Source organism: Bacteroidales bacterium (assembly GCA_035353855.1).
In the GTDB taxonomy this organism is placed as follows: Bacteria; Bacteroidota; Bacteroidia; order Bacteroidales; family CG2-30-32-10; genus DAOQAK01.
In genome coordinates this window covers 1-115343 of record DAOQAK010000001.1, presented here as the reverse complement: position 1 = coordinate 115343, position 115343 = coordinate 1, and the positions used below count along the sequence as shown (strand labels likewise).

General features: G+C 34.0%; 90 protein-coding genes (1 of these 90 running past the window's edge). 44 read left to right on the top strand and 46 right to left on the bottom strand.

Going from position 1 to position 115343, the window contains the following annotated elements; genetic code table 11:
• Both PKK00_00450 and PKK00_00445 read left to right on the top strand, forming a co-directional pair.
• Positions 1-2979, top strand: partial view of a T9SS type A sorting domain-containing protein gene (locus PKK00_00450; protein ID HNW96860.1) — the 3' portion only. The gene continues 1635 nt to the left of window position 1, outside the view; only the last 2979 of its 4614 coding nucleotides appear in the window; its start codon lies beyond the left edge, outside the window; it ends in the stop codon at positions 2977-2979.
• Positions 2980-3170: 191 nt separating this feature from the next.
• Positions 3171-4097, top strand: a complete 927-nt coding sequence (locus tag PKK00_00445; GenBank protein ID HNW96859.1) for a hypothetical protein — start codon at positions 3171-3173, stop codon at positions 4095-4097.
• Between the two features lie 162 nt (positions 4098-4259).
• Here the strand turns inward: PKK00_00445 and ssb are convergent, their stop codons facing one another.
• Positions 4260-4592 (bottom strand): single-stranded DNA-binding protein, encoded by a 333-nt coding sequence (gene ssb / locus PKK00_00440; GenBank protein HNW96858.1) that lies wholly within the window; start codon positions 4590-4592, stop codon positions 4260-4262.
• A gap of 99 nt (positions 4593-4691) precedes the next feature.
• The gene (locus PKK00_00435) at positions 4692-5060 is read right to left on the bottom strand and encodes a four helix bundle protein (protein ID HNW96857.1); all 369 of its coding nucleotides are present in this window, start codon (positions 5058-5060) and stop codon (positions 4692-4694) included.
• Positions 5061-5430: 370 nt separating this feature from the next.
• Here PKK00_00435 and PKK00_00430 point away from each other — a divergent pair, with 370 nt between their 5' ends.
• The 7 genes from PKK00_00430 to PKK00_00400 all read left to right on the top strand — a co-directional run bounded on the left by PKK00_00430 (position 5431) and on the right by PKK00_00400 (position 22630).
• Positions 5431-6204 (top strand): T9SS type A sorting domain-containing protein, encoded by a 774-nt coding sequence (locus tag PKK00_00430; protein HNW96856.1) that lies wholly within the window; start codon positions 5431-5433, stop codon positions 6202-6204.
• Positions 6205-6637: 433 nt separating this feature from the next.
• The gene (locus PKK00_00425) at positions 6638-9991 is read left to right on the top strand and encodes a helicase-related protein (protein HNW96855.1); all 3354 of its coding nucleotides are present in this window, start codon (positions 6638-6640) and stop codon (positions 9989-9991) included.
• A 6-nt stretch (positions 9992-9997) separates the two neighbouring features.
• The gene (locus PKK00_00420) at positions 9998-10819 is read left to right on the top strand and encodes a KilA-N domain-containing protein (protein ID HNW96854.1); all 822 of its coding nucleotides are present in this window, start codon (positions 9998-10000) and stop codon (positions 10817-10819) included.
• Positions 10819-14859, top strand: a complete 4041-nt coding sequence (locus PKK00_00415) for a DUF559 domain-containing protein (GenBank protein HNW96853.1) — start codon at positions 10819-10821, stop codon at positions 14857-14859. Before PKK00_00420 ends, PKK00_00415 begins: the two co-directional genes overlap by 1 nt.
• 556 nt (positions 14860-15415) lie before the next feature.
• Entirely contained in the window at positions 15416-20227 is a 4812-nt protein-coding gene (locus PKK00_00410) for a RecQ family ATP-dependent DNA helicase (GenBank protein HNW96852.1), read from the top strand.
• A gap of 115 nt (positions 20228-20342) precedes the next feature.
• Positions 20343-21455 (top strand): hypothetical protein, encoded by a 1113-nt coding sequence (locus PKK00_00405; protein ID HNW96851.1) that lies wholly within the window; start codon positions 20343-20345, stop codon positions 21453-21455.
• A 455-nt stretch (positions 21456-21910) separates the two neighbouring features.
• Positions 21911-22630 (top strand): fibrobacter succinogenes major paralogous domain-containing protein, encoded by a 720-nt coding sequence (locus tag PKK00_00400; protein HNW96850.1) that lies wholly within the window; start codon positions 21911-21913, stop codon positions 22628-22630.
• A gap of 166 nt (positions 22631-22796) precedes the next feature.
• Here PKK00_00400 and PKK00_00395 read toward each other — a convergent pair whose 3' ends face one another.
• The 4 genes from PKK00_00395 to panB form a co-directional block, all read right to left on the bottom strand.
• Positions 22797-23162: a phage holin family protein gene (locus PKK00_00395; GenBank protein HNW96849.1), complete on the bottom strand. Its 366-nt coding sequence runs from the start codon at positions 23160-23162 to the stop codon at positions 22797-22799.
• A 47-nt stretch (positions 23163-23209) separates the two neighbouring features.
• Positions 23210-26086: a hypothetical protein gene (locus tag PKK00_00390; GenBank protein HNW96848.1), complete on the bottom strand. Its 2877-nt coding sequence runs from the start codon at positions 26084-26086 to the stop codon at positions 23210-23212.
• Between the two features lie 678 nt (positions 26087-26764).
• On the bottom strand, positions 26765-27460 hold the full coding sequence (locus tag PKK00_00385) for an RluA family pseudouridine synthase (GenBank protein ID HNW96847.1): 696 nt from the start codon (positions 27458-27460) through the stop codon (positions 26765-26767).
• A gap of 1 nt (position 27461) precedes the next feature.
• The gene (gene panB, locus PKK00_00380; protein ID HNW96846.1) at positions 27462-28277 is read right to left on the bottom strand and encodes a 3-methyl-2-oxobutanoate hydroxymethyltransferase; all 816 of its coding nucleotides are present in this window, start codon (positions 28275-28277) and stop codon (positions 27462-27464) included.
• Between the two features lie 169 nt (positions 28278-28446).
• Here panB and PKK00_00375 point away from each other — a divergent pair, with 169 nt between their 5' ends.
• Both PKK00_00375 and dnaK read left to right on the top strand, forming a co-directional pair.
• Positions 28447-29439 carry a hypothetical protein gene (locus PKK00_00375; protein ID HNW96845.1) on the top strand — a complete coding sequence of 331 codons (993 nt, stop codon included), beginning with the start codon at positions 28447-28449 and terminating at the stop codon, positions 29437-29439.
• Between the two features lie 160 nt (positions 29440-29599).
• Positions 29600-31510 carry a molecular chaperone DnaK gene (dnaK, locus tag PKK00_00370; GenBank protein ID HNW96844.1) on the top strand — a complete coding sequence of 637 codons (1911 nt, stop codon included), beginning with the start codon at positions 29600-29602 and terminating at the stop codon, positions 31508-31510.
• Between the two features lie 73 nt (positions 31511-31583).
• Here dnaK and PKK00_00365 read toward each other — a convergent pair whose 3' ends face one another.
• From PKK00_00365 to PKK00_00355, 3 genes are read right to left on the bottom strand one after another with little or no spacing between them, the layout of a single operon-like run.
• Positions 31584-32624 (bottom strand): hypothetical protein, encoded by a 1041-nt coding sequence (locus PKK00_00365; GenBank protein ID HNW96843.1) that lies wholly within the window; start codon positions 32622-32624, stop codon positions 31584-31586.
• Between the two features lie 10 nt (positions 32625-32634).
• A complete protein-coding gene (gene amrS, locus PKK00_00360) occupies positions 32635-33834 on the bottom strand; it encodes an AmmeMemoRadiSam system radical SAM enzyme (GenBank protein HNW96842.1) in 1200 nt (399 codons plus the stop codon).
• A gap of 1 nt (position 33835) precedes the next feature.
• The gene (locus tag PKK00_00355) at positions 33836-35986 is read right to left on the bottom strand and encodes a fused MFS/spermidine synthase (protein ID HNW96841.1); all 2151 of its coding nucleotides are present in this window, start codon (positions 35984-35986) and stop codon (positions 33836-33838) included.
• A 100-nt stretch (positions 35987-36086) separates the two neighbouring features.
• On the opposite strand from PKK00_00355, the gene amrB reads away from it, so the two are divergent.
• Positions 36087-37574 (top strand): AmmeMemoRadiSam system protein B, encoded by a 1488-nt coding sequence (gene amrB / locus PKK00_00350; protein HNW96840.1) that lies wholly within the window; start codon positions 36087-36089, stop codon positions 37572-37574.
• A gap of 100 nt (positions 37575-37674) precedes the next feature.
• Here the strand turns inward: amrB and PKK00_00345 are convergent, their stop codons facing one another.
• The 5 genes from PKK00_00345 to PKK00_00325 form a co-directional block, all read right to left on the bottom strand.
• Positions 37675-38397, bottom strand: coding sequence for a hypothetical protein (locus PKK00_00345; protein ID HNW96839.1), 723 nt, complete (start codon positions 38395-38397; stop codon positions 37675-37677).
• Positions 38398-38490: 93 nt separating this feature from the next.
• A complete protein-coding gene (locus tag PKK00_00340; protein HNW96838.1) occupies positions 38491-39921 on the bottom strand; it encodes a glycosyltransferase family 39 protein in 1431 nt (476 codons plus the stop codon).
• A 141-nt stretch (positions 39922-40062) separates the two neighbouring features.
• On the bottom strand, positions 40063-40959 hold the full coding sequence (locus tag PKK00_00335; GenBank protein ID HNW96837.1) for an OmpA family protein: 897 nt from the start codon (positions 40957-40959) through the stop codon (positions 40063-40065).
• Positions 40960-41011: 52 nt separating this feature from the next.
• Complete coding sequence (locus PKK00_00330; GenBank protein HNW96836.1) at positions 41012-42373, bottom strand: peptide MFS transporter; 1362 nt, start codon at positions 42371-42373, stop codon at positions 41012-41014.
• A gap of 52 nt (positions 42374-42425) precedes the next feature.
• A complete protein-coding gene (locus tag PKK00_00325; GenBank protein HNW96835.1) occupies positions 42426-43355 on the bottom strand; it encodes a helix-hairpin-helix domain-containing protein in 930 nt (309 codons plus the stop codon).
• 124 nt (positions 43356-43479) lie between these two features.
• On the opposite strand from PKK00_00325, the gene PKK00_00320 reads away from it, so the two are divergent.
• The 3 genes from PKK00_00320 to PKK00_00310 all read left to right on the top strand — a co-directional run bounded on the left by PKK00_00320 (position 43480) and on the right by PKK00_00310 (position 47700).
• The gene (locus PKK00_00320) at positions 43480-45021 is read left to right on the top strand and encodes an amino acid permease (GenBank protein ID HNW96834.1); all 1542 of its coding nucleotides are present in this window, start codon (positions 43480-43482) and stop codon (positions 45019-45021) included.
• A gap of 447 nt (positions 45022-45468) precedes the next feature.
• Positions 45469-45810: an RNA-binding protein gene (locus PKK00_00315; GenBank protein ID HNW96833.1), complete on the top strand. Its 342-nt coding sequence runs from the start codon at positions 45469-45471 to the stop codon at positions 45808-45810.
• Positions 45811-45837: 27 nt separating this feature from the next.
• Positions 45838-47700 (top strand): DEAD/DEAH box helicase, encoded by a 1863-nt coding sequence (locus tag PKK00_00310; protein HNW96832.1) that lies wholly within the window; start codon positions 45838-45840, stop codon positions 47698-47700.
• 27 nt (positions 47701-47727) lie between these two features.
• Here PKK00_00310 and PKK00_00305 read toward each other — a convergent pair whose 3' ends face one another.
• The 3 genes from PKK00_00305 to PKK00_00295 are packed head-to-tail and all read right to left on the bottom strand — an operon-like array spanning position 47728 to position 49797.
• Entirely contained in the window at positions 47728-48327 is a 600-nt protein-coding gene (locus tag PKK00_00305) for a hypothetical protein (protein HNW96831.1), read from the bottom strand.
• Between the two features lie 20 nt (positions 48328-48347).
• Positions 48348-48773: a hypothetical protein gene (locus PKK00_00300; GenBank protein HNW96830.1), complete on the bottom strand. Its 426-nt coding sequence runs from the start codon at positions 48771-48773 to the stop codon at positions 48348-48350.
• 10 nt (positions 48774-48783) lie between these two features.
• Positions 48784-49797 carry a potassium channel protein gene (locus PKK00_00295; protein ID HNW96829.1) on the bottom strand — a complete coding sequence of 338 codons (1014 nt, stop codon included), beginning with the start codon at positions 49795-49797 and terminating at the stop codon, positions 48784-48786.
• A gap of 172 nt (positions 49798-49969) precedes the next feature.
• Here PKK00_00295 and ettA point away from each other — a divergent pair, with 172 nt between their 5' ends.
• Entirely contained in the window at positions 49970-51649 is a 1680-nt protein-coding gene (ettA, locus tag PKK00_00290; GenBank protein ID HNW96828.1) for an energy-dependent translational throttle protein EttA, read from the top strand.
• 533 nt (positions 51650-52182) lie between these two features.
• On the opposite strand, the gene PKK00_00285 is transcribed toward ettA, so the two are convergent.
• On the bottom strand, positions 52183-53280 hold the full coding sequence (locus tag PKK00_00285) for a hypothetical protein (protein HNW96827.1): 1098 nt from the start codon (positions 53278-53280) through the stop codon (positions 52183-52185).
• A 167-nt stretch (positions 53281-53447) separates the two neighbouring features.
• The gene (locus tag PKK00_00280; GenBank protein ID HNW96826.1) at positions 53448-53828 is read right to left on the bottom strand and encodes a GxxExxY protein; all 381 of its coding nucleotides are present in this window, start codon (positions 53826-53828) and stop codon (positions 53448-53450) included.
• 76 nt (positions 53829-53904) lie between these two features.
• Here PKK00_00280 and PKK00_00275 point away from each other — a divergent pair, with 76 nt between their 5' ends.
• The 6 genes from PKK00_00275 to PKK00_00250 all read left to right on the top strand — a co-directional run bounded on the left by PKK00_00275 (position 53905) and on the right by PKK00_00250 (position 59493).
• The gene (locus PKK00_00275) at positions 53905-54480 is read left to right on the top strand and encodes a TIGR00730 family Rossman fold protein (protein ID HNW96825.1); all 576 of its coding nucleotides are present in this window, start codon (positions 53905-53907) and stop codon (positions 54478-54480) included.
• Positions 54481-54531: 51 nt separating this feature from the next.
• On the top strand, positions 54532-55008 hold the full coding sequence (locus PKK00_00270; GenBank protein HNW96824.1) for a methylated-DNA--[protein]-cysteine S-methyltransferase: 477 nt from the start codon (positions 54532-54534) through the stop codon (positions 55006-55008).
• Positions 55005-55469 (top strand): WbuC family cupin fold metalloprotein, encoded by a 465-nt coding sequence (locus PKK00_00265; GenBank protein ID HNW96823.1) that lies wholly within the window; start codon positions 55005-55007, stop codon positions 55467-55469. Before PKK00_00270 ends, PKK00_00265 begins: the two co-directional genes overlap by 4 nt.
• Positions 55470-55695: 226 nt before the next feature.
• On the top strand, positions 55696-57066 hold the full coding sequence (gene hisS / locus PKK00_00260) for a histidine--tRNA ligase (GenBank protein ID HNW96822.1): 1371 nt from the start codon (positions 55696-55698) through the stop codon (positions 57064-57066).
• Positions 57067-57310: 244 nt separating this feature from the next.
• Entirely contained in the window at positions 57311-58849 is a 1539-nt protein-coding gene (locus PKK00_00255) for an aromatic amino acid ammonia-lyase (protein ID HNW96821.1), read from the top strand.
• Positions 58850-59007: 158 nt separating this feature from the next.
• Positions 59008-59493, top strand: coding sequence for a hypothetical protein (locus PKK00_00250; GenBank protein HNW96820.1), 486 nt, complete (start codon positions 59008-59010; stop codon positions 59491-59493).
• Positions 59494-59557: 64 nt separating this feature from the next.
• Here PKK00_00250 and PKK00_00245 read toward each other — a convergent pair whose 3' ends face one another.
• From PKK00_00245 to PKK00_00235, 3 genes are all read right to left on the bottom strand, one after another.
• Positions 59558-62644 carry a T9SS type A sorting domain-containing protein gene (locus PKK00_00245; protein HNW96819.1) on the bottom strand — a complete coding sequence of 1029 codons (3087 nt, stop codon included), beginning with the start codon at positions 62642-62644 and terminating at the stop codon, positions 59558-59560.
• A 192-nt stretch (positions 62645-62836) separates the two neighbouring features.
• Positions 62837-63724 carry a lipoyl synthase gene (lipA, locus tag PKK00_00240; protein HNW96818.1) on the bottom strand — a complete coding sequence of 296 codons (888 nt, stop codon included), beginning with the start codon at positions 63722-63724 and terminating at the stop codon, positions 62837-62839.
• A 5-nt stretch (positions 63725-63729) separates the two neighbouring features.
• Positions 63730-64488 carry a hypothetical protein gene (locus PKK00_00235; protein ID HNW96817.1) on the bottom strand — a complete coding sequence of 253 codons (759 nt, stop codon included), beginning with the start codon at positions 64486-64488 and terminating at the stop codon, positions 63730-63732.
• A gap of 350 nt (positions 64489-64838) precedes the next feature.
• On the opposite strand from PKK00_00235, the gene ung reads away from it, so the two are divergent.
• The 6 genes from ung (at position 64839) to PKK00_00205 (ending at position 71947) form a co-directional block, all read left to right on the top strand.
• The gene (gene ung / locus PKK00_00230; protein ID HNW96816.1) at positions 64839-65531 is read left to right on the top strand and encodes a uracil-DNA glycosylase; all 693 of its coding nucleotides are present in this window, start codon (positions 64839-64841) and stop codon (positions 65529-65531) included.
• Positions 65532-65533: 2 nt separating this feature from the next.
• Positions 65534-67282, top strand: a complete 1749-nt coding sequence (locus tag PKK00_00225) for a hypothetical protein (GenBank protein ID HNW96815.1) — start codon at positions 65534-65536, stop codon at positions 67280-67282.
• Between the two features lie 130 nt (positions 67283-67412).
• Positions 67413-67757, top strand: a complete 345-nt coding sequence (locus PKK00_00220; GenBank protein ID HNW96814.1) for a DUF6150 family protein — start codon at positions 67413-67415, stop codon at positions 67755-67757.
• Positions 67758-68053: 296 nt separating this feature from the next.
• Positions 68054-69433, top strand: a complete 1380-nt coding sequence (gene rmuC / locus PKK00_00215; GenBank protein HNW96813.1) for a DNA recombination protein RmuC — start codon at positions 68054-68056, stop codon at positions 69431-69433.
• On the top strand, positions 69430-70671 hold the full coding sequence (locus tag PKK00_00210; protein ID HNW96812.1) for a GWxTD domain-containing protein: 1242 nt from the start codon (positions 69430-69432) through the stop codon (positions 70669-70671). The genes rmuC and PKK00_00210 overlap by 4 nt, the downstream gene beginning before the upstream one ends.
• Positions 70672-70708: 37 nt before the next feature.
• On the top strand, positions 70709-71947 hold the full coding sequence (locus PKK00_00205) for an ABC transporter permease (protein HNW96811.1): 1239 nt from the start codon (positions 70709-70711) through the stop codon (positions 71945-71947).
• A 606-nt stretch (positions 71948-72553) separates the two neighbouring features.
• Here PKK00_00205 and PKK00_00200 read toward each other — a convergent pair.
• From PKK00_00200 to PKK00_00170, 7 genes are all read right to left on the bottom strand, one after another.
• A complete protein-coding gene (locus tag PKK00_00200; protein ID HNW96810.1) occupies positions 72554-74407 on the bottom strand; it encodes a radical SAM protein in 1854 nt (617 codons plus the stop codon).
• A gap of 754 nt (positions 74408-75161) precedes the next feature.
• On the bottom strand, positions 75162-75725 hold the full coding sequence (locus tag PKK00_00195; GenBank protein ID HNW96809.1) for a hypothetical protein: 564 nt from the start codon (positions 75723-75725) through the stop codon (positions 75162-75164).
• 3 nt (positions 75726-75728) lie between these two features.
• On the bottom strand, positions 75729-76148 hold the full coding sequence (locus tag PKK00_00190; GenBank protein ID HNW96808.1) for a hypothetical protein: 420 nt from the start codon (positions 76146-76148) through the stop codon (positions 75729-75731).
• Between the two features lie 62 nt (positions 76149-76210).
• A complete protein-coding gene (locus PKK00_00185; GenBank protein HNW96807.1) occupies positions 76211-76651 on the bottom strand; it encodes a hypothetical protein in 441 nt (146 codons plus the stop codon).
• Positions 76652-76687: 36 nt separating this feature from the next.
• Positions 76688-76864 (bottom strand): hypothetical protein, encoded by a 177-nt coding sequence (locus tag PKK00_00180; protein HNW96806.1) that lies wholly within the window; start codon positions 76862-76864, stop codon positions 76688-76690.
• Between the two features lie 223 nt (positions 76865-77087).
• On the bottom strand, positions 77088-77501 hold the full coding sequence (locus PKK00_00175; protein HNW96805.1) for a hypothetical protein: 414 nt from the start codon (positions 77499-77501) through the stop codon (positions 77088-77090).
• Between the two features lie 317 nt (positions 77502-77818).
• Positions 77819-79096: a DUF2851 family protein gene (locus PKK00_00170; protein HNW96804.1), complete on the bottom strand. Its 1278-nt coding sequence runs from the start codon at positions 79094-79096 to the stop codon at positions 77819-77821.
• Between the two features lie 720 nt (positions 79097-79816).
• Between PKK00_00170 and PKK00_00165 the strand changes: the two genes are divergently transcribed.
• The 8 genes from PKK00_00165 to PKK00_00130 all read left to right on the top strand — a co-directional run bounded on the left by PKK00_00165 (position 79817) and on the right by PKK00_00130 (position 87234).
• A complete protein-coding gene (locus PKK00_00165) occupies positions 79817-81217 on the top strand; it encodes an MBL fold metallo-hydrolase (protein HNW96803.1) in 1401 nt (466 codons plus the stop codon).
• Positions 81218-81243: 26 nt separating this feature from the next.
• The gene (locus tag PKK00_00160; protein ID HNW96802.1) at positions 81244-81903 is read left to right on the top strand and encodes a heme exporter protein CcmB; all 660 of its coding nucleotides are present in this window, start codon (positions 81244-81246) and stop codon (positions 81901-81903) included.
• 1 nt (position 81904) lies between these two features.
• The gene (gene ccsA, locus PKK00_00155; GenBank protein HNW96801.1) at positions 81905-82567 is read left to right on the top strand and encodes a cytochrome c biogenesis protein CcsA; all 663 of its coding nucleotides are present in this window, start codon (positions 81905-81907) and stop codon (positions 82565-82567) included.
• 2 nt (positions 82568-82569) lie between these two features.
• A complete protein-coding gene (locus tag PKK00_00150; GenBank protein HNW96800.1) occupies positions 82570-82698 on the top strand; it encodes a CcmD family protein in 129 nt (42 codons plus the stop codon).
• Complete coding sequence (locus PKK00_00145; protein ID HNW96799.1) at positions 82691-83095, top strand: cytochrome c maturation protein CcmE; 405 nt, start codon at positions 82691-82693, stop codon at positions 83093-83095. The genes PKK00_00150 and PKK00_00145 overlap by 8 nt, the downstream gene beginning before the upstream one ends.
• 560 nt (positions 83096-83655) lie before the next feature.
• On the top strand, positions 83656-83895 hold the full coding sequence (gene rpmB, locus PKK00_00140; protein ID HNW96798.1) for a 50S ribosomal protein L28: 240 nt from the start codon (positions 83656-83658) through the stop codon (positions 83893-83895).
• A 195-nt stretch (positions 83896-84090) separates the two neighbouring features.
• Positions 84091-84684 carry a carboxypeptidase-like regulatory domain-containing protein gene (locus PKK00_00135; GenBank protein HNW96797.1) on the top strand — a complete coding sequence of 198 codons (594 nt, stop codon included), beginning with the start codon at positions 84091-84093 and terminating at the stop codon, positions 84682-84684.
• A gap of 12 nt (positions 84685-84696) precedes the next feature.
• Positions 84697-87234, top strand: coding sequence for a carboxypeptidase-like regulatory domain-containing protein (locus PKK00_00130; GenBank protein ID HNW96796.1), 2538 nt, complete (start codon positions 84697-84699; stop codon positions 87232-87234).
• A gap of 182 nt (positions 87235-87416) precedes the next feature.
• Here PKK00_00130 and rocD read toward each other — a convergent pair whose 3' ends face one another.
• Together rocD and PKK00_00120 are read right to left on the bottom strand one after the other, a co-directional pair.
• Complete coding sequence (gene rocD / locus PKK00_00125) at positions 87417-88661, bottom strand: ornithine--oxo-acid transaminase (protein HNW96795.1); 1245 nt, start codon at positions 88659-88661, stop codon at positions 87417-87419.
• 273 nt (positions 88662-88934) lie between these two features.
• On the bottom strand, positions 88935-90050 hold the full coding sequence (locus tag PKK00_00120) for a tetratricopeptide repeat protein (GenBank protein ID HNW96794.1): 1116 nt from the start codon (positions 90048-90050) through the stop codon (positions 88935-88937).
• 94 nt (positions 90051-90144) lie between these two features.
• Between PKK00_00120 and rlmD the strand changes: the two genes are divergently transcribed.
• The 3 genes from rlmD to PKK00_00105 all read left to right on the top strand — a co-directional run bounded on the left by rlmD (position 90145) and on the right by PKK00_00105 (position 93487).
• Positions 90145-91545, top strand: a complete 1401-nt coding sequence (gene rlmD / locus PKK00_00115) for a 23S rRNA (uracil(1939)-C(5))-methyltransferase RlmD (GenBank protein HNW96793.1) — start codon at positions 90145-90147, stop codon at positions 91543-91545.
• A 73-nt stretch (positions 91546-91618) separates the two neighbouring features.
• A complete protein-coding gene (gene feoB, locus PKK00_00110; protein HNW96792.1) occupies positions 91619-92845 on the top strand; it encodes a ferrous iron transport protein B in 1227 nt (408 codons plus the stop codon).
• A gap of 90 nt (positions 92846-92935) precedes the next feature.
• A complete protein-coding gene (locus tag PKK00_00105; protein HNW96791.1) occupies positions 92936-93487 on the top strand; it encodes a C40 family peptidase in 552 nt (183 codons plus the stop codon).
• 6 nt (positions 93488-93493) lie between these two features.
• On the opposite strand, the gene PKK00_00100 is transcribed toward PKK00_00105, so the two are convergent.
• The gene (locus PKK00_00100; protein HNW96790.1) at positions 93494-94015 is read right to left on the bottom strand and encodes a shikimate kinase; all 522 of its coding nucleotides are present in this window, start codon (positions 94013-94015) and stop codon (positions 93494-93496) included.
• Between the two features lie 87 nt (positions 94016-94102).
• Positions 94103-95440, bottom strand: coding sequence for an NADP-specific glutamate dehydrogenase (gdhA, locus tag PKK00_00095; GenBank protein HNW96789.1), 1338 nt, complete (start codon positions 95438-95440; stop codon positions 94103-94105).
• A 349-nt stretch (positions 95441-95789) separates the two neighbouring features.
• Here gdhA and PKK00_00090 point away from each other — a divergent pair, with 349 nt between their 5' ends.
• The 4 genes from PKK00_00090 to PKK00_00075 all read left to right on the top strand — a co-directional run bounded on the left by PKK00_00090 (position 95790) and on the right by PKK00_00075 (position 104073).
• Positions 95790-99272: a PEP/pyruvate-binding domain-containing protein gene (locus PKK00_00090; protein HNW96788.1), complete on the top strand. Its 3483-nt coding sequence runs from the start codon at positions 95790-95792 to the stop codon at positions 99270-99272.
• 95 nt (positions 99273-99367) lie between these two features.
• Positions 99368-102259, top strand: coding sequence for a PEP/pyruvate-binding domain-containing protein (locus tag PKK00_00085; protein HNW96787.1), 2892 nt, complete (start codon positions 99368-99370; stop codon positions 102257-102259).
• A gap of 220 nt (positions 102260-102479) precedes the next feature.
• Positions 102480-102869 carry a BlaI/MecI/CopY family transcriptional regulator gene (locus tag PKK00_00080; GenBank protein HNW96786.1) on the top strand — a complete coding sequence of 130 codons (390 nt, stop codon included), beginning with the start codon at positions 102480-102482 and terminating at the stop codon, positions 102867-102869.
• Positions 102862-104073, top strand: a complete 1212-nt coding sequence (locus PKK00_00075; protein HNW96785.1) for a M56 family metallopeptidase — start codon at positions 102862-102864, stop codon at positions 104071-104073. Before PKK00_00080 ends, PKK00_00075 begins: the two co-directional genes overlap by 8 nt.
• A 76-nt stretch (positions 104074-104149) precedes the next feature.
• On the opposite strand, the gene PKK00_00070 is transcribed toward PKK00_00075, so the two are convergent.
• From PKK00_00070 to hpt, 12 genes are all read right to left on the bottom strand, one after another.
• On the bottom strand, positions 104150-105097 hold the full coding sequence (locus tag PKK00_00070; GenBank protein HNW96784.1) for an FISUMP domain-containing protein: 948 nt from the start codon (positions 105095-105097) through the stop codon (positions 104150-104152).
• A 137-nt stretch (positions 105098-105234) separates the two neighbouring features.
• Complete coding sequence (locus PKK00_00065; GenBank protein HNW96783.1) at positions 105235-105783, bottom strand: hypothetical protein; 549 nt, start codon at positions 105781-105783, stop codon at positions 105235-105237.
• 18 nt (positions 105784-105801) lie between these two features.
• On the bottom strand, positions 105802-106146 hold the full coding sequence (locus tag PKK00_00060) for a DUF3795 domain-containing protein (protein ID HNW96782.1): 345 nt from the start codon (positions 106144-106146) through the stop codon (positions 105802-105804).
• Positions 106147-106274: 128 nt separating this feature from the next.
• Positions 106275-106820, bottom strand: a complete 546-nt coding sequence (locus PKK00_00055) for a hypothetical protein (protein ID HNW96781.1) — start codon at positions 106818-106820, stop codon at positions 106275-106277.
• A 314-nt stretch (positions 106821-107134) separates the two neighbouring features.
• Complete coding sequence (locus PKK00_00050; GenBank protein ID HNW96780.1) at positions 107135-107833, bottom strand: HAD hydrolase family protein; 699 nt, start codon at positions 107831-107833, stop codon at positions 107135-107137.
• Between the two features lie 267 nt (positions 107834-108100).
• The gene (locus PKK00_00045; GenBank protein ID HNW96779.1) at positions 108101-109099 is read right to left on the bottom strand and encodes a bifunctional 3-deoxy-7-phosphoheptulonate synthase/chorismate mutase; all 999 of its coding nucleotides are present in this window, start codon (positions 109097-109099) and stop codon (positions 108101-108103) included.
• Positions 109096-110103 carry a CBS domain-containing protein gene (locus tag PKK00_00040; GenBank protein ID HNW96778.1) on the bottom strand — a complete coding sequence of 336 codons (1008 nt, stop codon included), beginning with the start codon at positions 110101-110103 and terminating at the stop codon, positions 109096-109098. Before PKK00_00040 ends, PKK00_00045 begins: the two co-directional genes overlap by 4 nt.
• Positions 110104-110127: 24 nt before the next feature.
• Positions 110128-110583 (bottom strand): hypothetical protein, encoded by a 456-nt coding sequence (locus tag PKK00_00035; GenBank protein HNW96777.1) that lies wholly within the window; start codon positions 110581-110583, stop codon positions 110128-110130.
• Positions 110580-111566: an AAA family ATPase gene (locus tag PKK00_00030; protein HNW96776.1), complete on the bottom strand. Its 987-nt coding sequence runs from the start codon at positions 111564-111566 to the stop codon at positions 110580-110582. Before PKK00_00030 ends, PKK00_00035 begins: the two co-directional genes overlap by 4 nt.
• Positions 111567-111641: 75 nt before the next feature.
• A complete protein-coding gene (gene obgE, locus PKK00_00025) occupies positions 111642-112643 on the bottom strand; it encodes a GTPase ObgE (GenBank protein ID HNW96775.1) in 1002 nt (333 codons plus the stop codon).
• Between the two features lie 38 nt (positions 112644-112681).
• Positions 112682-113254, bottom strand: a complete 573-nt coding sequence (locus tag PKK00_00020; GenBank protein HNW96774.1) for an adenylate kinase — start codon at positions 113252-113254, stop codon at positions 112682-112684.
• Positions 113255-113272: 18 nt separating this feature from the next.
• Positions 113273-113806 (bottom strand): hypoxanthine phosphoribosyltransferase, encoded by a 534-nt coding sequence (hpt, locus tag PKK00_00015; protein HNW96773.1) that lies wholly within the window; start codon positions 113804-113806, stop codon positions 113273-113275.
• A 135-nt stretch (positions 113807-113941) separates the two neighbouring features.
• On the opposite strand from hpt, the gene purE reads away from it, so the two are divergent.
• Positions 113942-114463 carry a 5-(carboxyamino)imidazole ribonucleotide mutase gene (gene purE, locus PKK00_00010; protein HNW96772.1) on the top strand — a complete coding sequence of 174 codons (522 nt, stop codon included), beginning with the start codon at positions 113942-113944 and terminating at the stop codon, positions 114461-114463.
• Positions 114464-114550: 87 nt separating this feature from the next.
• Here the strand turns inward: purE and PKK00_00005 are convergent, their stop codons facing one another.
• On the bottom strand, positions 114551-115090 hold the full coding sequence (locus tag PKK00_00005; GenBank protein HNW96771.1) for a hypothetical protein: 540 nt from the start codon (positions 115088-115090) through the stop codon (positions 114551-114553).
• Positions 115091-115343 lie beyond the last annotated feature (253 nt).

Below are 115343 nucleotides of genomic sequence, written 5' to 3'. Positions count from 1 at the left end.
CGGGTTAATATATTAGCGCCTGATGATGCAGGTCTTACCGCCATGAATGCTCCTGTTTCTCCTGTTCCTGTAGGTTCTAATCCTGTAACTGTTACAGTAATGAATTACGGAGCAGATAGTCTTAAAAATGTATCTATTGGCTGGTCTGTAAATGGTAGTGTTCAAACATCTTATCCTTATACAAATTCAGGTATAGCTACAAGTGCTACTGCTGGTCCTGTTTCAATAGGATCATATAATTATACAACACCCGGACTTTATACTATCAAAGCGTGGACATCGCTACCTAATGGAAATACTGATGCTGATCATACAAATGATACTATATCCAAAACTGTTTATGTACAGACTTATGCCGCCATACCTTACATAGAAAATTTCGACAGTACCTGGGTGAATAAAAATGATACTTTGGATGTGCCTTCTTTATATTGGTCAAATACTCCTGCTTATGGCAATAATTCATGGAGAAGAAATGATGATATAATATCAGGTTCATGGACATCCCCAAGCCTTGGAGCATATACTGTAACTGGTGCTAATAGCACAATACATTCTGCCAGATTCCATTCTTATACTTCTTACAATTCAGTTGGAATAATGGATTTGTATATTAATATGGATACTGTTGGAGGCAAGATGTTAGATTTTTGGTATATCAATCCTGCCGGTAATGATTCTCTTTCGGTATATTTATCCACTAATAACGGGACCTCTTTTGGATTGATAAAAAAATATCAAACAGCTACTGCATGGACACAAGACATCGTTAACATAGGAAATTCTACATCTACAAATTGTGTATTGAGATTTAAAGGAATACCAGCTATTGGTTCAGATGATATGGGTATTGACCAGGTTCAGGTTTATATGCAGCCAGCTGATGATATGCAAGCTGTTGAATGGGTCTCGCCTGTTAGCGGTTGTGGTTTAACGAATGCAGAATCGGTTACCGTTAAATTTAAAAATGTTGGAACAGCATCTCTTACAAATATTCCGGTAAAATATTCTATTAATGCAGGAACTACAATTATAGGCCCTGAGTATATTGCAGGACCTGTTGCTCCAGACAGTACAGTAACTTATACATTTGCTACGAAGGCTGATTTTTCAACTACAGGTATTTATGAATGCGGCGCTGTTGTTAAAATGTCAACAGATGTAATTAACATAAATGATACTGTTTTTATTGATATTTCATCTTCAAAAGCAATTAGTGCTATTCCTTTTGTTGAAAATTTCAATACGGGTTCTAGCGATTATATGATGTTATCTGCTAATACTGAAGCAGCTATTAGTTATGATACCATTGGTACTTCAGCTACCTACGGAATATATTTTACAGGTGCTGCTTCTGGCTCCTGGTCATCAGGTGCTACTACAGCTAATGCGGCTTGGAACACGTATACTACACATCAGGCATTTGCAACAACATGCCAGGTTACCGACCCGAATTTAGCAAAACTTAATTTGAAATTCGACTTAAGACAAACAAGTGGCAGTACTGCATATATGACTTATAACTGGTTTGGTGTAGTTGTTAATGGAGATACGCTGACTGATATAGCTGGCAATCAATATTATCATCCCACTACTGCTAATGCAGATGTATATGCTTCTAAATATTTCGACCTTTCTGCGTACTCAAATAATGATTTTACTATTAAATTTATTTCATCATGCAGAAAAAATAATGCAAGTAGCACAAGCGGAGTAGGCGATAATGTGTATTTTGATAATTTTACTTTATACGTTCCTCCTACAATCAATGACCTGGGAAATGATACCAGTATTTGCCAGGGCAGCTCTTTAGTTTTGGATGCTGGCGCCGGTACCGGTTATTCTTACCAGTGGACCAAGCTTCCTGCAACAACTGTTTTAGATACAACTCAAACTTACACTGTAACAGCAACAGGCAATTACCAGGTAGTGGTTACCGATGCTTCAGGATATAGTGCTGCTGATGCAGTAACTGTTACTGTTAATGCGCTCCCTGTTGCTAACGCAGGCACTGATACAACTGTTGCATATCCGAATACTATAGCTACATTACATGGAACAGCTACTCCAACAGGAACCTATACCTATTCATGGTCGCCTGCAAGTTCGCTTGTTGATGCTACACTTCAGAATCCTACAACCATTGCTTTAAGTGTACCTACTATTTTCACACTTACTGTAACAAGCGCTGCAGGTTGTGTGGGTACTGACCAGGTTACAGTTAATATTTCAGGAGGACCTTTAAGTGTTGCTGCATATGCATCACCTGATACAATATGTTGGGGTAAGGTTTCACAAATTACAGCTCTCGTAGGTGGAGGGAAAAAACCTTATATATATAGCTGGACATCAACACCGGCAGGATTTACTTCTGACCAGGATACCGTTGATATTTATCCTGCAATGAATACCACATATAATGTTATGGTTACTGATTCAAATAATAATACAGCTACTTCTTCGGTTACAGTTACTGTTATTGATCTGCCATTTGTTAATTTAGGGGTTAATGTTTCTATTTGTTCTGATGAAATAAAAACATTAGATGCTTTAAATACAGGCTCCACTTATTTATGGTCAACCGGAGAAATAACTCAAAAGATCAACATTGATTTTAATGACGCAACAGATAGCATTGCTACGATATGGGTTAGAGTTACCAATGCAAATGATTGTATCAGTAGCGATACTATTAAAATTACATTTATTGATTGTACGGGTATAACTGAATATGGCGCTAACCCTGTAGTTAATGTTTCACCAAATCCTACAAATGGATTAACTAACATTACCGTAAGCGGATTGGATAATACTGCTGATTTAAATATCTTTACCTTACAAGGTCAGTTGGTTTATAACAGTAAGGTTATAAATAATTCAAAATCGGAAATTGATCTATCGGGCTTACCAAAAGGTGTTTATTTTGTGAGAATCAGTAATGATAAAGCTAATTCAATAAGCAAACTTATTCTCGAATAAATACGTTAATATTATTATGTTTAAAGGAAGCCGCCTCAGTATTTTGAGACGGCTTCTTTTTTTATGCCGAATATCAATCCAAATATACCATAAATGTTCAAAAATGTACCAGATATAAAATGATACTTTGATTACTGATATTTTTTTAATTAATTTTTGTAATATTAATATATCCAAAATTATTTTAGCAGATGAGAAAATTAGTTTTAAATATCATTATGATATTTTTTGTTCTGAGTCAATTATTTATAGGAAATAATATTTCAGCACAATGTGTAAATGCAGATTTCTCACTTGGAGATTTTACTAATTGGACAGGTTCGGTTGGAGAAAATCAATCAGGAGTATATGCGGTTACAGGCATATCAATGGTACCTGGTACTTCTAATACTATTTCATACGCAACGGCATTAGGAAGACAAACGATAATGAATCAACCAAATACAGATCCGAATACAGCAAATATGTTAAGTGTTCTTCCTCCAAATGGTAGTAGTTCCTGTAGGTTAGGAAATCCGAGAACAGCAGGTTGTGATGGAAGTAATCCTCAAGCAGAACGAATAGAATATTCATATATGGTTACTGATGCAAGTCGTATTTTTATGTATCAATATGCTGTAGTGCTTCAACTTTCAGAAGATAACCCATTGGATGAAAGACCAAAATTTACTATTTATATTTTGGATTCACTTGGTGCTATTGTTAATTCGACTAATGGATACTATGAAGTTATTGCTTCTACGGGTATTTCAGGATTTATTACATGTCAGCCAGCTTTTGATGATTGTAAAACAGATAATGTGGTTTGGAAAGATTGGACATCTGTAGATGTTGATTTGTCTGATTATATTGGGCAAAATGTTAAAGTGCAATTTACCACATATGATTGTGATCCGGGAAATGCAGGTGGATATTTTGGTTATGCATATATTTCATGCAGTTGTGGGATGTTAAATGATATTATTGAAAATGATAATAATAGTTTTATCCAAATTTTTCCAAATCCCGGAAAAGGAATATATACATTAACATTAGGAAATATTCCTGGTAATGATTTGAATATAGAAATTTATAACTCACTGGGGGGCTTGTGTATAGTGGCTCTCAGAATACATTAACTAAAGCAATTGATATTTCTGATGAACCAAAAGGAATTTATTTTGTAAGAATTTTTTCGGGCAAAAAATATTTGTTCAGGAAATTAATTCTTGAATAAAATATACAAAAGCAAGAGCGGCTGCCCTGAAAGGGCAACCGCTCTTGCTTTTGTAACGCCATTCTTAAGCAGCAACTGCTTCAAAAGTATTTGCGACTATTTCGGAAATATATTTTTTATTTCCTTTTTTATCAGTATAAACGCGGTTGACAAGTTTTCCGGTTATCGAAACACGCGTGCCTTTTTTTAATATTTTTTCAGCATCTTCCGCAGTTTTATTCCATAGCACTATGTTATGCCAGGTGGTTTCTTTAATCCATTCACCATCGCGGTTTTTGTAGCTTTCATTTGTGGCAAGGGAGAAATGTAATTTTTTCCCGCCGTTGTTGAAGTTTGTCATTTCAGGTTCAATCCCTATGAATCCGTTCAGTTCTACTTTGTTTACAGTTTTTTCCATGATGTAAAATTTAAGATTTATTGATTTATGATTTTTAAGTTGACAAGTTTACAAGCTAACAAGCTAACAAGCTGACAAGCTGTAAAGGGTTTTGCTTGCCTATCTATTTTTTAATATTTGAGTTAATATGTTGATTAATTTATTTAGCATTTTTTCAATCTCATTACATTTCTCCAATAGGTTGAATAGTTTTTCTTTGTGAAGAAAATTTAAATTTCCTGCTATTTCAAGTTGCGTTTGCAGTTCGTATAATGACCCTCTTGATATATTAAGGAATCGTATGTATTCGCGCTTGTGCTGGCGACCGTAACCTTCAGCAATATTTGAAGGAATCGAAATGGAGCATCTTTTTATTTGTGAAGTAATAGCAAACATTTCTTCTTTTGGAAAGCCCGATGTTGCCGAATAAATATCGGTTACCAGCTTAATTGACTTTTGCCACACTATTAAATCTTTATAGGTTTTCATATTTTTTTGATTTATTTATTATTTCTCTTATCAACTTATCCCTTGTCATCTTGTCAACTTGTTTACTATAGTTTACTTACTTGACAACGCAAAGGAACAACCTCCCAAAACTTTCTCTCGGTTTTTACTTAATTAGTTTCGTTTAAAATTCGTTTCCAACCGTTTGTAATTGGATAATGTTTTTCTAAATATTTGATTTTAAGGAATATTATTTACTTTTGTTAATGGGAAAATAGCTGTATACTAGTAAATTTATAAATAGCAACGTATAAGTTAGCGTTCATTGGAAAAAACCCGAGACAATACAAAATGGAAATATAAACAAAAAAACAAAATAATCATGAAAACAAAAATCTTTTTGCCAGTTTTGATGCTGATATGCATCAGCTGGAATATAAGTAATGGAGCTACGTATCATCGTAATTTGGATAACACTTACAATGTACAATTTATCAATATTTGTGCAGGACCAAATGATACGCTTATCGTTCATCAGCCAGATACTGCTGTGAATAATATTATGTGGTCTGATCCCGGAATGGTAAACGTATTCTTTAATCAGGATACAGTGATTGTAACGTATAATACCCAAGGCAACTGGTATTTTAGTTCAACAGAGACTGGTAAGGATTTCTATGTGTACTTCATCCAGGGCTTGCCTACGCACCCTGCTGATATGGCACATGATAGCGTGTTTGCACAAGGGACGACAACCATCAACTGGACCTTGGATGCAGAGAATCTTACTGCAGGATATTCATGCACGTACTTATGGGACGATAGTTCTACCAGCAAGTATCGCACTATCACGGATACAGGGACCTACTGGCTACGGATTACGAATGATTGTGGTTCACGCACGGATACCATCCATGTGACCATCTACGATCCTTCTACAGGGATATCTAAGTATGATGAAAGAAACGGATTCATAAGCGTATATCCTAATCCAGCAACTGATAGAGTGAATTTGACAATCAACGCTACGAACTTTGATGTAAAGGTATATACATTATTCGGACAGGTACTCTTGTCTGAACGCAATTTAAAAACGATAGATTTTTCTAAATATTCTCAAGGGACTTATATCCTAAAAGTACGGAGTGATAACAATTTTACAACAAAAATAATAATAAAACAATAACCACCGAAACGCTAACAGGCTGCTGCTTTCAGTGGCGGGGAAGTGGCTCGTGAGATAAGGAAGTAATAATTTAAACGGTAGTTTATTTGGAAACGGCAGTGGGTAAAGTCGCCTCCGAAAAGCAAGCAGCCGGAACGTTGGCAACAAGTGTAAAAAGACACAGACGAGCAGACAGATACGATAGTGATAAATAATAACGATAGAAAGGATTTAGCTTTTTGACAGGACAGTGCAAATTTGATGGAAATTTATTTTGTTTTTTTCTTCCCCCCGCAAAAAAAGAAGAAGGAAACCCCACCCACATTGCAGCACATTTGCAAGCCCCACGAGCCAACGCTCAAAACCAAAGCTTGCAAAAGAGCTGCAATTTTGCCGACCCACTTGAGGACAGTTACAAGCAAATTGATTATTTTTAGCATTTAATGATTCAAATATGAGTATAAACCTTTCTTCCATTCGAGATAATAAAAACAGAGGTTCTGTAGTGCAGTTCCTAAGAGATAATATAAAATCAGATTCAGATTTATCAATCGTTTCAGCATACTTTACAATTTATGCTTACAGTCATTTAAAAAACGAACTGGACTCAATTAGTAAATTGAAATTTCTTTTTGGTGAACCGACTTTTATCAAAGCTCTTGACCCGACTAAAGTTAATAAGCGAGACTTTAAAATTGAAGACGATAAAATTGTAATTCCTATTGAAAGCCGTTTAACTCAAAAAGCCATTGCCAAGGAATGTTCGGAATGGATTCAACAAAAAGTTGAAATCAAATCAATGGTAAAACCAAATTTCCTGCACGGAAAAATGTACCATGTTACACAGCAAAGCGGTGTTGAGAAAGCAATTGTAGGCAGTTCAAACTTTACTGTTAATGGGCTTGGACTTGGTGGCAGCCCGAATATTGAATTAAACTTGGTGGTTGACAATGACCGTGACAGAGCCGATTTAAAAGCTTGGTTTCAGGAATTATGGGACGATAACACCGGATTGGTGGAAGATGTAAAAGAACAAGTTCTTAAATATCTTGAACAGCTTTACATAGAAAACGAGCCTGAATTTATTTATTTCAAAACTCTGTTTCACATTTTTGAAAATTATCTTGACGAGCAACAAAAAGGCGGATTGCTCACAGGACAGACAGGATTTTTTGAAAGTGAAGTTTGGGCAATGCTTTACGAATTTCAGAAAGATGGTGTTAAAGGAGCAATAAATAAAATTCTTAGACACAACGGCTGTATTATCGCCGACAGCGTTGGGCTTGGTAAAACATTCGAAGCATTGGCTGTTATCAGATATTTTGAATTGCTCAATTATCGTGTTTTGGTTTTGTGCCCAAAGAAACTTTCAAGTAACTGGACAATCTATCAGGCAAGTCAAAACAACTCATTAAATCCATTCTCAAAAGATAAATTCAGTTACAATGTGCTTTATCATACCGACCTTGGAAGAATAACAGGAAAGTCCGATGCAAATGGAATTGATTTAGAAAATTTCAATTGGAGTGCTTATGATTTAGTGGTTATTGACGAAAGCCACAATTTCAGAGGAAACCCAATGGAAAAAATCAAAGACGATGGAACAACCCGAATGAACCGTGCTAAATGGTTAATGGAAAAAATCATCAAAAGTGGCGTAAAAACAAAGGTTTTAATGCTTTCGGCAACACCGGTAAACAATAACTTAAAAGACCTAAGAAACCAAATATCATTAATTACAGAAGGCAGAAACAATGCAATGTTTGAAAGTACAGGAGTTAAAAACATTGCGTTGACTATGAAAAACGCCCAGACACAATTTACCAATTGGGCTGACAAAAAAAAGAATCCAAACAAGAAACAAAATGAGCTAATCCAAAAATTAGGTTCAGATTTTATCAAATTGCTGGACGAATTAACCATTGCAAGAAGCAGAAAACACATCAAGAGTTTTTACAAGGCAGAAGCTGAAATTGGTAAGTTTCCTGAAAGGATTAAACCAATTGCAATCTATCCAAACATTGACACAAAAGACAGGTTTTATACTTACGACGAGCTAAACAGAATCATACTTCAGTACAAATTAGCACTGTTTAATCCTTCGGCATATATTGAACCTGATAAAACCAGCAAATACGAAGAACTTGCAGCAACAAAAGGTGTTTTGGGATTTAAGCAAAGCGACCGTGAGCATTTTTTGATTGGTATGATGAAAGTAAATTTTTTGAAACGTCTTGAAAGTTCTATTGAGTCTTTTGAGATTTCAATGGATAGAACCATTCAGAAAATTGAGAAACTGGAAACTAAAATAAGAGATTTTCAGAAGTCCAAAGTTAAATCGCAGGAAGAAGAACTGGAAACGTACCAGCCTGATGAAGATGAAATTGAAGAAAATGAAGAAGAATTGGAACAATGGCAAGTTGGTAAGAAACTGAAATTTGATTTAGCTGATTTGGATTTAGATACGTGGCTTGCAGATTTGGAAAGAGACCGCGAAGCATTAAACAAACTTTACAATTTTGCAGTTGCTGTAACGCCTGACAGAGATGCAAAACTAAAAGACCTGAAGAAATTAATCAATGATAAAATCCAAAAGAACCTAAATACCGGAAATAACAAAGTTGTTGTGTTTACTGCCTTTGCCGACACAGCTAATTATTTATATGATTGTTTGCTTGATTGGGCAAAGAATGAATTAAAACTCAATATTGCTTTGGTAGCAGGTTCGCAAACGAAAACTACTTTTGGCAAAAACGAATACAATAATATTCTGACAAATTTTTCTCCGATTTCAAAGAACAGAGACAAAATGAAGTCAATGCCTAAAGAAGGAACAATTGACATTTTAATTGCAACTGACTGTATTAGTGAAGGTCAAAACCTGCAAGATTGCGACTACCTGATAAATTACGACATTCATTGGAATCCTGTTCGCATCATACAGCGTTTTGGTCGTATTGATCGTTTGGGCAGTAAAAACGATAAAATTCAATTAGTGAATTTTTGGCCAACAAAAGACCTCGATAATTACATAAATCTTAAAGAGCGTGTTGAAGCCCGAATGGCTTTGGTTGATGTTACAGCAACTGCCGATGATAATGTACTTGCAACCGAACAGATTGAAGAATTAATTGAAGACGATTTGAAATACCGCAATCAGCAATTAAAGAAGTTACGTGATGAAGTACTTGACCTTGAAGATATGAACGAAAGCATTTCGCTTACTGACTTTACACTAGACGACTTTAGAATTGAATTGCTCAACTTTATTGAAAATAACAGAAAAAAACTTGAAGATGCTCCATTTGGTTTATACGCGGTTGTTCCTTCGCCATCGGGCAAATATTCAAATTTGCTTGATACCGAAAAGCTTTCAACGGCTGAAAAAGAAATTATTAAACCCGGTGTCGTTTATTGTTTAAAACAAAAAGGCGATACCGATGGCAACGAAGAAGTGAATCCTTTACAACCCTATTTTCTTGTTTACATAAGAGACGACGGACAAGTTAGATTCAATTACACAAACGCAAAACAAATACTTGAAATATATCGCTTGATGTGTTCGGGAAAATCGCAGGCATTTGAGGAATTATGCGAAATATTTAATGCTGAAACCAAGCAAGGTGAAGATATGCAGAAGTATTCAGAACTTTTGGCAAAGGCAATTGATGAGATAAGCAGAATTTTCAATAAACGAAGCAACCAAAAAATCACTGGTAACGACAGAGGCGCATTGTTAATTCCGAAATCAAAAAGAATTAGCGAAACAAACAATTTTGAACTGGTTACATGGCTAATAATTAAATAGGTTTTTATGAAAAACAGTAAAATTGAGGTTAAAGGTACTGAAATCACCATTTTAAAAACCACGTCAGACGATTTTATATCATTGACTGATATTGCTCGGCATAAAGACACTGTCAATACCGATGATATTATTAAAAACTGGATGCGAAACCGCAATACAATTGAGCTTTTGGGATTCTGGGAAAGCATTTACAATCCCAATTTTAAACCCGTCGAATTCGACGGGTTTAGAAAACAAGCCGGATTAAACAGCTTTGTAATGACACCAAAAAAATGGATAGAATCAACTAATGCAATTGGTATTGTTTCTAAATCAGGTCGTTATGGCGGCACCTTTGCTCATAAAGACATAGCTTTTGAATTTGCCTCTTGGATTTCAATTGAATTTAAACTGTATGTGATTAAAGAATTCCAACGACTCAAAGCCGACGAAAACGACCGCCTGAAACTCGAATGGAATTTACAAAGAACGCTCGCAAAAGTAAATTATCATATTCATACAGATGCAATTAAAGAGAATCTTATCCCGGCTGAATTGTCAAAACAACAAATCAGTTTTGTGTATGCCAACGAAGCCGACATGCTTAATGTAGCTCTGTTTGGTAAAACAGCTTTACAATGGCGAAATGAAAACCCAAATGCAGATGGAAATATCAGAGATATGGCAACCATTGAACAATTGGTGGTTTTATCAAACTTGGAAAGTATTAATGCAGTACTTATACATCAAGGCTTATCGCAAAGCGAGAGGCTGGTGCAATTAAATAAAATTGCAATTACTCAAATGAAATCACTACTCGGAAATAAAAATTTGAAAAAACTAAAATAATGACTACCGAAGAATTTAAAACAAATATACAAGAAGCTTTGCAATCATTTGCGAAAGGTAATCTTACAAAAAACAGTCTGGAGCTATTCGCTAAACTCGGTTACGTTACCGTACGCCGTGCACCACTTGATAAGCCTACTTTTAATGAATTTGAGGATACATATATTTCTGACCAAAAGTTTGATGAAACTAAAGCAAGGGTTAAGGAATGGAAATATGTTGATTTGCTTTTCCAATTATCCAGAGAAGAAGTATCGCAACAAGCCAGCTTATTCGACACAAAACAAGTTGATAATACCATCATTGAAACCTATTTGTTTTTCGCCATTGAATTAATCGGCGAAGAGTACAACCGTACTGATTTATCAAACATAACAAGAGAGATTAACCGCTTGTTTCCCATGCCTGTAATGGTTCTTTTTAAGTATGGGTACAAACTTACTTTTTCTGTTATTAATCGCCGCTTACACAAACGTGACGAAAGCAAAGATGTACTTGAAAAGGTTACGCTGATTAAAGATATTTCCATCGAAAGCCCATTGCGTGCTCACATTGAAATACTTTTTGATTTATCGTTTCAGGAATTATTGAACAAACATCAGTTTACCAATTTTGTTGAACTGCACAATGCCTGGCAAAAAACACTCAATACCAAAGAACTGAACAAACGATTTTACAGCGAATTGTTTAACTGGTATTTGTGGGCTGTTCAATCCGTTCGTTTTCCGAATGATTTAAACGATGATAAAGATGATAATGTTTATAATGCCGAGAGTGTGATTCGCTTGCTTACACGCTTGATTTTTGTTTGGTTTATCAAAGAAAAGAACTTGGTTCCTGAAACATTGTTCAATGTAAAAAAACTGAAAGCCATACTTAAAGATTTAAAACCTGAATCGGAAAAAACTTCGGTGTATTATCGTGCTATTCTGCAAAACCTGTTTTTTGCAACGCTTAACACCCCAATGGATAAAGATATTACTGACGAAAACAAAGACGAAAAACGCCGTTTTATAAATACATTACCCAAAACAAGCAACGACCACTATCTCGACCAAACCAAATATCGTTATCAGGACTATTTTATTAATCCTGACAAAGCCCTTGAACTATTTGCAACCATACCTTTTCTGAATGGTGGTTTATTTGAGTGCCTCGATTTTAAAGAAGGAAACAAGGAAATCCGTTTTGATGGATTTAGTAGTACTGAGAAACGACAAGCGTTTGTTCCCGACAAATTGTTTTTTGCCGATGAGTTTGTTTTCGACTTGAATACTGAATATGGCACCAAAGGCAAAAAATACAAAGTAGAAGGATTGATAAATATTCTCGATAGCTACAAATTTACCATTGCCGAAAACACACCGCTTGAAGAAGAAATTGCCCTTGACCCTGAATTGCTGGGTAAAGTATTCGAAAACTTGTTGGCAAGTTACAATCCCGAAACACAAACCACAGCACGTAAGCAAACAGGAAGTTTTTATACGCCTCGTGAGATTGTGAACTACATGGTTGACGAAAGTTTGATTGCCTACTTCAAACAAGTATTAAAAAGCTCCTCCCCTGATAAAGGGGAGGTGTCCGAAGGACGGAGGGGTCAAGAAAACATATTCAATCCCGAGGTGTCCGAAGGACGGAGGGAAAAATTAAATAATCTTCCTCATTTAAAAACTTTCAGAAAAGAGCTCAGGAATAATTTAACCCCTGCTGAAGCAAAATTATGGACACTTTTAAAAGGTAAACAGTTAGAAGATAAAAAGTTTAGACGCCAATTTAGTGTTGCTAATTATATTTTAGATTTTTATTGCCCTGCTGAAAACCTTGCTTTAGAACTCGATGGACAAGGGCATTTTGAAGAAACTCAAGCTCAATATGACCTTGAAAGAGATTTGTTCTTACAACATACAGGAATTAAAGTGTTAAGATTTGAAAATAAATGGGTATGGGATAATCCTGATGGATTAATTGAGGAGATAAAAAGAAATTTTGCATGGAAAGATAAACAACCCCTCAGTCAGCCGTTGGCTGACAGCTCCCCTTTTGAAGGGGAGCAGCTTCTTGAAAAAAAATTGCGTGATTTATTTGCACATACCACTGACTTACCCGAATTTTCTAAAACTGAAAACACAGCATTAATAAAAGCAATAAGCAAAGCCAAAATACTTGACCCTGCTTGTGGTTCGGGTGCTTTCCCGATGGGTGTGTTACATAGGCTGGTTGACTTACTGAACAAACTCGACCCTGAAAATAAACACTGGAACGAATTACAAAAGCAACGTGCCATTGCTGAAACCGCCGAAGTATTTGATAGTGGCGATACCGAAGAACGCAAAATACGCCTTGAAGAAATTAACAAGGCGTTTGACCTTAGTATGAACTATCCCGATTATGCTCGTAAACTGTTTTTGATTGAGAATTGCATTTACGGCGTGGACATACAACAGATTGCGATTCAAATTTCAAAGCTTCGTTTCTTTATATCGCTTATCGTTGACCAAAAAGTAAACGACAGCAAACCCAACCGCAACATATTGAGTATGCCTAACCTCGAAACCAAGTTTGTGGCAGCCAATACGCTTATTGGGTTGGATAAACCGCAGCAAATGACTTTAATGGCTGGCGATGTGGAACGATTTGAAAAAGAACTGGCTTCAATACGTCATAAAATTTTCTTTACCCGGAAATACTCAGCTAAAAAAGCATTAAAGAAAAAGGAAAAAGAAAAACGTGAAGAATTACAAGCCGCCCTTACACAAAGCGGTTTCAGTAAAAATGTTGCAGGGCAAATTGCAGGCTGGAATCCTTTTGACCCCATGCAATCGGCTAAGTTTTTTGACCCGGAAACAATGTTTGGTTTTGACTCTGGATTTGATGTTATAATTGGTAATCCTCCTTATGGCATAGTAAAAACTTCTAATACTGAAAAAGAAATACTTAAAAAATATCAGTTGTACAAAACTGCTGATTTTAAAATAAATCTTTTTGCCTTGTTTCTGGAGAAAAGTATTTTATTATCAAAATCCGGTTCCTCAAATTCTTTTATTATACCAGACTCTTCATTAAACCTTCCGGCATTTAAAAAACTTAGAGAATACATTTTATCTTATACATCATTGAAGTACATTTCCCATTTTAATGAAGATGTATTCGAAACGGCAGCTGTAGGTAAATCTGTAATATTGCAATACGAGAAGAATGCTACTAGTAAGTCTTTTTTATTTCGCTCTTTTGAAACAATTCATAAATGTGTTGAAAATGAGATTGATATTGAAAGAGTCAAAAAAGATATTGATTTGAAATTCGTATATAAATCTAATCATTCTGGTGCAGACACCCTTTTGGACAAATTGAAAAATATTGAATCAAAATTAAATACATTTTGTGAAATCTATGATGGAATAAACCCAGGCAGTGAATTAATAAAAGACACATTAATTACTCAAAATAAAATTGATAAGGATTCAAAAAAAATTATTGATGGTAAATGCTTTACGAGATATTCTTCTATTGAATGGGATGGTTTTTACATTTATTACAACGAAGATTATGTGGAAAAACTTAGAAGAAAAATTGAAGCGAGAGGTGAATCATTTACTGCCAGAATTATTAAAAGAACAAATTTTTTCATTCATCAGAAAATTGTTACAAGACAAACTGCTGATTCAATAATTGGCACACTTGATTTTAATAAATTCTATGCGAAGAATTCTGTACATTCAACATTATTAAGAGACGAATTTAAGGGTAAAACAAGTTTGAAAATTATATTAGCAATACTCAATTCATCACTTATTGATTGGTATTATAGAACAGAATCCCTCGAATCAGGGAGGTTGTTTCCTCAAGTAAAGATTGAGAGACTACGAAATTTGCCAATAGTACTTCCAACAAAAACAGAGTTAACAACTGAAATTGAAAATATTGTTGATGAACTATTAATTTCATTTGATACTCAACTATGTAAAAAGCTTGATTTTATTATATACAAGCTTTATGAATTAACTGAAGAAGAGATAAAAATAATTGAGGGAATTGAATAGCCATCGCAATAGCACACGGGCGACAGAGTCAGTAAAGAAAAATGAAGTAGTAAATTGCCAAGTTTAATATGAAAGTGCAATTTGACAGAAACCTACGGACAGACAAGAACCGCCAGTGCATAACAGGCGGTATATTTTATTGCCGAGATAGTGCGGGTTTCAACGTTTCTGCATCTAATAAACTTTTGTGTACCTTGACAGGAAAGTGCTATTAAATCGGCAACTGCAAGCTACACGCAAACCGTTGGCACCAAGTGTAAAAAGATAGACGATAGTACTAAAATTGAAAAGTAAACCATTGTGAAAGGACAGAAAAATGAAATATTGAATAGAGAAGTAAGCCGATCCGCTTTCATTACATTGCTGACGGACAAGCACTCAAGCCGACCCAATGTTTTTTATTTTTTGCCCACTGCACATTTTTTAAAACAATTACTGACACACAATGGCACATCTGATTTTATTCAGACCTACAAAGTCAACGCTTCAGCAAAATCAAAAAAGCCATTTTTCCCGATGCTCACTTCTATATATATAATATATTTACAACTGACAAATGAAATCAATTGCATTCATTGATACTGAGATTGAGCCAAATAGCCGTAAGATTCTTGACATTGGAGGTGTTAAGGACAACGGAAATTCCTTTCATTCAAATTCTATTGCTGACTTTATAAAATTCTTAAACGGAACAGAGTTCATTTGCGGACATAATATCTTAAATCACGATTTACTGTATATTGATAAAGTTATTACTGATGCTAAAATAAATTCAGAAAACATTATTGACACTTTATTCCTCTCTCCTCTTTTATTTCCCACAAAGCCTTATCATGCTTTGCTCAAAGACGACAAACTTCAAACAGAGGACACAAACAATCCACTTAACGATTCTATAAAAGCCAAAGACCTTTTCCTTGACGAAGTGTCTGTTTTCAGTCAAGCAGAAGAAAAACTAAAACAAATTTTCTATTTACTATTAAACAAGAAAAAAGAGTTTAACTCCTTTTTTCGTTTCATTGCATACAAAAGCAGCGAAACTGATATTGAAAAATTAATCAGAGAAAAATTTCAGTCTCTAATATGCGAACAAGCAGACCTTGCCAAAATAATTTTCGAACACCCGATTGAATTATCTTACTGTTTAGCACTTGTAAATTGCAATAATCGCTACTCAATAACACCGCCTTGGGTTTTAAAGAACTATCCGAAAGTTGAACGAATAATGTTTTTACTAAGAAACAATCCTTGCTTGACTGGTTGTTTGTATTGCCATCAGGCTTTAGACATACACAAGGGACTTAAAAATTATTTTGGCTTTGACGAATATAGAAGTTATGCAGGCGAACCATTGCAAGAGAACGCAGTTCAGGCAGCCGTTGAAAACAAATCAATTTTAGCAGTGTTTCCAACAGGCGGAGGCAAGTCAATCACATTCCAAGTTCCAGCTTTAATGAGTGGGGAAAATGCCAAAGGTTTGACAGTTGTAATTTCTCCTTTGCAATCCTTAATGAAAGACCAAGTTGACAATCTTGAAAGAATTGGAATTACAGATGCAGTTACAATAAATGGTTTGCTTGACCCTATTGAAAGAGCAAAATCAATTCAAAGAATTCAAGATGGATTTGCATCCATTCTTTATATCTCTCCCGAATCTTTGCGTTCAAAGACAACTGAGAAATTATTATTAGGAAGAAAAGTTGTTCGCTTTGTTATTGATGAAGCACACTGCTTTTCATCGTGGGGGCAAGATTTCAGAGTTGATTATTTATACATCGGTGACTTTATTAAATCACTTCAAGAGAGTAAAAATCTTGAAGAACAAATTCCTGTTTCTTGTTTCACTGCAACTGCAAAACAAAAAGTAATTGAAGACATTTGTACATACTTTAAAGAAAAGTTAGGAATCAAGTTGGAAATTTTTCCTTCCAAAGCGACAAGAACAAATCTTCATTATAAAGTTTTTGAAAAAGGTGATGATGAAGAAAAATATAATTCTGTCCGAGATTTAGTTGAGGAGAAAAATTGTCCGACTATCATTTATGTTTCAAGAACAAAAAGAGCAAGAGAGCTTGCAATACGATTATGTGAAGATGGATTCAATGCAAGAGCATTTCATGGCAAAATGGAAAGTCAGGAGAAAACAGATAATCAAAATGCATTCATAGCAGGTGATGTTCAGATAATGGTTGCAACTTCTGCTTTTGGGATGGGAGTTGATAAAAAAGATGTTGGATTAGTTGTTCATTATGAAATTTCCGATTCACTTGAAAACTATGTTCAGGAAGCAGGACGAGCAGGACGAGATGAGAATATAACAGCTGATTGTTATGTTTTATTTAATGAGGAAGATTTAGGAAAACATTTTATTTTATTAAATCAAACCAAACTTAACATACATGAGATACAGCAAATTTGGAAAGCAATAAAATTTATCACAAAATTCAAATCAAGTGTTCAAAAATCAGCTTTAGAAATTGCAAGACAAGCAGGTTGGAACGACAATTTAAATGAAGTTGAAACGAGAGTAACAACAGCCATAGCGGCATTGGAAGAAGCTGGCTATTTAAAGCGGAAGCAAAATATGCCAAGAATTTTTGCCAATAGTATTCTTTCAAAAAATGCACAAGAAGCTATTGATAAAATAATGCATTCGCAAAAATTTAGTGAGGAACAAAAAATTACAGCTACAAGAATTATCAAAACTCTTTTTTCAAGTAAGAGCAGAAAGCAATCACAACAAGACGAAGCTGAATCAAGAGTTGATTATATCTCCGATAACTTAGGAATTGAAATTAAGAATGTGATTTCAGTTGTAAATCTTTTACGTGATGAAAAGATTTTAGCAGATGCAAAAGATTTGACAGCATTTATTAAAAGGGGTGTGAACAAAAAAAGTTCACTTGATATTGTTGAATCATATGGACTAATTGAAAATTTCCTTTGTCCATTGTTTGATGAACAGGAAAAATCATTTCACATTAAAGAACTGAATGAAAAAGCGGAAGAAAATGGATGCATGGAAGTAACGCCTAATAAAATAAAAACTCTATTAAACTTTTGGGCGATTAAGAATTGGATTAAGCGACACAATAAAGATTATAACAAGAATCATATTGTAGCAATAAGTTGTCAGCCCAAAGAAGAATTAAAAAAGAGGTTAGAGCAGCGCCACATCTTATCTCAATTTATTGTTGACTACTTGTATGAAAAGAGCAATACCATTAAGGAAGATGGAGAATCTGGCAAAGATGAAGTGTTGGTTGAATTTTCTGTTCTTGAATTGCAAGAAGCTTTTAGTAAACAACTTCAGTTGTTTAAGGTCAAAACAACTATTGACGACATTGAAGATACTTTGTTTTATCTGTCAAGAATTGAAGCAATAAAAATTGAAGGCGGCTTTCTTGTAGTTTACAACAAACTTACAATTGACAAGATTGAACTAAATCCGAGAGTTCAATACAAGGAACAAGATTATCAGAAACTAAGTGATTATTACGACCATAAGGTTCAGCAAATTCATATCGTGGGGGAGTATGCAAAAAAGATGATTGACGATTATGCTGGAGCATTGAAATTTGTTGACGATTATTTTCAATTGAACTTTCCTTCGTTTCTACATAAATATTTCAAAGGCAGCCGAGAGTTCGAAATAAAGAGAAACATAACACCCAAGAAATACAAACAACTTTTTGATTCGTTGTCAGATATTCAGCGAAGAATAATTGATGATAAGAATTCAAAATACATTGTAGTTGCAGCAGGACCAGGTAGCGGAAAAACAAAAGTTTTAGTTCACAAATTAGCTTCGTTGCTTTTAATGGAAGATGTAAAACATGACCAGCTACTAATGGTAACATTTTCAAGAGCAGCGGCTACGGAATTTAAAAAGAGATTGATTGAATTAATCGGAAATGCTGCCAACTTCATTGACATGAAAACTTTTCACTCCTATTGTTTTGACTTGTTGGGAAAAGTTGGAACGATTGACAGAGCAAGTGAAATAATTAAAACAACTGTTGAGAAAATTAAGAAAAACGAAGTTGAGATAAGCAGAATCACGAAAACAGTTTTAGTAATTGATGAAGCACAAGACATGGACGAGGACGAATTTGAGCTGATAAAAGTGCTGATGGAAAAAAACGAAGAAATGAGAGTGATTTTAGTTGGTGATGATGACCAAAATATTTATGAATGGCGTGGAGCAGATTCAAAATACTTGTTGAGTTTTATTACTGAGAAGAAAGCAACAAAATATGAACTCATAACAAATTACAGGAGCAAAAGCAATTTGGTTTCATTCACTAATCAGTTTGTAAAGACAATTGAAAAACGACTGAAAGAAATTCCGATTGAAGCAAAACAAACCGACAATGGAAAAATCAAAATTGTTTATTACAAGAATTACAATCTTATCACCCCTTTTATTGACGACATACTTACTACTGGTCTATCAGGTACAACATGCGTTCTTACACACAAAAATGAAGAAGCATTTCAGGTTGCAGGACTTCTGACAAAGAGAGGATTGCAAGCAAAATTGATTCAATCCAATGATGGGTTCAGTTTATATAATCTTGCAGAGGTTCGTTTCTTTTTAAATGAATTGAATTTGGAAGATGATGTATATACAATCACTGATGATGTATGGAGTAATGCTAAAAGGAAAGTAATTGATAGATACAAGCATAGTTCAAAGTTTGATATATGGAACAATCTCATTAAAGATTTTGAGGCTACAAATACAAAGAAGAAATACAAATCCGATTTTGAAGTTTTTATCAGAGAATCAAAACTTGAAGATTTCATAAATGAAAATGGAGAAATAATTTTCGTTTCAACCATTCATAAAGCAAAAGGAAAAGAGTTTGACAATGTTTTTCTGATGCTTGAAAACATTGATGTAAGCGAAGATGAAAAGAAACGACAGTTGTATGTTGCAATGACAAGAGCAAAACAAAAGTTGATAATTCACTTGAATGGTAATTATCTTGACAAGATAAAAACAGAGGAAGTTGAGAGAGTAGAAAATAATAACATATTCCAATCGCCAAGCTGTTTGGCGTTGCATCTTTCACACAAAGATTTAAACTTAGGCTATTTTGAATTTATACAGAAACGAGTAAGTGCATTAACAAGCGGAGATTTAATTAATATTTCAGAAGAAGGTTGTAAGAACGAAAAAGGTGAATTAGTTTTGAAGTTCTCAAAGAAATTTATTGATACATTAGCAGACCTAAAGACAAACGGATTTGAATTAACAGAGGCGAAAGTTAATTTTATCGTTCATTGGCAAGGGGAAGACAAAGCACAAGAAGTAAAAATAATTTTACCCGAATTACAGTTTGAAAAATTAATAAACAACTAAGAATGAAAAGTCAACTTATTTTGCAAGCATTAGCATGAGGCGAACATGTTGTATCGGTATACCAATTAAAGTTTGATATTTTTAAAATCATATTTATTGAATAAATTAAATTTCTATGACCAAATTAAAACTTATTTTATTTTTCCTGTTTTCATATTGTTTGCTGCAGGCGCAGGAAAGCAGGCAAAATGAACTGGCAACGTATTTAAAAAATAACTGGGCAACACCCGAAGATTATGTTATAAGTAAATTCAAGGATCATGATTATGTTTTGATAGGTGAATACGGACGTATAAAACATGATGTGGAATTAATTGCCAACCTTATCCCTTTGTTATATAAAAACGGGATTTACTGCCTGGCTACAGAATATGGCGTATCGCTGCATCAGAAACTTATCGATTCACTGATCACCGCTCCCGAATTTAACAGGAAGAGAGCTGATTCAATAATGTTCCGGTATAATTCATTATGGGGATATAAGGAATATATCGATTTATATGAAGCAGCATGGAAAGTAAACCATTCGTTAAAACCGGGAGAAAAAAAATTCCGTATAGTAAACCTTGCATGTTTATATTTCCCTTGTGAAAAGTTACATTACATGAAAAATAATCTTGACCTTTTTATGTTAAAGGTTTTTTATGATGAAATAAAAAAGAAGAAAGTAAAAGCATTGATTTATACTTCAAGCAATCGTGCCCTTACCAGGTATCACACACCTGATTATGATTTTGAGAATAAAATAGTAAATGGTTATATTTCGCGTTTTGGAAATGTGCTTTACGATTCATTAAAAGGAAAAATTTTTAATATATATCTTCATGCAGGATGGCCTTCAGCAAAAGGTTTTGATGTTCCCTGTGTGCGACCTGTAAATGGAACGATTGATTCGGTAATGAAAAAATTTAAAGACAAAAGAGTAGGGTTCGATGTAGCGAATTCGCCATTCCGGAAGCTTTCTTCAGCTGATTCGTACTATGCTTTGGGGCATCCCGGTTTTACATTGGGTGATTATTGCGATGGTTATATATACCAGGATGCATTTAAGAATTATGAACCCATTACTATGGAAAAGAATTTTATCACGGATAAACTTCTTGATGATTTGAAACTTTATTTAAAATGTTCATGGTGGAGTAAAGCGAAGCTGAAAAAAATAAACGTTAAGAATGCAAACAAAAAACTTTTTATTGATATACGAAAAGATTTCAGGCACTTAAAATAATACCAAAGTGAATTTGTAGATAGTCCAAAGACATACTACAAATTCTTACTTTGGTTATGCCGATATAAAAATCATCCGCCAAGGCGGAGTACAAACAATTGAAATGAAGTTTGGACTATATTATTTTTCAAATCGGTATAAAATATTTATTGTTGTATTCAGAAACTGTTATGAATTTTTTATATAGTATACATATTATAACTTTAATTGTCACTCAGAGCCGGACACAGCGAGGGCATACGTGTTGTTGTCCGTGTCGAAGAGTTACAAATATCGGTCGACTTCGACACGATTCTCCTTCAGTGACTTCCGGATAGGAGAATATTGTTATTCCTGGAGAATCGGCTCAGTCTGACCGTTAATACAATTAAATTTGAATGAATTCAAAACAGTTTCTCAATATTGCATATATTTGTTTTTTAAATTATTGAAAAACCATTTTTTATTTTACACACATGAGAAGAAATAAATTTTTATTTTGGTTTTGCCCTGTGATCATTATGGGTATTTTTATTTTGTTTACCAGTAGTTGTAAAAAAGATAAAGATGAAGATGAAGATGATACCCAGGTTACAGCACCTGCTACTGTTAACGATGTTGACGGAAATGTTTATCATACTGTAGTTATTGGAACACAGGCATGGCTTGTGGAAAATTTACATGTAACCCATTACCGTAATGGTGATGCTATTGCTAATGTTTCTGATAATACCCAATGGTCGAACCTTACAAGCGGTGCATATTGTTGTTATAACAATTCAGCACCAACAGCAACAATGTATGGTTACCTTTACAACTGGAGTGCTGCATCCGATAGCAGGAATATTGCACCAACAGGTTGGCATGTTGCCACTGATGCCGACTGGACAACTTTAATTTCATATTTGGGTGGTGAGAGTGCAGCAGGAGGCTGTTTAAAAGAAACCGGAACCACTCATTGGGTAACTCCGAATACAGGTGCTTCCAACTCAAGCGGCTTTACTGCTATTCCTGGAGGCGATCGTCTTCCAACTGGCGGATTTGATTTGATTACTAATTATGGATGTTGGTGGTCAACAACAGCCAGCGATGCATCAAATGCATGGGGAGTAAATTTATATTATGGAAATGCAAATACAGTTCATGGCACATATAATAAGAAATGCGGAATGAGCATTCGTTGTGTGATGGATTAAAAATATTTAATTGAGTTTTATACTCGTTCTTATCAAGAATGCAAAAGCAAATTTGATTAGAACGAGTTATACCGATAGGATTAAAATAAGAAAAATGCAAATCTGTTCCGTATCGGTATATAATAAAAAGGGGGGCAGCCCGAAGGGCTGCCCCCCCTTTTTATTATTATTCTGTATAAGGTTGTTGCCGGTTATCTTTATTATCAATACTTTCAAGCAATGAACGTACTACTGACAAAATAATGCTGAAAGCAAGCGCCCACCAGAAACCATCAACTTTAAACCCGGGCACCAAACTGCTGGTCATTATAATTATTACGGCATTGATTACCAAAAGGAATAATCCGAATGTATAAAATGTGATGGGGATAGTTAGCAGAATCAATAATGGTTTTATAAAAATATTCAGAAGGGATAATACTGCAGCAACTATAAGTGCTGTAAGGAACCCATCAATCTTTACCCCGGGTAAAATATAAGATGTTATAATTACCGCAAATGCTGTTATTATAATTTTTACTAATGTGTTCATATGTTATGTTATAAAGTTATTCAATCAATCATTCATTCTGTCAATTCTCAAAACCCCGAAAAGTCAACACTGAAAAGCATTTCATAAACAATATCTTTTTCCGAAGGTAAATAGGATGTCCGTAAACCCAGGTACAACGGGATAAAGAAACGTACGAAATGAACATCGGTTATTAAATCAGCGCCAACAGATTTGTATATTTTATTCTTATTATTGTATGTTCCTTCTGCATAATCGTAGAAAACATTGGTAAGAATTTTCCTTAAATATATAAGTGAACCTATATTTAAATCAGGATAAGCTAAGGGCATTTTATAATTTAATGAGATGGATTTTAGTTTATCGCTATATTCATCAGTGTATCCTTTAGGGTAGGATACCATATCGCTAAAGCGAAATTCTCCATGCTTGTTGTCCTGTATACCGCCATATACCTGCAAACTATGATGCTTAATGATTCCGGGAAATAATAACGAAATTTCAGCGCTTGACAGTGTGCCAAAATCATTTCCTTTAAAAGGAGTGTTTAAAAAATTCAGTTCAAGGCTTTGTCCCCATTTTGGACGCATATCGCGGTCAACAGATTTTATCTGATTATAAATATAAAATTGATATTCCATTGTTTGTGCTTTACCGCTCATTATGTTATCTGGTGTTGTTCCGTCGTGGGTAATGTTAATGAAATTAGTATTAACATCAAAACGAAATCCCCTGAAATATTGATTGTGAATGAATGAGAATGGAATACTTGTTTCAAATTTTATATTATTTTCATTATAGGTATATTGTCCGTTATCATTAATATCAGCCTGTTTCCCGTATTGATAGGTGAGGTTGAAAATAGGATATAATCCCTTGTAGCTTATATCTGCATGATATCGTCCTTCTTTAGTGTTCTTATCCCATTCGTAACCAATAGTTCCAAATGTATTACTTAAAAGGTTTTGCGACATGACCGAAATTCCGGGGCTTGCGGAAATATTATCAGCATCAAGATAAAATGGTAACCAACTGTGAGGATGAAAAAGATGTGTTACTTTAGAGTATGGTTTGCTTTCGTAAATTTTATTTGCAATGGTTGTCTTGTCGACTATTCCTTTTTCTTCAGGTAAATACGATTCATAAACTTTAATAGAATTATCGGTTACCTGTTGTAATGGTTTCCATGAACCGGGATCGTAATCGGCTTCCGAAATGCAATACCCATCGGCAGTGTAATCAGCATAAGCCATTTTTTTTCCATTGGGGGAAATGTCAATATCTGTTGCTCCATATTTAGATGAGGTAACCTGGAATACTTGTTTACTAAGCGTATCAATGGCATAAATATTTTCGATACCCGAATAGTCTGCATTAAAGAAAATATAATTTTTATATGAATAGGCATTTGAAATTTCATGATAGCCGGGTTCAAGTATTGTTTTGATTGTTCCGTTTTCAGCGTTAACAGCAACAATGCTTTTTCCTTTTTCATTTAATGCAACAGAATAAATATATTCTCCATCGTGTGAAACTGAAGGAGTAGTAAAAAGCATGTTATCAGGAGAAGAAAACTTTTTTATTTCTTTCCCGTTTTTTGCATCAATGATTGTAAGGAAATATTTATTGTCAACGGTAACTTCCGAAACTACAATTTTTGATGCATCGGGGAAAAAATAAGGAGCAAAGTATCGGGTTTTCTTTGTCAGCTTTTTTGTTTTCTTTTTATCAAAATCATAAATTTTAATTACCGAATAATCGCGCTGTGCCCAGCGTTTGTCAATATCCCTTTCGCCCCAGCACACATAGCTTTTAGATAATGAGATATTGTCGGAGGTATATGAACCCGGGCTGTTCTTTGAAAATGCCATATCTCCGGAAAGCGAGATGCTTTCTGAAGTATAAAAACCGGGAGTGAATAATTTCGTTTCTTTCGAATTCCTGTTTAATATTATCACCCTGCTTATATCGTCTTTGCCTGATTTTTCAGTAATGATAATGCTGTCGTTTAAGTAACCCGGGAATTTATAATTGGTGTAAATTTTATTTTCGGGAGATATTTTTTTTGAAGGAGTGTATTCAATTTCTTTTTGCTGCTTTGCCCATTGCTTACCAAGCGTATCCCAAATCAGGTCGTACATTTTTCGTTTCGATAAATCGGTAATTTTTTTTAATCCATGATTGAAAGGTGTGATCAGGAACGGGTATTTCCCTGTATAATCCATAGCGCTCTGGAAAGCCTTTGCTCCCCATAGCTTACGTGTATATGAAACAAAGTTATAACCGAAATAATATTGGTCGGGTACAAAATCTTTTGACGAACCCAGTTGGGCTTTTTCAAATGAAAACTTTCCTTTCTCAAGAAGTTGTGCTCTTGTTTTCATTTCAAAAGAAGGAATACGACCTCTGCCAGTATGGCTTAATGCCGTTTCTGTGCAAACAGCATCGCCTTCCATGTACCACATAGGAACAAATAACCCAAGAACAGCAATGGTAGAATGTTGCCCGATTACATAGTTCAGGATTTTTGTAAATCCCTGGTTTAATTTATCCATTTGTATCATATGACGGTACTCATGAATAGCAAGCTGTTCAAGCCAATCCTGTGCATAAGTGTTTTGTGGCGGGCAGGTAAAAAATTCGGTGCGCTGCGGTGTCCATAGGGAATAAGCATTAGCCACAACAGATTTGTCATGTAAAACAACATTTATTTTTTTTGGTTTATGAGCAAGCGTTATAGTTCCGTATTCATAAACATATTGTAACGTATTGGCAAGTCGCTGGATATTATTTTCGAAATCTGATGGATAAATAATTTTGAAATTTTCTGTTTTCAAAACCTTCCACTTTGTAGAAGCAGGATCCTGTCCGAGGTCGTAATACTGTGCTGATGCATGTTTGCAGACAAATAAAATAACCAGGAAAATAAAAATATTCTTTTTCATGAAGAATCAACAATGGAAAATAAATAACAAAAATAAATAAAATATATTCTTTCTTGACAGATTTGTGAAACGAACGACCTGATTCGCATTCTCAGTATAAAAAATAAGATCGTGAATAAACCTATTCCGTATCAGTATAAATATTTTTGGATGAATTACTGATGTTACACAAAATCATAATTTATACTTAGGCTATTCGAGTTTGCAAAAAAGGCAACCTCGAATGCTCAGTAAAACTGGATCTAAGCGTTTTTGCTTCCGAATTCGGAACGCAAACTTGCCAAGATTCAGTATAAATTGAAACAACATTATTTTATTATACCGATTGTATATATGTAATAGTCCAATAAATTGTACTATAACATCTATGTCATCGGCATAACCATTGTAAAATTTAAAATATTCTTTGGACTATTTTAAATTAACAATTGGTATTATATGTCCCATTAGGGACAACAGCTTGGTAAAAAAGGTGCTACTCAATTCTTATTGTACCGTAGGTACTACACTTTCATGACTATATAGCTTTCAAGCACGTTCAGTTAATTGGGTTATGCCTGCCTGCCTCGTCTGCCCGCTTCGCAGCGAGGCGAGCAAGGCGGGCGGCATATACTCTTAAAATTCTAATTAATTACAATTTTCAAAATTTTGTTTTGAGTTTTGCGTAATATCAGTGAATTACTGTTTCTTTTCAAAAAAGCTCCAGGCATTATCGGAAGGAGTTGGAGCGATAATAATCATTTTTTCATTTTTTACCGGGTGAATGAATTCGATTTTCCGGGCATGCAGGCTTAGGCTTCCGTCTGGATTAGAGCGGTGATAACCATATTTCAAATCACCGCGAATAGAACATCCCATTTCGGCAAGCTGTACCCGTATCTGGTGATGACGACCGGTGTGCAATTCCACTTCAAGTAAAAAATAATTATCGCTTTTCCCAATCACTTTATATTCCAGTTCAGCCATCAATGCACCTTTACGCGAGGCATCCACAACGAATGATTTATTTTTTTCTTCATTCTTCCAAAGATGATTTCGAAGTGTGCCATGCTCATTCTTTGGTTTTGTTTTTACAATAGCCCAATAAATTTTTTTTATTTGCCTGTCGTGAATTAGTTTATTGATGCGTGTAAGGGCTTTATCTGTTTTTGCAAAAATTATTGCTCCGCTCACAGGCCTGTCAATGCGGTGAGCAACGCCCAGGTAAACATTTCCCGGTTTATTGTATTTGACTTTGATATAATCGGAAAGTATATCTTTTAAAGATTTATCACCGGTTTTATCGCCTTGTACTATTTCACCCGGCTTTTTGTTGAACACCAGTAAATGATTATCTTCATAAAGAATGCGAGATGCAATATCAGAAAAATCCATTTTAGTATTGCTCGCGTTCATTAGGGAAATCTAAAGATTTTACATCACTGATATAGGATTCCACAGAATTTTTAATTTCATTATATAAATTATGATAGCGTCGCAGGTAACGCGGCGAAAATTCCTGTGTAATGCCGAGCATATCATGTAATACAAGAACTTGTCCGTCAACATCGCTGCCTGCGCCAATTCCTATGGTTGGTATTTTAATGTCTCGGGTAACCTGTTTAGCCAGCTTTGCCGGAATTTTTTCCAGTACAATCGCGAAGACACCTGATTTTTCAAGAAGTGCAGCATCTTCTAAAAGTTTGTTTGCTTCTTCAGGTTCGGTGGCACGAACAACGTATGTACCGAATTTATTGATTGCCTGAGGTGTTAAACCCAAATGACTCATTACCGGAATTCCTGCCGATAAAATACGGTCGATCGATTCAATGACTTCTCTTCCTCCCTCAAGTTTTACAGCATCGGCGCCTGATTCTTTCATGGTTCGGATTGCCGAATTTAGCGCTTCTTTTGAATTTCCCTGGTAAGTGCCAAATGGCAGATCTACTACTATCAATGCTCTTGAAACAGCACGAACTACTGATGATGCATGATATATCATTTCGTTCAAAGTAATAGGTAAAGTGGTTTTATGTCCGGCCATTACATTTGATGCAGAATCTCCAACAAGGATTACATCAATCTTTGCATTATCCAGTATTCTTGCCAATGAATAATCATATGCTGTAAGCATGGCAATTTTCTCGCCTTCTGCTTTCATTTCTCTCAGAACATGAGTGGTAACTTTATTAACTACTCGAAGCGCTGTCATATCTTTTATTTTTTTACTTCTATTTTTTACAGAAGTATTATTTGCCTGCAAAGCTATAAATAATGTTAAACATGAAAAAAATTAACAATCATTAATTAAAAAATATATGACGGTCAATGTATCCGATATTATTTTATTTTTACTTTTGTTGATGGATATATTTTAAATAATGAAAAAAATTATTTTTGCTATTCTTCTGTCATCTTTGATTTACGGTTGTAGTACCGATTTTGATATTAATGCTGACTGGAAAGATATTTCTATTGTATATTGTATACTGAACCAGAATGAAACGGTACACTATGTTAAAATAAATAAAGCTTTTCTTGGCGATGGGAATGCAATTACTATGGCAGCTGATCCTGATTCCTGTACTTATGGCAATTATCTTGAAGTTACTATGGAAGAATGGATTGATAATAATCAAACAAGAACATGGCTGCTCGATACCACAACTATTTATAATAAAGAAGCAGGTACATTCTATTATCCGGATCAGGTTGTTTATAAGTTTAATGCATACCTGGATACACTTGACCGAAATACGGTTTATAAGCTTAATATTAAAAACAAAAAAACCGGAAAAATAATTTATTCTGAAACTCCGCTTGTACATTCATTCACAATAACAAAACCTTCGGCTAATCAACAAGCTGTATTTAATTCCGGAAATTCATACCAGGTTAAATGGTATTCAGGTGTAAACGGACGATTATATCAAACAATAATTCGTTTTAATTATTGGGAAAAGAATATCAATACCGGTGATAGCGCTCTGTTTCATGTTGACTGGAATTTGGGTACACAAAATTCTAAAACTACCGATGGGGGAGAAGAAATGTCAACAAATTATTTTGGGCAGTCATTTTATAAATATTTAAAAGATGTGATACCGCAAAAAAGTGATGTTATCAGGCGTGTTGCACATCCAAATGATGTTGATTTTATTTTTACAGTTGCAGCCGATGAATTTTATACATATATGGAAGTAAATAAACCTACATCAGGTGTTGTACAGGAAAAACCCGAATATACTAATATCAGTAATGGAATAGGTCTTTTTTCATCGCGATATGATATTGATGTGAAGCTTGAAATGAATAAATTTTCTCTTGATTCCCTTTATCATGGGGTATATACAAAATACCTGAGCTTTCAATAGTTTTGCCTGCCTTTTTGTCATCGGATTTTGGCATAAATTTATTTTTTTAAAAAACCACATTCTGCCATATTTTCTTGAAAATGTCAGCTATTGTACATGGCATAAAGATTGAAAGCCCCCTTATCAGTTAAAAAAATACAAACAATTAATTCAAAATAAAATGGGTAAAATTATTGGAATCGACTTAGGAACCACCAATTCATGTGTGGCTGTGATGGAAGGCAGCGAACCTGTTGTAATCCCCAACAGCGAAGGCAGAAGAACTACACCATCAATAGTAGCTTTTACAGAAAACAACGAACGTAAAGTTGGTGATCCTGCAAAACGTCAGGCTATTACTAATGCAAAGAAAACGATATTTTCTATTAAACGTTTTATGGGTGAAACATTTGATAGAGTCACAAAAGAAATTCAACGTGTATCTTACGAAGTAGTTCGCGGCGATAATAATACTTCTCGTGTTAAAATCGACGAAAGATTATATACTCCTCAGGAAATTTCAGCGATGGTTCTTCAAAAAATGAAGAAAACAGCTGAAGATTATCTTGGTCAGGAAGTAACCGAAGCAGTTATAACTGTTCCTGCTTATTTCAGCGATTCACAACGTCAGGCTACAAAAGAAGCTGGTGAAATTGCTGGACTGAAAGTAAAAAGAATTATCAACGAACCTACAGCAGCAGCTCTTGCATATGGTCTTGATAAGAAAAACAGGGATATTAAAGTTGCTGTTTTTGACCTTGGTGGCGGAACTTTCGATATTTCCATACTGGAACTTGGCGATGGTGTTTTTGAAGTAAAATCAACAAATGGTGATACTCACCTTGGTGGCGACGATTTCGATCATGAAGTGATTAACTGGCTTGCTGAGGAGTTCAAGAGCGAATATAATGTCGATTTGCGTAAAGACCCAATGGCTTTACAAAGACTTAAAGAAGCATCCGAAAAAGCAAAAATCGAGTTGTCCAGCAGTACTCAGACAGAAATCAATCTACCTTACATTATGCCTGTTGACGGTGTTCCAAAGCATTTGGTAAGAACACTTACACGAGCAAAATTTGAACAGCTTTGCGATAAACTGATACAATCAACAATTGAACCTTGTAAAAAAGCCTTAGCTGATGCAGGCTTAAATGCATCACAAATTGATGAAGTTATTCTTGTAGGTGGTTCTACACGTATTCCTGCTATTCAGCAATTAGTTGAAAAGTTTTTTGGAAGAACCCCTTCAAAAGGTGTAAATCCCGACGAAGTAGTGGCTGTTGGCGCTGCAATACAGGGAGGTGTTCTTACTGGTGAAGTAAAAGATGTTCTTTTACTTGATGTTATTCCATTATCATTAGGAATCGAAACACTTGGCGGTGTATCTACAAAATTAATAGAAAGCAATACAACAATACCTACAAAGAAATCAGAGGTATTTTCAACTGCATCGGATAGCCAGACATCAGTTGAAATACATGTACTGCAAGGTGAGCGTCCTATGGCTGCCCAGAATCGTACGATAGGTCGTTTCCACCTCGATGGTATTCCACCAGCACCACGTGGCATTCCGCAAATCGAAGTATCGTTTGATATTGATGCAAACGGAATACTTAATGTAACAGCTAAAGATAAAGCTACCGGTAAAACTCAGAATATCCGTATTGAAGCTTCATCAGGACTTACTGAAGATGAAATCAAAAAAATGAAACAGGAAGCTGAAGCTAATGCCGATGCTGATAAAAAAGCTAAAGAAGAAATAGATAAAATAAACCATGCTGACGGATTAATTTTTCAAACAGAAAAACAAATGAAAGAGTATGGCGATAAAATCCCTGCTGATAAAAAAGCTACTATTGATAGCGCTTTAGCGGAATTAAAAGAAGCACATAAAAACCGTAACTTCCCGGCAATTGATGCAGCTACTGCAAAACTAAATGCTGCATGGCAGGTTGCCAGCGAAGAAATGTATAAAGCTACAAATCAGCAGCAGAATACATCACAACAGCAAGAGCCACAGGAACAGCCGCAAAATAACAAAGGCAATGACAGCGAAGTAACTGATGTGGATTTTGAAGAAGTGAAAAACTAAAACATTAGTAATATAAAAAGAAAGCCCTTCGGAAATTAACGAAGGGCTTTTTTAATTATGGCTCAACAAAATTTTATTGTTTGAATATTTTATAATCAATTCTGAAATCCATCAGCATTACGAAAGGAAGAATAAGTCCTATTGAATAATAGGAGTTATCACCATCTTCGTGGTATGTTTGATGAAAAGTAAAACTATAGGTTTTATTGTTTATTTTTATCGATTGTGAATGGCGGCCGCTGCTGCGGAAGAACATATAATACATATCCTTGAAAATACCCGTGTTTACTGCTCTGCAAAGTATATCCTGGCAAAGGTTTCGAATAGGTTCCATTTTGCAAAAGAATACACGTCCCGGGAAAAAGTAAGCAAGATATTCGGCTTCGGTAAACTTGATCCAGCCGGCTTCATCAGGATATTTTTTGTAAATTTCAACGTATATGTCGTTCCAGTCCTGATCGCGTGTTTTTTCAGAAATGGTAGTTTCTTTATCGTTCATTTTAACATGAAGATTAATATCTTTTGCTAAAAAATCTTTATCCTCAGTTTTCTTAGGAGAATAACGTTTTATAATATCAGCCTTCAAAACATTTTTATAGAACATATCAGCCCTGTTGTAAATTACTTCTGGTGTTTGTGGGAGTTTTATTGGTACAACACGGGGTTTATTTTCAACTACAGGTTTTTTAGGTTCAGGAACAATTTTCTTTTCGATTTTAGCAACAGGTTTTTCAATAGGTTTTGCTACTACCTTAGGAATACTAACCGGTTCAGGCTTTTTAGGAATAACTTTTTTTACCGGTGCTTTTGGAGCAGGTTTTTTTATTTGAACAGGTTTTTTAATAATTTTATTAACGACTTTTTTCTTGGGTGCTGGCTTAACAACCTTTTTCGGGGCCGGCTTTGCTTTTACTTTAGCTTTTGGTAAAGGTTTTTTAGCTACCGGTTTTGATTTTGCAATGGGTTTTTTGATAGCAGGTTTCGAAACCTTTTTAACAGCTTTTTTTACAACGGGCTTTTTTATTGCCGGTTTTTTTATAGTTTGTTTCTTAGCAGGTTTGCTTTTTCCTTTTACAGGTGCAGCTTTTTTCTTAGGTGAAGTTTTTTTTGCCATAATTTATTTTTTATTCCCAAATGCCTGCAATTGCAGTTGAGCAATATTCGCAGTTGCCGTTTTTTATATGATTTTCAATAACTTTAAATCCTTTTCTTGAAATAATCTTTTTGGAACATCCCGGGCAGAAAGTATTTTCCGCTTCATTTCCAGGTACATTACCTATATAAACATACTTCAAACCTTCGCCAATTGCTGTTTTTATTGCTTCTTCAAGTGTTGCAACAGGTGTATATGGCAGATTAGTAAGTTTATACATAGGCGTGAAACGTGAAAAATGCAATGGGGTTTCATTAAAACCGTTTTTATTTAACCATTGGCACATTTCTTTTATCATTGTCATATTGTCAGTCCATGTTGGAACTATCAGGTTTATAATCTCTAACCACACACTATTCTTTTTTAAAGTAAGTAATGTGTTAAGTACAGGTTGTAAAGTTCCTCCATTAAGATCTTGATATATAGAATCCTGAAAGCTTTTCAAATTGATACTTGCTGCATCTATGTATTTTGACAGTTCGTTTAAAGGTTCTTCATTTATATACCCGTTTGATATAAAAACATTTTTAATCCCGGCTGCATTTGCTTGCTTTGCAATTTCCAACATGTATTCGTAATAGGCAATAGGTTCAGCATAAGTATATGCAATGGAATTTATACTGTTTTTCTTACAATATTTTATAATATCTTCAGGGCTAAAGTTTTCATTTTCTGTTTTGTCAGGACCTACTTGCGATATGGTCCAGTTCTGGCAGTTAAGGCAGCGGAAATTACATCCGGCTGTTGATAATGAAAATATTTCGGACTGTGGGAAAAAATGGAAAAGTGGTTTTTTCTCAATAGGGTCGATGTGATAAGTGCAAGGGTTCCCGTAAGCAATAGTATAATATTTCCCTTCTACATTAAATTTATTCCGGCAAAAACTTCTTCCTCCGTTAGCAAGTTTACAAGCATGTGGACATAAATGGCATTGAGTATATTTACCAGGCAGGCTTTCGTAATATAAAGCTTCTTTGCTGTGTTTCAGCAAATCGGTAATATCATCATTTCTTTTTGTAACAGTCATGCTGTTCCTTGTGTTTGCCAACGATAGCAGAGGTGTGCAACTTAAGCAGGCAGTCATACCGCCAAAACCCAACAGGCTTTTCTTTAAAAAATCTCTTTTGGTAATTTTTTTTTGTTCATCAGTTGCTAATTGCCTGTTAATCATTTCAAACGGAATAATTTTTACGTTTAAAGTACAGGTTGATTCCACTTAAAACATTCAAAAAACCAGTTAGAATGCACGCCTCAAAAATTCCGAGCAAAGGTAATAAAAAAGTAGATAATATTAACGCTCCTATCGCTGAACCAAATAAATCGGCTCCATAAATTTCGGCTGCAATATGATGTATTGATTTATTTATTGTCTTGGAAGCCAGCGAGAAAGACATTCCTGTAAGTATACCCAAAATAAGTATTAAAAATATGAAAAATAATTCTACATAAAAGCTACTTGACAACTTTGCTGATATTAATATAAATAGCGGAAGCACAAAACAATAAATAGCAATTGCAGCCTGAACTTTTAAAAAATTATTAACAGATTGATTTTTTATTTTTTTATTTACATAGTAAGTTCCAAATGCCAATCCTGCCATAAATAATGTAATAATAATCCCGACGACCTGGTATACATATCCATAGATTATCTGGAAAGCAACAAGTATTACCACTTCCATGGATGATGAGGCAAAACCACCTGTGAACAAACATAATTTTACCGGCTTTAACCTTAAAATCAATATTAAGGTTATCAGCATAATAACAGCTAATAAATAATAATAGTTGCTTTTGAAGTGGCTCATCCAGTATCGAAGCTGATGAAAATAAACAATAGGATAAAAATCTTTATTAACTACAGTTTTTTTATCAATATGCCTTAAAATGTATTGCATCCGATCCTTGATCAAGTTATCATCTAAATAATAAGGGTTTACATAAAGGTTGTCAATTCCTTTCTGGGTTACCAGCTCAGTTATGTTGGGATTTAATTTTCCATCGGAAGCAATAAAAAAGTTTTTATTTCCGGGTATAATAAGAATATTTTTAAAGACCTTATTTAATGTGTTAAATAATACAGAATTGATATTTTTAATTTCAGGGCTGATATAGTCGGACCCAGAATACAATCCGAATGATATTACTCCATCTTTATTCAATTTTAATTTCAGTTCTTTAAAAAATTCAAGGGTGTAATAACGGTTGAGCTGTGCGGTATTAGGAGCAGGTAATTCAATGATCACTACATCAAATTTTTCTTTTGTTTGTTTCAGGAACAAACGGGCATCTTCATTCTTTATATGTATTTTAGGACTTTCGAGATTATGTGTATATTTTTTCCCCAGTTCAACAAGGGCCGGATTTATTTCAAGGTAATCAATACTGTCAATATTATATTTTAAAATTTCATTAGCCAGTCCATTTACTCCGCCCGATACAAGTAATATTTTTTTTGGATTTTGATGTTGCAACATGGCATAATGTACAGCTTCTTCATTCTCAGTATAATTATCGGTTGAGAATAAAAGCATGCTGTTCTCAAAAAAGTTAAGCTGGTTGCCGGTTTTAGTAACAACAAGGTTGCCGAAAGGTGTATCGTTGGAGTAAATTAATTCCTGGTTTTTATATTGTTTTTCGCGGGTATATTTTTCCAGGTTATAATTAAACATAAGAAATAAAAATGCAAGTGTAACTATTGCCAGTGTTATAGTTGAACGTTTTTTCCGGAAGGTTAATGAAATAGCAAATGCAGCAGTAAGATTAACGATCAATAAAACATACAGTACTTGCAGGTTATTCAGAAAATACACCAGGAAGAAATTAAAAACGATCCCGCCAATAATACTTCCTAAAGTATCAAAATAGTAAACCCTGCTTATCTGGTTGCTTTTAATTTTCTCGGAAAGGGTGATGCTGAAGAAAGTAAAAAGATAACCCGAAACTATACAGTAGGGCAAAAGGAATGTAAAAGAAACCATGATCCCATCCATTGGACTCAGCATGATTCCTTCGGGGAAAATAATATTGCGCAACCAACGTAACAAGAAAATAGAAAGCAAAGGAAATATTGCCGATAGCAGTTGAAAGCCAATAAGAAATCCTTCTTTCTTATGAATTCTTTCCGATGATTTTCCAAGCATTGCTCCTATAGCGGTAAGCAGCATCCAGCTAGCCATAATGATACCGAATATCAATTCATTGCCATAAAAGACATTCAGGAATTCCCTGATGAAAATAATTTGTGTTACAACAGAAGAAATACCCAAAGCAATAATGCCGTAAATAAAAACCATTTCTTTATTTACTTTAATAGATTTCATTCTGTCAGACATTTAAGAAAATATTATCTTTGAATCAAAGATTTGCAAAATTAAACATTAAATGCAAAAGTTATTTAGAAATAAAATAATACTCTTTTTTATGATACAACTTGTTATTATTAATAATAGCTGTAATTCGCAGGACAAACCATCGGATAAGAAAACAATAGACCGTAAACCTGCAGTAGCAGGGCAGTTTTATGCCGGTGATAAAGAAACTTTAAAAAAAGATTTGAAATATCTTTTTGAAAAAGCGACACCTGTAACCGAGAAAAATGTTTTTGCTGTGATATGTCCTCATGCAGGTTATATATATTCAGGGAGTGTGGCAGCTTCGGCTATAAACCAGGTTGACCCCGATAAAGAATATGAGGCTGTTTTTGTAATTGGTGCAAGTCATAGATATGCATTTGAAGGGGCATCGGTATATAATAAAGGGAACTTTATTACTCCGCTTGATACAGTAGAAGTTGATACTGTCATTGCCAATAAGCTGGTAAAGAGCAATGCTGTATTTCAATTTGATGCCGATTATCATTTGCCTGACCATTGCATTGAAGTGCAATTACCTTTTTTGCAATATCACCTGAAGAAAAAATTTAAGATCGTTCCTATTCTTATTGGTACTGCTGATGTAACTAAACTGAAAAAAATTGCAGAGATACTGAAACCTTATCTTACTGAAAAAAATCTTTTTGTGATAAGCTCTGATTTTTCGCATTATCCTAAATATGCCGATGCTGTTGTGAATGATAAACGTACAGCCGATGCCATTGCTTTAAATTCGCCAAAGGAATTGATGAACACCATAAATGCAAATGCTGATAAAAAAATCCCTGAACTGGTTACCAGTCTTTGCGGGTATGATGCAGTGATGACATTATTATATATGACAGAAAATATGAAAGGCATTACAGTGAAACCCGTTTTATACAAGAACAGCGGTGAGGTGTCGAAGGATTCGGGCAGTGTTGTGGGGTATTGGGCTATTGCGTTTTCATCGGATGGAAAAAATAAACTAAACAGTGAAAATGAATTTTCATTAACGCAAAAAGATAAAGAAGACCTTTTGAAAATTGCACGCAATACCCTTGAAACATATATCAAAAAAGGTAATAGGCCTAAGATTGATACTACCGGTTTTTCGGAAACCATAAAACAAAACTGCGGAGCTTTTGTTACATTAAAAGAAAAAGGTGAATTACGCGGATGTATCGGACGATTCATGCCCGACAAGCCTTTATATCAGATTGTTCAGGATATGGCTGTTTCAGCATCTACCGAGGATTACCGGTTTGACAGAGTTACCAATGATGAACTGAATAAAATTACAATTGAGATCTCAGTATTGTCGCCATTAAAGAAAATAAAATCACCAGATGAATTTATTTTAGGAAAGCATGGAATTTATATTGTTAAGAATGGCATGTCAGGAACTTTTTTGCCACAGGTAGCTGATGAAACGGAATGGACAAAAGAAGAATTCCTTGGGCATTGTGCCCGCGATAAAGCCGGAATAGGCTGGGATGGCTGGAAAACAGCCGATTTGTACATTTATACTGCTGTAGTTTTTGGTGAAGATGAATAATTTAACTGCTTTAATTACTCTAATATTCTTATGATAGCATAAAAGGTAAAAGCACTCGTTACGCTTCGCTAAACGAGCGCGAACGTGGGAATTTATATTATCAATGAACATATGGAATTATAACAAATTCAGTCGAGTCTTTCACTTTTGCTGTATCATTTCGATAAACTTTACACTCTATTACTTTATCAAATGCAAAATTTAAAGTCCATGAACGTTTCGTAATTGAAGAGCTAAATTCAATAGAATTATAATATAATTCAGGTCTGTCAAAAGTCCCGATATAATCAGTCCCCCAATTCAAATCGGTAAGATAAACTTTTTTAAATTTTTTATTTATAATGTTGTATTTACAAGCATATGTTGAATCTTTCGACCATCCCCAATAATATAAAACATAATTGTCCAAATAAAATGCTGAAAAGAAAGAGTCATATAATGGAGGTGAAAGATAACTAAATTTATTACCGTCATATATAGTTAAACCTTTTACTCTACCAAATATCTTGTTGTTTTTTGATTTATGAGAATGCTCTTCGGTACCTTTTTGAGATCTGACTTGCAAATACAAAATTGAATCTGTTCCGATAAAAAAAGCGCTACTGTATAACAAGACGGTATCAATAGGTTGTGAATATTTGTATAGAATTGCATAACTAGCGCCACATACATTTAAATCAAATTCGGATGGTAAGGAAAATGTGTATTTTGTCATGTCGGATTTAGAGATAGATTCATTTTCGGATTTTTTATTATCAGTCATAACTCCGTCTCTACATGATAGCAGAGTTAAAACAATCATCACTAATATCAAATTTCTCATATATATATTGCAAATTTATTATTAATGCTAAAAATTATATTACTCCATTTACTATGCTACATCTACATTTTAAAATTCAAAATAGCTTATTCTTTAATTATTTTTTTCTATGTATTCTTTTTCTGAATTTATTTCATAAACAGTATAATCATAATTTTCAAAGACAATTTTATAATTTAAATATTCTTTATAATCATGTTTATTTACAAAAATATATTTACATCCTTGCAGGGCAATTTCTTCGATAAATAAACTATCCGATAATTTTTTATTTACACAGTTCCATCCTTTTCTGTGTGTCAAATAAATTTGTTGAGGATTTCCATTTCCATTGATAACAATCAAATCTTTTTTATCCGAAACACTATCAGCAATTGATTCTAATTCGAGTTTGTACATTTCCGTTTTTTTATTAAAAAAATCATGTTGCTGGTTTGCTATACTTTCTGTAATTCCAAAGAAAATAATAAAAATGAATAACCATTTATTTTTGATTTGAGAAATGGAATACCCTGCAACTAAAGCCATAACAGGAACAAATGGAATTATGTAATATGAATGATGAGTAAAAGAAGAACCTGATTTGAAAATATAAATGATGAATATTAATAAAATTGACGTAAAAACATAGATCAATCTTTTGTTTTGTTTTTTTAACATCAGGAAAATACCAAAGATGAAAAATGAAATAAAAATATAACTACAAAAAGAACTAATAAAAAATTTCTCCAATGCCATATAAATATTTGAAGATACTTCGTAAAACCCTTTTTGTATATCTGAACCTGAATTATACCATATGCCGAATTTACTTGACACATAAGGGTTCCATATAAAATACCAGGTATATGTAAGTATAAGTGGTATGATTGTCGTGAGTCCAAGAATTATTTTTTGTTTTGGATTTGTTCGGGTAAAGAATAAAGGAATAAAAACTATGAAGTATATGCCTGCAGGAATCTTAGATAAAATACCAAGGCTTGAAAATAGTAAGTATAAAAAAATATTTATGTATCGTCCTTTCTCTAAATATTCAGTCCCATAATAAATTCCAATGAACATTAATGATATGCAAAATGTGTCGGGCATCATTTTCCTTGAAAAAGCAAACCATATCGAACCAATTAAACAAAAAGCCGACGAGAATGCAATTTTATGGTCAAAATATTTTTTAATTATTTTATAAAAGAAAAATATTCCTATTGAAGAAACAATAAGGTTTATCAATCGTCCATACCAATGAGTGTAACCAAATAATTTAGCAATTAGAGAATAGATATAATTCATAATTGGAAATTCCATTCCAATTATCCCTGTGCCACCTTCATTATCATCAATACGAGGGTATAAGATATTTGAATTGGTTTCAAAAAAATTTCTGCTTACCATTAATCCTGTTGCTTGTCTCCAGTTATGACCTATTTCAATAGGTGGGTTAGTGATGCCAATAAGCCGAATAAGAAAAAAGATTACTATCCAAAATTCAATTTTGTTACAAAACTTTTTTTTTATTTCAGAACTCATTTGTAAAAAGAAAAAATAGATGATTTATATTTTATAAAGATAATGCATCATTATAATTATTACTGTTCAACTATTTGCGTAATTGTTATTATTCAATCTATGTTGATGATTAACGTTATTAAGATTATTTGATGTTTGATTTTATTTCGACGATACTGTAATTTCAACTCTCCTGTTTTTCTTTCTTCCCTCTTCTGTGGTATTTTCGCCAATGGGGTTTTGTTGACCATAGCCGGTATAATTCATTCGTGTGCTTTCAATGCCTTTGTTTACAAGGTAATCATAAACTGCCTTTGCGCGATTTTCGGATAATTGATTGTTGCCAATGTCAACTGTAGAATTATCGGTATACCCTTTTATTTCAATTTTTGTTGCAGAATTTTTTTTCATTTCACCGGCAAGACTGTCGAGTTTAGTGTATGCATTTGTTGGAATTGTAGATTTGCCTTCTTCAAAATTTAAAATAATTGTTGCAGTTGAGTTTTCTTTAATAGCAGCAGTCATGCCTGATATAGGTTTATATTTTAAACGGAATGAGTCGTAAGTTATAGTTAAATATTTATCGGAGCCAATGTATTCAAGAATGGGTTCAAGCTCCATGGGTTTCAGGTAACTTTGAACGGTAGTTATAAGGCGAAGGCTATCATCGAGGTAACACATGGAAGGATATGACATGCGCCCTTTAAGCAGCGAACTTGCCAGTTGATTCGGGCTGCGTGGCGTTTCGGGGTTAGGGTTAATAAAATCATATCCATTAAAATGAATGGTATCTTTTCGTTCGGCATCCAGTTTAACTGCGATAAAATATTTATTCATTAGCCGGGTAATAGTAGAATCGGGGAAAGTGTTTTTATCAAGCACCTTGCACCATCCGCACCATTCGGTATAAATATCTATGAAAACTTTTTTATGTGTAGCACTGTTGAGTTTTACTCCATCTTCAAACGAATACCAATGAATTTTATCGCTGCTTTGCGAAAAAGCAGAATTCGTAATCAATAGGATTAACGGGAGATATAAAAGAATTTTTTTTATCATTTTTATTAAGTTAAATCGTAAAACTGATCCGCCTAAGGCAGACTAAAATAAGTTAATCAACTCCATGCATTTTCTTCAATAACCATTTCGACATGAATATTACAATAATACCTAATATCCCGATAAAAATTGCAATGCCTGCAAAAATTGATAATGCTCCGAGTTTAGCAACTACACTAACAATAGCGCCGCTAATAAAATTGGCAATAGCGCTGCTGGTAAACCATAATCCCATAAATAAAGATGAATATTTTGCTGGAGCTAATTTAGTTACCATTGATAAACCAATTGGAGAAAGGCAAAGTTCCCCGATGGTATGAAATAAATAAGTAACGATAATCCAGATAAGACTTGCTTTAACTGCGGTGTCAGGGTTGTCGCCACCACGTTGCATTACAGCGCCTACCATAAAAAGAAATCCAATACCAAGAGCAATCATACCTATTCCCATTTTAACCGGAGTAGAAGGATTCTTTCCCTTTTTTGCAAGGGCAACCCAAAGTGCAGCGAATAAGGAACCGAGAATAATGATGAATACTGGGTTTATAGCCTGGAACCATGATGTAGGCATGGTCCATCCGAAAATGGTTTTGTCAATAAAATTATCGGTATATAAATTGAAAGTGGTTCCTGCTTGTTCGAATCCTGCCCAAAAAAAAGTAACAAAGAATAATAAAATCCAGATAACAAGAATACGGTCCTTTTCTATTTTTGTTAAAGGTTTATTTTCAACTTTATTTTCTTTATTCTGTTTGTAAATAGGGTATTTACCTATGTCGCCTAAAAATCTTTGCGCAGCTATCATATAAATAATTAACCCTGTCATCATTGCAAATCCTGCAATCATAAAGCCATACCTGAATCCATATGTTTCTCCGAAATAACCACAAAGCAGTGGAGCAAAGAATGCGCCTCCATTGAAAAGCATATAGTAAATCGTAAATCCGCTGTCGCGACGTTTATCACCGGGGGCATACAGATCGCCAATCATTGATGAGCAGGTAGGTTTAAAGAATCCGTTGCCAAACGCAAGAAGAATAAGTCCGGTAAAAAATGATGTTGTTGTTAAATCAAGCGCAAGGGTGAAGTGACCGATCATAATTAAAAATCCACCAATGATAACCGATTTTCTTTTTCCTATATAACGGTCAGCAAGAAACCCGCCAAGCAAAGGTAAAAGATAGCACATACTGGTGAAAGTGCCATAAACAAAGCCTGCATTAGCATCAGAAAAACCCAGCCCACCTAAATGTGCCCTGCGATTTTCGGGATTAAAAATATCATTTGCCATATACAGGATAAGAAAAGCTCTCATGCCGTAATAACTGAAGCGTTCCCATATGGCTGTAAATGAAAGTATCCACAATCCTTTTGGTTGTGATAAATTTTCTGTCTGAATAGTATTTGATTCCATGTAAGTTATTTTGATTTGCTAAAATAGAAAATAAATTAATCGGTAACCGAAATTAGTTAACCGTAAGATAGGGTTGGATTTTATTAAATATTTTTTCAGTTATTAATGCAAGCTTTTTTATCTCTTCAATTGTTTTGAAATTGCCATGTTGTTTCCTGTAATTGACAAGCGATGCAGCTATATTATAATTCAGGTAAGGATGTTTTTTTAATTCATCAGGCGTAGCGCTATTGATATTAATTTTTGAAATTAAAAATTTATTGATACTCACGTATTCTGAAAAGCCTGAAAAACGTATGCTGTCCATTCCATACACTTCAAGCAGTTGTTCTTTTTTTATGAATCCACCAAGTTTATTACGGTATGCAATAATTCGTTTTGCAAATGCAGAACCTATGCCTTTCAGCTTTTTTAAATCGTTGGTATCGGCGGCATTCAATTCGATGATTTCAGAATTCTTTAAATTAGTGTTTGATTTTTTTTCTTTGTTATCAAAATTATTTTCATTCGGAATTTGAATGTAAGGCTCTATGATTTCGTATTCGCTTTCGCTGATGGAATATATTTTTTTCAGGTCTTCTTTTTTAAAAAATTTTCCACCTTTGGCTTCGTAATTTTTTATAGTGCGGATTTGTTTATCCGAAAATCCCATTTGTTTCCATTCTCTATCTGAAAGCCCGTTTGGATTGAACAGGAAAGGATGTATTTGCATTTCGGCAGTTGATTTATCAATATTGGAATAATCGAACTCTTTTGAGTAGGAACTGTCGTAGTTGTATGAATATTTTTTTTGCGCTTTCAGCGATCTTTCAAATTTTTCAATTTCATTATCAAGCTTACTAAAATCAGGTGTTTCTTTACTTGTGATTAAAGGGAAGAGTAATGGCGATATAACAACAAGCAGCAGAATAATAAGCAAAACAATTATTCCTTTGCGCTCACTTTTGTTGAATGAAAAATAATCTTTTATAAACTGTTTCAAGAATAGTATAAATTGCTAAAACACAAAAATATATTTATTTGAGAAAATGGAAATGATTAAGTATATTTTTTTTCAATGAGGATAATTTTATAATATTGTGCAAATTTTAAACGACAAATATAAAATGGCCAAACGATTATTTATAACCAAATCCATGTCAAAGCTCATGGATGAATCTAATGATAAGGGTCATGGGCTTAAAAGAACGCTTACGGCAACCAATTTAACAACACTTGGTATTGGTGCTATTATTGGCGCAGGAATTTTTGTTCTTACCGGGCAGGCAGCTGCACAGTATGCCGGTCCTGCTATTGTAATCTCATTTATTATTTCAGGTGTTGCATGTGCTTTTGCCGGATTGTGTTATGCTGAGTTTGCATCAATGATACCCATTGCAGGAAGCGCTTATACCTATTCGTATGCCACGATGGGTGAATTTCTTGCATGGATTATAGGTTGGGACCTTATTCTTGAATATTTATTTGCTGCTTCTACAGTATCGGTGGGATGGGGCGGATATGTTGTTAGTTTTCTGAATGATTTTGGTATACATATCCCTGCTTATCTAAGTGCAGCATCCGGGAGTGTACTGGTTGATGTGCCAAATATAGGATGGAAACCTATTACCGAAAATCTACTAAAAAATTTATCGGCATTGAATATAAATGTGGATACACTACCACATGTTACTTCAATAATGAATTTGCCTGCAATGGCTATAGTTGCAATACTAACAACTTTGCTTGTAATTGGAATAAGGGAATCAGCTAATTTTAATAATGTAATGGTCATAGTAAAAGTTTCTGTAATTATTATATTTATTGCTATAGGATTTGCTTTTGTGAAAAGTGCGAACTGGCATCCATTTATCCCTGAAAATACAGGTGAATGGGGAGAGTACGGATGGAGTGGTATATTACGCGGAGCCGGTGTAATTTTCTTTGCTTATATAGGATTTGATGCGGTATCCACTGCTGCACAGGAAGCAAAGAATCCTCAAAAACATATGCCCATTGGTATTCTTGGATCATTAAGTATTTCAACAGTTTTATATATTCTTGTGGCAATAGTTTTAACAGGTATTGTAAGTTATACGATGTTAAATGTTCCTGATCCTGTAGCGGTGGGTGTTAACGCGATGGGTAACGGTATGTTCTGGTTACGTCCGATCATTAAAATAGCGGCAATTGCAGGATTAAGTTCTGTAATACTTGTAATGCTTATGGGACAGCCACGTATTTTTTATTCTATGTCGAAAGATGGTTTGCTTCCACCGGTTTTTTCAAAAGTTCACAAACGTTTTAAAACACCATATATAAGTACAATTATTACCGGATTTGTAGCGATGATCATAGCCGGTGTTCTTCCAATCGATATACTTGGAGAACTTGTTTCAATAGGTACACTATTAGCTTTTGCGATCGTATGTGTAAGTATAATCATCCTCAGGAAAAAACGCCCGGACCTTCCTCGTCCATTCCGTACACCTTTAGTACCATTGATCCCGATTCTGGGCGCATTGATATGTTTTGCCCAAATGGCATCCTTGCCTTTAGATACATGGTTGCGATTGATTATATGGATGGCTATCGGTTTTCTGATTTATTTTACATACGGCATCAGGAAAAGTAAGCTGTTTAATGAAAATAAAAATGAAAAGAAATAATTAGATTCTACTTTTTATTATAAGAATAAAACCGCCTCAGTATTTTGAGACGGCTTTTTTTATCTGAAGAAGTTATGAATTTCTCACTTCAAACTTCAAAGATATCATCACTTAGATTTGCAATACCGATTGTATATATGTAATAGCCCATAAATTGTACAATAACATCTATATTATCGGCATAGCCATTGTAAAATTTACTATTTTAAATTTACAATTGGTATCAATACATTGAAGTTTTCCAAAGTATTGTTTAATATAGTTTAAGTAAAATGTCAGGGGCATTGATATTTATACTATCTTTGCACAGTCAATTAAAGATAAAGTTTTAACCGGTATCAATTCGTAAATGGTTTTTTCATTCCCTCCTAAGGTAGTAATAATAAACGATTTTCAGCTTTCCAGTGTAAAACGATTATCAATTAATCATTTTTAAAAAAAAGTATTATGAACATTTTTATTTCAAATTTGAGCTTCAGAGTAAGCGATGAAGATTTATTATCGTTATTTGGAGAGTATGGTGCTGTAAAATCAGCAAAAGTTATTACCGATAAATTTTCGGGCAGATCAAGAGGTTTTGGTTTTGTTGAAATTGAAGATAACGAAATTGCTAAAAAAGCTATTGAAGAACTTGACGGAGTTGAATACGACGGCAGAGTTATTAAAGTTTCAGAAGCAAAACCTAGAACTGAAAACCGCGATGGAAAAAGAAGAGGTGGTTTTAACGATAGAGGCGACAGAGGTGACAGAAACGATAGAAACAACAATAGAGTTAGTTATAGGAATTAATCCTGTAACAGAATTGAGAAAATAGAAATGACTTTTGAAGAACTTTCCGTTATACCTGAAATTTGCAAAGCAATTCAGGAAATGGGATTTGAAAACCCAATGCCTGTTCAGGAACAGGTAATACCCTTATTACTTAATAAACGTAATGATGTAATAGCGCTTGCGCAAACAGGAACCGGAAAAACAGCAGCTTTCGGCATTCCTCTTATACAGGAAGCCAATCCGGATATTTCCAATCCCAGAGCTTTGGTACTATGTCCCACACGCGAACTGTGCATGCAAATTACAGGCGATTTAAAAGATTTTGCGAAATATTGCAATAATATCAGGATACTCCCTGTTTATGGAGGTTCCAGCATTGAAACACAAATCAACGCTTTAAAAAAAGGTGTTCAAATTGTTGTTGCTACTCCCGGAAGGTTGATCGATCTTCTGGAAAGAAAAGCAGTTAAACTTTCGGGAATTGAAAGAGTAGTGCTTGATGAAGCCGATGAAATGCTGAACATGGGTTTCCTTGATGATATCAATACTATTCTGGCACAGGCTCCGGCAAAACGGAATACCATGCTTTTCTCGGCTACTATGCCCGATGCTATTACCAATATTTCACGGAAGTTCATGAACAATCCGGTTGAAATTACTGTAGGCTCAAAAAACGCTGGCGCTGAAAATGTAAAACATGTTTGTTATACGGTTCATGCACGCGATAAATATTTTGCTTTAAAACGTATTGCCGATTTTAATCCGAATATTTATGGTATTGTTTTTTGCCGTACACGTAAAGAAACACAGGAAATTGCCGATAAACTGATACAGGATGGATACAATGCCGATGCATTGCATGGCGACTTATCGCAGGCTCAACGCGATTCAGTAATGCAAAAGTTCAGGATACGGAACATACAGCTGCTTATTGCTACTGATGTTGCTGCCCGCGGACTTGATGTAGATGACCTTACTCATGTTATCAATTATAATTTACCCGACGATTTTGATGTGTATACACACCGAAGCGGACGAACAGGAAGAACAGGCAAAGCAGGAATTTCAATTGCCATTGTTAACCTGAAAGAAAAAAGCATGCTAAAGCAAATTGAGAAAAAAATTAAGAAATCATTTCTGCATGCTACTATTCCTACCGGAAAAGAAATTTGCGAAAAACAACTTTTCAGTTTTATCGATAGAATGGAAAAAGTGGAAATTGATTATTCACAGGTGAATAATTTCCTTCCAGTGATTTTCCGCAAATTGGAATGGCTCGATAAGGAAGATATTATCTGCCGTTTTGTTTCCCTTGAATTTAATCGTTTCCTGGAATATTATAAGAATGCACCGGATATCAATATTTCTGATATGGGTGAAAGACGTTCTGATAGAAAAGGCGATAGATCTGGCGTTGAAGCAGGCTATGCGCGCTTATTTATCAATTCAGGAAAAATGGATGGACTTAATCCTGCAAAATTAATAGGCGTTATTAATGACGTTTTGCCGGGAGAAAAAATATCAATCGGACGAATTGATTTATTGAAAAGTTATTCATTTTTTGAAATAGAAAAACCTTATGCTGAACAGGTAATGACAGCACTGAATGATTATTCTTTAGATGGCAGGATATTGAAAGTTGAAATTGCTTCTGAACGAAGATCTGAAGGGCAGGAGCGATCAGAAAGATCGGAAAGAAGACATGTCAGATCAAAAAGAAAATTCGGAAAAGAAGGAAATTATAAAAGCGATGGTGGAAGCTACAAAGGTGATAGCAGCCGCAGACGCGAAGGTAGTCGTAGAGATGAAGGCAGTCGCAGAAGTGGCGGAAGATTTAGTAATGATAAAGAATCCCGTGGCGACAGAAAAGATAAACCAAGAAATTTCGAAAAGAAGAAATTCAGATAACTGAAAAGCAGGCATTGCCTGCTTTTTCTATTTTATAATCATATTATTTCTTACTTCGTGTAATTTATTCCAAACTTCGGTATTGCTTTTATTTGCACTTACCAAAATGGTCAGGTAAGTTTTATTTGTTTCGGTTTTAATAATGCTTTCAATTTCCATGAACAGATTTATTTTTCTTCCATTGCTGAATGTATCGAAAAATGGTACAGTTGCGCTGTATATTGGCAATTCAGTTGCTGATGGTACTACTTTAATTTCTGATTTTATAAGTGCAGTGTCAGGTGTTAACTTTTTTGGTTGTCCAACAGAAAGGCACAATCCTTTGTAATATTTATCAAGAAAATTTTTAATATCATCTTTCTGAAAATTTTTCTTTCCATCAATGCAAACAACAAAAGCATATGTAAAATAATTTACCGAGGTGGTATCAAACATTCCGGGAGCAAAACGTATTTCTTCAAATCCGGAATAATTGATTTCCGGAGCAAAATCAAAAGGTAAATTAATTCTTTCAAAGCCCCAGCCGGTGGGCATTTGCAGTATTACCGGATTGGGTTGTTGTTGCTGCGAAAAAACTAATGATGAAAAATTTACCATTAACAAAATTGTAAAAAATATTTTTTTCATAAAATATGTTTTTAAAATTGTTATTGCTTTTTTATATCGGAAGTGGCAGTAAGCATCATCAGTTTTTGAAAAACGGCAGTTACAGCTTTTGGTGGAGGATTATTGGCATTTCCCCAAACAATCCGGTTGGATTTACTGCCTTTGAATAATTCAATATAATAATTGTAATTGTAAGGATTGTTGAATGACAATTCGTATAAATTATTTTTCTTCATCTCATTATATATCTCTTTGATTTTTTCTTTAGGTAGCGATTTAATGAATTTATTTGATGAAGTTTCTTTTTTATATAAATCGCCTTTGTTGTCAATATAATATTCGTCATATTTTCCGGTGAATCCACCACCTTTACCAAAAACTACTTTGTCGAAAGGAATATTATATTTAAATAAACTGCAATTACAAAAAAGAAAAAAAATCAGGGAAATAAAGAATATTTTTTTCATGTCAGGACAATTAAGATTTAAGAAGATTTTTCATGTTATGAATTTGTTCGGGAGTGCCAAGAACAAATAGTTTTGCATCGGGAATCATTTTTGTTTCAGGTAAAGGATTAATAATAAACTCACCTTTGCTGGTTTTAAAACCAATAATGTTTGCGCCTGTTTTATTGCGTATATCCAATTCGGCAAGAGTTTTATTCCTGAAATTTTCATGCATATCGCAGCAAAAGATTTCTTCGAGATTAACAGTTGTAGTTTCATATACAGAAATATGACGAAGCAATTCAACAACATCAGGTTTCATTACCAGTGCAGCCATGTGTGCTCCTCCCACGTGTTCGGGTAGTACAATATTATCAGCTCCTGCCATTTTTAATTTTTTCTCGGAACTTTCGCTTGATGCGCGACTAATGATTTTTAATTTTGGATTAAGAGCCTTTGCTGATAAAACAACAAAAAGATTATCAGCATCCAGGGGTAGCGATGTTATTAGTGCTTTTGCTGTTTTTACTCCTGCCTTAATTAAAACATCATCTTCGGTAGCATCACCTTCAATAAAAAATATTTTGCTGTTGTTTTCCGATTCATTTATCACACTGTGGGTTTGTTCAATCACCACAAAAGATTTATTGTGTGTAATAAGCTCCGATGCTGCCATTTTTCCGTTACGCCCGTAACCGCATACAATTACATGATTTTCCATTTTCTTTATTTCTGAATTAGCCCTGAAATCTTTAAAATATCTTCTGAATTCACCGTCAACAATGCTTGTTGTGATGAGTGAAATTGAATAAACAAATGTTCCCATACTTGTAAGTATGAGAAGAATTGTAAATATTTTTCCGCCGTCGGTTAAGGGATGTATCTCCTTGAACCCAACTGTAGCAATAGTTATAATGGTCATGTAAAGAGAATCGAGAAAATTATATTCTTCAATAATCTTAAAACCTATCGTGCCCATTATTACAGTAAGCAGCAATAAAAGGAAAGAATACCTGATTTTACCTAATCGCGAAAAGCTGTTCATAGTATGATGATATTAACAAAGGTAATGAAATGGAATTTATTGAAATTTATTTTTGAAAAATATTTTCAACATTAAAATGTTTGATATTAAAAATATAAATCAAAAAGTCCGATATTTGCCTTTCATAAAATTTATCATTTAAAATTTAACATTCAATATTGATAATTTAATTATGGCTGACGATAAAAAAATAATATTTTCAATGGTAGGCGTAAGTAAGATATTTCCGCCACACAAGCAGGTTTTAAAAGATATTTATCTTTCGTTTTATTATGGAGCTAAAATAGGAATCATTGGTTTGAATGGTTCCGGAAAATCAACATTACTCAAGATTATTGCTGGAATTGAACAATCGTACCAGGGTAAAGTTGTTTTCTCACCGGGCTATTCTGTAGGATATCTTGAACAAGACCCGAAGCTTGATGAAACAAAAACAGTGAAAGAAATTGTCCAGGAAGGTGTTCAGGAAGTTGTTGATCTGCTTAAAGAGTACGAAGAAATTAATTTAAAGTTTGCCGAACCTATGAGTGATGATGAGATGAATAAGCTCATCGAACGTCAGGGTGCGCTTACTGAATTGCTCGATCATCATAATGCATGGGAACTTGATACTAAGCTTGAAAGAGCGCTCGATGCATTGCGTTGTCCTGATGGTGAGGCTTTGATAAAAAATTTATCGGGAGGTGAATTAAGACGCGTAGCTTTGTGCCGACTGTTGCTTAAAGAACCCGATATTCTTTTGCTTGATGAGCCTACCAACCACCTCGATGCCGAATCGGTTGAATGGCTTGAGTTGCATTTGAAACAATACAAAGGAACTGTTATTGCTGTAACACACGATCGTTATTTCCTTGATAACGTTGCAGGCTGGATACTCGAACTCGACCGTGGCGAAGGCATTCCATGGCAGGGAAATTATTCTTCATGGCTCGACCAGAAAACAAAACGATTAGCTCAGGAAGAAAAATTTGAAAGCAAACGCAGGAAAACATTGGAACGGGAATTAGAATGGGTGCGTATGTCGCCATCAGCACGTCATGCTAAGGGAAAAGCAAGGTTGAATGCATATGAAAAAATGTTGAATGAAGATGTAAAACAAAAAGAAGAACGACTTGAAATATTTATTCCTAATGGTCCACGCTTAGGTAATGTGGTTGTTGAAGCTAAAGATGTTTCGAAATCATTTAGCGAGAAATTATTATTTGAGAATTTAAGTTTTGCATTACCTCCTGCCGGAATTGTTGGTATCATTGGCCCTAACGGTGCCGGTAAAACCACATTGTTCAGGATGGTCATCGGTTCTGAAAAAGCTGATAAAGGAGAATTTAAAACTGGAGAAACTGTAAAAATAGGTTATGTTGACCAGTCGCATGCAGCCATCGATCCTGAAAAGACCGTGTACCAGGTGATTTCAGGCGACAGTGAAATCATCACTGTTGGCGGGCGTTCTATGAATGCACGTGCGTATGTGGCACGTTTTAATTTCAGTGGTGCCGACCAGGAAAAGAAATGCGGTGTGCTTTCGGGCGGCGAACGGAATCGTCTGCACCTTGCATTAACATTGAAAGAAGAAGCAAACGTATTATTGCTCGACGAACCTACTAACGATATTGATGTTAACACACTTCGTGCTTTGGAAGAAGGTCTTGAAGACTTTGCCGGATGTGCCGTGATCATCTCTCACGACCGCTGGTTCCTTGATAGAGTGGCAACTCACATCCTCGCATTTGAAGGCGATTCGCAGGTTTACTTCTTCGAAGGTTCCTACTCGGAATATGAAGAAAATAAAAAGAAACGATTAGGCGATACAGGTCCAAAACGTATTCGTTATAAAAAATTGAAAGCGGATTAAATTTAAAAATCTGAATTCAGAAAATAGAAATTACAGAAATAAATTTTCTATACACTAAGCCCTGTAAGGGTAAAACAATTTTTAGATATTTTCCATAATCAAATTATGTTTCGTACCTAACGGCACGAAAATATCTTTAGTAGTTTATATATTTTACCAATATATTGTCCCTATCGGGACAAAAGCTTGGTAAAGAGAAAAACCCAAAAATATATTATGTCCTGTAAGGACAAAACAATTTATACTCGTTCTTGTCAGGTTTGCAAAGGCAAAACTGTTTAGAACGAGTTATACCGTACAGAAAACAAAAAATAATTTTGCAAAACTCTTTTCTGTCGGTATAAATATATTCCTATACACATTAAAATTATATTTAATACCTTACTGTATAAAAATATGTTTTGTAGTTTCTATATTTTTCCAATTCATTGTCCCGATAGGGACAAAAGCTTGGTAAAAGAAAAACCCAAAATATGCTATGTCCCGTAGGGACAAAACAATTTGACCTTTTATGAAAATGAATGATCATGTTTCTATTCTTCAAAGCATCTCACAGCTTTTCCGAATAACACTGTAAACATTGGGATGATGCCTTTAAATTCTTTTCTGGCATTATACATAACTTCACAAGGTGATAAAGCAACAACATCTTTTTGCAAACTCATTGTCTTGGGATCGAGCGACCACTTTTCGTAAAATCGGAATAGTAAAATATTTTTTATGTCTTTTACTTTACAAATTATTGTATCGAATAAAACTTTATTTGGCAACGTATTTTTTGTGATCTCCATTGTGTCGCATGTTGCAGCAATATCCTGAATTTCGCTTAGGTTGAAAGCGGTCATATTATCAATTGCAAATGTATAATAATCGCTGAAGTTTGTTGAAGGATATGTTTTGATTTTTTCTGAAATAGCTGAGAACAGAAGAGATTCAATATATGACTGGCGCGAAATAGAGTCGTTTGAGACTTTTAAGATATTCCCAAATTGTGGCATCGATGTTTCAAGGTTTGAAAATATCGGACTGTTGTATAAAATATAATCAGTAAGCGTTTCATAATTTTTTTTGTCAGTATTGCCAACATTTTTTATCCAGAATAAAGGCATATCCTGTGAAATAATTTTTGTTTTATTCTGATATTTTACTTCCTTGTCAACAGCGATAATTGGACTGTAATCAGAGATTTCTTTTCTGATTTTAAATGTAAAGGTATCATAATACCATGCTTCACGGAAGCGTAAACTGTGAATTTCAGAAGGTGAAATATATTTTGTTATAACAGTATCGTACTTGTCGTATGGCGGTTTTGTACGCGTTTTGATAATAGTGTCTTTATAAGTTAATTTTTTAAAAATTTCATCATGAGATAATTCATTGCCATCGTAATTATAAACTTTTATTTCTCCTTTAAGCGCTTTGTTCATCAATGCCTGCTGAAAGTACCAGCGTTTTGATGTTTCAATATTTCGTTTCCACCAGTCGGTTTCCGAAAGTTCCGAACCCTGACAAAGGTCTTTATTTATAATAGGTACATCGTATTCAATGTTTTTTATCAGAACATTATTTTGAGCCTGAAGGGAATTAAGAAAAAATAAAAAAAATATTGATAAATAAAAAAATGTTTTCATTTGATGAAATTTGAATTTGTATTTTATTTTTTTACCACAAAGGAAGCACAAAGTTTTTACAAAGTGCTCAAAGTATATTTAGTTTTAAAATATGATTTTCTTTGTGAACTTCGTGCATTTTTTTCTTTGTGTTACTTTGTGGTTTAAAAGGATTCCATTGAATAAAATTATAATGAGCCATTTATTACTCTTTTTATACCTTCTTTTAATTTCACGACATTAAAGTTTATTAATAATCCTAATTTATAATTCCCAAGTTTTAAATACGTAAGAGTTTGAGCAAGGTGAATATCATGCAATGCTTCTACACTTTTAATTTCAATTACAAGTTTATTTTCTATTACTAAATCAATTCTATATCCACAATCTAATTTTACTTCTTCGAATATCAAAGGAATAGGTTTTTCTTTCTCGACATAAATTTCTGATTTTTTTATTTTATAATAAAGGCATTCTTTGTAAGCACTTTCAAGTAATCCTGGCCCTAATGCATTATGTACCTCTATAGCTAACCCGATTATTTTATTTGATAACTCATTTTCATTCATATTTTTCTTCTTGCTAAAGCCAAATGTAGAAAATTATTCAATAATATTAATTTTATCTTTGTAAAAAAATAAAGTTTTGAAAAAGATAGAATCAGTTTGTATTTTTTGTGGTTCCAGTTTTGGCGAAAACCCTTTATTTAAAGCAAAAGCAGAAGCTTTAGGAAAATTAATTGCTGAAGAAAAATTAACTCTCGTTTTTGGTGGAAGCAGACTCGGGCTTATGGGTGTTATAGCTGATACTGTTATGAAAAATGGAGGAAATGTTTTTGGTGTAATTCCTGAACACCTTTTCAATAAAGGGATTTCACATGATGAAATAACAGAATTGATTGTTGTGAAAACCATGAACGAACGGAAAGCATTGATGATCGAGAAATCGGATGCATTTATTGCGATGCCCGGTGGTTATGGCACACTCGATGAAATTACAGAAGTGCTTTCGCTCAATCAACTTTCAATGATTGATAAGCCTTGTGCGTTATTTAACGTTTCAAATTTCTATGATAATTATATCAGGCATCTTGAGCATACCGTAGAACAAAAATTATTACGTCCTGAGCATCATCAGATGCTGCTTTATGATGACAATGAAAAACGACTTTTGGAAAAAATAAAAAATTATAAAACCATTGATATTGGTAAGTGGTATTAGAAATGCTTGGTGCCCTTTGCGCGTTCATTGCGTACTTTGCGGTAAAAATTTATGAAAAAATATTATTATAATTCACCAATCGGAACGATAGAAATTACCGGAAGCGAAAATGGAATTGCTTCGTTATATTTTGTGGAAACTGAAAATGTTTATACTGATTGTCCTGAATGCCTCGCTAAATGCGTGAAACAGATTGATGAGTATTTTAATAAAAAAAGAAAAATATTTGATTTGAAATTTGATTTGCAGGGAACCGATTTTCAGAAGAGAGTATGGACTGAATTATTAAAAATTCCTTATGGTAAAACCTGCTCATATCTTGATATTGCAAAAGCTATAGGAAATAAATTATCAATAAGGGCTGTGGGAAATGCAAATGGGAAAAATCCTGTATCCATTATTATTCCTTGTCATCGCGTGATTGGAAGCGACGGAAACCTTGTTGGCTATGGTGGTGGCTTATGGCGGAAGAAATGGTTGTTGGATTTTGAAAACAAAAGTCAAACGGAATTATTCGATTCGATATGATTAAGATTACCGAAGAAATGCTTGTTTCATTATCGGAAGAAGCTAAGACTACGAAACGAAAACGAAAGAATTTTAATTTTCATAAAGAAGATTCCGAGATATTGCAGCGCATGTTGAATGCCCTGGAACCTACAACATACGTTCGTCCGCATAAGCATATCAATCCCGATAAAAAAGAAATTTTTGTTTTACTGAAAGGAAAAATTGCCGTTGTTGAATTTGATGATTTTGGTAATATCACTGAAAAAATCATTCTTTCGCATGAACTGAAAAATTATGCTGCCGAAATCACACCCGCTGCATGGCATACTGTTATTGCCTTTGAGAGCGGCTCGGTTTATTATGAAGTTAAAGAAGGACCGTATGATATTACGATTGATAAAATTTTTGCCCCTTGGGCGCCGGAAGAAGGTTTTTCGCAAGTTGATGAATACCTGAAAAGAATAATTAGTAATTTATAAACCCTTTGTGTTCTTGATTTTTCATCTTAGTGTTTATATATGGTACTCTTTATAAATTAATGAAAGAAATTATTATAAGCCTGAAAGGCTTAAATATTAATAACAGGTGGTGAAACCACCTGTATAAATGCAAATAGCAACAAACCCTGAAAGGGTTAAATATAATGCAGAAGAAGCTGTGTTATATGATAAAAATTTCTAATTTTGTTAAATAAAAATAATTTTAATGTCTTCACAAAAACCCTCAATTCCTAAAGGTACGCGCGATTTCGGTGTTAAAGAAATGATCCGCCGTAATTATATTTTCGATACTATTCGCAGTGTGTTCAGGCTTTATGGTTATAAACCTATTGAAACTCCGGCAATGGAAAATCTTTCTGTATTGCTTGGAAAATATGGGGAAGAGGGCGACAGATTAATTTTTAAAATTCTGAATAGTGGTGATTATTTATCAGAAATTCCTGGCGATAAAAAATTGGATATCACTTCAAATGAAGCAATAAAATTTATTTCTGAAAAAGCTTTACGATACGACCTTACCGTACCTTTTGCGCGTTTTGTGGTGATGCATCAGAACGAAATTACTTTTCCTTTTAAACGTTACCAGATGCAACCTGTATGGCGAGCCGACCGTCCGCAGAAAGGCCGCTACCGCGAGTTTTATCAATGCGATGTGGATGTTATTGGAAGCGATTCGTTGCTGAATGAAGTTGAACTTATCCAAATTGTTGATTCGATTTTTGGAAAACTAAAAATTCCTGTAAAGATTAAAATAAATAACCGAAAGATACTTTCCGGGATTGCCGAAATCATTGGCGAAAGCAAACGAATTGTAGATATTACGGTAGCCATTGACAAGCTTGATAAAATTGGTGTAGATGGAGTAAATAAAGAGCTTCAGGAAAAAGGCATTTCAAAAGATTCTTTAATGAAATTGCAACCGATAATATTTTTAAAAGGCAATTCAGAATTTAAACTTAATGAACTGAAAAAAATATTACAGTCTTCAGAAGTAGGATTGAAAGGTATTTCGGAATGTGAAACGGTTTTGAATTATCTGAAAACTGTTTCAGTTTCTTCTGAAGTTGAATTTGAGATCACACTTGCCCGTGGCTTGAATTATTACACCGGTGCTATTTTTGAAGTATCGGCAAAAGATGTTGCTATGGGAAGTATTGCCGGTGGCGGGCGTTACGATGACCTTACGGGAATATTTGGATTGCCTAATGTTTCAGGAGTTGGAATCTCTTTCGGTGCCGACCGTATTTATGATGTGTTGAATGAAATGAATCTATTCCCTGAGGAAGTATCATCAACAACAAAAATACTTTTTATAAATTTTGGAGCAGAAGAAGAAAAATTCTGTTTGCCATTGATCAGGCAAGTGCGTGAAGCAGGTGTCAGCGCTGAGCTTTATCCTTCATCGGCAAAGACTAAAAAGCAATTCGATTATGCAAATGCCAATAATATACCTTTTGTCGCTATTGTTGGCACTGATGAGATGAAAGAAAATAGTGTTTCAATAAAAAATATGAAGACAGGAGTTCAGGAAAAAATTTCAGTTAACGATTTGATTAATAAAATTTCAAACCTGTAAAAATTTTTTGCACTACTGAAAAAAACTTCTTATATTTGACAAGAAATTACAATTTATGCAAAACTGGAATATTCATTACAAAATTAAAATTACACGCGCCTGTCTCTAGTATTTCATTCCTTTATCATCGGTAATACCGATTGTTCATTAATCATTATACTTTCTTATTTTAAAAAAATTAAAAATTCTTTTTAAGAATTTTAATCATTTATAATTAATCATTTAACATTTAAAATTTAAAGTTATGGCAATAATAATAAAAGGCGCAGGCCTTACAATAGAAGATTTAGTAAAAGTAGCCCGTCATGGCGAAAAGGTTGAATTATCATCTGATGCAAAAGAGCGAATCGTTAAATGTCGTGGCATGCTTGAAAAAAAACTTGCAGCAAAAGAAATAATGTATGGTGTGAATACCGGAATTGGTGAATTTTCAGAAATTGTTCTGAATGATACACAAGTTATGGAATTTCAAAAATATCTTGTTTACAACCATTCAGCAGGTATAGGTGAAGCAGCTCCGGTTGATCATGTTCGTGCTGCAATGCTACTTCGTGCAAATGTCCATTCACATGGTAATTCAGGTTGCCGACTTGAAATTACTCAATGCCTGGTTGATATGCTAAATAATGGTATCACGCCTTATGTTTGTGTAAAAGGTTCTGTTGGAGCTTGTGGTGATTTAGCACCGATGTCGCAGATTGCACTTTGCATGATGGGCGAAAATAAAGTATTCTATAAAGACAAATGGATGCCTTCAAAAGAGGCTTTTGAAAAAGCAGGAATACCTGTTCCCGGATTACAGGCACGCGATGGACTTGCTGCAATCAATGGTTCTAATTTCCTAACAGGAATGAGCGCATTAATGATTTTTGATACCAATAATTGGCTAAAGCAGGCAGAAATTGCATGTGCTATGTCGCTCGAAGCATTAAAAGCAAACCTTAAACCTTACGACCTTAGATTACTCGAAGCACGTGGATTTCCAGGTGGTATAAGAAGCGCTAAAGCTATTCATAAAGTTTGTCAGGGTGGCGATCTTGCTGAAAATAAATTAAAAGTAAAGGTTCAGGATGCCTATTCAATGCGTTCAACTCCTGCAGTAATAGGCTCAGCTCACGATCAGCTTGTTTATGCACGCAAACAAGTGGAAATAGAAATGAACGGAGTAGGGGATAATCCTTTATTTTTCCCTGATCAAAATGTTCAGTTATCGGGTGCAAACTTCCAGGGTTCTCCTGTATCGGTACCTATGGATATGGTAGGTGCTGTTGTTACAATGGTATCTGTTCTATCAGAAAGACGAATGAACCGATTGAACAATCCTGCATTAAGCATTGGATTACCTCCATTCTTAACAAAAGGCGCAGGTATGTTTTCAGGATTGATGTTAAGTCAATATACTGCCGATATGCAAATTGTTGAACAACGTATTTTATCTATGCCTGCAAGTATCCAGAGTATTCCTGCTGCTGCAGACCAGGAAGATTTCGTATCAATGGGAATGAATACAGCGCTTAAAAATTTCCAGATATTGGATAATGCATATGGTATTCTGGGTATTGAATTTATGGCCGCAGCACAAGCCCTTGACCTTAGGGAAAAACTTGAAACTCCTTATAAATATGGTAATGGTACTGCTACTGCTCATAAAGTTATTCGCAAGCATGTTGAATATCTTGACATCGACAGGCCATTATTCACTGATCATAATGCAATGAAAGATCTTGTAAAATCATGCGAAATATTAAATGAAGTTGAAAAAGTTGTTGGAAGTCTCGAATAACAGATGATATTAGAATATTATTAAAGCTCCTGAATTTTCAGGAGCTTTTTTTATCATACAACGTGTTAATAAAATATTTTTTGATACTTTGATTTGGATGTATATAGATTTAAATTTGTATGATAAAATACCGATTAATAACTAAAATTTAATTTAACATGGAACAGGAAAATGTAAATCCATTTATGGATAACACAAAAAAACGTCCAACATTTTTGACCGTTATTTGTATTTTAAGTTTTGTTGGGATAGGGTTTGTTTTTATCTCTTCTTTGATAAATATTTTAAATACAGGTAACACTCAAAATGAAATGATGAAGCTGCAAACAATAAATAGTTCGTTTTTTGATTCAGTGGATTTCGATAATTTTTTTTATTATAGTAAAATAAATAATATTGTTGGTTTCGCTGCTACTCTTATTTGCCTGGCAGGAGTAATATTAATGTGGCATTTGAAAAAAATAGGTTTTTTTATTTATGTAGTCGGAGAATTAGCTCCTACGGTTACTTTCTTTATATTATTCAGTAATTTTTTTCAAAATCCATTAATGTCTATAATATTTATGTTTTCTTCAATATTGATGTTTGTTGTAGCAATAGTATTTATTATAATGTATGCTTTTAATTTAAAACATATGTCATAAGAGAGATGCAAAAAAAAGAGAGGCTGTTAAATTTAACAGCCTCTCTTTTTTTGCCAATTAATTATTATTGAATTTTCACAAATTTAGTAATAGCTTTATCTGAGCCTGTTTGCATGTGTATAAAGTAAGTTCCGTTTTTCAGAATACTGCAATCAATATTGAAAACGTGTGACCCTTTTGATATTTTAGAAAGATTTGCTGAATACAACATTTTTCCTGTAACATCAAGAACTTTTATTTTAATATCGCTGTTTTCAGGAATTGTATATGTTAAAGCTGCATTATTTATTACAGGGTTTGGATATACCGATAAAGATAATGCTGATGAGCTGACACTATTGTTTTGAGTTTGAGGATCATTAATACTAGTGTATTTTGTGCATTCATAAACGCCTCTGCCATGAGTTCCGGCGTATATGGTACCATAATTAGTAACATTAGAATAATCATACTGTTGCTGCCACAGGGAGTAAACAGGAACATTTGCCAAACCAGTATTTTCTTCAACCCACTGAGGTGATGATGCTGAAATATCATCAAGCGAATATATGCCATGTTCAGTTCCTATAATAACTGCGCCAGATTCAAAAATTGGCATTAATGAAGAATATACAGGCATATAAGGTAAATTTCCTTGTTTTGAAACAAAAGTAGGATCACTATCCAGTGCATTCGATGAGTATAAAATATAAGGAGTAGTAGTATTGTAATTACCAAGAGTTATAAGAATATTATCAGGATTACTAGGATCGCAAGATATAGAAGTGATTGCTTTATTGTTAGTAGTAATTGTTAATTCTTTAAACCCGATTACACAATTAGTAGTATCATCACATTCAGCAGTTGTGGCATTCTGTGCAGCACGTAAATTTGATAACCTGTATAGTTTACCATCAGCTGTTCCAACAAAAAGATAGTTGCCGTCTTTAGATAAAGCCATACACTGGGTATTATGGTTGCTGGTTTGTGGAATATTTGCAACTTTAAACCATTTAGGGTTGTTTGCGAAATCTAATGCTTGTTTTGTCATCCAAATTGCGTTATCAAAACCAACAAAGAATTTAGATTGAATAATATCCTGTATATAAATCGTATCACCTTGTTCAATTGATGTTAGAGTTTCATACCAGAAAGCTGCAGGTTTATTTCCACTTTCAATATATAAATATGAATTTGCGTTAAATCTTGTTTCATAAGAGATAAGAATATTACCGCTGCTTGCTGGAGCAGAAGAGAAAGTAATATCATATGATCCATCACTATAAGATATTGTACTGGAAACGGTATTGTCTACACTACCAATAATATTTCCACTTCCGTCATCATTTGCATGAATAGAACCGGAAACAATTTGAATGGTTCCTGGAACTATTGATGCAAAAGGCTGTTTTCCTTTTTCTAAAGTTCCTGTAAAATGTTTTGTTTGCCCGTCGCCTTTATCTTCAAATTTTTCATTAGCAATTTTTGCTGGGGAAAATACAATAGAATCATTTGAGTATGTATCATTTCCGCATTCCCATAATATGATTGGAGCATAATATGCTGCAAAGAATGATGGTTGTCCTGCGGTATAACCGGTAGGAAGCATTTTTTTATCATAAAAAAGGTTGCTGGCATCCTGGTTAAAAGTTGAAGGATAGAAGTTTGAACCTGCATCAGGTGAACGTTGGGTAATTCCGTATATTGATGATGTGAAAAATGCTTCAGGATTTATATATGAGAATGTACTCATGCCTCCATTTCCGCCAGCCTTGGATGTGAGACCGTAAGCATGTTTTGGAAATGTTGGAAAGTTAGGATTAATTAATAAAGTTCCGTTATCGTCTGTTCCTGCCATAATCCATCCATAAGGAGATGCTGTTACATTATTACACTGAATAGTACTGTAATTAATATTTATTGTTTCAAATGTTTCTCCTCCGTCTAAACTGCGTGAAATTCCACCGTTATTACCTATATAAAAAATATTAGGATTAGTTGGGCTAAAAACAATAGTGTTAATTCCTGCATGAATGTAATAACTACTTTCAGATTCCAAATAATTCAATGATTTTTGTGTCCAGGTAGAAAGTTCATCCTTCAATACCCATAAATTATCTCCTCCAACAAAAATTTTATTTGGATTGGTAGGGTGAACAGCAATTGTATTGTTAGAATTACCTTTTTTACCAAAAGGCTGGAACAAACCGCTGCCACCGGGGCCAATAACAGACCAGTTATCACCTTTATTTGTAGATTTATAAATATTATATAATGAGTTATCTGTTGAATCGGCAACACTTGCATAAATATATTCAGGATTTGATGGTGCAAAAGCAAATTCAATTCTTGAAACTCCGGTTGCAGGAAGATCTCCGTTTGTTCCAGACACTGATTGACATACAAAAGAATTATCGTTCCCATTTGAAGATACATAACATAAATTGTTAACGCTTGTAATAACAGTACCATCAGTAGCTACATCAACATCAGTTGATACTCCGGTAACTCCAACAGGGTTTATCCATGAACTTCCGCCATCATCTGAACTTTGTAATCCTTTATTGGTTGAAGCATAAATACGGTTTGCATTGTTTGGGTCGCATGCTATTTTATTTACATAAGCCCATGCAATATTGTTTGTGTTCTCAGTTGCAGGAATAGTTGATGTTAACAAAGTGAAAGTACTTCCATCAGTAGATTTGTAAATTCCTTTTCCAACAAATCCTGTTGACCCATTAGCATTTCCGGTACTGGTTGAAAGGCCTTCGCCGGTGCCTGCATAAATTGCACCATCCGCTCCCTGTGCGATACATGAAATTCCGAGGTTTTCAGCAAAGTCATTTATTTTTACCCATGAAGAACCTCCGGTTGTTGATTTCCATAATCCACCGCTTACACCACCGGCATAAATAGTATTAGCATTATTTTTATCAACTAATATAGCCCTTGTACGTCCACCCATATTATCAGGACCAAGTTCATTCCATGTCAAATTAAGCGAATTCCCGCCTTTTTGATTTTCGCTGCCAACAGCACTTGAATTACTTGGGGTACTCTGTTTATTTTTAGGAGTGAAAATTTGTTTATTGATTTGTGATGATGCCATAATAAATACACTTCCCGTAAAAGTTATGGCTAATAAGCTAAAAAGTACTTTTTTCTTCTTCATGGTTTCTAGTATTGTGTTAGTCAAAACAAGGTTTTTAAAAACGGCACAAGATACATCTTTTTTAAATATTGCAAAAAAGTTTTTTTCAAAAATTAATCAACAGAAAATCAGAATAAAATTAATATTTTTATTAAAAATAAAATCATTGAGTCAGTTAAAGGTAGCAAAAAACAAGATTTCGGTCAGCATGAATCAGTTTGTGGTAATATGTATTTGTTTCTCGGCATGATAAGATGAACGAACCAAAGGTCCGCTTTCAACAAATTTAAATCCTTTTGATAAAGCAACTTGTTTATATTTTTCAAAATCAGAAGGTAATATATATTTTTTTACAGGCAGATTATTTTTCCCGGGTTGCAGGTACTGACCAATTGTAATTATTTTACACCCAATTGAAAGAAGGTCATCGAAAGTTGAATAAATTTCTTCTTCCGTTTCGCCCAGTCCAAGCATTATTCCTGATTTTGCAGTTACTCCAGAATCGGATATGAATTTTAAAACTTTAAGACTACGTTTGTATTTTGCTTGAATGCGGACTTCTTTCGTTAGTCTTTCTACGGTTTCAAGGTTATGAGAAATGATGTCAGGTTTTGCCAGAATAACAGTATTGATATTATTTGTATTTCCCTTAAAATCAGGAATAAGAGTTTCAATAGTAGTATTTGGTGATTCTTTTTTTATTAGTGTGATAGTTTGTGCCCAAATTGCAGCGCCTCCATCATCCAGGTCATCACGGTCAACCGAAGTGATAACACAATGTTTAAGTTGCATCTGTTTAATTACTTCAGCAATTTTTGAAGGTTCCTCAATATCCGGAGGCATTGGTTTCCCGGTTTTTACTGCACAGAAACTGCATGAACGCGTGCAAATATCACCAAGTATCATAAATGTTGCAGTCCTGTTTTCCCAGCATTCACCAATATTCGGGCATTTCCCGCTTTCACAAATGGTATGCAGGTTGTTTTTATTTAATAAATTTTTTAAGTATGAATATTCATTAACCGATGGAAGTTTTTTTCTAAGCCATTGTGGTTTTTTTAAATATTTATCTTTTTCAGAATTGTTATCAGGTAAGTTCATTAGAATTAATTTCTTCTTGTTCCAAAATGAAAACTAAAATAAAGAGAAAGGAAAATACTTTTGTTTTTATTGAAAGCCATAATGGGTGCGGGATCTTTGTAAGCATCAATAGCTAACCCACATTCAATAGCTTTTAAAGTTTCATCATAAGCCCCGTATTCAAAATTAAATCCGGTTTTAAAATAGATACCCGGAAGAGGTTTGATTTTATTGAAACCTTGAAAAAACGGAGCCCTGCCATAAATATTATCCCAAAAATGTTTATAGGGATCATATTTTTCCAAAAGATAAAAATAATGATCACCAGATCCGTGAATAATATATAAATATACAGGTTTTAGAAAACCCATTGAGACCCCACCACTATAAAAATAACGAAGTTCCACCCCTCCCCAATATGGCTTACTATTAATAACTTTTTGTTTCCCAATTCCACCTCTTAAAATAAAAAGAAAGTTTTCTTTTCCATATATGTAACTTCTAGCGTTATCATAAGGGCTTACTATTCGGACTTCTTTTGGGTGTTTCATTCCGGTAAGTTCTACTTCAAACATTCTTTTTTTATAGCCTGTAATATGTTTTCCTGCCCTGTATCCGGCACCAAAACCGGCAGTATGAATCATCAGGAATCCGCTATTTTCTTTTCGAAGTAAAACTTTGGCATCACTTATTGTTGTGTCGCCAAGAGATATTGCTTGTCCTTTAACAAATAAAGAAGTGATGAGAAATAATAATGATAATATGGTGTACTTTAATAATTTCATAAAACTTTCGATAGCAAAATTATGAAATAGTAACGTAAAAGTACGGAAAAATAATATTTATAAAGAAAAAAACCATGAAATCACTATTCCATGGTTTTTTAAAAAACAATAAAATACTTTTAAGTACGTTTTTCCGTTTTTACTTTCTGACTGTAAGCCGGGCATCTTTCATGGGTTTTGCATGAAGACATGACGGTTACCACAAAAATTAAAACTGCTGCAACTAATAAAACTTTTTTCATAATTTTACAATATGTTTGTGTGGTGGTTTAAGAATACAAATATAATGAACGAAGTTATATTGGCAAAATATTTTTTAAACGATTTATTAACATAATATAAATTTATAGATGAGTAACGTTAATCCTGTGATAGAAGATAGTTGGAAGCCTGTTTTAAATAACGAGTTTAACAGCCAGTATTTTTATGAACTGAAAAAATTTATTGTTGACGAAAAACAAAAATACACGATATATCCTCCGGGTTCTCAGATTTTTTCAGCTTTTAATTATACTTCGTTTGATAAAGTAAAAGTTGTGATATTAGGTCAGGACCCATATCACGGACAAGGTCAGGCGAATGGTCTGTGTTTTTCTGTTTCAAATGGTATCACAAAACCACCTTCACTCGTAAATATTTTTAAAGAATTGCAAAGCGATTTGGGAATTCCTGTTCCAGGCACTGGAAACCTTGAACCATGGGCAAAACAGGGTGTGCTGCTTCTTAATGCTACGCTTACTGTTCGAGCAGGACAAGCCGGTTCGCATCAGAATAAAGGTTGGGAAATATTTACAGATGCGGTAATTCAACAATTGTCGAAACAAAAAAGCGGATTGATATTTTTATTGTGGGGTGCATATGCACAAGCTAAAATTAAGATCATCGATGTTACAAAACATCATGTTTTAAAAGCTCCGCATCCTTCGCCTTTGTCAGCATACAGCGGATTCTTTGGATGTAAACATTTTTCTAAAACAAATGAATTACTGCGGCAAATGGGTAAAGAAGAAATTTGCTGGGATTTGAATTCAACAAAAAATTAATTTTGAAATATTTTTTTAAAATAGTATCAGCCTTTTTTTTCTTTGCGGGATTTTTTTCATTTACTGCAAACGCACAAAAATATTTTCTTAAAATAAATACAGATTCTTCTTCTGGAAAAATTATCGAAAAATATAATATAAAAAAAACATTTTCTGATACATTGCAATTACATAAAGAATTATCAGATCTTTTAAATGAATTATGGGTAAAAGGTTATATCGCTGCATCCGTGGATAGTGTTTTGAAAAAAAATGATACCGTTTCAGCAAATATTTCGATAGGCAAAAAATATGAATGGATTGAATTACGCAAAGGAAATGTTTCTCCTGAAATAATTCAACAAGCCGGATACCATTATGATGATTTTATTTCGAAAACTTTTAATTATGAAAAAGTATCAGAACTGAATAATGATATTATTGAAACATGCGAAAATTCAGGGTTTCCTTTTGCTTCGATAAAACTTGATTCAATTAAATTAATTGAAAATAAAGTATTCGCATCATTAAATCTTAAAATGAATAATAAGATTGTAATTGATAGCGTGGTTATGCGCGGAAAAGCAAAAGTCGCAAAAAAATTTCTTTACAATTATGTAAATGTAAAACCCGGCGATTTATATGATGAATCGAAGGTTTCGAAAATATCTGCAAAACTGAAAGAGTTGCTGTTCCTAACTGAAATCAGACCATTCAATATTATTTTTACCGATACCAAAGCGAAAATTGTTATTTATGCCAATAAGAAGAAGAACAGTCATTTTGATGGTGTGTTGGGTGTGTTGCCTAACAGTGAGACTACCGGAAAACTAATGCTGACGGGTGAGGCCAACCTTGGAATGATAAATGCTTTTTATCGTGGCGAAACCATCGACCTGAGCTGGCGCAAACTTCAGACAAATTCACAAGACCTGAAAATAAATTTTATTTACCCGTATCTTTTTAATACTCCTTTTAGTGCAGATATAAAATTCACGTTATATAAAAACGATACATTATATATTAATGTGCTGAAAAATCTTGGATTGCGTTATATGTTCAGCGGGACAAATTATTTAAAAGCATTTTACGAAAATCAGGCTTCTTCAATTTTAAGTACTGAAGCATTTAAAAATGCAACAACACTTCCGCAGTATGCCGATGTAAACATCAACATGTACGGGCTTGAATATAAAATTCAAAAATTGGATTATATTTATAGTCCCCGAAAAGGTGTTGATATAAAAGTTTCAGGAAGTGCAGGTACAAAACAAATCAAAAAAAATTCAGATCTGAATGAAGAACTTTATGAAGGCATCGACCTGAACACGGCACAATATAAAGTATCGGGCGTTTTAAGCGGTTATATTCCTTTTTTCTCACGCAGTACAATAAAAATTTCAAATGAAAGCGCAGCTATTCATGGAAGCAATCTGTTTACAAACGAATTGTATCGTATTGGCGGATTAAAGACATTGCGCGGCTTTGACGAGGAATCTATCACTGCATCATTTTATAGTATTGTAACTACAGAATATCGTTATTTGTTTGAAGAAAATTCTTATTTATTTGCATTCTGGAATGGAGCTTATTATGAAAGCAGAACCGTTGAAAAATTTGTACATGATACTCCTTATGGTTTTGGTGCCGGAATTTGTTTTGAAACCAAAGCAGGGATATTCTCGCTGAGTTATGCACTGGGTAGGCAATTCAACAATCCGATATATTTCCGTTCGGCAAAAATTCATTTTGGAATAGTGAGTTATTTTTAGTTAGTAGACAAGTTGATAAGTGAACAAGTTCATAAGCTGATTTGATAAAATAATTTTTTTTAATCCAAATTCATAAACCGAAAAAGGTATAATTATTGAGGCTTTTTGAAGACATTTTAAAATTAAAAATATGAAAAAGTTTTTTGCTCTCTTTGTAATTATTTCTGTAATGCTTATTGGAAAAGGTGTTCAGGCACAGAAAGTTTATTCCGTTCGATACGAATCACAAGCCGATGTTAAAGTTTATGTAGTTCAATATGAATCGCAGGCCGACCTATTGGTTTATAAAGAAAAATATGAATCGAATGCCGGAAAGAACGATGGTCGCTGGTTCTTTGAAGAATATGAATCGAATGCTGACAAAAAAATTTATTTTGAAGAATACGAATCAAATGCCGATTTGAAAATATATTTTGTAGAGTATGAGTCGCAGGCAGGATGGAAAGATAAAAGCAAAATGTATTTGATGTATTAAAACTGAAATTATTTTACCACTTAGTCACTAAGAACACTAAGAAAATTCTAAGTGTTTCTAAGTGTGCTAAGTGTCTTAGTGGTAAGAAAATGTTAAATCCTCAAGTTATACCGATTGTATATATGTAATAGTCCAATAAATTGTACTATAACATCTATGTCATCGGCATAACCATTGTAAAATTTAAAATATTCTTTGGACTATTTTAAATTAACAATTGGTATTATTTTCTTTTTTATATTCCAAATATTTATTTCCAATTTTTATTTTAATTTTACCACTCAACATTTTTACTCATGGAAATTCTATATATAATTATTGGGATTGTTATTGGTATTGCAATTGGATGGCTTCTTTCAGTAAATAAAAATAAGCAGCAGACATCTGAAATGCAATCGAAATTACAGGAAGCTGAAATGAAAAAAATATCGGAGCTTGCAGCAAGCGATAAAGCCAAGGAAATTGCAGAAGACCGCTACAAACAATTATTTGATAATTATAATAATGTTGATGCCGAATTAAAATCGGAAAGAATAAAATCGGAAGAACTTGGTAAAAGAATTTCTAAGGCTGAAGTTGAATACCGCAACCTGCTTGAAAAATTGAATACTCAAAAAGCAGAGATGGATGAGTTGCAGAAAAAATTTTCAACCGAATTTGAAAACATTGCAAATAAAATTTTAAAAACACATTCGCAGGAATTCACCCAAACCAATTTGAAAAATATAGGGGAAATTTTAACCCCGTTAAAAGAAAAGATTGGCGATTTTGAAAAGAAAGTGAATGAGGCTTATGATAAGGAACTGCGTGATAAATATAGCCTTCGAGAAGAAGTGAAAAAATTATATGAACTGAACAGCAAGATCAGCAACGAAGCAAATAATTTGACCAAAGCATTAAAAGGTGATTCGAAAAAGCAAGGCAATTGGGGTGAACTGGTGCTCGATAAAATAATGGAGCGTTCAGGGCTAACACGTGGTGCTGAATACGAAACACAATACAGCACTACTTCTGAAGACGGCAAACGCATTCAGCCTGATGTGGTGGTTTTTCTTCCCGATAAAAAACATATCATCATCGATTCAAAAGTTTCGCTGGTGGCGTATGAACATTTTGTAAACACCAATGATGATGCGGAAAGGCAACAATTCTTAAAAGAACATATTAATTCTATTCGCACGCACATCAAAGGACTGAGCGAGAAAAATTACCAGTCATCTAAAGATTTAAATTCACCCGATTTTGTTTTGCTTTTCATTCCAATTGAATCATCGTTTGGTGTGGCTGTGCAGCAAGACCAGCAATTGTTCAGCTTTGCATGGGATAATAAAATTGTTATTGTAACGCCGTCAACTTTATTGGCAACATTAAAAACAATTTCATCCATCTGGAAACAGGAAAACCAGACACGCAATGCAATGGAAATAGCACGACAGGGCGGAGCGCTGTATGATAAATTTGTTGGCTTTGTAAACGATTTGGAAAAAGTTGGAAAAGGAATTAACCTGCTTCATGAAACATATGACGATGCAATGAAGAAATTGCAAACAGGCTCAGGCAACCTCATCAATAAAGTTGAAAGCATCCGCAAGCTGGGAATTAAAACATCAAAGCAATTGCCTGAAAAATATAACCAGGAAAACGGGGATAACTTACTTTCTGAAAACAACGGATGAAAAAAGTATTATACATATCATTATTTTTTCTGATCATATTAATTTCATGTCGAACCGGCAAGGTTACCAATACTGATATTTCTTATTTATACGAAAGGGATATGATTTCATTCATTCCTGGTCATACAGTATATCATCTCAATGATTCGATATCAAGAATTTTTTATCGTTTCAATTCGGGAAACCTTTTATATGTAAAGGAAATCAAAGAAAATAATTTTTCTGCAAAATATTCCATACATACAGAACTGTATGAAACTAACGATATGAAAGTTATTCGCGATAGCAGTACATTTATTTTTTCAGATAATGAAAAAGAAATAAAGAAAAATATTACCGGCTCTATTGATGTGAAGGCTGTTTCAGGAAAAAATTACCTGGTAAAATTTTCTTTCAATGATTTGAATAAAAACACGTCCGTTGATATTTTTATTGATATCAATAAATCCGATCCGAATTCAGCACAGAATTTTCTTTTACTCGACAGTGATAGCCTGCCCGCATTTACAAATACTCCCGATACTGTTTCAGAATATAAATTACTTTGTAATAATAAAAATATTCAGAAATTATTTGTGGGTTATTATGATAGGATTTTTCCTATTGCAGCTCCGCCATTTTCATTTCCTGTACAGAAAACATTCCAGTATGCGCCCGATAGTTTATATTCAATTCCTGTAACCAACGGAATTACTCCTGCTTTAAAATTTTTATATAAAGGCTTTTATAATTATCGTTCCGATACCTCTCAAACTGAAGGTTTCACGATTTTCAGATTTTATGATGGTTACCCAAAAATAACAACTGCAGAACAAATGTTGTTGTCATTGCGTTATCTTACAGGGAAAAATGAATACGATGATCTGGTATTAAAGAAAAATAAAAAGGAAGCAGTAGAAGATTTTTGGCTGGAACTGGCAGGTAATCCTGACAGGGCAAAAGAAATGATAAAGTCGTATTACAATCGTGTGCAGGATGCTAACCGATTATTTACTTCGTATCTTGAAGGATGGAAAACCGACAGAGGAATAATATACATTGTGTACGGCATACCAAATATTGTATACAAAAATAAAGATATTGAAACATGGACCTATGGTGAAGACAGGAACATGCTTTCCATTTCATTTAATTTTACAAAAGTTACGAATCCTTTTACCGATAATGATTACAGCCTTTCCCGTTCCCCTGCATATAAGGATGGTTGGTATTTAGCAGTTGATAATTGGAGGAGATAGATAAAATCGAATTTTGAAATTCGGAATTAAATAATTGATGAAGATTAATTTTTACAGGAAAAAGAATTATGATGGTATAGGTTCCTTGTCTGCCATAGCTTTCAGGAAATTCAGGAAGGATAAACTTTCCATGTTCATGTTTTGTCTTGTGATGTTTGCTGTTATTATTGCCATTGCCGGATATCTTATCACACCCGATTCTACGCCCTTTGCCAATGCTCAGCATATTGAAATTGCAGCAAAGAACCCGGGCTTCACCATTCCAATGCTCAAGGTAGAGAAAAATCAAATTGAAAATAAAACGAATTTTTTCAATACGATGCTTTATGGAAAAGAAAGCGATTATGTTTATTATCCTTTGTACTCATGGCATTTTGAAGGAGCAAATATTATCACCGAAGATTATTCCGGCGATACTCCTAACGATGGAACCTTTCGCAGTTTTAATATTGCCGATGTGATTTATTCTTTATCGGATGAAAAACAAATTCTGATACAAAACGATAAAATAAAATTCATCACTATTGACGGGGTTTTGCACGAAGAAAAAATTTCTGATTTGCAGAAAGAAATTATAAACAAAAATATTATAGATAAAACATTTTTATTCGGTACCGATAAATTTGGCCGTGATGTGTTAAGCCAGTTGATAATAGGAACGCGGGTTTCATTATCTGTTGGATTTATATCTGTAATTATTTCTTTAATAGTTGGAATTTTTCTTGGCGCACTGGCAGGCTTTTTCAGGGGATGGATTGATAATTTGATAGTGTGGCTTATAAATGTAGTTTGGTCAATTCCTACATTGCTGCTGGTTATCGCAATTACCTTTGCTTTAGGAAAAGGTTTCTGGCAGGTGTTTATTGCTGTAGGTTTAACAATGTGGGTTGATGTGGCTCGTGTGGTACGCGGACAAATTTTTAGCATACGCGAAAAAGAATTCGTGGAAGCGGGACGTGCATTAGGTTATCGTAATTCTCGAATTATTTTCCGACACATTCTTCCAAATGTAATGGGTCCGGTGATTGTAATTTCAGCAGCAAATTTTTCTGCATCTATTTTAATGGAAGCCGGATTAAGTTTTTTAGGAATAGGAGTACAGCCGCCCATGCCTTCGTGGGGTACAATGATAAAAGAACACTATGCATATATTATTTTAAATTCTGCTCACCTTGCAATACTTCCCGGAATTGCAATCATGCTGATGGTGCTTGCATTTATGATTATTGGCAATGGTTTACGCGATGCGCTGGATACGCGAAGTGTGGATAAATAAAGATTTAACTATTTTTCTTTAGGGCGTTTCGACTGTGCTCAATGCCTGTTTATCATTTTATTAAATTTTATAGAAAAGGTGGTTGAGCGAAGTCGAAACCACCTTTGAATTTTTGAAACTCAACTTAACTCAAATTACGTAATAGAAATATTTTCGAGAAAAATCTCCCGGAATATATAACAATAAAGGAATACCGAAGATTTATGAATTATTTTTTATCGACATTTTCCTCTATAGAATAATTTGGGTTAAAGTGAATTTGGGATAAATTTAATGTAAAGAAAAATTTATATGCCGTAGGCATAATCGCTTGGTAAAACCCAACATAGCAACAACATGATGTGCTGTAAGCACTATCCTTATATTTAAACTTCAAATCTTAATTTCTAAACTATAGCCAAATCTTAAATTTGAATTTTGGTTAAAGGATAGTACCTACGGCACTTTTATTATGTTATAATTATTTTTTTTACCAAGCTGTAATCCCTACAGGATTGGAATAAAAATCAATGAATATATTACCTATCCTTGCGAATTTATGTAAAATATTATTTTTCTGCGTAACCTCAGTAAGTAATTATTTCTATTCATGTAGGAAAAGTGTATTTACTTTTTTCTAAGAAACTTTGCAATATAATTCGGTGGGATCTTGGTGTTGGGAATTTTAAAATCAAACCAATCCTGTAATTTAAAATCGATACCGTTATCGTGAATAAAATTATATAAAGCTTTGGTTAAGCCCTTGCTGAACTTCTCGTGATCGCAACCTGATTTGTCAATATGCTCGCAACCATTTTGAGTGAAAGAATTTTTAGAATGATGTATGCGCTCTACACCGTATTTTGCAGGATCCATGCCAACGGGACTGTGAACCGTCATGGAAAAGCGATGCCAGAAGGCGCTTTGCAAAAGTTTTTGCTGGAACATCTGACGAACAATTTCCAATGCATCTATTGTTTCCTGTGCGGTTTGAGTCGGGAAACCATACATCAGGTAGGCGTGAATCATGATGCCTGAATTACGGAAAGCAGCCGTAACTTTTGCTACCTGTTCAAGAGTCACACCTTTTTCCATTTTCTCCAACAAACGATCGGAGGCAACTTCCAGTCCGCCCGATACGGCTACACATCCCGATTCTGCTAATAGTTCACATAATTCAAAAGTGAATGATTTTTCAAAACGGATATTTGTCCACCATGTAATGCATAGTTTGCGATGAATAATTTCTTCTGCTAATTTTTTCAATACTGTCGGAGGTGCGGCTTCATCCGTAAAATGAAATCCGCGTTGACCGGTTTGTTTTATGATTGCTTCTATACGGTCGCATAGTACAGTTGCTTCTGCGCTGCTGTAGCGCTTTATGTAATCCAACGAAATGTCGCAAAACGCACAGCGATGCCAGTAACAGCCATGTGCCAATGTCATTTTATTCCATCTTCCATTGGTCCATAAATTATGCATCGGGTTGGTGGTTTCGCAAACCGAAATGTAATCATTCAGCGGCAAGCCTTCATAATCGGGAGTTCCGCAATATTCATGTGCAAGATCTTTTTCATCAGCATTGTTGATATAAGAAACTTTGCCTTTCTCCAATTTAAAAGTCCGCACTAACTTTTCTTCACCTTTTATTATATAATCCAATAATTTTAGAAGGCTGAGTTCTCCGTCATCTAAGCAAACATAATCAACCAAATTAAAAAGTCTTGATTCATCAAGTTGTCGCAATTCGGTATTTACAAATCCGCCGCCAATCACGATTGAAATATTCGGATAATTTTGTTTGATATACTCTGCCGATTTCAGCGCCATTAAAAGGTTTCCGGGAAAGGGAATGGTAATGCCGATAATTTTTGGATGATGTTTTTTTATCGACTTATCTAAAATATCACACATCATTTTGGTAATGGGTGTATCGATTTTTAGTTCATCCAAAATTGTTTGAAAGCTGATCGCGTTCAACCCGATTTGCTCGGCATACCGACTAAATCCAAAACGACTGTCAACACATTCGGTAATAAAATCGCCAATGTCTTCAATGAATAATGTGGCTAAGAATTTCGCTTTATCGTGAACACCATCGGTTCCGAAATGCCATTCCAGATCCTGTTGTATGTTGAAACGCTTGGCTTCGGGCAGCACCCCGTTGTTGATGGAATATGCAAATGTGTTGTCTTTGCCTTGCAGGAAATGCACCACGGCATCAATATACCTGATGTACTCATCTTTCGATTGAAGAATTTTTTTTGCATTGGCAGAGCATTTTTTATTTTTCGCAAAATCAAATATTGTTCTCAAACCTTCTGCTGAAAGTAATTCCAAAATACAAGCAATGCTGAGGTCGAGCTGAGCTACGTTGTAACCTTGTTCCTGCAGAAAGCCTTTAAGTCCTGTGGTTGCAGGGTAGGGCGTATTCAACTGAACAAATGGCGGAGTAATAAGTAACAGATCAGCTTGCAACACAGTTTTGAAAAATTGTTTTTACAAAAGTAGGATTATTTTCTTTCAATAAAAGTTTGAAGCCTCAAGCTTGAGTGAAGTATTTTAAACTTTTTAGCACTCGTTACGCTTTGCTAAACGTGCGAGAAATGGGAAAGTAACTGTTGGTGTCAAAAAAGTTTGAATTCATTTTTTATATTTTTTTAAATGGGTTACAATTAATATTTCATGTTACGCAGTTGTTCTATTTTTATAATACGAACATCATTAGGCACGACATTTATGTCGTGCTCAAAATACAACGAAAAGAAATGGGCTTTAGCCCAAACCAAGAATTAAAGTTTAACAATATCAAATCCATATATGTTTTGACTAAAGTCAGATTTCTTGTTCTTTTTTTTCAACGCCATAAATGGCGTTGCTAATTATACCAATTTCATCCGCAAGTTAAACAATAAATATAAATTTATTCTGAATAAAGAATTTTATACTGAATCTTTACAAATTTGCATTCCGATTGCTATCGGAAGCAAAGATGTTTAGATTCAGTTATACTGAGCGAATGAGTTTTGGAATTTTCGCAAACTCATTCAGTCGAAGTATATTTTTTTAGCACTCGTTACGCTTTGCTAAACGAGCGAGAACTGAGAAGGATTTTTTCTGCCGAGAATATGTCGCTACAGGTGGTGGGGTGGGAAATGAAATCTTTTTTTGCAGTTAAACACTTTCTGCCTTTAAAATAAAAGCTGTAAATGTGCATGCAAATGTGCGATTGGGTTTAACAATATTTACCATATCTTTTATCAATTTCAGATGATAAACAATCACTAGGCCAACCTGTATTAATACGAATACCCTGTTTTAATCCCTCCCTTCTATTATTACTTTGTCTAATAGAAATATCAAGAAGAATTTTTTTTATATCAATTGGAACAGGATAAAGAATATTAACCCATTTTTGAATACATTCTTCCTTTGAACGTAATTCATTTACCCAAAGCTTGATAGCCTTTATAGAGAAATATTGCATACCATAGTCTGACCATAGTTGAGTAAAAGTTTTGTTTGATGAAACTAAATAATCTTCTTTTTTATAATTTGTTTCAATCTTTTTTATTCTGCCCTTTAATAGTTCCACATAAAGTTCATCTGAAATCAATTTGCTATCCGAAATAATTTCTTCTTGAAATTCATTTGAAATCAATTTGCGTTTTCTTAAATTTTCTTCCTCTAATTCATTTACCATTGATATGAATTGTCTTTTAATTACTGCTTTATGTTCATTAGCAATCATTATACATTCCCATTCTTTATCATTTGGTAACATTCTTTGATCTTCCATGTTCTATTTATCTATACCAGTGAATCCATTTGCTGTCATTATGTTATTTTGATATTTCCCTGAATCATTTGAAATTATTTCAGCTATTTTTATTGGGTTTTCATATTCGTGAAAAGTCCATTCCATTTTATGTTTACCGAAAACAGGACTGTCTACTTTCCATTGAATAGTAATATTACCAAATGTCTGAGTCAGAGTAAAAAAAGTTTTTCCTCCAATGTTAGAAATTCCAAGAGTTATAGAATCAGAGGTTTCTTGGTAAATTTTTGTACGTGAATCACCACTCATAAGTAATTCTATTAATTCACGATATTTATGCCTCATGCCACCCTCCATTGTGATTTTTGAAGCTTGTTTGTTTTTATCATAAAAGAATTTTCCAATTATAAAAACAACTATTAAAATAATTATTAATATCCACATATTATTTAGTTTTAAAATTATAATTCAAAAAGTATATGAAATAAACTTGCATCTTTTTATTATTATTTACCAAAAAATAATTTCACTAATTCTTTAGATTTTTGAACTGTTGCAATAAAATTATCTTCATTAATACCTATTTGCTTAAAGATATTAGTAGTAACTATAATTTCTTTTTCATTAGGTTTTGCATCGCAAGACATCATTTCATATGCTGCAATTACTAAAAATTCTTTTTGATTTGGGCTTAATGGTTTGAGGTCACTAATTATCCTTGCTTGTCCTCCAGATTTAAAGTATTCTGTACACCTTTCACTATTAATAGCTAATGTATTAATATAAGTACTTAATAAAAAAATCTCTTTTCCATTATTTCCTTGGTCTCCATCACAAATTGCAATAGTTAATAATAAATTTAAGACTGACATTTTTTGATTAATTGTCAAATCATTCAAAACCTCATTTATTGGGTTTATTTCATTCTTTTTTTTAAAATTGAACATATAGTGTATTTTACGTAGTTGAAAACTTAAAAATAATTAATCAAATAATTTTCCTAATTTTACATATTCTTGATAAAGTTTTTCTTTTTCTTCCTTTTCTTCTAAAGTCAGTTTATTTTTTGCGTTAAGTTCATTTGACCTCCTTAAAATATCTGTAATTCTTGATTCGGCGCAAAATCTTTCTACTTCTTCGCTACTTACACTTTTCGTCATAATTTTATTTTTTTAATGATGTTACAAAATTACAAATAAGAAAGTGGATAAAGCAAATTTTAAATAAATAAAAATACTTTTTATATAAATTGAAACCATCAATAATACTAGGATGTTCATAATTATTATTTTTTAAATTTGTTTAATAGCACTATGACCATCTACCATACAAATTACATTTGAATCTTATTTAAAATTAGCACTTATATCTATTAAGCGATTGTTACAAATTGAATATAAAAATTGATGCAGCAATTAATATTATAGGTATCAATATTAAAAGCATACAACCCTTATTTTTTGTTTTTTTTGAGGCTCCTCTATTGTGATGGCAATTATAGCATATATTAATAGTAATATGGTTTATTGGTTCTGTAAAAGTGTACGAATCGTCAATAGGGGTTTCTCCGCAAAAATGACAAATATCTCTTTTTAGTAATTCTTTTTGAGTGAGAAATTGATATGCATCTATATTACGCGCTATAGACATCATTGTTAGTGAAGGTTGTAAGTATTCAACTTGAAAGTCTAATTCGTATGGTTTTCCATCTGTAATTCCTTTCCTTTTATAACCATTATCGTTAAGTGCATTGCAAAGGTCGCTATAATAGCCAATAATTCTTTCTTCGTTTGTCATATTTGTTTTTTTGAATTTATTTTTTAATTAAACACTCTTTTCTTTGGAGTTTAATTTTTCGACATAATAATAATTCGTTGGCAAAATTGCACTCTTTTGCTTTTGCGGAGGGTTGGCTCTGTGCGGTGGGGCAAAAGCAAATGGGTACAATGGGCTGTTGCATGAAATTTTTAAAAATGCGAAGCGGAGGAAATCTTTATTTTCTTTTTTGTCTGTCAATGTCCAATTGTTTTTGAATTACAGTCATCTCATTTGTCTGCAATACTTTTTAATTTTTATAAAAATATATTTTTCAACCCAAAGATATTAGAAAAATATTATTTGCTTTTTTTCAAAAGATTATTTCCTATCCCGCAGTTGAGGCAGAGTTTGTTGTCGCAGTAATTGTTTTTTAGTTCGAGAAGTGCTTGCGTGTTGGAGGCTGTTTTTACAGGTATTCCCAAAAGTTTCCAGCGGGTAACAATAGAATTTTTTTCGCCTTCCAGTTGTTCAAGGAAACGCAATGCACGTTCGCGGAACTTATCTTCTTTCTTTATAATTCCGTAAACAAATAAAAACGGGATCACCGTATTGATAAGGATGATATCGATCGATGCCTTGCCTAATTTTTTGGAACGGTTGGGCGAGGGTTTCCCGAAAACATAATGCGTGAGCCAGTATTCGGAGCAATTCGTGTCGAACAGGATTTCAATATCGTGAATTTTTTTTGCTTCAAGTATCGAAGAAAATAAATGCGATGCTTTATGCAACAGCGATGCAAACTGCGCTATGCGTATGGTTGGGAAGCCCGAAGGATGCAATCGAAGGAATTTCCACAAATGTCCTTCAACAGCTTTCAGGTTGAATTTTTGCTGAAGAAATAAATATTCATTCATCAGATCGTTCTCGTATTTTTCCTGCGATGATTTTCGGATAAGTCCCGATTGTCCGAACAGCAGTGCTTCGAGCTGGAACAAATTATTGCTTTGCTTGATAATGCTTTTTAAAGGTGTTGATTTGGCAAGCATTTCGAAAGGTTCGGCATTCAGACTGAAACCGAAATTCTTGGCGAGATGAATATAAAAAGTCTGCTCCCAGTTATTCTTATATTGTTTTAAAAGTTTAATGATATTTTCCGATTTGCGTTCAAGTCGTTCCACAAGCAAACGTTCAAGCCACGAAGTAACAATAACTGTATCGCATTGTTTAATGAGTAACTGACAGGGGATCCAGTTCCTGTTTTTAAATAAACTGTTATATTTTTTGTTGATATGGTTCGGAATGATGTCGCGTATTTCGAGTACCGGAATGGGTTCATTGTTTTTTCGTAATGCGGTGTAGTTGTTATTATACACTACATGCAGGATGATGTTGTCGTACGATTTGTCTTTATGATGCTTGTGTTTTTCCCAGTCCGAAGCATCGATATGAATTTCTACATTTCCTGCCCATATGGTGTTTCCTATTTTAATGCGCGCATTATGAAAGTCGGGACCGCCATCGGTATTATGCTCTCCGGGCTTGATGATCTCAAGTTTTTCGTTATTGGCAGTAAACAAAATCTTATTGTCGAATAATCGATATTTCCATATATAATGAAGGAAATCTTCAGTCATGAAAAATTGATTTGCGTAAATATATAAAATAAGTATTTACGAAAATAATATTTTTTTAATAATATTTTTGAATTCATTCATTCAATAAAATTCGTAAATCCGATAATGGATTAAATTCAAAAATAGCTTTTTTAAAAGATATATTCATTCTTTTCTCTGCGGTTCTCTATTTTTTCTCAGTGTAGCTCTGTGTAATAATAAAGTGAGAAATTACATGAAGTATCACAGAGTCTTCACGAAGTTTGATGCGACGAACATACTAAAATAAAGCTTTCTGTCATAATTAGCAGTTTTGTGTAATTTTGTGTCCACCACGTCGGATAGCGCTTTGTGGCATTTTTACTGATACTGTAATTAGAAAATAAAATATTTAAACAGTTTCTGAATGCCCATTAATTATTTTAAGTTAACAATTGGATTGAACATATAAAAATAGTAGTTTTACATTCTGAAATAATACCAAAGTGAATTTATAGATAGTCCAAAGACGTACTACAAATTCTTACTTTGGTTATGCCGATAGAAAAATAAATAGTACAAACAATTGAAATGAAGTTTGGACTATATTATTTTTCAAATCGGTATAAGTAGTGTGGTAAAAGAGTTTGTTATTCAGAGTGAAACGTGAATCCAATATCAGATGCCTCATTACACGCGGTATGACATACAATTAGCTGAATATATAACCGCACAAAGGTTTTTATAAATTAATTTAAGATTATGAAGATACAATTTTTTGGTGCAGCACGCGAGGTTACGGGTAGCAAGCATTTGATAACTTTAGATAGCGGTAAGACCATTTTACTTGACTGTGGTCTGTTCCAGGGGAAAGGTTTGGAGACTGAAAATGAAAACAGGAACCTGGGATTTTACGCTCCTAATATTGATTATTTAATATTGTCGCATGCTCATATCGATCATAGCGGGGAAATACCTTTTCTTGTTAATAGCGGTTTTCACGGAACCATAATTTCCAATCATGCTACACGCGATTTATGTGCAATAATGCTTGCCGACAGCGGACGAATTCATGAAAGTGATACGAAGCATCATAATAAAAAACGTGCACTCCAGGGATTGCCACCGGTTGAGCCACTGTATACACAAAAAGATGCAGAAGCTGCAATGCAATATTTTGTAAGTATTTCGTATAATAAGATTTTTAATGTTTGTGATGAAGTAAAATTAAAATTTACTGATGCAGGTCATATTCTTGGTAGTTCGGTTGTAAACCTTACAATCAATGAGAATGGAAAAGAAACTAAAATTGCATTTACCGGCGATTTGGGAAGATTACACAGCCGCATACTTCGCTCACCGCAACCGTTTCCGCAAGCCGATATTTTAATTACAGAATCCACATACGGCGACAGGCTACATAGCGCTTATGAAGAAGCAGAACAGGATTTATTGTTAATTGTTCTTGAAACTTGTTTTCAGAAAAAAGGTAAACTGATCATTCCCTCATTCAGTGTGGGACGTACACAGGAACTTCTTTATGCATTGAACAAACTTTCGTTCAGCGGAAAAATGCCGACCATCCCGGTTTATGTGGATAGCCCGCTTTCGGTCAACGCAACGAATATTATGAAAATGCATCCCGAATGTTTCAACAGCGAAATTCTTGCCTTCATGAAAGACGATCCCGATCCCTTTGGATTCAACGGACTGCGCTATGTTCAAACAGAAGATGATTCTAAAAAACTGAATAGCCTTAAAGACCCTTGTATTATTATTTCAGCATCGGGCATGATGGAAGCCGGACGTGTAAAACATCACCTGGCAAACAATATTGAAAATAAAAAGAATACCATTCTTGTTGTTGGGTATTGTGCACCTACCACACTCGGGGCAAGAATCAGAAATGGGGATAAAGAAGTTTCAATATATGGCGTTAAGCACCAGGTCAGGGCCGATGTAAAAATTCTTGAATCGTATAGTGCTCATGGTGATTACAAAGAAATGCTTGAAACATTGAAATGCCAGGATCCCAAAAAGATAAAAAAAGTTTTTGTTGTTCACGGCGAATATGAAACACAAAAAGTATATGCAGAAAAATTAAAAGCAGAAGGGTTTAATAATATTGAAATCCCTGAAAAAGCTGTAGAATATTCGTTATAAAAATTATTACTGAAATAATAATACAAATGTTTAAACAGGTATATACACTGATAGCAAAAGATCTCAGGATTGAGCTGAGGCAGCGTTTTGCAATAAACAGTGTGTTGCTTTATGTTTTTTCGGCAGTGTTTTTTACTTACCTTTCATTACAAAATATCGATGGGATTAGTTTCAAAATCCTGAATGCAGTGTTTTGGATCATATTAACGTTTACCTCGGTAAATGCGGTTTCTAAAAGTTTTATCCAGGAAACGGAAAGCCGCAGGCATTATTATTTTTCGCTGGCAAAAGCCAATGCAGTACTGGTTTCAAAAATGATTTACAATACTGTTCTTGTTTTGATCATTTCACTTTTATGTTTTTTTGTATTTGCTTTATTCCTTTCGTTTTCTCCTGAAAACATTGAATTATTTATGATGGCATTGGTGCTGGGAAGCATTGGTTATTCTTCAATACTGACAATGGTTTCAGCAATAGCTGCAAAAACCAACGCAAACTTTGCATTAGTCGCAGTGTTGAGTTTTCCTTTAATATTGCCGCTATTATTGCTGCTTATTAAAATTACTAATATGCCCGGGTCATATACATTTTACGATTCATTTCGTTATTTGCTTATTCTTTTATTTCTTGATGTGATAATCTGGGCATTATCATTATTATTATTTCCTTACGTATGGAGAGATTAATATGAAAGGACTTTGGTGGAAAATATTATCTGTTGTTCTGATACTTTATTCTATAGTTGCGGGTTTCACTGTAACAGTTCCCGATATCGGAAACCTGGGCGAGACCATAAGGAATATTTTCTTTCATGTGTGCATGTGGTTTGCAATGATTGTGATGTTTGCTGTTTCGGTGGTGAACAGTGTTCGTTATTTATCATCAGGAAAATTATATCATGATATGATTGCTTGCGAATCGGTGAATGTGGGCGTGGTTTTCGGAATTTTGGGAATTATTACCGGAACGATATGGGCCAAATTCACATGGGGGCAATGGTGGCTTAATGACCCTAAACTTAATGGCGCTGCAGTGGCGTTAATAGCGTATTTCGCTTATTTTATTTTGCGTGATGCAATACCGGAAGGAATTAAAAGAGCACGAATTGCAGCAGTTTATAATATTTTTTCATTTGTGTTGACGGTCTTATTCATGTTCATTCTTCCTAAATTATCATCAGGTTCTATACATCCTGGCGATGGTGCCAATTCAGATATTCCTGTTTTTACTATGAGCAGAAATATGGCGCTGGTATTTTTCCCTGCAGCAGCAGGTTGGATACTTTTTGCAATATGGATATTGAGTGTAAGGATAAGAATAATTAAAATAAAAAATTCAGTAAACAATTAATCATGGAAAGTATAAATGTTGTAATAATTGTTTTATCGGTTGTTTTCGTTGGGATAGCTGTATTCCTGTTTGCGATCGATAAAAAAGTAGGAAAGCTTGAAAAGAAAATAACGGAGAATCATCATGAGTAAATTCCGCATAATAGGTATAATCGTTTTAATTATTGCAATAGCAATTGTGATAATAACCGTTTATGATGCCGATACATATTCCGATTTTGCTGATGCAGCTAAGCATAAAGGTAAGACCGTTCAGATAATTGGCAAACTCGACAGGCAGAAAAAGATCACTTACGATTCCACACTGAATAATTTATCGCTGCGCTTCACGATGATAGATAAAAAAAATAATTCGGAAGATGTAATTTATTACGGAACCAAACCCCGCGATTTTGAACGGCTTGATGAAGTAGTGGTAACCGGACATATGAACGATAGTGTTTTTGTTGCCGAAGATATGCTTTTGAAATGTCCTTCAAAATACACTAACAGCCCGGATAGTGTAAGTAAGTTTGAAGGGAAGAAATAAAATATAAATTGGTTTTTTGTTTTTTATTGATGAGTGAAGATGTACATGAATAAAATGTTTAGGAAATATAAATATTGATTAAAAAATTAAAACAGTACAATAAGTTACGCGTCTGGAGACGCGCAAGAATGGGGAGCTAAAAAAAATTTCTCGCTGATGAACGCAGATAAAAATCGCTGATTTCGCCGCGGCGAACGCGGAAAGTAAAAAATAGTAAAAATTGTTTCTGCGAAAATCTGCGAATAAATTTGCGGAAATCTGCGAGAAAATAATGCATAAGTAATATTATATTACTGTTAATTAATATTTATCCATACTTATTAGTTACAAATTTTAAAGGTTTCAACAGAGTAAGTCTAAGAAGACTTTTAAAGTTTACCAATAAATATTATGTACCTTTGCTTAAAGGCATAAGTAAGTAAAATGATTTCGGGTAAGTGTCTTTAATAGCGAAAAATGATAAGTTCCTGGAATCCTTTGAGATAAATTTTGCAAAAAATTTGTTTTATTGAAATAAAATTACTTATTTTGCAGCCCTAATTTTATTTAATATTTGAGTTATGGCAAGAGTTTGTGAAATTACCGGAAAGAAAGTTATAGTAGGAAACAAAGTTTCTCATTCTAACAATAAAACCAAAAGAAAATTTTATCCTAACCTCCAGGAAAAGAAGTTCTTTATCCCTGAAGAAAATAAATGGATAACATTAAAAGTTTCTGCAGCAGGAATTCGTACTATTAGTAAAAATGGTATTTCTGTAGCTGTTAAAGATGCTCGTCAAAAAGGCTTTTTGAAAAAATAACCTAAAAAACATTTTTTATCAGGCTGTTACTTTTTTCGGTAACAGCTTTTTTTTTATATGTTAATCTTTTTATTTATCCGGTAAAAGAAATAATTTTGTAATAACTACGTTTAAAAAAAAGTTTTGTTTTTCAATAGCATGCAAATAGCGTTAAGATTTATATCCCTCATTCTGTTAACCGGCTTGGTTGCGAATATGCATGCACAGGACACAATAACAAAAGACGAAAAATTAGTTCAGTTTTCGGGAGTGGTAATTACTAACGACAGCCTTGAGCCTGTATCTTATGCGAACATCATCATTAGCGGAACACATAGCGGAACAATTGCCGATCGTGATGGATTCTTTTCGTTCGTGGCAAAAGAAAAAGATGTAATTGAATTCAATGCCCTGGGATATAAAACAGTATATTTTAAAATCCCCGATAACCTGGTTTCGAAACGCTATACCTGCATACAAATGATGAATGCAGATACTTTATTCCTTTCCGAAACAGTAATATATCCATGGCCCAACATTGAGCAGTTTAAAAAAGCATTTGTTACAGCTCAAATCCCTAATGATGATGAACAGCGTGCAATGAAAAACCTGGCTCTTGCTGAAATGAAAGAGCGAATGGAAAATATGCCTATGGATGGTTCAATGAATTATAGGAATTTTGTCAACCAGCAGGTTTATAAAAATTATTATAACGGTCAGTATATGCCGAATAACCTGCTGAATCCCTTTGCCTGGGCGCAGTTCATAAAAGCATGGAAGGAAGGAAAATTTAAAAGAAAAGATAAATAGAAATTCGGGATTGTGATTTTGAAAAAACTTAGCATACTACTTTTTTTATTGATTTCAGGAATAGCGCTAAATGCACAGAATACAGCATTGGTATATGGAAAGGTGCTTGATGAAAAAAATAATCCGCTTTCGCAGGTTACGGTTTCTGTATACGGAGAAGCAGATAAAACACTGACCGATATGTCCGGTTATTACGAACTGAAAGTTCCTGCTAACAGAAATATTATTATTTACTATACTTATGTAGGATGTGTATCGGATACATTGCCGTTATTTCTGCATGTAAATGAAAAAAAAGAATATAATACTTCATTAGTTCAGTCTACCACTGTTTTTAAAACAATCGATATAATAGATAATAAAAATGTATCCAATACTCTTATAAATATTGACCCGAGTAATGCTGTGGTTATTCCAACATATGGCGGGGGAATTGAAGCCATATTAAAAACACTTCCGGGTGTTGCGTCCAACAACGAGCTGAGTTCCCAGTATTCCGTGAGAGGCGGGAATTTTGATGAGAATCTTGTTTATGTAAATGACATTGAAATTTATCGTCCGTTTCTTGTGCGTTCAGGTCAGCAGGAAGGATTGAGCTTTATCAATTCCGATATGGTTTCGGATATCCAGTTTTCTGCCGGAGGCTTTGAAGCAAAGTATGGCGATAAAATGTCGTCGGTTCTTGACATTCAATATAAAAAACCAAAAGAATTTGCCGGTTCTGTTTCAGGCAGCTTGCTTGGCTATTCTGCAAATATTGAAGGTTTGTCAAAGAATGCAAGATGGTCATATTTGCTTGGCGTGCGACAAAAATCAAATTCATATATTTTGAAAAGCCTTGATACCAAAGGTGATTATAAACCTTCATTTACTGATGTACAAACGTATGTGAATTTTATGGTGAATGAAAAACTGGATTTTGATTTTCTCGGGAACTATGCAAGAAATTTATACAACGTAATTCCGCAGACACGTGAAACCAATTTTGGAACATTAAATAATGCTATGCGATTGATGGTTTATTTCGATGGACAGGAAGTTGACCGGTTTATCACCTATTTCGGAGCAGTGTCAGCTAATTACAAACCACGTAAAGATATTAAGTTGAAATTTATTTCATCGGCATTTCGTACAAGTGAAAGAGAAACCTTCGATATACAGGGGCAATACAGGCTTAACGAGCTTGAAGTCAATATGGGTGAAGATGATTTTGGCGATTCAACAGCTAATCTTGGAATAGGTACATTTATGAATCACGCGAGAAATTATTTGGATGCATCTGTTTTCAATTTAGAACATAAAGGTTCAAAAATAGGTGAGAAGCTTATACAGTACTGGGGTTTGAAATTTCAGCAGGAAGAAATAAATGATAAGATCAGCGAATGGGAAATGCTTGACTCTGCCGGATATTCGATACCTTATTCACAAGATTCTGTAGGATATACCAATCCTGATATTCAACCCTATTCTTCACTCGAGATGAGGAATGTTGTAAAATCGGTGAACGATATTTTATCGCGTCGTTATTCGGGATATTATGAGCAGAAATGGTTTCTTGATTCAGATAGTTCATCTTATTCGCTTACTGCCGGTTTACGTGGTAATTATTGGGATTTCAACGAACAATTTATTTTAAGTCCGCGTGCTGCATTCTCATATAAACCCAACTGGGAGCATGATGTGATTTTCCGTTTTTCAACAGGTTATTATAGCCAGCCTCCATTCTATCGTGAATTGCGCGATATGGAAGGAGAGGTGCATAAAGAAGTGAAAGCGCAAACATCCATACATTTTGTTTTGTCAGGGACTTTAAATTTTTTGGCATGGAATCGTCCGTTTAAATATACTTCGGAAATGTATTATAAAATTCTCGACAACCTTATTCCTTACACTGTTGATAATGTAAGAATACGATACTTGCCTGAGTATACAGCGCATGGTTTTGCAACAGGTATTGATATGAAAGTAAATGGTGAATTTGTGAAAGGTGTTGAATCGTGGGCGAGCTTGTCGGTAATGAAAACGATGGAAGATATTAAAGGCGATTACTATTATGAATATTACAATAAAAGTGGAGAACTGATTATATCAGGACAAACAAATGACCAGGCTGTAGCTGACAGCGCCCGCATTGAACCGGGCTATATTCCGCGTCCTACCGATCAGCGTGTTACATTTGGTTTGTTTTTCCAGGATTATCTTCCCAAGAACCCTACTTATAAGATGCATCTTAGTTTGCTTTTTGGAAGCAGTCTTCCGTTTGGACCTCCTTCTGTTGAGAAATATAAAGACACTTTGCGTATTCCTGCATACAGGCGTGTTGATATAGGATTTTCGAAGCAATTAAAAGGTGAAGGAAAAATACTTAAGCCAAATAATCCTTTTCGTTTTTTCAAATCTATTTGGTTAACCCTGGAAGTGTTTAATCTTTTACAAGTCAATAATACCATATCATATATTTGGATCAGGGCTGTTGATGAAAAACAATATCCTGTTCCAAATTATTTAACTCCCCGACAGCTTAATTTACGGCTGGTTGCGCAATTCTGAAATAATTAGTTAGTATATAAAAAATAAGCGCACCCCGACTTTGTCGGGGCGCGCTTATTTTATTTATACTCGTTCTTATCAGGTTTGCAAAGGCAAAACTGTTTAGAACGAGTTATACCGTACAGAAAACAAAAAATATTTTTGCAAAAATCTTTTCTGTCGGTATATTTTTAAAATTAATATTAAGCTGTAAAACTTAAAATCGATTCTTTAATGATTTCAACAGCTTCCATTAATTGTCCTTCGCTTATTACTAAAGGAGGTGCAAAACGAATGATATCACCGTGAGTTGGTTTTGCCAATAAACCATTATCTCTCATTTTCAAACATACATCCCATGCTTCAATTCCGTTTGTAGGTTTAATGATCATGGCATTCAGCAATCCTTTGCCCCTTACCATCTGTATCATGGGTGATTCGATTTTTCTTAATTCATCACGGAAGATATTTCCTAGTTCAAATGCCCTGTCAGCAAGTTCTTCATCTTTTACAACTTTCAATGATGCTATTGCAACTTTACAAGCCATTGGATTTCCTCCAAATGTAGAGCCGTGTTCACCCGGTTTTATACAAAGCATGATTTCATCATCGGCAAGAACAGCAGAAACTGGCAATACCCCGCCACCAATTGCTTTACCAAGGATTACAATATTAGGTTTGATATTTTCATAATCGCTGGCAAGCATTTTACCTGTACGTGCAATACCTGTTTGTACTTCATCGGCAATAAATAAAACATTTGCTGCTTTACATATTTCAAAACATTTTGCAAGGTAACCGTCATCGGGAACATAAACACCGGCTTCACCCTGTATAGGTTCAACAATAAATCCTGCAACATTAGGGTCTTTAACTGCTTCTGCTAAAGCATCAGCATTGTTATAAGGTATTTTAACGATATTAGGAACAAATGGACCAAAACCGCCATACGATTCAGGATCGTTTGATAATGAAACAGCAAGTACTGTTCTTCCATGGAAGTTTCCTTCACAGCAAATAATTTTTGCCTGGTTTTCAGGGATGCCTTTTTTTACATATCCCCATTTTCTGGCAAGTTTGATGGCTGTTTCAACGCCTTCAGCTCCGGTATTCATTGGAAGTACTTTTTCATAACCGAAATATTCGGTTACATATTTTTCATATTCACCAAGACAGTCGTTGTAAAATGCGCGTGATGTCAGCGTCATTCTTTCTGCTTGTTCTACTAATGCATCAATTATACGGGGATGGCAGTGACCCTGGTTAACTGCTGAGTATGCTGAAAGGAAATCGTAATATTTTTTTCCATCAACATCCCAGAAATAAACGCCTTCAGCTCTTGCTAATACAACAGGTAGCGGGTGATAATTATGTGCGCCGAATTTGTCTTCCATTTCAATGTAGCGCAATGCTCTTTCTGATAACATTGTGTCTTTTACTGCTTCCATAACATGGTGTTTTAAAAAATGGTTAATAAAAAATCTTGTTGCGGCAAAGATATAAACTATTTACTCAAAAAAAAATAGTTGTCTCCCTTTTATTTACGGGGTATTCGGGAATATGTAGATATATAGATGTGAAAAATTTATTTTCACCTTACAGGGGATTGACTTATACTCGTTCTTATCAGGTTTGCAAAGGCAAAACTGTTTAGAACGAGTTATACCGTACAGAAAACAAAAAATATTTTTGCAAAACTCATTTCTGTCGGTATATATATGTTATTTACAATTTTTGTCAATAAGGTTTTGTGTGCCGGGATCATTATATTTTAATGAGCTTGCAAAATCTTCACAGGCTTTTATTTTATTTCCTGTTTTAAGATACGCGTTCCCTCTTTTTTGATATGTCTGGTAATACCCGCCAATGCTGTTGATTACGAAAGTGTAATCTTCTATCGCTGAATTAAAATTTCCCTGTTTGAAAAATATTTCAGCGCGGTTATAAAAAGCTTCTGTATATTTCGGGTAGAGTTCGATGGCTTTATTTAAATCATGTAATGCTTTTTCATATTCAAAAAGGTAAGAGTACATTACTCCGCGGTTATAATATGAAATAGTATCATTAGGTTTCATCGCAATTACAACATCAAGATCGCTTATTGCATTTTTATAATCTTTATTTCCTGAATAAGCGTATGCTCTCAGAAGGTAAGCATTGGTATCATTGGAATTTGATTTTATCAGGGAAGCGTATTGACTTATTTGTGAATCAAAATAAGGAGTACAATATTTTTTAATGTAAGGTTCTGCATCGGGGCTTCCTTTATCCGCTGCCAGGTTCCAGTCGGAACAGGCTTCTTCTATTTTACCTATGTTGTAGTAAACCGAGCCCCTGTATAAATATGCTTTCTGTGATTCGGGGTTAGCTTTAATCGCCATGGTATAATCAAAAATGGCTTCGCTGGTTTTTTTTAGCATGGCAAAAATATTTCCTCTGCCAATGTATGCCAGGTAATATGTCGGAGATTTTTGAATTAAATCGGAGTAATCAATAATGGCCTGATCGTAATTTTTATTATGAAAATATGTAGCGCCACGATTATACAGTGCATCATAATTTGTTGAATCAAGGCGTATGGCTTCATTGAAATAAACAATCGCCTGGTTAAAGTTTCCTTCGTTTGCCTTTGCTAATCCTGTATAATACCAGGCTTTAGCATTGCCTTCATCTTTTACTATAGATTTATTTAAAAGAATAATGGCATCGGAAAAATTCCCTTCCATAATTTTTGAATACCCGCTGTCAGCCAATTGTGCTGAGGTCTGTGTGCAGGCATTTGAATAAAATATACAAAGTGCAAAAAGTGAAACAAAGAAGTTAAAATAACGGATCATGTTTTTTTCGGTAAAGATAAATGAAATAATAAACTTATTAATTCATTGATAAATAAACTCGGATTATATTTGCATAAAATATAGAAAGAACAAAATGAATGAAAGAAATGAAATAATAGAAGGACTGGAAATACTTGATATTGCAGATGAAGGAAAGGCGGTAGCACGGCATAATGATATGGTTGTGTTTGTCAGTGGAGCGGTTCCGGGTGATATTGCCGATGTTAAAATTACAAAACGTAAAAGAAATTTCCTTGAAGGAAAAATTGAAAAGCTGATAAAGTCATCTGATAATAGAACTCAACCTTTTTGTAAGCATTTTGGCATTTGTGGTGGCTGTAAGTGGCAGCATCTTTCTTATGAAGCTCAGCTGAATTTCAAACAAAAGCATGTAGTGGATTGCATTCAGCGAATTGCAGGAATTAATCCCGATGGGATAATGCACCCGATATTAAAATGCAATGAACAGAAATATTATCGTAACAAACTGGAATTTACTTTTTCGGACAGGCGTTTTCTTACCGATGAAGATGATTTCGATGCACCGAAAGAGTTGAATGGTCTTGGTTTTCACGTACCCGGACGTTTTGATAAAGTACTCGACATTAATGAATGTTTCTTACAGCGACATCCAAGTAATGCGATCAGAAATGAAATAAGAATTTTTGCTTTGAAAAATAATTATGAGTTTTTCGGTTTACGGAAACAAAATGGATTTCTTAGAAATATTATTATTCGTACAACACAGAGTGAACTGATGCTGATCATCGTATTCCATCATGAAGATAATGAAAAACGCATTGCATTGCTCGATCATATTTCATCAGCTTTTCCAGGGATAACTTCTTTAATGTATGTTATCAATCCAAAACGAAATGATATTATTACCGATTTGGAAATTATGTTATATAAAGGAAATCCTTTTATAACAGAGCATATGGAAGATTTGGTTTTTAAAGTCAGCCCGGTTTCTTTTTTTCAAACGAATTCAAACCAGGCTTATGAACTTTATAAAATGGTTCGTGAATATGCCGGTCTTACAGGTAATGAAACGGTTTATGATTTATATACCGGAACAGGAACAATCGCAAATTTCATTGCCGGAAAATCAAAAAAAGTTATTGGGATTGAGTATGTGCAATCGGCTGTAGAAGATGCGAAAGAAAATTCAAAGATCAACGGAATATCAAATACAGATTTTTTTGCCGGCGATATGGTGAAAGTTTTGAATGATGATTTTATAAAATTGCATGGAGCGCCTGATGTTGTGATTACTGATCCTCCAAGGATGGGTATGCATAAAGATGTTGTAATGCAATTACTGAAAATTTTGCCTCAGCGAATTGTTTATGTGAGCTGCAACCCATCAACACAAGCAAGGGATATTGAAATATTAAAAGAGAAGTATGATCTGGTGAAATTCTGTCCTGTCGATATGTTCCCGCATACTCAGCACGTGGAGAATGTTACGCTTCTTGAAAAAATAAAGTCTTAATAAATTTTAAGAATATTTATTTGGAATAATTCTAAATAAGATTTTACTTTTGCATAAGTAAAGATAAATAAAGATGAATCGTGTTGATATGATTTTAAATCATAAGCTTACTGGTGTTGTCATATTTATTATTGTTATATGGCTGGTATTTCAGGCAACCTTTGGCTTGGGCTATTACCCGATGATTTGGCTTACCGACTTTTTCTATTTTCTTGAAGATATATTTCTGAAAATTTTACCTGAAGGTGCAATACGTAGCCTTTTGGTGAATGGAATTTTAAAAGGTGTAGGAGGAGTAATCGTATTTTTACCCAATATAGTTATCCTTTTTTCGCTGCTTTCAATAATGGAAGAATCGGGATATATGGCAAGAGTAACGATAGTGATGGATAGCCTTATGCGTCCTTTCGGGTTGAACGGTAAATCTTTTATTTCTCTTGTGATGGGGTTTGGTTGTAACGTTCCGGCAATTATGACAGCTGAAAAAATCGAGAATAAAAATTCACGTTTGATAACCATTCTGATAAATCCATTGATGTCGTGCAGCTCACGGTTTACAGTATATGTGTTATTGATTTCTGCATTTTTCCCGAAACACCCGGGAACCATATTATTTTTTATTTATTTATTGTCGGTCATACTGGCAATAATTATTTCATTAATTCTTAAAAAACATTTTTTCAGAAAAACAAATGAATCATTTGAAACCATATTAACGAAATTAAAAATCCCATCTGTTAAAAGAATATTAAAATATATGTGGTTCAATGCTAAGTTATTTTTGAAAAAAATTACAGGAGCCATTCTTATTGCATCAGTAATTATATGGCTACTGAGTTATTTTCCGAATAATGCGGATAATAAAAATATTGAGAAATCATATATTGGTATGATTGGGAAATTTATTGAGCCTGCAATTTATCCATTAGGTTTTGACTGGCGTATGGGAATTAGTTTAATTTCAGGAGTAGCGGCAAAAGAAACCATAGTGGGAACATTGAGCGAATTGTATCAACAGCAACATCATAGTGGCGATGATAAACGAAACTTGATCAGTAGTATTAAATCACAAAAATATTTATCAGGAAAACGCGAAGACCAAAATGTTTTTAATCCTCTGGTTGCATTGTCGTTTATGTTTTTTGTTTCAATTTATACACCTTGTATTGCAACTATAGCCACCATTCGTAAAGTTACCGGAAGCCGTAAATGGACATATTTTGTAATAGGTTACACAACTATACTTGCATGGGTAGTATCATTTTTGATTTATAATGTTGGAAGTTTTTTCTTCGGATGAAAATTCTTATTTCGTTAAAAAAAGTTAAAACACATTCAGAAATTACGATTTGGAATTGTTTATTTAAATCATAATTCTATTTTTGTTTTAATGAAATCAAAAAAACATTTATTTATTTTATTCATTGCAATTATTCCATTATTTGCGGTAAGCCTGAATGTACCGAAATCATTGAGGTCAGGTAACGATGAATATTTCGATTCCACAGCAATAAAAGGATATCATTTTTTTTTATCAAAAGGAATTCATTTTGATTCCACTAGTAATATAAAATTATACAACGAGGTTTATACCTGGTTTGGTGTTCCATACAGGTATGGCGGACGAAGTAAAGCCGGAACGGATTGTTCAGGATTTGCAACACAGATTTATAAGATTGTATATAATAAAATTATTAGCGGCAGCGCGAATGATATTTATCAAAAACTTAAACATATTAAAAAATCAGAGCTTAAAGAAGGCGATCTTGTTTTCTTTAAAATAAACCGTTACAGGATTTCACATGTAGGTATTTACCTTTCAAATAATAAATTCATCCATGCTACCTCATGGGGAAAATCAGTAACCATAAGCGATTTGAAAGAAGCATATTATTCCCGTTATTATTTTTCGGCAGGAAGAATAGAAGAAAAAACCGAATAGGAAAAACTATTTCTCATTCTTATTCATAAAATCAGTTATCAGCGCAATAACATCTTTTGTTCCTTTAGGATTATCAAGAATTAATTTTGATTTTTGATAATAGTTTTCGCGCTCTTTAAGTTTTAAAATAATAAATGATTCCAGATCATCAGGTGATCCAATATTATTGAGTAAAGGCCTTTTCCTCATATTAGGCAATAGCCGGCTTTTTAATTTTCCTATCGGATATTTTATATAAACCGAAAGTCCGCTTTTGTTAATCAACTCCATGTTTTTGTTGTAACATGGAGTTCCTCCGCCACATGAAATTACAGCATTATCCTTTTTAATTATTTCTTTTAAAATCTTTTGTTCAAATTTTCTGAATTTGGATTCTCCTTCTTCGGCGAAAATTTCCTGTATGTTTTTCCCTTTTCTTTCTTCAATATAATAATCAATATCAATAAATTCATATTGAAGTTTTCTGGCTAATGATTTTCCGATAGTGGTTTTTCCACTACCCATGAAACCTATAAGAAAAATTTTCATGTTATAATATTTTAGGTAAAAATATAAAAATAAAAAAAACGTCCACCATTTGGCAGACGTTTTTTATTTTTATGGATTGGAATATTACTAAACCAGTCCTTGAGCGATCATGGCATCGGCAACTTTTACGAAACCGCCGATATTAGCTCCTTTTACATAATTGTTAAACTCGCCTTCTTTGCCGAATTTCAAACACGTTTTGTGAATGTTAACCATGATAGTATGTAATTCCTGGTCAACTTTTTCTCTTGTCCAGCTTAGCCTCATTGAATTCTGGCTCATTTCCAATCCTGATGTTGCTACACCACCTGCATTGGCAGCTTTTCCGGGACCGTAAAGAATTTTATTCTGGAGGAATACTTCAGCGCCTTCCGGGGTAGTAGGCATATTAGCGCCTTCACTAACGCATATACATTTATTTTTAATAAGAGTTATTGCATCCTCACCATTAACTTCGTTTTGAGTAGCGCATGGCAATGCAATGTCGCATTTAATACCCCAGGGCGTTTTTCCTGCAACATATTCACAGCCGTATTTCTTAGCGTATTCTTCTATGCGACCTCTTTTAACATTTTTAAGTTGCATTACATAAGCTAATTTTTCAGCATCAATACCGTTTTTGTCATAGATGAATCCATTAGAATCAGATAATGTTACAACTTTACCGCCGAGTTGAGTGGCTTTTTCAGTAGCATATTGGGCAACATTTCCCGAACCTGATATAACAACAGTTTTTCCTTTAAATCCTTCGTTAATTGAAGAAAGCATTTCCTGGGCAAAGTAAACATTGCCGTAACCGGTAGCTTCCGGGCGTATCAGTGAGCCGCCCCATTCTAAACCTTTTCCGGTAAGAACGCCGGTAAATTCATTGCGAATTCTTTTGTATTGTCCGAACATAAAACCAATTTCACGTCCGCCAACACCAATATCACCAGCAGGAACGTCAGTGTCAGGTCCTATATGACGGCTAAGCTCGGTCATTAAGCTCTGGCAGAAACGCATCACTTCATTGTCTGATTTTCCTTTAGGATCGAAATCCGATCCACCTTTGCCACCACCCATAGGAAGCGTTGTTAAACTGTTTTTGAAAACCTGTTCAAAAGCTAGGAATTTCAAAACACCTAAGTTTACTGTAGGGTGAAAACGCATACCTCCTTTATAAGGTCCTATTGCGCTGTTCATTTCAATGCGAAATCCTTTATTGATCTGGAATTCACCTTTATCGTCAATCCAGGGTATTCTGAATAAAATAACTCTTTCCGGTTCAACCATTCGTTCCAAAACTTTAGCATCTTTATACTTTGGATTTTCTTCGATGTATGGAATAAGCGTTTCTACTACTTCCATAACTGCCTGGTGAAATTCGGTTTCGCTAGGGTTCTTGGCTACAACCTTGTCCATGAATTGTTTAACTTTTGGGTCCATGTTGTTTTTTTTTAAGATTAGACATTTTTTTATTTATTATTGCTGAATTTGTTTTTTATTTATATAATATAATGTATTCCTTCTGTAAAACTAAAATTATTTTAAATCAATAGCAAATATTTATCGATTTGATTTCAGATAACAATGTTATTACATTTTTAAATTGAAAAAGCAAATTTTTAAAGAAAAAAAAATAAAATTAATTTCTTGTTTATGTCAAAAAAAAGTTTATAGGATTAAAGTAAAATTTCAGGTTTTATAATTCGGCGAAAAATAATAACTTTACTGCATAATCAGGATATGTTAAAATAAAAGAACAGAATATTAACGTCTGCAACACAGAATAAATATGGATGATGGTTTATTAAATCACGATGAAATAAAATCGGAAGAGCTAAAACTTTTACTTTTTGAAAAAAAAGAACGATTAAAAGAACTAAATGCCATAAATAAAACTACAGCCATTCTAAAAGGCAATTTGCCTATTGAAGAAATGTTGCAGAATATATGTTCTATTCTTCCAAACGCAATGCAGCATCCCGAACATACTGCTGTTCGGATTAAATTCAGGAAACACGATTATCTTACACCGAATTTTACAGAAACAAAATGGGTATTGCACCGAATGTTTGAAACCATAGACGATAATGAAGGAATAATTGAAATTTATTACCTGAAAGAATTTCCTGTGATTGATGAAGGTCCTTTTATGAAAGAAGAAAGGCATCTTATCAACAATCTTGCAGTATTGATATCAGGCTACCTGAACACTATATTAGGAAAGAATCTTTTAAAAATCGCCCAGATACATGACAAATCCTTGCATCCCGAAAAAGCTCAAAATGAAGAGGCGAATATGAGCATGCAACTTTTGCAGAAATTTTTAAATAAACATAATTCCGATCGCGATATTTATCATGAACTGATGCCTTTTAAAGTAAGGGAGATACTGCTTGTTGCTAATTTATATGATGCATATATAATAGAAAAGGAAGGACGATTTTTTGAACAGATTACAGGAGAATATTATCAGTTGAATCTTTCTTCTGCGCCAAGAATTACTGGCGTTTCATCGGCTGAAGAGGCACTTGAAAAATTACAATTCGGTCATTACGACCTCGTGATACTGATGATGGGAATTGATAAAACCACACCCATTCAGTTAAGCGAAATTATAAAACAGATTTATCCGAAGCTTCCTATTTTGTTGCTATTAAACAATAACAGTGATGTGGGCGCTTTTGAAAATAAAAAAATAAGTAGTATCGATAAAATATTTGTATGGAATGGCGATAGCAAAGTTTTTCTTGCAATGGTCAAATATATTGAAGACCTTATGAATATTGAAAACGATACGAAGATTGGACTGGTAAGGGTGATTTTGCTTGTTGAAGATTCAGCCAGGTATTATTCACGTTTTCTTCCGATTTTATATTCTATAGTAATTGAGCAAACGCAACACCTGATTGAAGAAGTGAACACGGATAATCTTTATAAGATTCTTCGGATGCGAGCAAGACCCAAAATTGTATTGGTGTCGAACTATGAAGAAGCAATTGATTATTTTGAAAAATATAAAGAATACCTGCTTTGTGTAATTACAGATGTAAAATATGAAAAAGAAAGGAAGCTTAATGAAACATCAGGTTTACAGCTAACGGAGCATATTAAAAATGAAATCCCTGATATGCCTGTATTGATACAGTCTTCAGAATCAGAGAATGCAACAAAAGCATTTAAATTAAAGTCTACTTTTATAAATAAAAATTCGGAAAACCTTTTACAGGATTTAAAAAGTTTTATCAGTTATTATTTAGGATTTGGAAATTTTATTTATCGTGATGGGGAAGGGCGTGGTGAGATTGCGGTTGCACGATCAATCAAAGAATTTGAAGCGCACCTGAGAACAATCCCTGAAGAATCGCTTTTATTCCACGGTAGAAGGAATCATTTTTCCAACTGGTTTATGGCAAGAGGTGAGATCCAACTTGCCAAAAAGATAAAACCCATTAAAGTCGGCGATTTTAAAACATCGGATGAATTACGTAAATATATGCTTGATGTTATTCAGCAATGTGTTTTTGAAAAAAATAAAGGAAAGGTTGTAAATTTTGATGAATCGGCAATACTTGATGAAACAACCATAGTAAGCCTTGCATCCGGCTCTCTTGGCGGCAAAGGAAGAGGCCTGGCATTTATAAGTACATTAATCTACAATTTTGATTTTTCCCAGATCGTTCCTGATATCAATGTTCGCACACCTATTACATCTATCATTGGTACAGATGAGTTTGAAGAATTTATTGAAAATAATAACCTAAGGAATAAGGTTTATGGTGAGAAAGATTATGAAAAAATAAAACATCTTTTTGTTGAGGCAAAACTTTCCGATTCGCTAACTAAAAAACTTAAAAGATACCTTAAGGTTATTTCTAACCCTATAGCCATAAGGTCTTCCAGTCTTTTTGAAGATTCTTTAACGCAACCTTTTGCCGGAATTTTTGATACTTTTCTTCTCCCAAATAATCATCCTGATATTGATGCGCGGCTTGAACAAATGATGACCGCAATAAAACTTGTTTATGCTTCTATTTTCTCTCCAACAGCAAGATCTTATTTTGAAGCCATTAATTACAAAATAGAGGAAGAACGCATGGCTGTAGTTGTTCAGGAAGTTGTTGGTGCTGCTTATGACGAAACATTTTATCCGCATATCAGCGGTGTTGCACAATCATACAATTATTATCCTATTTCGCACATGAAGCCTGAAGACGGTTTTGCAGTGCTGGCCCTTGGTCTTGGGAAGTATGTTGTTGAAGGAGAAAAAACATATCGCTATTGTCCGGAATATCCAAACCTTGAGATATATTCGGCAACAGACCTGTATAAAAATTCGCAACTTCATTTTTATGCTGTTGATATGCGGCAGAAAAAAATTAACCTGCTTGCCGGCGAAGATGCGAGTCTTGTAAAACTGGATATTGAGGTTTCGGAAAAACATGGTACACTTAAACATTGTGGTTCAGTATATGATTTCACTAATGAACGAATTGTAACAGGACTTAATTCACAGGGTCCGCGTGTTGTGAATTTTGCAGATATCATCAAACACAAATACATCCCGCTTTCCAAAACCATTCAGATAATTTTGAATGTAGTTGAAGAAGCAATGGGCTCGCCTGTAGAAATTGAATTCGCTGTGGATTTGAATAAAGATAAAAAAGGAAATTCATCATTTTACTTATTACAAATCAAACCGCTTATAAAAAATGTTTTTAAAACAGAAATAAATATTGATGAAGTGGACTACAGCAAATTATTACTATATTCCGAAATGGGCATGGGTAATGGTATTGTTGAAGAACTTAACGATGTGATATTTGTTGACGTTAAGAAATTTGATAAGCTGAAAACAGAAAAAATGCGTGATGAAATTGAGAAGCTGAATGTAGAAATGATAAAATCGAACAGGAAATATATATTAATAGGACCCGGACGATGGGGCACACGCGACAGGTTCATTGGTATTCCTGTTGCATGGTCGCAGATATCAAATGCAAAAATAATTGTTGAAGTAAGCCTGGAAGATTTTCCTTTGGATGCATCGTTAGGCTCGCACTTTTTTCACAACGTGATATCAATGAATGTAGGATATTTCTCAGTGAAACATAATTCTTTTATTGATTATATAAACTGGGATGTTCTTAATCAACAGGAAGTAATTTCCGAAACAAAATATTTTAAGCATGTACGGTTTAAAGATCCTCTGCAAATCATTATGGACGGGCACAAGAGAGCATCATTAATTTATTATAATAACAATAACGAATAAAAGCATAAGAATTAAATATGGCATCTAAATATAATTATAACGAAGAGTTCGCAACCGATAAACATTATTTTTCCAATATTTCTTTTAATAAATTAATGCAAAAGCGTATTAGCAACGTGTTGCTTGTATGCAGCACTTACGATGCTTTCATGCTGGAAGAAGATGGAAGAATAAATGAAAAAATATTTAATGAGTATACCTCGCTTAACCTTCGTTATCCGCCACAGTTCTCGCGTGCAAGTTCATCGGCTATGGCTTTCGATTTACTCGCGCTCAATCATTACGACCTGGTGATTACCATGCTAAACATTGGTAAAGTGGATGCTTTCGAACTGGCAAATAAAATAAAGAAAACATATCCTCATAAACCAATTGTTGTTTTAACGCATTTCTCTAAGGAAGTATCGCTGAAGTTAGCAAACGAAGATCTTTCTTCTATTGATTATGTTTTTTCATGGCTTGGCAATTCCAGTTTACTGCTTGCTATTATTAAGTTGATAGAAGATAAAATGAATGCCGATTATGATATTGATGATATAGGAGCGCAGGCAATTCTTCTGGTTGAAGATTCGATACGCTATTATTCCAGTTATCTGCCAACCATTTATAAATTGATTTTTGAACAGCGCAATGAGCTGATGACAGAGGGTTTGAACGACCATCAGAAAACAATGTCAATGAGGGCTCGCCCGAAAATATTGTTGGCTAAGACTTATGAAGAAGCAAAAATTTTATATGAAAAATATAAAAATAATTTACTGGGGATTATTTCGGATGTTTCATTCCCGAGAGATGGTAAAATTGATCCGGAAGCAGGAATAAAACTTTGCTGCTCTATTCGCAGCGAAGTAAGGCAAATGCCCATATTGCTTCAGTCTTCTGACGAAAAAAATCGAGAAGCAATGGCTGTTATCAGGGCAAGTTTTGTTAATAAATATTCCAAAACACTACTTGCTGATCTTCGCAATTATATAAAAGAAAATTATGGATTTGGCGATTTTGTTTTTATTGACCCTGATACAGAAGAAGAAATCGACAGGGCGAATAACCTGCATTCTTTGCAGGTTAAATTGATGAGTGTTCCCGATAAGTCGCTCGAATATCATGTACGCAACAATCATTTTACACGTTGGCTAAAAGCCCGTGCTTTGTTCCCTTTGGCCGATTTATTCAAGGAAAGAAGCATGAGAGATTTTAATAATGTAGATGAAGTAAGGAGTTATCTGATCGATACAATCGAGAACTACAGGATTAGCAAGGGCAGGGGAGTTATTGCCAGTTACTTTGATGAATATGCAGTTTTTTCCAGGCTAGGCGATGGTATGTTGGGCGGCAAAGCCAGGGGTTTGGCTTTTGCAGATTACCTGATTAAAAAACACCAGATCATTCATAAATTTGAAAATGTAAATATTACGATTCCCAGAACGGTTGTTGTAACTACTGATGTATATGATGAATTTATGGAATCGAATAATTTGTATAATTTTGCATCTTCTGATATTAAGGATGAAGAAATCCTGATGCAATTTATTAATGCAATATTACCTGATCGTATTACTGACCAGTTAAAACTATTTCTCGAAGTTGTTAAAAAACCTATTGCGGTACGTTCTTCCAGTCTGCTTGAGGACTCGCACTACCAGCCGTTTGCGGGAGTTTATTCCACCTATATGGTTCCGAATAGTGATGATAATCCTTCGGTACGCCTTTCGCAGCTTGAGGTTGCAATAAAGAGTGTATTTGCTTCCGTTTTTTTCAAAGATAGTAAAGCATATATTGCTGCTACTTCAAACCTGATCGATGAAGAAAAAATGGCAGTAATTCTACAGGAAGTTGTTGGTAAAGCCTATGGACAAAAGTATTATCCGAATATTTCCGGTGTTGCTCGTTCAATTAATTTTTATCCGATAGGCCAGGAGAAGCCTGAAGATGGAGTTGCAAGTATTGCGCTGGGTCTTGGTAAAACTGTTGTTGATGGCGGCGTATCTATTCGTTTCTGCCCGGAATACCCCAAAAATATCTTACAGCTTTCTAATTTGGAAATGGCGTTAAAAAATACGCAGAACGAATTTTACGCTGTTAATTTAAATCCTCATGATTATAAACCTTCTGTAGATGACAGCCGTGATTTATTAAAATTAAAAGTTGAAGATGCACTTAAAGATGGTTCATTGAACCATATTGCTTCTACTTTCGATTTTCAGGACCAGGTTCTGCGCGATGGCATACATCATGCAGGCAAAAAGATCCTGACATTTGTAAATATTCTTAAATATAATAAATTTCCTCTTGCCGATATTTTAAAAACATTACTTGATATAGGGCAGCGTGAGATGAACAATCATGTAGAAATTGAATTTGCCGTGAATTTAGATACATCGAGTGGCGAACCTAAAGATTTCAGCTTTCTGCAAATTCGTCCCATTGTTGAAGCATCCGAAAAATTTAATATTAATATTGATTTTGTTACAAGAGATGAAGCGATAATTTATTCTATGTCGACGATGGGGAATGGTGTAATTGATAATTTAAAAGATATAATTTATGTAAAGCCCGAATCGTTCAATGCTGCTAAGAATCCTTTAATAGCAACAAGAATTGAAGAACTTAATAATATTATGGTGAAAGAAGAAAAAAATTATATTTTGATTGGTCCGGGACGATGGGGCTCGAGCGACCCGTGGCTTGGAATTCCTGTGAAGTGGTCGCAGATTTCGGCTGCCCGAGTAATGGTAGAGGCCGGACTGGAAAAATACCGTGTCGACCCGAGTCAGGGTACACACTTTTTTCAAAACCTTACATCCTTTGGAATAGGCTATTTTACTGTCAATTCATTCATTAATGAGGGATTTTATAATACCGATTATCTGGCTTCATTTCCTGCCGTACATGAAGATGAATATATCCGTCACGTAAAATTTGATAAACCGATGCTTGTAAAAATTGACGGAAAACAGAATAAAGGTGTGATATTAAAAAGCAGGTAATATTTCTGACAATTTTTGATTAGATAAACACCTTTGGTTTACTGATATTTACCATTCCCTTAAATATTTTGACCGTAAACTGATTTATGGTTTACTTCTTAATTTTCTAACCCGATATTTGTATCGTAACTAAAAAAATAGTTGACAAACTAAAAATATAGTTGTATGTTTGTACAGGAATTAACTAAAAAATTAGTTAAATAATTAAAAAGATAGTTTTATGAAGAAGGTAAAAGAATTAACAAAGGCAGAAGAACAGGTAATGCAAATTTTATGGAAGCTCGAAAAAGCTTTTGTAAAAGATGTTATGGAACATTTCGATAAACCAAAACCTGCGTATAATACGGTTTCCACTATAATTAGGATCCTTGAAAAAAAAGGTTTTGTATCGTATAAAAATTATGGAAGTACTTACGAGTATTTTCCGCTGATTTCAAAAGAAGAGTATTCTCGTTTTTACTTTGGGAATTTTATCAAAAATTATTTTGGGAATTCTTATAATCAGCTGGTATCATTTTTTTCAAATGATAATAAAATATCTGTAAAAGAACTTGAAGAAATGAAAAAGATTCTTGATAAAGAAATTAAAAATAAGAAAAGCAATGGATAAGATATTTTTATATTCGATAAAAGTGTCGGTATGCATTATAATGCTGTTCGGGCTCTACGCAATATTCCTTAGAAAAGACACTCACTTTCGGTTTAACAGGATATACCTTTTGTTTTCATTGGTAGTTTCGGTCATAATCCCGTTAATCGATATTCGATTTACAACAGGTAATACGGGTTCGGGATTAATATATATGATGCAAACTGTTCAGGTCAATTCTGATAAAGTATTAATAACTGAAAATAACCTGTCGCCGATGTATTACCTTATTATTACATACTATGCAGTAATTGCACTTTTGTTTGTAAGATTTGCAATTAGAATTATTTCATTGCTTTTATTAAAGAACAAATGCAGCAGAGAGAAAATGAATGGATATTATTTTGCAATATGTAAAAAACAAATTGCGCCATTTTCTTTTTTTAAAACTATTTTCATTGATGAAAAAACGATGTCGAATGCGCAACTCAATAAAATAATTATACACGAAACCATTCATATTCGTCAATTGCATAGCATTGATGTAATGTTATCTGAATTAATTTGTATGCTGACATGGTTTAATCCTGCCAGTTGGATGATAAAATCTGCACTTAAAGAAACCCATGAGTATTTGGCTGATTCCGGGGTAACGGAGCAAACTTCCGGTTCATCTGAATACTTATTGCTCCTGCTCAGAAATGCAATTGGTGTGCAGCCGGGTTTGGCCAATAACTTCAATAAATCATTAACCTTAAAACGTTTTTATATGATGAAAAAACCACGTTCCGGCAGGTTTTCAATGTTGAAAGCTCTGCCCGTAATCCCTTTATTACTTGCGCTGTTTGTTACATTTTCATGTGGAAATAGTGCTAATGAAAAAAAATCTCAAAACTCGAATGTTGAGTTGAAAAATGATTCCGTAATTGATAAAATGCCTGAATTTCCGGGCGGACAGGATGCTCTTACGAAGTATTTTATTGATAATGTAAAATATCCTGAAACTGCCAGGAAAAATGGTATTACAGGTAAGGTGCTTGTGAATTTTGTTGTAACTAAAACAGGTAAGATTGAAAATGTTGAAATCTCGCAAAAAGTAAATGACCTGCTTGATGCAGAGGCTTTGCGCGTAATATCATCGATGCCCGACTGGATCCCGGGCGAAAATAAAGGAGAAGCCGTTGATTTTAAAATGACATTACCTATTCAATTCAGATTGAATTAAAGTGTGGATTTGGTAAAATGAATAGCCGCAGAATATTATTTTACTGCGGCTATTTTTTTAGATGAAAATTTTTAAATCAATCTTTGATTATTTTTTGTTCAAAAGTAAAATCAGAAGAATAAATTTTAATTAAATAAATTCCAGCAGGTAGTTCGGAAACATTGATTTCATTGTTGGTTGATGAGATGCGCTGCTGAAGCATAACTTCTCCTAAAATGTTGAAAAGCGTAACATCCACGTCGGTGTTATCATTAATTTTTACAACAATTTTTTCTGTAACAGGGTTCGGATAAATATTTATTCCTTCATTGAAGTTTTCATTATTCAGTCCTGTTGATGCTGAATCTTTGATGCATCGCACCGACATACCTTGATATTTCTGATCGAGATACTCAAATATATTGGAACTGCTGTTTTGAATGTATCGGTGCCATACTGTGGCATAAGAACCATTAGGAGTTGATGTCCAGAAATACACAACAGCTGTATGACCCTGGAACGATTTGTTGAAATAATTTCTGAAACCTGTACCTATTGCGGTAAAGCCGCTGCTGTTTGTTCCGTTGTTTCCGTTTCCCCAATGAGTCAGTCCGATTTCTTTAAGGTCATTGGCAGCTAAAACACTTTCGGTGCAATAACAATCTTGAGCCGCCGGATCGAGGAACAGCACAAGTTTATGCCACTCTGCATTTGAAGGTACATGCCATCCTGTAGGGCATAGTTTACCGGTATTTACGGTATACCAATTATACAATGCGCCCCATGGCCTGTTGTAAGTTAATGAATCATTTTTATACCAGCAGTATCCGGGAGTTGTTAAGTTGAACCAGGCAATGCTGTCTTTTACCGGCGGAATTGAAATGCCGTCGTTGTACTTTGTTGTGGCAAGGTTTTCGGCCATCCATATCTGGGTTCCAATTTGGACAGTATTATAAGTATTGCCGTCCGCGTCAGTTACTGTTTGAGCTTTGATAAAAATGCAGCAAACAATAAACATAAAAGTAATAAAGTATCTTTTTTTCATAAGTATGATTTTTTATTTTGATTGTGCTTTTTAATAAATAGACGAAATTGTTTCGGAAAAGGTTGCCTAGAAAAATGTACCTCAATGGAAGCAGCAATTGGCGAAGTATTTAACAATTATTTTATCAAAATTGATATTTAAAATTTCCTGCCGATAATAAAAATTAATTTTGGCAAAAACATCGGGTTATTTTTTCTGATGAAATAATAAGCGCCACCCAGACCTATATCTAATAACATTCTTTTGTTCTTACCCCAGTTGATTCTGTTTCCTAAAACAGCTCCTATGCCAATGTCTGTTTCATTGCCTATATCACTGCCGGAGCTGAAATGGGTAAGGTCATAGTTTTCCCATTTTGCAAATATTATAGAAGAATAAGTCGACAACCAAAGAACATTATTTTTTTTGGGAGCCATGTAATGCCTGTATGATGGTACAATTGAGATGCACCTGTTATCGGAAGGATAATATATGTCATTAATATTGTGATAGAATATTTTAAAAGTTAATTCAAGACTGTTCTTTAAATCAATATGTCTTTCGTAATTTAAAGCTGCAACAAAGGCAGGAGTAGGTAATGGGCAAACAAAAAATTTTATTGCATTTTTATACGTGCTGTCTTGCCCGAATAAATTTATAGATAAAATAAAAGTAAATAATATGATGAGTGATTTTTTTTGTTTCATGCTAAGGCAGAGAATAATTTATTTATTTTTTAACTGCTTCAGGTTTTCCAATGCTTCAGGAACATGATGATGTACTTTTTTCAACAACAGGCAATCTTCCAGTTCATCGCATTCGGCGCAGGTTGGAAAGCTTCTGAATACAGCACATTTTCTTATTTCGCAAAATTTACAGCGCATGTTCAAAGCCCCGGTTCCCCTGCATCCGGCACAGTTGATCATTTCCGGAGTGATGTCATCCGAATTGTACAGCACTTTCCATTCATCGGCTAATGAAGCACGCAAAGCATTATCATCATTAACGGTTGCTATCCTTACTTCGCAGGTAGCACAATCGAATCCGCAACATGCAATTTGTTTTTTCATAATTAATTATTTATGTTGATAATAAGAGCAGTTAGCGTAATTTATTCTTCTTTAATGGCAAAACTGAAAATGGATTGGCGTTATTAACTTATTCCCTTATCGTTTAATATATTGCTTGTTATGTGGTGTTATTTTTTCCTATCCACAGTCGATTTAAAGTAACCATAATATTCTCCAGATTTTCTGATAAAAATATTTTTTTCTCTGTTGTAGACTTGACCATCATATGAAAATTTTATTTGCCCTACAATTAAATTTCCAATTTTAAAATTGTCTGTATTAAGTTTTAGTTCACAATCTTTAACATCAAGCTCTTGTCCTTCAATGTAGACTGCGTTAATGTAAAAGAATGTTTTGTAGAAGTTATTTTGAATGGTGATATTTAAACTTATATTATACCCAAGGTCAATTGAAGATAAAATAATAATTGTCTTACTGCTATCATTGTATATATAGGAATTTTCAAGTGTAATATTGCTGTCTGATTTAACAATTGCGTTTTTAGCAATTTTTATTTTTTTAGTGTTAGTGTTATCGCTAAAATCAGGAAATTCTGTAGTGTCTTTACTAAAGATTAAATCGGGCTTAATATTACTATCAATAATTAACTGTCTATTTTGAGCGAGTCCAAACTGAATAGATATTATTAATAAAAATAAAACGAAGAGTCTCATAAATAATGTCACACAACAAGTTTATATATTCAGCAAAGTGAATAGATATTAATTTTGTTTTCATTCAAAATTAAAACCTTTTAATCTTATTCAAAAATATTTAAGGATAAACTTTTATAAGTTATTTAAATTCATAAATTATTTTAGCAATAAGATGTTTTGCCGCAAAGTCACCAAGACACTAAGAACCGTAAATAACATCTAAAGCCAGTAGTACCAGACTTTGTGAAGCTTTGAGACTTAGTGCCTTAGTGGCTAATATTTTTATAAAAATTAAACAGTTTTTTTAATGAAAAAATAAAGTAAATTTTTAGTTACCTGATATCCATCAGGAATTTTTCAATAAACTCGCGAACGCAGCCACAGCCGCCTTTTTTTGAGAGAACAATATTTGAGGCTTCTTTAACCAATGTTACTGCATCGGCCGGGCATGCAGATAAACCTACTTTCTGGATAACCTGCAGATCGTTTACATCATCGCCTACATAAGCAACATTTTCCAAGCCTATATTTAATTCCTTGCACCAGCCTTCAAGCACTTCCAGTTTTTTCCATGTGCCTACATAAACTTTCTGAACACCCAGCAACTGTGCGCGTTTTTCAATAATGTTGCTGTTTATTCCGGAGCTTAAAAAACCAACATTGTTTCCGGCAGCAATCAACGTTTTAATTGCAAGACCGTCTTTCGTGTCAAACTTTTTAAATTCATCACCGCTTTCGGTATAGTACATTCCTCCATTGGTAAGCACTCCGTCGATATCGAGAGCAAGAAATTTAAAATCGAAACTTTTTAATGTATAATAATTTTTTTCAAGATTGTCAGCAATAAGCCTGTCGATAGGGTAATTCAGGGCTTCAGCCAAAAGTACCAATTGTTGCAGGTTTGGCTCATGCGAATTGTTTTCTATGGCATGTAATGCATCCACAGTCATGTTGCACATCATGGCTAATTTCTTGTCAGGTAACTGTTGCTGTTCTCTAAGGAACTTAATGTTTTTCCCGATGAATGTCATATGAAAAAAATATTGTGAAAACTAAAAATTAAAAAAAAACTTTAAATTCTAAACATCAAACTTAAAAACTTGTATCACTTTGCGACAGGCTTCGACAGGCTTCGATAAACTCAGCCTGACAGTGAAGAAAGTTCAAAGAACCAATCCGCCTGAGGCAGACAAAATTCAAAGAGAAAAAAATTAAATTTCGATTCTTAACATTAAACTTTGAACATTGAACAAACTTCAAACTCTAAACTGTCAACCGTCAACCGTCAACTCTAAACTCTAAACAATCTCCCTTCCCACTGCTTTAGCAATAGGTTTCAGTGTTTTGAAAAGTTTTCTGAACTCATCATGATTCAGTTGTTGCGATGCATCCGATTTTGCCACAGCCGGGTTGGGATGAACCTCAATCAATAAACCTTCCACATCCATTGCCATACAAGCTCTTGCAAGGTCGGGCACACCGTAAGCATAACCCATTGCGTGACTCGGATCGAGGATTATCGGAAGGTTTGTATTTTCTTTCAGGTAAGCAACACCGCACAAATCAAGAGTGAAACGTGTCTTGGTTTCAAATGTGCGGATGCCGCGTTCGCAAAGTATTACATTTTCATTTCCGCCCGAAAGAATAAATTCAGCTGCCTGGACAAATTCCTGCAAAGTGCTGCCAAATCCTCGTTTCAGGAGAACCGGCTTTTTTGTTTTTCCGCATTTCCTTAGTATTCCGTGGTCGTACATGGCCTTAGCACCAATCTGTATCACATCGGCATATTCAATTACATCGTCAACATGTGATGAGTCGCGCACTTCAGTAAATACCGGAAAACCATATTTGTCGCGTATTTTAGCAAGCAGCTTTAATCCTTCAACACCCATACCCATAAAGCTGTATGGCGATGTGCGTGGTTTGAAACTTCCTGCTCTTATCGTGTGCAATCCCAGTTCATCAATGAGTTTTGCGGTCTCCGAAATTTGTTCTTCCGATTCAACACCGCAAGGTCCGATAGTTACCAAAGTATTCCTGGAAGCGCCACCAATAGTGAAGTTCCTGATTTTTATCTCGTGCGTTTCTTTTTTGTATTTCCTGCTGGACAGTTGAATGTCGCTGTCGAAAACCCACGATTTATCAATGTGTTCAAGATGTTTGTCCTCTACTTTTTTTACAGTATGCGGAGTAATAAGTATAATCCCGTTTTCGGTTATAAGTTCAACCGCTTCAAATCGTGTGGCGATTTCTTTCGCTAAAGTTTTACTTATATTTTTCTTTAAATGAATGATCATGATTCGCCTTTGATAAGATTGTTAAATTTAATTGCCCCGACCAATTTCTTTTCTTTGTCAACAACGGGCATGAAAAGTATAGGAAAATCAAGGGTCTTGATATAGTTCAAAATATCCGTTACAGTTTCGTAGTCGTAAACATAAGCAGGATCGCGGTTAAGCATATCATCAACTGATGCATTTAAAATGTTTTTGTAATTTCTTAATAAACTTTTCCGGATATCTGCATTGGTGATGATACCTTGAAGAATACCTTCACCATTGGTGATTACGGTGAATCCCATTTTATAATCATCAATCGATTTCAAAACATCGTAGAATGAAATTTTCCCTGAAATCAATTTTGGAGTTTCATCTATATCGAGCATAAAATCTTTTACGCAATAATGCCCTTCAATATCGTCGCTTTTCAACTGAAGCAGTGCAGAGCCGATGAATTCACTTTTAAAAAGATAGCTGCCGATTACAACAACATTCACCCCCATGTTTCTTAAAATAAAAGAAAGTTCTTCATTGATACCGCCATCGACATGAATTTTTTTGCCGGGATATTTATTCCGGAATTCATTGATTTTTTTGAAATTCTGTTTGTTGAATTTTCCTCCGCTTTGCCCGGGAGTAGTGGCCATGAATAGGATGAAAGAAAATTGATTTTTAAATTTCTCAAAAATCTCAATATCGGTTTCAGAAACTATTGATAACCCAAAATTCGATTTTAAATTTTTAGGAAGATGAAAACCGTTTTTTAATTTTTCAAACTGGAAAGTTACATTCTCAATATTGTTTTCTTCGATCAGTGAAAAATATTTTTCCGGTTGCTGTGTGATGAGATGCAGGTCGATAGGCGTTTTGCTAAGTGTTCTTATTTTTTTTATATCATCAAAAACCGCTGGATTATCATTGCAATCGATATGAAAAAAATTCACATGATGCGCATCAAGTTCATTGATAAGTGTATCAAGTTCTTTATCTTTATTGGAATATATTGATGCTGAAATTTTCATTTCAATGAAAATAATTATTATTTTTTAGTTTAACCATTCTTTAAGTTTAATAATTCCCTGAACATTTTTTTCAATGAGTTCGTTCAGCAATTTTTCAAAATTAGATAACCTGTAGTTGATGATATCGTGTAATTCTTCAGGATTATCAGGTAATCCAAAATTTGAGAGTTTTATTTTATGTTGTTTGCATGTGAAAATTATCCAATCCTCAAGCTTGCCATTCAGGAAACATATTTTGTTTCCCAATTTATCTACATAATATTTTATTCCATTAGATTCTTCAGTTAATTTCAATTCTTTTTCGTAACTGGTTTTAGGACTATCAGGGTCTTCATCAACCATTGCACGTTGATTTTTTGTTTTACAAAGCGCTGAGAATACACGTGACTTTCCCTGGTGATGTGTAATCATTTTTTTTTGACATCCTAACATGGAAACTAAGAGTTCATCGGGTTTGCATTCAACATGAACTTCTTTCATAAGCTTAGTATTTTGTCGAAATTAAAAAATATATCAGAGTTTAAATTTAAAACTTCAGAGATTTGTTTTTCATTTAATTCCGTAGCAATCGATTTAAAATTTTTCATTTGTACTAAACAAACATTTATATCGGTTTGTTTGGATTTTTCAATCATGTTTAATAAGAGATACGGATTATGGGTTGTAATGAAAAATTGATTTGTTTTATCTAATGCAATTTTTTCAGCCAGGTATTTTGTGTAAAAGGGAAATGTGTTGCTTTCAGGTTCATCAAATAAAATAATATTGTTTTTATTGCTTTTTATTGCAATTGTGTAAAAAATTATTCTTTGTAATGTTTCAGATATAGAAAAATAAGGATAGCTGTAAATTTCATCATCTACTAATTTGCTTGCAAGGATTTCATTTTCGGTTGGCTTTATTGTTAAAGTCAATCCTTTCGATTTTAGAAATTCCGAAACCCATTTTTTATATTCAGAATTTGATAAAAGCAAAGCAGGAAGATTTTCTCCATAAGGAACGGATAAGTGTGGTGTATAAGAATTGAAAAAATTTGAAAGCCTTTTATATTCATAAAAATGAACATTGGTATTTCCTATGTTGCCTTTATTATCTACACTCCCTCCATGTGAAAGAATAATTGGGTTCTTAACATCTTTTTCTGAATCTAATAAAAAGTAAAACTGGTTTTCGGGAACTCCGTTTTCTCGGATTGCATATTTTAAAATAGTATATTTATCTTCAGTATTAACTTCAATTTGATTATTAATATTAAAATCATAAAATAAATCGCCGATTGTTTTATAACGAAATATTTGTTTATTTAATTCATTTCCAATTGCACCCTGACTTTGTAGTGATAATGCTTCAATGATGTTACTTTTGCCGGAATTGGGTTCTCCGATAAAAACATTTAGTTTCTTGCAATTTATTGTCAAATCTTTAATTGATTTGAAATTTTTTATTTTCAATTGCTTTATCATAGCATGTTTTTTTACAAATGTAAAATTTTCATTCAAAAATTATGGATAAACAAAATTAATCAAAACTTTTTAACTTTATTCAATATCGTATGATGTAAGCTTTTTCCAGATCAGGTCTTTTAACTTCAATAGTCCATCGCCGGTATGTGAAGAAATGAAAATGTGTGCAACGCGAGGTAATGTCTTTTTTATTTCCGCTCTCAGTTCATCATCAAGCAGATCGCTTTTCGAAACAGCAAGAATACGTTCTTTATGAATTAATTCAGGATTATATTGTTTTAATTCATTCACTAAAATCTGGTATTCTTTTTTTATGTCTTTGCTATCTGCAGGAACGATGAAAAGCAGAATGGAATTTCTTTCAATATGGCGTAAAAAGCGCAATCCAAGTCCTTTGCCTTCGCTGGCGCCTTCTATGATGCCTGGAATATCAGCCATTACAAATGACCTATTATCGCGGTATGAAACAATACCAAGGTTTGGAACCAGTGTGGTGAATGGATAATCTGCTATTTCGGGTTTTGCTGCTGAAACTTTTGAAAGCAATGTTGATTTTCCTGCATTAGGAAAACCAACAAGGCCAACATCGGCAAGTATTTTCAGTTCGAGTATTATCGTGCTTTCTATACTAGGCTCGCCGGGCTGTGCATAACGCGGGGTTTGGTTTGTAGAAGTTTTAAAATGCTGGTTTCCTAAACCTCCTCTTCCACCTTTTATAAGTATAACTGTTTCGCCGTCTTTAGTTATTTCGCATTTTATTTCTCCTGTTTCCGCATCTTTTGCTACTGTTCCTAAAGGAACTTCGATGATACGATCTTTCCCTGCAAGTCCTGAACTTTGATTTTCGCTACCATTCTGTCCGGGTTCAGCAAAAACATGTCTTGTATATTTCAGGTGAAGCAATGTCCACAACTGGTTGTTTCCTTTTAGAATAATATGTCCACCTCTTCCACCATCGCCGCCATCGGGACCGCCTTTAGGAACGTACTTGGCCCTGTGCAGATGCGCAGAACCGGCGCCACCTTTACCTGAGCGACAAAAAATTTTTATATAGTCAACAAAATTTGAAGAAGCCATAAAGTCGTTTCATTTCCAAAATTTATTCGGAAAATATTTTAGCGTTTTCCATTGATTCGTTCGCAAATACTATTAAAAATTTCTTCAATACTGCCAATGCCATACACAGATTGAAGTAATTTTTTGTTTTTATAATAGTCGAGCAGTGGTTTGGTTTGTTTATTATACACATCAAGTCGTTGCTTGATCACCTCTTCGGTATCATCGCTTCTTCCTGATTCTATGCCACGTTTCACCAGTCTTTTTATAAGTTCATCATCACTAACTTCGAGCGATACAACCATAGAAATGGGCATATTCTTTTTATTCAGCATTTCATCAAACTTGTCTGCCTGGACTAATGTTCTTGGAAAACCATCGAACACAAAGCCTTTAGCGTTTTCATGGCGATCCATAACAGAAAAAAGCATGTCGATTACCAATTCATCGGGAACCAGTGCGCCTTTATCCATATAGCTTTTGGCTTTCAGTCCCAATTCGGTTTTATTGCTTGTTTCGCTGCGGAAAATATCTCCGGTAGAGATGTGTACCAGGTTGTATTTATCCACAAGTTTTAAGGAGTGGGTTCCTTTACCAGATCCCGGAGGACCAAAAAGAATGAGATTCAGCATAAGTTTATTTTTTTATTTTTATACTATCTTGTAAATATCAGCAAGGTTGCGACCGTAGCCATCATAGTCGAGTCCGTAGCCTACAATAAAATCATTTGGAATTTCAATGCCTATATAGTCAATAGGAAAATTCTTTACATAAGCTTTGGGTTTAAAAAGCAAAGTAGCAATTTTAACCGAAGCCGGTTTATATTGTTCCAGGCTTTTCAGTGTATCTTCTATAGTATGACCTGTATCAACAATATCTTCAACAACAACTATGTTGCGGTCTTTGATGTCATCATCCAATCCTATGAGCGTTTTTACATTTAGTGTAGATTGTGTTCCCTGGTAGCTCGATAGCTTGACAAAAGATATTTCGCATGGCATGGTAAGCCTTTTACAAAGGTCGGCGGCAAACATGAATGAACCATTAAGGATAACAAGGAATAAAGGGTTTTTATCACTCATGTCCTTGTTTATCTTTCCGGCAATTGCATCAATAGCTTTAAGAATGTCATTCTCTTTAATAGAAACAGAAAATTCTTTATCTTTTATCTGGACTGTTTTCATAGATCAAATTAAACCTTAAAAATATTTATTTTTCGTGTACTTTTTATTTATTACTTAATCTACAAAGATAAGAATTCATAAATCAATACATCAAATCATTTTTTTTTATTTTTGCCATATCAAATTTATGATTTTATGGAAAATAAAGAACCTAAGGTAAGTATAATAATGGGAAGCACTTCGGATATGCCCATTATGGAAGAAGCTGTAAAAATACTGGAAGAGTTTCAGATATATTATGAAATCAATGCACTGTCGGCACACCGCACACCCGACAAGGTGATGGATTTTGCTATGAATGCTTATGGCCGCGGAGTTCGTGTTATCATTGCCGGAGCCGGCGGAGCTGCGCATTTGCCGGGAGTTATAGCAGCCTGCACTCCTTGTCCTGTAATTGGTGTTCCAATAAAATCATCTAATTCTATTGATGGTTGGGATTCTATTCTTTCAATTTTACAGATGCCTTCGGGTATTCCTGTTGCTACTGTTGCATTGAATGGCGCTGCCAATGCAGCTATACTGGCAGCACAGATGCTTGCCACAGGTGATGAAAAAATGTTGCAGAAAGTTCGCGATTATAAAGAAAAACTGAAATCGAAGGTTGTAAAAGCCAATGATGAATTAGCTAAGATCAAAAATAATTTTAAGACGAATTAACGGCACATGGTTGCTGGCGGGACGCGAAGTCGCATGTCAAAGTCAGGAATCAAGTAAAAAAGCTGCAAAAGTGCTTGTAAACAATTTCTATTTGTATTTGTCACAATTGAAGAAATAAAATTCACTTTCATTATCAAAATGATAAGACCATGTGTATGTATTTTCTAAAATTTTCATTGTCCATAGATTTTGCAATTTATTGGATTTTACAAAATTTTTCTGGGCATCACATTTTTCATTTAAAATTGTTATAATACTTATTGCAACATCAGATGAGGGAGTTCCAAAAAGGCATCGACTACAAATATTATTACCGTCAATGTAAAAAGATTTAGCAATTTTAGGGTTTGTGTCATAAACAGTAAGTGTTTCAACATTGTCATCATTTAGCGCTATCTCAACGGTTTTATCTTTCTTACTAAAATAATTCAATATATCATTCTTTTTAAAATCAATAAATACTTCCATGTTTGCAATAATTGTAGGTTCTGTACTTATTTTTAAAATAGACATTTTTGCATTAAAAAAACTAAAATGATAACTTCCTTTTGCAAATGGATTAGATTCGGGAAGTATTATAATAGTAAATATAAAAATTACAATTGCATTAAATTTTAACTTTTTCATATCTTTAATGTTTAAAATTAAAAGTGTAAATTTTATTTAAATATCCCTTATATTGATATATCTTTATTTGAAGGTGAAAAATTAGGGTATTGAAATATTTCTGATATTATTTTTTCTGGTTTTTCTACAAGCTGCCTTTTAAGTTCATTTCTAATGATTATTTTTAATTTATCTCCAAATTTATCACAACAGGGTGTTATTGTCTTAACCCCCTATAAGTTAGACATATTTTTCAAAAGAGTTTAGGTTTTTA

What these genes read in the sequence shown, in the direction of transcription:
- PKK00_00445 (HNW96859.1), top strand. Translation starts at nt 3,171, where the DNA reads ATGAGAAAATTAGTTTTAAATATCATTATGATATTTTTTGTTCTGAGT.
- ssb (HNW96858.1), bottom strand. Translation starts at nt 4,592, where the DNA reads ATGGAAAAAACTGTAAACAAAGTAGAACTGAACGGATTCATAGGGATT.
- PKK00_00435 (HNW96857.1), bottom strand. Translation starts at nt 5,060, where the DNA reads ATGAAAACCTATAAAGATTTAATAGTGTGGCAAAAGTCAATTAAGCTG.
- PKK00_00430 (HNW96856.1), top strand. Translation starts at nt 5,431, where the DNA reads ATGCTGATATGCATCAGCTGGAATATAAGTAATGGAGCTACGTATCAT.
- PKK00_00425 (HNW96855.1), top strand. Translation starts at nt 6,638, where the DNA reads ATGAGTATAAACCTTTCTTCCATTCGAGATAATAAAAACAGAGGTTCT.
- PKK00_00420 (HNW96854.1), top strand. Translation starts at nt 9,998, where the DNA reads ATGAAAAACAGTAAAATTGAGGTTAAAGGTACTGAAATCACCATTTTA.
- PKK00_00415 (HNW96853.1), top strand. Translation starts at nt 10,819, where the DNA reads ATGACTACCGAAGAATTTAAAACAAATATACAAGAAGCTTTGCAATCA.
- PKK00_00410 (HNW96852.1), top strand. Translation starts at nt 15,416, where the DNA reads ATGAAATCAATTGCATTCATTGATACTGAGATTGAGCCAAATAGCCGT.
- PKK00_00405 (HNW96851.1), top strand. Translation starts at nt 20,343, where the DNA reads ATGACCAAATTAAAACTTATTTTATTTTTCCTGTTTTCATATTGTTTG.
- PKK00_00400 (HNW96850.1), top strand. Translation starts at nt 21,911, where the DNA reads ATGAGAAGAAATAAATTTTTATTTTGGTTTTGCCCTGTGATCATTATG.
- PKK00_00395 (HNW96849.1), bottom strand. Translation starts at nt 23,162, where the DNA reads ATGAACACATTAGTAAAAATTATAATAACAGCATTTGCGGTAATTATA.
- PKK00_00390 (HNW96848.1), bottom strand. Translation starts at nt 26,086, where the DNA reads ATGAAAAAGAATATTTTTATTTTCCTGGTTATTTTATTTGTCTGCAAA.
- PKK00_00385 (HNW96847.1), bottom strand. Translation starts at nt 27,460, where the DNA reads ATGGATTTTTCTGATATTGCATCTCGCATTCTTTATGAAGATAATCAT.
- panB (HNW96846.1), bottom strand. Translation starts at nt 28,277, where the DNA reads ATGACAGCGCTTCGAGTAGTTAATAAAGTTACCACTCATGTTCTGAGA.
- PKK00_00375 (HNW96845.1), top strand. Translation starts at nt 28,447, where the DNA reads ATGAAAAAAATTATTTTTGCTATTCTTCTGTCATCTTTGATTTACGGT.
- dnaK (HNW96844.1), top strand. Translation starts at nt 29,600, where the DNA reads ATGGGTAAAATTATTGGAATCGACTTAGGAACCACCAATTCATGTGTG.
- PKK00_00365 (HNW96843.1), bottom strand. Translation starts at nt 32,624, where the DNA reads ATGGCAAAAAAAACTTCACCTAAGAAAAAAGCTGCACCTGTAAAAGGA.
- amrS (HNW96842.1), bottom strand. Translation starts at nt 33,834, where the DNA reads ATGATTAACAGGCAATTAGCAACTGATGAACAAAAAAAAATTACCAAA.
- PKK00_00355 (HNW96841.1), bottom strand. Translation starts at nt 35,986, where the DNA reads ATGAAATCTATTAAAGTAAATAAAGAAATGGTTTTTATTTACGGCATT.
- amrB (HNW96840.1), top strand. Translation starts at nt 36,087, where the DNA reads ATGATACAACTTGTTATTATTAATAATAGCTGTAATTCGCAGGACAAA.
- PKK00_00345 (HNW96839.1), bottom strand. Translation starts at nt 38,397, where the DNA reads ATGAGAAATTTGATATTAGTGATGATTGTTTTAACTCTGCTATCATGT.
- PKK00_00340 (HNW96838.1), bottom strand. Translation starts at nt 39,921, where the DNA reads ATGAGTTCTGAAATAAAAAAAAAGTTTTGTAACAAAATTGAATTTTGG.
- PKK00_00335 (HNW96837.1), bottom strand. Translation starts at nt 40,959, where the DNA reads ATGATAAAAAAAATTCTTTTATATCTCCCGTTAATCCTATTGATTACG.
- PKK00_00330 (HNW96836.1), bottom strand. Translation starts at nt 42,373, where the DNA reads ATGGAATCAAATACTATTCAGACAGAAAATTTATCACAACCAAAAGGA.
- PKK00_00320 (HNW96834.1), top strand. Translation starts at nt 43,480, where the DNA reads ATGGCCAAACGATTATTTATAACCAAATCCATGTCAAAGCTCATGGAT.
- PKK00_00315 (HNW96833.1), top strand. Translation starts at nt 45,469, where the DNA reads ATGAACATTTTTATTTCAAATTTGAGCTTCAGAGTAAGCGATGAAGAT.
- PKK00_00310 (HNW96832.1), top strand. Translation starts at nt 45,838, where the DNA reads ATGACTTTTGAAGAACTTTCCGTTATACCTGAAATTTGCAAAGCAATT.
- PKK00_00305 (HNW96831.1), bottom strand. Translation starts at nt 48,327, where the DNA reads ATGAAAAAAATATTTTTTACAATTTTGTTAATGGTAAATTTTTCATCA.
- PKK00_00300 (HNW96830.1), bottom strand. Translation starts at nt 48,773, where the DNA reads ATGAAAAAAATATTCTTTATTTCCCTGATTTTTTTTCTTTTTTGTAAT.
- PKK00_00295 (HNW96829.1), bottom strand. Translation starts at nt 49,797, where the DNA reads ATGAACAGCTTTTCGCGATTAGGTAAAATCAGGTATTCTTTCCTTTTA.
- ettA (HNW96828.1), top strand. Translation starts at nt 49,970, where the DNA reads ATGGCTGACGATAAAAAAATAATATTTTCAATGGTAGGCGTAAGTAAG.
- PKK00_00285 (HNW96827.1), bottom strand. Translation starts at nt 53,280, where the DNA reads ATGAAAACATTTTTTTATTTATCAATATTTTTTTTATTTTTTCTTAAT.
- PKK00_00280 (HNW96826.1), bottom strand. Translation starts at nt 53,828, where the DNA reads ATGAATGAAAATGAGTTATCAAATAAAATAATCGGGTTAGCTATAGAG.
- PKK00_00270 (HNW96824.1), top strand. Translation starts at nt 54,532, where the DNA reads ATGAAAAAATATTATTATAATTCACCAATCGGAACGATAGAAATTACC.
- PKK00_00265 (HNW96823.1), top strand. Translation starts at nt 55,005, where the DNA reads ATGATTAAGATTACCGAAGAAATGCTTGTTTCATTATCGGAAGAAGCT.
- hisS (HNW96822.1), top strand. Translation starts at nt 55,696, where the DNA reads ATGTCTTCACAAAAACCCTCAATTCCTAAAGGTACGCGCGATTTCGGT.
- PKK00_00255 (HNW96821.1), top strand. Translation starts at nt 57,311, where the DNA reads ATGGCAATAATAATAAAAGGCGCAGGCCTTACAATAGAAGATTTAGTA.
- PKK00_00250 (HNW96820.1), top strand. Translation starts at nt 59,008, where the DNA reads ATGGAACAGGAAAATGTAAATCCATTTATGGATAACACAAAAAAACGT.
- PKK00_00245 (HNW96819.1), bottom strand. Translation starts at nt 62,644, where the DNA reads ATGAAGAAGAAAAAAGTACTTTTTAGCTTATTAGCCATAACTTTTACG.
- lipA (HNW96818.1), bottom strand. Translation starts at nt 63,724, where the DNA reads ATGAACTTACCTGATAACAATTCTGAAAAAGATAAATATTTAAAAAAA.
- PKK00_00235 (HNW96817.1), bottom strand. Translation starts at nt 64,488, where the DNA reads ATGAAATTATTAAAGTACACCATATTATCATTATTATTTCTCATCACT.
- ung (HNW96816.1), top strand. Translation starts at nt 64,839, where the DNA reads ATGAGTAACGTTAATCCTGTGATAGAAGATAGTTGGAAGCCTGTTTTA.
- PKK00_00220 (HNW96814.1), top strand. Translation starts at nt 67,413, where the DNA reads ATGAAAAAGTTTTTTGCTCTCTTTGTAATTATTTCTGTAATGCTTATT.
- rmuC (HNW96813.1), top strand. Translation starts at nt 68,054, where the DNA reads ATGGAAATTCTATATATAATTATTGGGATTGTTATTGGTATTGCAATT.
- PKK00_00210 (HNW96812.1), top strand. Translation starts at nt 69,430, where the DNA reads ATGAAAAAAGTATTATACATATCATTATTTTTTCTGATCATATTAATT.
- PKK00_00205 (HNW96811.1), top strand. Translation starts at nt 70,709, where the DNA reads ATGAAGATTAATTTTTACAGGAAAAAGAATTATGATGGTATAGGTTCC.
- PKK00_00195 (HNW96809.1), bottom strand. Translation starts at nt 75,725, where the DNA reads ATGGAAGATCAAAGAATGTTACCAAATGATAAAGAATGGGAATGTATA.
- PKK00_00190 (HNW96808.1), bottom strand. Translation starts at nt 76,148, where the DNA reads ATGTGGATATTAATAATTATTTTAATAGTTGTTTTTATAATTGGAAAA.
- PKK00_00185 (HNW96807.1), bottom strand. Translation starts at nt 76,651, where the DNA reads ATGTTCAATTTTAAAAAAAAGAATGAAATAAACCCAATAAATGAGGTT.
- PKK00_00180 (HNW96806.1), bottom strand. Translation starts at nt 76,864, where the DNA reads ATGACGAAAAGTGTAAGTAGCGAAGAAGTAGAAAGATTTTGCGCCGAA.
- PKK00_00175 (HNW96805.1), bottom strand. Translation starts at nt 77,501, where the DNA reads ATGACAAACGAAGAAAGAATTATTGGCTATTATAGCGACCTTTGCAAT.
- PKK00_00170 (HNW96804.1), bottom strand. Translation starts at nt 79,096, where the DNA reads ATGACTGAAGATTTCCTTCATTATATATGGAAATATCGATTATTCGAC.
- PKK00_00165 (HNW96803.1), top strand. Translation starts at nt 79,817, where the DNA reads ATGAAGATACAATTTTTTGGTGCAGCACGCGAGGTTACGGGTAGCAAG.
- PKK00_00160 (HNW96802.1), top strand. Translation starts at nt 81,244, where the DNA reads ATGTTTAAACAGGTATATACACTGATAGCAAAAGATCTCAGGATTGAG.
- ccsA (HNW96801.1), top strand. Translation starts at nt 81,905, where the DNA reads ATGAAAGGACTTTGGTGGAAAATATTATCTGTTGTTCTGATACTTTAT.
- PKK00_00150 (HNW96800.1), top strand. Translation starts at nt 82,570, where the DNA reads ATGGAAAGTATAAATGTTGTAATAATTGTTTTATCGGTTGTTTTCGTT.
- PKK00_00145 (HNW96799.1), top strand. Translation starts at nt 82,691, where the DNA reads ATGAGTAAATTCCGCATAATAGGTATAATCGTTTTAATTATTGCAATA.
- rpmB (HNW96798.1), top strand. Translation starts at nt 83,656, where the DNA reads ATGGCAAGAGTTTGTGAAATTACCGGAAAGAAAGTTATAGTAGGAAAC.
- PKK00_00135 (HNW96797.1), top strand. Translation starts at nt 84,091, where the DNA reads ATGCATGCACAGGACACAATAACAAAAGACGAAAAATTAGTTCAGTTT.
- rocD (HNW96795.1), bottom strand. Translation starts at nt 88,661, where the DNA reads ATGGAAGCAGTAAAAGACACAATGTTATCAGAAAGAGCATTGCGCTAC.
- PKK00_00120 (HNW96794.1), bottom strand. Translation starts at nt 90,050, where the DNA reads ATGATCCGTTATTTTAACTTCTTTGTTTCACTTTTTGCACTTTGTATA.
- rlmD (HNW96793.1), top strand. Translation starts at nt 90,145, where the DNA reads ATGAATGAAAGAAATGAAATAATAGAAGGACTGGAAATACTTGATATT.
- feoB (HNW96792.1), top strand. Translation starts at nt 91,619, where the DNA reads ATGAATCGTGTTGATATGATTTTAAATCATAAGCTTACTGGTGTTGTC.
- PKK00_00105 (HNW96791.1), top strand. Translation starts at nt 92,936, where the DNA reads ATGAAATCAAAAAAACATTTATTTATTTTATTCATTGCAATTATTCCA.
- PKK00_00100 (HNW96790.1), bottom strand. Translation starts at nt 94,015, where the DNA reads ATGAAAATTTTTCTTATAGGTTTCATGGGTAGTGGAAAAACCACTATC.
- gdhA (HNW96789.1), bottom strand. Translation starts at nt 95,440, where the DNA reads ATGGACCCAAAAGTTAAACAATTCATGGACAAGGTTGTAGCCAAGAAC.
- PKK00_00090 (HNW96788.1), top strand. Translation starts at nt 95,790, where the DNA reads ATGGATGATGGTTTATTAAATCACGATGAAATAAAATCGGAAGAGCTA.
- PKK00_00085 (HNW96787.1), top strand. Translation starts at nt 99,368, where the DNA reads ATGCAAAAGCGTATTAGCAACGTGTTGCTTGTATGCAGCACTTACGAT.
- PKK00_00080 (HNW96786.1), top strand. Translation starts at nt 102,480, where the DNA reads ATGAAGAAGGTAAAAGAATTAACAAAGGCAGAAGAACAGGTAATGCAA.
- PKK00_00075 (HNW96785.1), top strand. Translation starts at nt 102,862, where the DNA reads ATGGATAAGATATTTTTATATTCGATAAAAGTGTCGGTATGCATTATA.
- PKK00_00070 (HNW96784.1), bottom strand. Translation starts at nt 105,097, where the DNA reads ATGAAAAAAAGATACTTTATTACTTTTATGTTTATTGTTTGCTGCATT.
- PKK00_00065 (HNW96783.1), bottom strand. Translation starts at nt 105,783, where the DNA reads ATGAAACAAAAAAAATCACTCATCATATTATTTACTTTTATTTTATCT.
- PKK00_00060 (HNW96782.1), bottom strand. Translation starts at nt 106,146, where the DNA reads ATGAAAAAACAAATTGCATGTTGCGGATTCGATTGTGCTACCTGCGAA.
- PKK00_00055 (HNW96781.1), bottom strand. Translation starts at nt 106,820, where the DNA reads ATGAGACTCTTCGTTTTATTTTTATTAATAATATCTATTCAGTTTGGA.
- PKK00_00050 (HNW96780.1), bottom strand. Translation starts at nt 107,833, where the DNA reads ATGACATTCATCGGGAAAAACATTAAGTTCCTTAGAGAACAGCAACAG.
- PKK00_00045 (HNW96779.1), bottom strand. Translation starts at nt 109,099, where the DNA reads ATGATCATTCATTTAAAGAAAAATATAAGTAAAACTTTAGCGAAAGAA.
- PKK00_00040 (HNW96778.1), bottom strand. Translation starts at nt 110,103, where the DNA reads ATGAAAATTTCAGCATCAATATATTCCAATAAAGATAAAGAACTTGAT.
- PKK00_00035 (HNW96777.1), bottom strand. Translation starts at nt 110,583, where the DNA reads ATGAAAGAAGTTCATGTTGAATGCAAACCCGATGAACTCTTAGTTTCC.
- PKK00_00030 (HNW96776.1), bottom strand. Translation starts at nt 111,566, where the DNA reads ATGATAAAGCAATTGAAAATAAAAAATTTCAAATCAATTAAAGATTTG.
- obgE (HNW96775.1), bottom strand. Translation starts at nt 112,643, where the DNA reads ATGGCTTCTTCAAATTTTGTTGACTATATAAAAATTTTTTGTCGCTCA.
- PKK00_00020 (HNW96774.1), bottom strand. Translation starts at nt 113,254, where the DNA reads ATGCTGAATCTCATTCTTTTTGGTCCTCCGGGATCTGGTAAAGGAACC.
- hpt (HNW96773.1), bottom strand. Translation starts at nt 113,806, where the DNA reads ATGAAAACAGTCCAGATAAAAGATAAAGAATTTTCTGTTTCTATTAAA.
- purE (HNW96772.1), top strand. Translation starts at nt 113,942, where the DNA reads ATGGAAAATAAAGAACCTAAGGTAAGTATAATAATGGGAAGCACTTCG.
- PKK00_00005 (HNW96771.1), bottom strand. Translation starts at nt 115,090, where the DNA reads ATGAAAAAGTTAAAATTTAATGCAATTGTAATTTTTATATTTACTATT.